This window comes from Pseudomonas sp. CAM1A (genome assembly GCF_047501685.1).
Classification (GTDB): Bacteria; Pseudomonadota; Gammaproteobacteria; order Pseudomonadales; family Pseudomonadaceae; genus Aquipseudomonas.
This window is the reverse complement of sequence record NZ_JBFNXP010000008.1, coordinates 169,269-283,436: the sequence shown is the minus strand read 5'-3', so window position 1 is coordinate 283,436 and position 114,168 is coordinate 169,269. Positions and strand designations below refer to the sequence as shown.

Genomic DNA, 114,168 nt, shown 5'->3' with positions numbered 1-114,168 from the left:
GCCCCTGCCGGTGCAGGTACGCCCAAGCTTCGGCGTGGATCTGGGCTGGGCCCGCTACGCACGCACCAGTGCGCCTCAACGCCTGATAGGCGCCTCGGCAGGCGTCGAGCTGAACCTGCCGCACAGCACGGTGCGCCTGGACTACCAACGCGCACTGCATGCCAGCGATCGCCCGCGCAAATCACTGGAGCAAGGCTTCTGGGTCGCGCAATGGTCCCTCTCCATCTGACCGGCATGCGGGCTACCACCTGAGCCGGCGCTGCCCGACCGTGTCCTCGGGCCCCAGCCATTGCACGCCGCGCAGCACCGGCGTCAAACCGGCATCGGCCTGCAACACGAAATCGACCTGTGCTTGCCGGGCCGCCAGGTCGGCCTCCAGGCTCATCTGGTGCTGGCCTTGGCGAACCAGGCCAGCACTCAACCGCCAGCCCTGACGGCAGTCCATCGCCAGCGAGCCCTGTCCCAGCAACAGCGACCAGGGCGTGTTCAAAGCCAGGTCGGCGACGGTGATGCTGCCTGTGGCGGCCCGACAATGTTGCCCCGAGCCTTGCAGCTTGATGCTGCCCTGCCATTGCCCGGCCAGGCGATAGTCACCGACGACGCCTGGCTGTGCGCCCAGCGCCTGAAGGTCGGCCTGCCAACGCCACGGCCACCCGCTCAGGCGGCCTTGCCAGCCCTGCCCCTGGAAGCCCAGGCGCACCTGCAGGTCGCGCTGCCACGGACGCCATGTCCATTGCACGGGTCCCACCGCTCCCAGCCGGGCAAATTGCCCTTGCCACAGGCTGCCGGTCACTCCCTCTGCCGGTAACCCGAACCCCGCCACCAGCCAACGCGCCGGCAGTTCGGCCACCAGGCTCAGGCAGAACACCAGGCCCAGCCAAAGGTACGCCCGCCGCCTCATGGTCGAAGCCGCACAGTGAAACGCAGCCCCTCGGTATCTCGCTCCAGCCCCCATTGCAACGGCTGCGCGCCGTCATCGCGCAGGGCCTGCAACCAGCCCTGCAGGGCTTGGGCATCGACCACCTTGCCGCGCAGCAGCCAGCCTTGCTCCTCGGACTGCACCTCGGCCAACTCGATGTGCCGGGCCAGGGCTGATTGGTGCAGTGCTTCAAGGGTCAGCGCAGGCTGGCGCGGCTGTGCCGCGAGCGATTCGGCCAGTGCCTGCCATTGCCGCTGTTCCTGCCACAAGGCCACGCCCTCGCGTAGCGCCAGCAACCCCAGCAACAACGCGACGACACCCCAGGCCAGCGATAGCCGATGCTGTCGCATCCACTCACGGCTCATGCGGCGCCCCCCAGGTCGAACACCACGCGGCGCGCCTCGTCTTGCACCTTGACCTGCACGCCAACCGCCGCGGCCATCTCCTGCCAAGGTGCAACTGCCCCCTCTCCGACCAGCTCAAGGTGCCAACGCTGGCCATCAAAATGCACCACCCGCAGGTGCCAGCCGGGATGATCGTTCAACCACCCCTGGACCTGCGCCTGCAACGCCTCGAGCTGGCGCAGGCGCACCTGGCTTTCACGCGCCTCGTCCTGCAGTTGCGTCAATACCCGCGCAGCCTGGCGAGGCGTCGGCTGGACGCCGGTCACGGCCTGCACCTGGGCGCGATAGAGCTGAGCCTGGCGCCATTGTTGCGCGCTCCACAGCCCGCCCCACGCCAACGCCAGCGCCAGGCAGGCCATTGCCAGGCGCACCTGCCCTTTTGCCAGGCGCAGCCCTTGGCGTGGCCGGCGGGCCTCGAACAGGCCGGGTAAGCCATCGAGCGGGGCCAGCACATCGGGCCAGTCGCCTTCCAGGCTTTTGATTTCAGTGGGCAGCCAGACAGGCGCAGGTGCCGCGCCGAGCCCCAGGGGCCAGGCCAACCAGTGCGCGTGGCCCTTGTACAGGTTCATCGCGCCCCGTCGCCAATGCCAGGCCGCTTGCGGCGCGCAATCGGGCAGCAGCTGGAACTCAGCCCAGCAACGTTCCACGGCCAAGCCCCACGCGGCGCACTGCCCACGCCATTCGCTCAACCTGTCCCGCGCTACAACCAGCAGGCGCAACTGCCCCGCGTGCCGGCCGATGCAGGCACACAGCACGTCATCCTCGCCTTGCAGCAAACGGTCCTCGAGCAGCAAGGGCCATTCCTCACGTTTCAACCCAGGCGGCGCGGGCAGCTGGAAATGACTGCAATGCTCACCGGGGACGATCAGGGCAACCCGCGCCCCGAGCCCCGCCGGAGGTTCGCCCTGCCCCTGGCGCAGCGGATGGTCTTGGCTGACCAGCAGCCACTCCCAGACCTCGCCGGGGCGCAGCAGCAGCCAGGGTTGTGCCGGCGCCCGTCGGCGCCATTCAAGCTTCATGCGCGCCCCCAGGGCAGAACGAAGGTACAGGTATAAGGTGCTCCATCACGCACTAGCTCCACGCGCACGCCCCTACCGGGGTGCGCCGGTTGATCGGAAGGCCAGGCCAGCCAACGGCCAGCCTGGTGGTAGAGAACATTCATCGCGCTGACCCGCTCCAGCCGTTCGCGCAGCACCCAAACCGGGGCCGCGGCGGCATACAGGTCGGCCGAGGTTTCCAGCAGCAGCCGTTGTTCACGCGGCTCGAAGCGCAGACGTTGGCGCTGCAAGCGCGATCCCCCTTCGGCCTGCGGCCAGGCAGCGGCGGCCACCCACAGCAGTTGCTGGCGGTCGGGCTGCCAGTCGAGCCAGCGCGTCGCCAACGGCAAACGCTGCTCGTACAGGCGGCGCAGCACCGGGCTGTCGAAGCGCCGCTCCAAGGCCAGGCAAAAATCCACTACGCCGGTTTCGCTGACCTGTTCATCGAGCCGCTCGCGCACCTTCAGCCAGCCGTTGACCAGCGCCGACAGCATCACCCCGAGCAACGCCGTGAGGGCCAGGGCCACCAGCAGTTCGATCAGGGTCATGCCCGCCTGGCGCCGTTTCATGGCCGCTCCAGGAACACAGTGAACTGCCCCAGCGGCAGGCGCTGGTCGCGATCGGCATGCAACAGCAGTTCGCCGCGGCGCAGGTCGCGCACACCGGTGCGGCGCAACTGCAACTGCCAATGACAGGGCTGCCCGCCCTCCACCAGCACGCCGTTGTCCTGGTTGGTCGCCGGCCAATACTGCTCGACCACGAAGCGCGCCTGTAGCTCACGCGCGCACAGCAGGCCCAGGCGATGCTGTTGCACGGTTTCCTGCACCGCCAGGCGCTGGCGCAGGACCTGGCTGGTGATCACCGCCAGGACGGCAGCGATGCCCAGGGCCACGCTCACCTCCAGCAGGGTGAAGCCGCGTTGCCGGCGCTTCATGGCATCGCGCTCACGCGCAACTGCCCGCCGCGGTCCCAGTCCCAGCGCCGGCCGCCCTCGGCCCAGCGCCAGCGCACAGTGCCCGGGCGTGACCAGCCATCGGGGGTGAACAACAGCGCTGGCACCTGGCTGGCTGGCCAGTCCGGCCGCAGGCCCTTGGGCCAGTCTCCCAGTGCCACGCTTTCCACCTGCCATTGATCCCCTTGACGGCGCACAAACTCAGGCCGCTGGCCGTTCCAACGTATTCCCCGTAGTTGCCCGGCATGGCGCGCCAGGTCGGCTTGGGCCACGGTGGCGGCGGCCAGGCGGTCGAGCGTCTGGTCGATGCTGCTTCTGCCGCTGTCGAGCCAGGCCACCGCCAGGCTGGTCATCAGCGCGGCAATGGCCAGCACCACCAGCAGTTCGAGCAGGCTGAAGCCACGCTGTTGGATCGGGACGGCGTGGGAGCGGGCTTGCCCCGCGATGGCGGTGGCGTGGCCAACATTGCCATCGCGGGGCAAGCCCGCTCCCACGCAGTTGCGCTCACTTCGGGCAGACATTTCAGAGCGCCCAGTTGCCCAGGTCGGCATCGAGCTCTTCGCCGCCCGGCACGCCATCGGCGCCCAGCGAATACACATCGACCCGACCATGCTCGCCGGGCATGCGGTACTGGTACGGGGTGCCCCACGGGTCTTCCGGCAAGCGGCGGATATAGCCGTCACTGCGCCAGCTGCGCGGCAGCGGTTCCTGGGTCGGTTTTTTCGCCAGCGCCGCCAGGCCCTGTTCGTTGCTGGGGAAACGCAGGTTATCCAGGCGGTACATGTCCAGCGCTTGCTCCAGGGTCGCGAGGTCAGCCATGACCTTCTGCTTCATGGCCTTGTCCTGATTGCCCAGCACGCTGGGCGCGACCACGGCGATCAGCAGGCCGATGATGAAGATCACCACCATGATTTCCATCAGCGTGAAGCCCCGCTGGCGGTTGCGTCGTCGTTGCATCGAAAGTCTCCTTGTCACAGTTGCAATCCCTGGTTGAGTTGCATGATCGGCAGCAGCACCGCCAGCACGATGAACAGCACCACGGCGCCCATCACCAGGATCATCAGCGGTTCGAACAGCGCCATGGCGGTGTCCACCTGGCGGGCGAAGCCGCGTTCCTGGTCGTCGGCCACCCGTTCGAGCATGTCGGCCAGGGTGCCGCTGGCCTCGCCGCTGCCGACCATGTTCACCAGCAACGGCGGAAATTCCCCGGCGTTGTCCAGCGCCCGGTGCAGGCTGGTGCCGCCCTGCACCTGCTGGCGTACCTGCTCCATGGCTACGCGGATGCGCCGGTTGCCGACCGTCTCGGTGGCCACCTGCAGGGCTTCGAGCAGGGCCACGCCGCTGCCGCAGAGGATCGCCAGGCTGCGCGCCAGGCGCGCGCTCTCCAGCACTTGCAGCAGCACACCGATACGCGGCAGGCGCAGCAGCAGGTCGTCGCGGCGCAGGCACCAGTGCGGCTTGCGCAGCAGCCAGCCGCCCAACAGCGCGGCCAGGATCGCCAGTGCCAGCAGATAGGGGCCGGCCTGCACCAGCCCCTGGCTCAAGCCGATCAATAGCGACGTGATAAAAGGCAGGCTCTGCCCGGAGTGGGCGAACTGCTCGGTGAGCTTGGGCACCACGAAGGTCATCAGGCCGACCACCACCGCCAGCGACACGCCCATCAGCACCGCCGGGTAGATCAGCGCGGTACGCGCCTTGTGGCGCTGGCGCTGCACTTGTTCGAGGTGGTCGGCCAGACGGCTCAGCACCTGGCCAAGGCGCCCGGAGCGCTCGCCGGCCTCGACCAGCGCGCAATACAAACCGGTGAACGGCGCCCCCTGTCGCGCCAGGCTACGCGCCAGCCCCAGGCCCTCGGCGAGGGAGCCGCGCAAGGCCACCAGCACCGCGTGCAAGGCCGGCTGGCGCAGTTGCCGCTCCAGTGTGGCAAGGGCATCGACCAGGGGGATACCAGCGCCAACCAAGGTCGCCAGCTGACGGGTCAGCTCGCACAGTTGGGCGCGGGTCAGGCGCTGACGACGGGGTTGGGCGCTGTCATGGCGTTGCAAGTGCCGGGCGAACAGGCCTTGCTCGCGCAGCAATTGGCGCGCATGGCGCTCGCTGTCGGCCTGCACGCTGGCCTTGTGCGCCTTGCCGGCTAAATCCACGGCCTGGTAGCGAAAAGTCGGCATGGCTAGCCCTGCACCACGCGCAGCACTTCGGCCAGGCTGGTCTCGCCCCGGGCCAGGCAGTCGCGGGCCTCAGCCACCAGGCTTTGCCGGCGGCCATCCAGATAGGCTTGCATGGCCAGTTCGCTCTCGCCATCGTAGAGCAAGGCAACCAGCCCGGCGTCCAGCTCGATAAACTCATACAGCCCCAGCCGGCCGACATAGCCGCTGCCCTGGCAGTGCTCGCAGCCCACCGGGTGAAAGCTTTCGCCCAGGCTGCCCAGCTCCGGCCACAGTTCACGCTCGGCGCTTTGCAGCGGCTGCGCCACCGCGCAGGTGCACAGCCGCCGCACCAGGCGCTGGGCCAGCACGCCACGCAGGCACGAGGCAATCAGGAACGGTTCGATGCCCATGTCGCGCAGGCGGGTCACCGCGCCGACGGCACTGTTGGTGTGCAGGGTCGACAGCACCAGATGCCCGGTGAGGCTGGCCTGCACGGCGATCTGCGCGGTCTCCTGGTCGCGGATCTCGCCGAGCATGATCACGTCCGGGTCCTGGCGCAGGATGGCGCGCAAGCCGCTGGCGAAGGTCAGCCCGGCACGCGGGTTGATGGCGGTCTGGCCGATGCCGGCAATGGCGTATTCCACCGGATCCTCGACGGTGAGGATATTGCGACTGCCATCGTTCAGACTGTTGAGGCTGGCGTACAGCGTGGTGGTCTTGCCCGAGCCGGTGGGGCCGGTGGACAGCACGATGCCGTTGGGCCGCGCCAGGCAACCGCGCAAGCCACGCAGCACGGCGGCGGGCATGCCCAGGTTGTCCAGCGCCAGCAGGCTGGCTTGCTTGTCCAATACGCGCATCACCACCCGCTCGCCATGGATGCCGGGCAAGGTCGAGACCCGCACGTCCACCTCGCGCCCGGCAGCGCGCAGGGTGATGCGACCATCCTGGGGCTGGCGCTTCTCGGCGATATCCAGCCGCGCCATGACCTTGATCCGCGACACCAGCATCGCCGATAGCGCCCGTGGCGGGCGCAGCACCTCGCGCAGATGGCCGTCGATGCGCAGGCGTACCACCAGGCTCTGCTCGAAGGTCTCGATATGGATATCCGAAGCGCGCAGGCGCAAGGCCTGGCCGAACAGGCCGTTGATCAGGCGGATCACCGGCGCTTCATCATCGCTTTCCAGCAGGTCTTCGATACGCGGCATCTCGCTCATCAGGCTGTCCAGGTCAACCTGCTCGCCGATGCCTTCGATCAAGGCCTGGTTCGCCGCCTCGCCGGCCTGGTAGAGCTGGCCCAGGCGCTCGTCGAACGTGGCGCTGTCAAGGTGCTCAAATCCCACCGGCTGGCCATGCACGCGCAGCAGTTCCTGCAATTGGTCACTGTCGGCGTCGCCGCGCAGCCACAACTGCCAGCCATTTTCAGCCGGTGCCATGGCCACCCCGCTCTGCCGCGCCAGGCGATAGGGCAGCATCACCAGTCACCGCCTTCAAGGCGTGCCCGGCTGGAGGGGAACACCTGCAGCAACGGCAGGCCCTCGGCCAGTGCCGGCAGTTTGAGCGGGGTGTTCTGCTGCAGGTTCTGGTACTTCTGCTGACTCAACCCGGCCAGGCTCTCACCGTCGCGCAGAATGCGCGGGCGGATGAATACCATCAGGTTCTGCTTGGTGTTCTTGCTGGCGTCGGAGCGGAACAGCCGGCCCAGGTAGGGAATGTCGCCGAGCAGCGGCACGCGCTGGTTGCTGGTGGCCATTTCGTCGCTGATCAGCCCGCCGAGGATCACCAGGCCGTTGTCCTCGACCATGACCTTGGTCTTGATCTCGCGCTTGTTGGTGATCACGTCGCTGGCGGCGCTGGAGTCGGCGATCGACGACACCTCCTGGACGATGTCCAGGCGCACGCTGTCGTCGATGCTGATCTGCGGCTTGATGCGCAGCTTCACCCCGACTTCCTTGCGCTCGATGGTCTGGTAGGGATTGGCGTTGTTCTGGGTGACGGAGCCGGTGACGAATGGCACCTCCTGGCCCACCAGGATCGACGCCTCGGCATTGTCCAGGGTCAGCAGGGTCGGTGTGGACAGCAGGTTGAAACCGCTCTTGCCCTTGAGCGCGTTGACCAGCATGGCGAAATTGAAGCCACCACCGATATGGCCGATGCCGGCGGTGGCGCCGGTGGTGGCCGACAACAGCTTGCCGAGTTTCTCGTTGTCGCCGCTGCTGGCGGCCCCGGCGATGCTCGCAATGTTTACCCCGTTTCCGCCGAAGTTGACGATGCCGGCGCCGAACTTCTCGTCGGCGAACAGCCACTGCACGCCCAGTTCCTGGGCGCTGCTGTCGGACACTTCGGCGATGATCGCCTCGACCACCACCTGCGCCCGACGAATGTCCAGTTGCTCGACGATGCTGCGGTAGGCGGCCAGCTCGCTGTCCGGGCCGACCATCACCACGGCGTTGGTGCCTTCCTCGTACTCCAGGCGAATGCCCGAGTCGCTGGCCGCCGGCACGGGCACATCCTTGCCCTCGCCTTCCGCCGCCGGCACCGTGCCAGCCTGGCTCAGGCCGCGCAGCACCTTGACCACCTCGGCGGCATTGGCGTGGCGCAGATAAATGACCTGCGTGTTGCTGCTGCGCAGGCTGTCGCTGGGCCGGTCGAGCTGCGCCAGCAAGGCGCGCACCCGCTCGCGGCTGTCGGCGCTGCCGCGCACCAGCAGCGCGTTGCTGCGCGGATCGGCGACCACCTGGGCAGCATCGCTACCCTGCTCGCGGGCCAATAGGCGCGTCACCAGGCCAGCGGTGTCGGCGGCGCTGGCGTGCTTGAGCGGCATTACCTGCAACGGCTCGTCGCTGACCTGGTCGAGCTGGCGCAGCAGGCTGTCGATGCGGTCGAGGTTGCTGCGCCAGTCGGTGACCACCAACAGGTTGGCCGCCGGATACGGGGTGATCACCCCGACCCGTGGGTCGATCAGCGGTTTGAGGATACCGAGAATCTGCTCGCTGGCGGCGTTGCGCACGTTGAACACGCGGGTAGCCACGCCGTCGCTGCCTTCGGCCTTCTTGCCGGCGGTTTCCACCGGCACCGGCTCCAGGCGCGCGGCCTGGTCGGGGACGATCTTCACGCTGCCGTTGGGCAGGTCCACGGCGGCGAAGCCCTGGGCGCGCAGCTGGGCCAGGAAGATATCGTAGATGGCGTCGGCGTCGTGGCGATCGACTGTGCGCACGGTGACCTTGCCCTGCACCCGGGGGTCGACGATGAAGGTGGTGCCGGTGATGCGCGACACGCTGTCGATGAACTCACCGAGCTCGGTGTCGACGAAGTTCACCTCGTACAGCGGCGTGCCGTCGTCGGCGAACACTTCCGGCTCTTCGGCCTGGGCCAGGGACATGCCGAGCATCAGCAGCCCGGCCAGACAGTACCTTGCGATCATCATTCATCCTTGGCGCTTGAAGCCGGTCACGGCGGGGCGTGGCGGCCAGGGCAGGCGCTCGCGCCGGCCGTTGTTGTCGAAGATCAGGCCATCGGCGTCGATGTCCTGCAGCACGATGCCCGGCGCCAGGCGCTGGCCACGGCCGAGAGTGCGCACCTGCTGGCCGTGGCGCAGCACCACCACGCTGGCCGACAGCGGCTGGGCCTTGAGCCCGCCCAGGTAGGCCAGGGGCAAGCGGGTCAGCGGAATGCGGCCGTCGTCCACCGGCGCTTGCCAATGCTCGGCCAACAAGCCCGGCAACGGCGCCAGCGCCGGCACTGGTGCGCTCGCCGGTTGCGGCTGGCGGCTGAGCAGCAGCACGCACTGCGCCGCCAGCCAACCGGCCAGGGTCAGCAGGGCGAAGCTGAAAATCCGCGAAGTCACGCGGCCACCTGGTGCGGGTGCCATCCAGGGTGCCCCTGCACGTAGCGCACGGCCGGCAGTTGCAAGGGGGCCAGGGCCCAGCCCGGCGCCTGGCGGGTCAGCCAGGCTTCGAGGCTTTGCCACAATGGCGCGCCAGCCTGGGCATCGAAGTGCAGGCCAAAGGTACGGCACAGGCCCTCGACGGGTTGCAGGCCGATGATGCGCTTGCCGTTGGGGCTGTAGCTGACCTGCCAGTCCTGGCTTTGCCAGCGCGGCAGGTCCTGGCTGTTGTCCAGCAGCAACGGGTCGCCGAACAGCTGCTCGGCGGCGTTTTCCAGCACCTGCTCGACCTGGCGCGCCGGGGCCTCGACCACGGGGGCGGGGTAGCCTCCGGTCAGGCTGATGAGGTGTTCACGGGTGATCGGTTCACCCGCGCGCAGTGGGTAGTCGTAACGCAGGCCGGGCAGCAGCACCGGCATGCTCGAATCGTCGGCCAGGGCCTGGTGCAACAGGCGGTCCCAGCTGCCGCCACGGGTATCGCGGCGCCACAATGCTTCAGGTGCACGGGCCAACGGCTGGTCGAGCCAGGCGGCATGGCCACTGCGCTGGCGTTGCAGCTCACCACGCAATTGGCTTGCACGCGCCAGTGCCTGGGAGCCGAGGCTGTGCTCGAAGGCCGGGAAGAACCGCGCCTCGAACTGCCACTGATTGCCCGCCTGGCGGCAGCGCAGGCGAAACGCCCCGCTCGCCCGGCAACCGGCGAACAGTACCGGTACCCGCCGACCGCTTGCCTGGGTAGCCTGTACCGGCGTCGGCCACAGGTCCTGGCCCCGGGCACAGAGCAGCACGTCCACTTCCGGCACACGCTCGGCCAGCCAAAGCCCGGGGCCAGTGCCGACATCCGCCAGCGCCACCACCAGGTCGGCCTCGCGCCGGGCTTGCTGGAAGCTCGGTTGCAAGGATTGGTACCACTGCTTCAGGGAGGCCTTCTGGTCCTGGGCGTAAGGGTCGGTGACACCGACCACGGCGATGCGCACACCGCCGCGCTGGAACACCTGTAGCCCCTTGACGCCCAGCGCCTTGGCCTGTGCATCCGCCAGACCGGCACCGAGGGTAATAGAAGATGACTGGCGATAGAGCCCGGCACTGCGCTGCGGCCACAGCACACGCTCATCGCTGCTGACCCGCACCTCGCTGCCCAGCAGTTGGCTGCCCTGCACACCACTTTCGCCCTGGGTGAGGTAGGCCAGGCCGCTGCCGTTCCAGCATTGGCCGTTTTCCAGGGTCAGGCATTGTTCGCTGCCAGCCTCGCGCCGCAGCTGTTCAAGCAGCGCGGCCAATACGGCATAGCCTCCAGTCTGGGCCTGGCCAGCCAGGCCAGCATCAAGCAACGGCGCCAGCTCAAGCTGCCCGGCACTCGCGTTCGGCCCGCTCATCCACGGGGCTCGCCCCAGATGGCTGACCGGCCCCAGGCGCGTGGCCGGTACCACGGCCTGGCCCGGCTGGCGAGCGTCGAGGGTATCGGCGACATACAGCAGGTCCAGCGCGCGGTCGCCAGCGCCACGGGGCATGGGCAAGGCCGAGCAGGCGCCGAGCAACGGTGCCAGGGCACCGACACCCATCCAGCTGATCACTTCGCGCCTGCTTGCCATCGACTCCGCCATCCCTGTTCTCGTTGGGCTCCGGATATTGCGGCGCTTGCGTGACAGTTTGATGGCAGAAAACGGACGGTAATTCCAAAAGCGAATTGATTAAGTCGTTAGTAATAGCCGTGAGTTTTAAACGCTCGTTAACAAATCTGACAATCAATCATCATACTTGCCGTCTACAGTCGCGGTTTCCTTCAACTCAGCCAAAAAAAGGACACCCTGATGAGTCGAGATACCGGCGATAACCTGGACCGCAACCAGAGCGGCAACCTGCCGATGGCCAGTGTCATGGACACTTACCTGAGCCGTCGCTCCGTGGTCCGCGGCAGCCTCGGCGCGGCCATCGCCATGATCGCCGGTGCCGGCCTGACCGGTTGCTTCGACAGCGGCGGCGGCTCGGATCACGACGATCCAGCGCCGCAGCCGGAGAAGCCCAAACTCAAGCTGGGCTTCAACTCCATCGCCGGCTCGCGCACCGACGCCTGCGTGGTCGCCGCCGGTTACAGCGCCTATGTGCTGGCGCCCTGGGGCACGCCGCTGAACGCCACCGCCAACCCCTGGAAAGCCGACGGCAGCAACAGCTCCACCGACCAGGCCAACGCCATGGGCATGCACCACGACGGCATGCATTTCTTCCCCATCAACGGCAGCTCCAGCGATGGCCTGCTGGCGATCAACTTCGAGTACATCGACACCGCCGCCCTGCATCCGGCCGGCCCCACTACCGTCGCCGGTAAACGTCCGGTCGAGGAAGTGCGCAAGGAAATCAACGCCCATGGCGCGGGCGTGGTGCGCATCAGCAAGGTCGCCGGGCGCTGGCAGGTGGTTGACAACGACCCGCTCAACCGCCGCTTCACCACCGTCTCGCTGATGGACATCGCAGGCCCGCTGCGCGGCACCGACCACGTCAAGACCAAGTTCTCGCCCTCCGGCACCCAGTGCCGCGGCACCAACAACAACTGCGGCAACGGCTACACCCCGTGGGGCACCTACCTGACCTGCGAGGAGAACTGGCCCGGCATCTTCGTCAACAAAGGTGTGCGCCCGGCCGACCAGGTACGCATCGGCGTCTCCGCCAGCAGCGGCCAGTACAAATGGGAAACCGCGGCTGGTGATGCCAGCGAAGTGGCCGGCGAGTTCGCCCGCTTCGACATCACCCCCACCGGCGCCGGCGCCACCGACGACTTCCGCAACGAAGCCAGCACCTACGGCTACATCGTCGAGATCGACCCGTACACCAGCAACACCCTGGCGGTGAAGCGCACCGCCCTGGGTCGCTTCCGCCACGAAGGCTGCTGCCCGGGCCTGCCGGTGGCCGGCAAGCCGCTGGTCTGGTACACCGGCGACGACTCCAACAACGAGTATTTGTACAAGTTCGTCTCCGACGCCCTGTGGGACCCGGCCGACGCCAACCCGGCCGACCGCCTGGCCACCGGCGCCAAGTACATGGACAAAGGCAAGCTGTATGTCGCCCGCTTCGATGCCAACGGCACCGGCGCGTGGCTGCTGCTCGACGTGGCCACCCCGACCACCGCCGGCAGCACCCTGGGCGCGCAGTTCGGCGACCTGCCGGGCATCATCCTCAACACCCGTGGCGCCGCCGACGCCGTGGGCGCCACGCCCATGGACCGCCCGGAGTGGACCGCCGTCAACCCGCTCAACGGCGACGTCTACCTGACCCTGACCAACAACAGCGCGCGCACCGCGGCCAAGGTCGATGCGGCCAACCCACGCGGGCCGAACCGCCACGGCCATATCATCCGCTGGCACGACAGCGACGACCACAAGACCTTCACCTGGGACATCTTCGTGTTCGGCGCCAACGCCGCCGGTGCGCCGGACATCAACCGCTCGGGCCTGACCGAACTGAACCAGTTCGCCAGCCCCGACGGCATGAGCTTCGATAGCCGCGGCGTGCTGTGGTTCGAGACCGACAACGGCGAGGCCACCTTGACCAGCTACACCAACGACCAGGTGCTGGCGGTGATCCCCACCGACCTGGTGGACGCCAATGGCAAGCAGATCCCGGTCAACGCCACCAACCAGGCGGACCTGCGCCGCTTCTTCGTCGGCCCGAACGGCTGCGAGGTGACGGGGATTGCCTTCACCCCGGACAACAAGACCATGTTCGTCAACATCCAGCACCCGGACAACTGGCCGAGCACCGACAAGGCCACCGACGTCACGCCAACCGGCACCTCGGTGCGGCCACGGGCTTCGACGGTGGTGATCCAGCGTAATGATGGCGGGGAGATCGGCACCGTCTGATCAATCAGCTTTCACCTCAATCGCGGGACAAGTCGCATCGGTGCGCCGATGCGATTTGTCCCGCGATTTTGTTCTACCAGGCCACCGCCTCCCTGCCCCTCACGCGCACCTGCTGCGCCGGCACCCGCGCATGCCATTGCACCACGCCCAACGCCTCGATCTGGAACTGGCTGCGCAGCGTGCGCCCCTCTTCCTCGAACAACAGCTGCAGGACGAAATGGCCGCTGTTGAGCAACAACCCTTCGCTTAGCCGGGCGAAGGTCTCGTCATCCACCGCCCCCAGTGCCTGGCGCAATGCCGCGGCATCCACGTAGCCAGCCGCTGGCCGGCCGCTGATGATGCGGCTGAGCATCGAGCGGGAAAACTGTCCTTCGTACAGGGCCTCCAGCAACGGCAAGTGCTCCAGCCCCAGGGCATTGGCATTGAGCCGCCAGCCGCCGGTCGAGGGCAGCGCGCAGAGCATTCGATAGCGGCCTTGCCGGCCACTGTCCGGCTCCAGCAGCAGGTTCAGCTCACTGGTGTCGAGCATCGGCTGGTTGGCCGCCAATCGCGGTGGTTGCTGGCGCAGGTACTGGGCACTCTCGGCGCCCTGCAGACGGGCGTCACTGTCGGCATCCAGCCAGTCGGCCAGGGCATCGACCAGCCGCTCGGCGGCCATGTCATCGCCCAACAGCTGGCGCAACTGGCGTTCGGCCCGTGGACCATCCTCCCCCAGCAGGGCGTTGACGTTGAAGCAGCTGTGCTGGTCGATCACCCGCAACTGCGCCTTGCCAGCGCCAAAGTCATAGGTCAGCGGTTGCCCGCGCAGGGCCTGCCAGAACAGCGGGCTGGCGCGCCAGGCCGGATCACGCAGAGCCTGGGAGGCGTAGGCCAGGCCAGCCTGCTCCATGGCCCGCACCTGCACCCGCTGGTGCAACAGGCGCACCGCGTCCACCTGGCGCCGGCCATCCTCCACCAGCCAGGCCAGCCCCGCCGCGAGCATCGCCAGTACCACCAGCACCATCAGCAGTGCCGCGCCCTGTTGTCGCCTGCGCCCCATCCCTGTCTTCCCGTGGCCACTGAAAAGCGCCAGTCAACACACCCGTTGTTTCAGGCAGATGGCAGTCATGTGCCCGTCATCTGCACAGGGCAGGATTGGCCTTCCTTTTTCTTTGACCTGACAGGAGTGGTCTTACATGGGTGGCATCGGAATCTGGCAATTGGTGATCGTGCTGTTGATCGTCTTCCTGCTGTTCGGCACCAAGCGTCTCAAAGGGCTGGGCGGTGATGTGGGCGAGGCGATCCAGGGCTTTCGCAAGTCCATGGGCGGCACTGCCGACAACACTGTCGAGCAACAGCCGCAAGTGCTGAACAATCAGCCGGTGCAGCAGACACAAACGGATCGTCAGGCCTGATGTTCGAGATCGGCTTCACCGAACTGCTGTTGGTGGGCATCGTCGCGCTGCTGGTGCTCGGCCCCGAGCGCCTGCCAGTGGCGGCACGCACCCTGGGCCGTGGGCTGGGCCAAGCGCGGCGAGCGCTGAATGCGTTGAAAGCGCAGGTGGAGCGGGAGATCGACATGCCCGCCCTGGATGCCGCGCCGTTGCAGCGCCTCGAGCAGGAGGTCCGCCAGGGCATCCAGCTCGACGCGACGCCTGCCAATGACCCGACACCAGTCGCCCATGCCAGGGAGAGCGCTTGATGTCCCTCGCTCTCGACCAGGCGGCGCGCATGCCGCTGACCGATCATCTGCGCGACCTGCGCAAGCGCCTGGTGCGCTGCCTGCTGGTGATCGCGCTGGTGTTCTGCGGGCTGTTCCCCTTCGCCCAGACCCTGTACACGCAGATCTCCGAACCACTGCGCCGTTACCTGCCCGAAGGCGCCAGCATGATCGCCACCAGCGTCACCTCGCCGTTTCTTGCGCCATTCAAGCTGACGGCGATGTGCGCGCTGTTCGTCGCCATGCCGCTGCTGCTGCACCAGGCCTGGGGCTTCATCGCCCCGGGGCTGTACCGCCGCGAACGGCGCATCGCCCTGCCGCTGCTGGTGTCGAGCATCCTGCTGTTCTACGGCGGCATGGCGTTCGCGTTCTTCCTGGTGTTCCCGATGATGTTCGGTTTCTTCGCCAGCGTGACCCCGGACGGGGTGGCGATGATGACCGACATCGGCTTGTACCTGGACTTCATCCTGGCGCTGTTTTTGGCGTTCGGCCTGGCCTTCGAGATCCCGGTGGCGACCTTCATCGTGGTCTGGGCGGGGTTGACCGACGTCGCCACGCTGCGGCGCAGCCGGCCTTATGTGATTGTCGGCTGCTTCGTGGTGGGGATGATCCTGACGCCGCCAGATGTTTTTTCCCAGACCATGCTGGCGGTGCCGATGTGGGTGCTGTTCGAGGTGGGGTTGCTGGCGTGTGGGTTGGTGCGCCGGGCGGAGTAAAGTTGTACCGGCCTTATCGCGGGGCAAGCCCGCTCCCACGCCAATCGCACATTTGCACATTCTGCGTGGGAGCGGGCTTGCCCCGCGATAGGGCCATCAGCTCAACCAGAGCGGTTCAACCCCACCTCCATGTCATCGATCAGCGCCTTGGCCATGGCGCTGAGGATCCGCGCCGAGCTGCCGGCCAGCAGGTCACCCTCCATTTCCGCCTCGCAAGTCAGGTGGCGGATGCAGCCGAGCAGCACCGACAACTCGCTGAAAGCGTCCTCGAAGGAAACACCCGGCTCGACCTTGAACAGGTCTAGGCAGACCGTGCGGCCTGCGGTGTGTCCGCGAGTCATGGTCGGGGCTCCGGTTTGTGTTCGAGCAGGGCGCAGGCCAGTTGGCCGAGGTAGTCGCTGGCGGTGAACAGGCGATCCTGTACGTCCCCCGGTTCGGTCTTGAAGTAGATATCGAGCACATCGGAAATGGCGGTGGCGACTTCGACAGCAGCGGACATGGCCTCCTCGCGGGTGAGCGTGGAACGGATGCTGATGAAGGGCGCGAGACGGGGTGGATCTGGGACGATTTTTTTCATAGGTCGAACTCTTGTGCGTTCCAAGGAAGCGCCATCCCAAGGCAATTCTCACAAGACAAAGGGTGGCAGCCGTGAACGGGGTGAGAATCCGGGGCACAAGAAACCCGGTCAGACCGAAGTCTGCCCGTGCACGGCTGCCATGAAAGGACTGCCGAAAAACTTGTACTCCAGGATTCTCACACCCTGGTCACCAAATCTGGCGACCCGGTGAAGTTATCCCTGGGGTCTTTCCCCGACAACGCAGCAGCTTCCGGCAAGCACGTAGGATAGTTCCCAAGCTTTTCTGGCTGAAGCATTTGGTTTCAAGTTCGGAAATGTCCGACACCAGATTTGAGGGATGGAGCGCCAAATTTCTATCGACACACATCCCCATCGACACACCAATCCAGACCAGTGGTATTGACCTGGTATTAAAGTGGTATTAATTTTCCACCCAACAACAATATCGGACACCGCCCATGCGTCCTCTATCGGCCCTGCGCCCCGACGACACCAGCGCCACCCCGCTCTACCTGCAGCTGGCGCGCAACCTGGAACAGGCCATCCACGCCGGCCAGTGGACCGCCGACCAGGCATTGCCCTCGGAGCGCACCCTCAGCGAAACCCTGGACATTTCCCGGGTCACCGCGCGCAAGGCCCTGGAGGTCCTGCTCGAACAAGGCCTGATCCAACGCATCCAAGGCTCCGGCACCTTCATCACCCCACGCCTGGAACAACCCCTGTCGCGCCTGTCGAGCTTCAGCGAAATGCTGCGCATGAAAGGCTTCGTGCCCAGCTCCCAGTGGCTTGAACGCAGCATCGGCACCCCGAGCAACGACGAACTGATCCGTCTGGGCCTGTCGCCCACCGACCAGGTGGCCCACCTCAAGCGCCTGCGCAAGGCCGACGACATCGTCATGGCGGTGGAGGTCAGTACCCTGCCCGCCCGTCTGCTTGGTGACCCGCAGGCCATCGGCGATTCGCTGTACCAGCACCTCGACCAGCTCGGCCGCCCGGTGGTCCGCGCCCTGCAACATATCCGCGCAATCAACGCCAGCGACGAACTGGCGGCCCAGGTAGGCATCGCCCCCGGCACCGCCATGCTGCTGATGACCCGGATCGGCTACCTCGACGACAACACCGCCATCGAGCTGACCGACACCTACTGCCGCAACGACTACTACGACTTCGTCGCCGAACTGCGACGCTGACCGGAGCCCCCATGGACATCGCCAACATCCTCACCCCCGACGGCTGGGTGCGCGGACAGCTGCACCTCGAAAACGGCCGCATTCAGGCCATCGAGGGCACGCCGTGCGACCCGCAGGCCAACGACCTGCCCTACCTGTTGCCCGGTTTCATCGACCTGCATGTGCATGGCGGCGGTGGCAGCGACATCATGCAGGGCGGTGAGGCCTTCGCCACCATCGCCCGCACCCATCGGCGCTTCGGCACCACCTCGTTGCTGGCCACCACCATGACCGCGCCCCGCGAGGAGTTGACCCGCGTGCTCACCGAACTGGGCGAGCACCTCGGGCAACCGCGCCAAGGCGCGCGCATCCTCGGCGTGCACCTGGAAGGCCCGTACATCAACCCCGGCAAGCTCGGCGCGCAGCCGAACTTTGCCCACCAGGCGCTGCTCGACGAGGTCGAAGAGTACCTGGCCCTGGCACCGATAAAGGTCATCACCATCGCCCCGGAGGTCGCCGGCCACCTGCCGCTGATCCAGGCCCTGAGCCAGCGCGGCATCCGCCTGCAGCTCGGCCACACCCTGGGCAGCTACGAAGAAGGCGTGGCGGCCCTGGAGGCCGGCGCCACCAGCTTCACCCACCTGTACAACGCCATGAGCCCGCTGCACCACCGCGAGCCTGGCATCGTCGGCGCGGCCCTGGCCCACGCCCGCTATGCCGAACTGATTCCCGACCTGCTGCACGTGCACCCGGGCGCCATGCGCGTGGCCCTGCGCTCGATCCCGTGCCTGTACTGCGTGACCGACTCCACCGCCGCCGCCGGCATGCCCGATGGTGAATACCGCCTGGGCAGCCACACCGTGACCAAGTGCCTGGGCGGCGTGCGCCTGCCCGACGGCACCCTGGCCGGCAGCACCCTGACCATGGACCAGGCCCTGCGCAACCTGGTGAAGATCGGCCTGCCGCTGGCCGAGGCCTCTGAACGCCTGTCCCGTTACCCCGCCGATTACCTCGGCATCGCCGACCGTGGCCGCCTGCAACCGGGCGCCTGGGCCGACGCGGTGCTGCTGGACCGCCAACTGAACCTGACCGCCGTGATGGTCGAAGGAGAAACCGCATGAGTTCAAGGATGCTCGAAGAAGCCCGCGCCTGCGCCGATGTCGTCGAACGACAGAACCAGGCGCTGGACCCGCGCCTGGAAACCCTGAGCGAACAACTGCGCCGGCTCGACCCGCAAGTGGCGCTGACCGTGGCCCGAGGCAGCTCGGACCACGCCGCCAGCTACTTTGCCTACATCGCCATGCAGCAGCTGGGCCTGCCGGTGGCTTCGCTGCCGATGTCGGTGGTGACCTTGCAGCAGGCGCCGCTGCGGGTGCGCGGCCAGGTGGCGCTGGGCTTCTCGCAGTCGGGGCAGAGCCCGGACCTGGTCGACAGCCTGCGTCGCCTGAACCAGTGCGGCGCAACCACTGTGTCGCTGGTCAATGCCGAGGGCTCGCCGCTGGAGCAGGCCTGCCAGCACCACCTGCCGCTGGGCGCCGGGCCCGAATTGTCGGTGGCGGCGACCAAGAGCTTCGTCGCCACCCTGAGCGCCAGCGCTCGCCTGGTCGCACACTGGGGCCAGGATCGCGCCTTGCTGGAGGCCGGCCTTGCCCTGCCCGCGCAGCTGCGCGAGGCCGCCGCGCAGGACTGGAGCTGGGCCATCGACACCCTGCGCGACAGCGAGCGCCTGATGGTGATCGGCCGGGGCGCGGGCTTCGCCATCGCCCAAGAGGCTGCGCTCAAGCTCAAGGAAACCTCGGTGATCCAGGCCGAAGCCTTCAGCAGCGCCGAAGTACGCCATGGCCCGATGGCCCTCATCGATGCCCAATACCCGCTGCTGGTATTCGCCCCGCGTGGCGTCGAGCAGGCCGGCTTGCTGCAGCTGGCCGCCGACATGCGCCAGCGCGGCGCCCGGGTGCTGCTGGCGGCGCCCGCCGATATCGCCGGGCGCGACCTCACCCTGAGCTGCGCCGAACACCCGGCCCTGGACCCGCTGCTGGCGATCCAGAGCTTCTACGTCATGGCCGCGGCCCTGGCCGAGGCCCGTGGCCTCGACCCCGACCAGCCGCGCCACCTGAGCAAAGTGACCTGCACGCAGTAGAGCCGCGAGGAACAGCGCATGCCCGACAATAACAAGATCATCCTCCATGCCCCGCTCGCCGGACCACAGGTACCGCTGGACCAGGTACCCGACCCGGTGTTCAGCGGCGCCACCCTCGGCGACGGCGTCGCCATCGACCCGTTGAACGACGTGCTGCACGCGCCCTGCGCGGGCGAAGTGGTGCAACTGGCCCGTACCGGCCATGCGCTGACCCTGCGCGCGGCCAACGGCGCGGAAATCCTCTTGCATATCGGTGTCGACACCGTGCAGTTGCAGGGGCGTGGCTTCACGCCGCTGGTGGCGCTGGGCGACCAGGTGACCCAGGGACAACCGCTGGTGCGCTTCGACATGGACCAAGTGGCACAGCACTGTGTCAGCCTGGTCACCGTGATGCTGGTCAGCAATGGCCCGGGCTTTGGCCTGACGCGACTGGATACAGGCGCTTCGCGCCTGGGCGCGGCGCTACTGGAGGTCGAGGCCACGGGCAGCGAAGCGCAGGCACGCCCGGTCAGCCATGAGCGTGCACATGGTCATGCCCGGGTCGCTCATCACGGCGGCCTGCATGCCCGCCCTGCCGCCCTGCTCCGCCAGACTGCGCAAGGCTTCCAGAGCCATGCCGTGCTGCGTTTCGCCGAGCGCGAGGCCGACCTCGATAGCCTGGTGGCGGTCATGGGCCTGGGCGTTGGCGAAGGCGCCGAAGTCGAACTGATTTGCACCGGCCCGGACAGCCAGGCCGCGCTGCAGGCGTTGATCGCCGCCGTGCAGACAGCCTCGGTCGGTGAGCGCCATGCCGCGCATGCACCCACAAGCATCGCCACGCCCAAACCCAATGCCGAGTCCGGCGTGCTCAACGGTGTCTGCGCCGCCCCCGGCCTCGCCATGGGGCCGCTGGCACGCCTGGACGGCATCAGCCTGCCGGCGGACAGCGGCGACAACGACCCCGCCGAGCAGCACCAGGCGCTGAACAGTGCCTTGGCCGAGGTCCGCCATGCCATCGACCTCGACTGGCGGCACCTGCCTCGCGGCCAGGAGGACGCAGCGGCGATCCTCGAGGCCCATCTGGCCCTGCTCGACGACCCGGCCCTGCTCGGCGACGCCCGCCAGCATATCGCCAACGGCGTCGCCGCCAGCCATGCCTGGAGCCGTGCCATCGATGCCCAGTGCCAGATCCTGCGCAGCCTGGGCAACCCGTTGCTGGCCGAGCGCGCCAACGACCTGTACGACCTGCAACAGCGCGTGCTGCGGGCCTTGCTTGGTGAAACCCGGCAACTGCGCCTGCCGCCCTCGGCCATTGTCGTCGCCCATGAGCTGACGCCCTCCGACCTGCTGCTACTGGCTCGCCATGAGGTCGCCGGGCTGTGCATGGCCGCCGGCGGCGCCACCTCGCACGTTGCCATCCTCGCCCGCGCCCGTGGCCTGCCGTGCCTGGTGGCCGTGGGCGAAGCGTTGCTGGAGTTGCCCGCCGGCACGCCGCTGGTACTGGACGCCGACCAGGGCCGCCTGGAAACCGAGGCTGATACGCAGCGCCTGGCCGAGGTGCAGCGTCATGTGCAACAGCGCCGCGAAACCCGCCAACGCCAGCAGGCCGCCGCCCAGCAAAGCGCCCGCACCCGCGATGGCCAGCTGATCGAGGTCGCCGCCAATGTCGCCAGTGCCGAGGAGGCCGCCGAGGCCTTGGCCCAAGGCGCCGACGGCATCGGCTTGCTGCGCAGCGAGTTCCTGTTCATCGACCGCCCCACCGCACCGGACGAAACCGAGCAGCGCAGCGCCTACCAGGCCGTGCTCGATGCCATGGGCGAACGCCCGGTGATCATCCGCACCATCGATGTAGGCGGCGACAAGCAGCTCGACTACCTGCCCTTGCCGGCCGAGGCCAACCCGGTACTCGGCCTGCGCGGCATCCGCCTGGGCCAGGTGCGCCCGGAGCTGCTCGACCAGCAGTTGCGCGCACTGCTGCAAGTCAGCCCGCAACAGCGCTGCCGGATCATGCTGCCGATGGTGACCGAAGTCGACGAGCTGATCGCCATCCGCCTGCGCCTGGACCGGCTGGCCGGCGAGCTGGGCATCAGGCAACGCGCCGAGCTGGGAGTGATGATCGAGGTGCCGGCGGCGGCGCTGCTCGCCGAGCGCCTGGCCGAGCACGCGGACTTCTTCTCCATCGGCACCAACGACCTGTCCCAGTACACCCTGGCCATGGACCGCGACCACGCCGGCCTGGCTGCGCGGGTGGATGCCTTGCACCCCGCCTTGCTGCGCCTGATCGAGCTGACCTGCCAGGGCGCTGCCAAGCATGGGCGCTGGGTCGGCGTGTGCGGCGCGCTGGCCAGCGATCCGCTGGCCACGCCGGTGCTGGTCGGCCTGGGGGTGGCCGAGCTGTCGGTCAGCACGCCGCAGATCGGTGAGATCAAGGCCCTGGTGCGCCAGCTCGACGCCAGCGCCTGCCGCCGCTTCAGCCAAGGCCTGCTGGGCTTGGCCAGCGCTGCGGCGGTACGCCAGGCCTGCCGTGACTTCACCGCGCAACCCCACGCCCAACCTGCGGCCCCCGTGGCCCTACAACAATAATCGGAGCGCACCATGTACCAGCACTTCATCCAGGGCCTGCAGCGGCTTGGCCGCGCCTTGATGCTGCCCATCGCCATCCTGCCCATCGCCGGCCTGTTGCTGCGCCTGGGCGACACCGACCTGCTCGACATCGCCCTGGTGCATGACGCAGGCCAAGCGATCTTCGCCAACCTGGCGCTGATCTTCGCCATCGGCATCGCCGTGGGCTTCGCCCGCGACAACAACGGCACCGCGGGCCTGGCCGGGGCCATCGGCTACCTGGTGCTGGTGGCGACGCTGAAGGTGATCGACCCGAAGATCGACATGGGCATGCTCGCCGGGATCATCTGCGGCCTGCTCGGCGGTGGCCTGTACAACCGCTTCAAGGACATCCAGCTGCCGGACTACCTGGCGTTCTTCGGTGGCCGGCGCTTCGTGCCGATTGCCACCGGGGTGTCGGCGGTGTTCCTCGGGCTGCTGTTCGGCCTGGTCTGGCCGCCGATCCAGGACGGCATCAACAGCCTCGGCCAACTGATGTTGGAGAGCGGCAGTATCGGCGCGTTCTTCTTCGGCGTGCTCAACCGCCTGCTGATCATCACCGGCCTGCACCATATCCTCAACAACCTGGTGTGGTTCGTCTTCGGCAGCTTTCAGGCGGCCAGCGGCCAGATGGTCACGGGCGATCTGGCGCGCTTCTTTGCCGGCGACCCGAACGCCGGGCAGTTCATGGCCGGCATGTTCCCGGTGATGATCTTCGGCCTGCCCGCCGCCTGCCTGGCCATGTACCGCAATGCCCTGCCGGCCCGGCGCAAGCTGATCGGTGGCGTGCTGCTGTCGATGGCGCTGACCTCGGCGCTGACCGGGGTCACCGAGCCGATCGAGTTCGCCTTCATGTTCCTCGCGCCGCTGCTGTACCTGATCCATGCACTGCTGACCGGGCTGTCCATGGCCATCTGCGACCTGCTGGGGATCCGCCTGGGCTTCACCTTCTCCGGCGGCGGCATCGACATGGCCCTGGGCTGGGGACGCTCGAGCAACGGCTGGCTGGTGTTCCCCGTGGGCGTGCTCTATGGGTTGGTCTACTACTTCGTGTTCGACTACTGCATCCGCCGTTTCGACCTGAAGACACCCGGTCGCGAGGAACAGGCGGCCAGCCAGGCCGAGGGCAGCGATGCGCCACGGGCCCGGCGCTACATCGACGCCCTCGGCGGCGCGGCCAACCTGCAGGGCGTGGATGCCTGCACCACGCGCCTGCGCCTGGTACTGGCCGACCGCAACCTGGCCCGCGACCAGGACCTGAAGGCCCTGGGTGCCCTCGCGGTGGTACGCCCAGGCACCGGCGGCAGCCTGCAGGTGGTGGTGGGGCCGATGGCCGATGCGCTGGCCGACGAGATTCGTGGTGAGCTACCCCATGCGCGGGTAACGGCACCGGTGGTCGAGAAGGCCGCGGTGGTCACCGAGACGGTCGTTGCGGATGAATGGCTGCAGGCCTTGGGCGGACGCGAGAATGTGCTGCAAGCCCAGTGCGTGGCCTCGAGCCGGGTGCGGGTGCAAGTCAGGGATGAGGGCAAGGTAGAGCAGGAGCGCTTGATCGCCCTGGGATGCCTGGGGGTGAGTCCACAGGCAGGCGGCGTGTGGCATCTGCTGGTAGGTGGCAAGGCGCCTGCGCTGGGCGCCGCCTTGCAAGGCTGAAAAGCATCGCGGGGCAAGTCGCATCGGCGCACCGCCGCTCCCACGAACTTGCTTCGTGGGAGCGGCGGTGCGCCGATGCGACTTGCCCCGCGATGTCATTCGACGCCGTTCTAGAAGTCGGCCAGCGGCCAGACCTCATAAGCCGGCGTTTCATATGGGTGGCTCTGCTTGAGTGCGGCGACCACCTGGGCGATCAGCGCGTCAGCCACCACCAGCTCCACCTTCCACTCCTCGACCACCTCGACCTGACCGGTCTGCCCGATGTACGGCTGGCTGCCGTGCAACGGGCGGAACTGGCCCTGGCCGAGTGTCTGCCAGGCGCAGTGGTCATAGTCGCCGATACGCCCGCCACCGGCGGCAAACACAGCGGCCTTGACCACCTCGACATGGCTGTCGGGGACGAAGAAGGCGAGCTTGTACACCCTTAGTTCACCCAGACACGCGCGTTGCGGAACATGCGCATCAGCGCCGCGTCTTCCTGCCACTCATCCGGGCGCCAGGAGTTCTGCACGGCGCGGAACATACGCTCCGGGTGCGGCATCATGATGGTCACGCGGCCATCGCGGCTGGTCAGGCCGGTGATCCCGCGCGGCGAGCCGTTCGGGTTGGCCGGGTAGGCTTCGGTGACCTTGCCGTGGTTGTCGACGTAGCGCAGGGCCACACAACCGGACAGGTCGGCTTCCAGCAGTGCCTCTTCGCTGGCGAACTCGGCATGGCCTTCGCCGTGGGCGATGGCGATCGGCATGCGCGAACCGGCCATGCCCTGCAGGAAGATCGAGTTGGACTTCTGCACCTCGACCATGGCCACGCGGGCCTCGAACTGCTCCGAGCGGTTGCGCACGAAGTGCGGCCAGTACTCGGTGCCCGGAATCAGCTCGTGCAGGTTGGACATCATCTGGCAACCGTTGCACACGCCCAGGGCGAAGCTGTCGGTACGTTCGAAGAAGGCCTGGAAGGCATCGCGGGCACGGGTGTTGAACAGCGCCGACTTGGCCCAGCCTTCACCGGCACCGAGCACGTCGCCGTAGGAGAAGCCGCCGCAGGCCACCAGGCCCTTGAACGCTTCGAAATCGACACGGCCAGACAGGATGTCGCTCATGTGCACATCGACGGCGGCGAAGCCTGCGCGGTCGAAGGCCGCAGCCATCTCGACCTGGCCGTTGACGCCCTGCTCGCGCAGGATCGCCACTTGCGGGCGCACGCCCTTCTTGATGTAGGGCGCGGCGATGTCTTCGTTGACGTCGTAGCCCAGCTTGACCGACAGGCCTGGGTTGTCTTCTTCCAGCAGGACGTCGAATTCCTGGTCGGCGCAGTCGGCGTTGTCGCGCAGGCGCTGGACCTGATAGCTGGTTTCGGCCCACTGGCGCTGCAGCAGGCGGCGATCGCCGTTGAACAGCTCTTCGCCTTCGAAGTTGATCAGCACTTCACCGTTGTTGATCGGCTGGCCGATCACGGCGACGCAATCCTCACCCAGGCCAGCGGCGCTGAACTGCGCCAGCACATCCGGCGTGGCGTCCTGACGGACCTGGATCACCGCGCCCAGCTCTTCGTTGAAGAGGATGGCCGCGACTTTCTCGCGCTTGCTGGTCAGGTTGCCCAGTTCCAGCTCCAGGCCACAGTGGCCGGCGAAGGCCATTTCCAGCACGGTGGTCAGCAAGCCACCGTCGGAACGGTCGTGGTAGGCCAGCAGGTGGCCGTCTTCGTTCAGGCCCTGGATCACGGCGAAGAACGCCTTGAGGTCTTCGGCGTCATCGACGTCCGGCGCCTGGGCGGCCAGCTTGCCGTGGGTCTGCGCCAGGATCGAGGCGCCCATGCGGTTCTTGCCGCGACCCAGGTCGATCAGGATCAGGTCGGTCTCGCCCTTGTCCATGCGCAGCTGCGGGGTCAGGGTCTTGCGGATGTCGGTGACCGGGGCGAAGCCGGTGATGATCAGCGACATCGGCGAGGTGACGCTCTTCTGCTCGCCGGCTTCACTCCACTGGGTCTTCATCGACATCGAGTCTTTACCGACCGGGATGGTGATGCCCAGCTCCGGGCACAGCTCCATGCCGACGGCCTTGACGGTGTCGTACAGGCGGGCGTCTTCACCCGGGTGACCGGCGGCGGACATCCAGTTGGCCGACAGTTTGATGTCGGACAGCTTCTCGATGCGCGAGGCCGCCAGGTTGGTCAGGGTCTCGCCGATCGCCATGCGCCCGGACGCCGGGGCGTCGAGCAGGGCCAGCGGGGTACGCTCACCCATGGCCATGGCTTCACCGGTGTAGACGTCGAAGCTGGTGGCGGTGACGGCGCAGTCGGCCACCGGCACCTGCCACGGGCCGACCATCTGGTCGCGGGCCACGAGGCCGGTGATGGTGCGGTCGCCGATGGTGATCAGGAAGCTCTTGCTGGCCACGGCCGGGTGACGCAGGACGCGCTCGACCGAGTCCTTGAGTTCCAGGGTGCTCGGGTCGAACTCATCGCCCAGCTCCGCTTCGCGGGTAACCGAGCGGTGCATGCGCGGCGGCTTGCCCAGCAGCACGTCCAGCGGCATGTCCACCGGGGTGTTGTCGAAGTGGCTGTCGGTGACGGTCAGGTGCTTCTCTTCGGTGGCCTCGCCGACCACCGCGAACGGGCAGCGCTCGCGCTCGCAGATGGCCTGGAAGCGCTCGAAGTCCTCGGCGCTGACCGCCAGCACGTAACGCTCCTGCGACTCGTTGGACCAGATCTCGTGCGGGGCCATGCCCGGCTCGTCGTTGGGCACGTTGCGCAGTTCGAAGCGGCCACCGCGGCCACCGTCGTTGACCAGTTCCGGGAAGGCGTTGGAGATACCACCGGCGCCGACGTCGTGGATGAAGGCGATCGGGTTGTTGTCACCCAACTGCCAGCAGCGGTCGATGACCTCCTGGCAACGGCGTTCCATTTCCGGGTTCTCGCGCTGCACCGAGGCGAAGTCCAGGTCGGCGGAGCTGGCGCCGGTGGCGACCGAGGAAGCGGCGCCGCCGCCCAGGCCGATCAGCATGGCCGGGCCGCCGAGCACGATCAGCTTGGCGCCGACGGTGATCTCGCCCTTCTGCACATGGTCTTCACGGATGTTGCCCATGCCGCCGGCGAGCATGATCGGCTTGTGGTAGCCACGCACTTCCTCGCCGTGCGGGGTGTTGATGCCCTGCTCGAAGGTACGGAAGTAGCCGGTCAGCGCCGGGCGACCGAATTCGTTGTTGAACGCAGCGCCGCCCAGCGGGCCTTCGATCATGATGTCGAGGGCGTCGACGATGCGCTCGGGCTTGCCGTACGGCTTTTCCCAAGGCTGCTCGAAACCTGGGATGCGCAGGTTCGAAACGGTGAATCCGGTCAGGCCGGCCTTGGGCTTGGCGCCACGGCCGGTGGCGCCTTCGTCGCGGATCTCGCCGCCGGAGCCGGTGGAGGCGCCGGAGAACGGGGCGATGGCGGTCGGGTGGTTGTGCGTCTCGACCTTCATCAGGATGTGCACCGGCTCCTGCACCGCGCCGTACTGGCGGGTCTCAGGGTTCGGGAAGAAGCGCCCGGCCACCGAGCCGACGATCACCGAGGCGTTGTCCTTGTAGGCCGACAGCACGCCTTCGCTGTGCATCTGGTAGGTGTTCTTGATCATGCCGAACAGGCTCTTCTCTTGCGCCTGGCCGTCGATGTCCCAGCTGGCGTTGAAGATCTTGTGGCGGCAGTGCTCGGAGTTGGCTTGGGCGAACATCATCAGTTCGATGTCGTTCGGGTTGCGCGCAAGGTTCTGGAAGGCGGCGACCAGGTAGTCGATCTCGTCTTCGGCCAGGGCCAGGCCCAGGTCGATGTTGGCCTGGGCCAGGGCGGCGCGGCCACCGGCGAGGATGTCGACCGAGGTCATCGGCTTGGGCTGGGCGTGGCTGAACAGGTCGGCGGCGTCTTCGAGCTTGCCCAGCATGCGCTGGGTCATGCGGTCGTGCAGCTCGGCGGCGATGGCCTGGGCGTCGGCGTCATTGATGCTGCCGGCGACGTAGTAGGCGATGCCGCGCTCCAGGCGCTGGATCGACTGCAGGCCGCAGTTGTGGGCGATGTCACTGGCCTTGGATGCCCAGGGCGAGATGGTGCCCAGGCGCGGCACAACGAGGAACAGGCGGCCGGTCGGCTCCTGCACCGGCACGCTCGGGCCGTACTTGAGCAGACGGCCCAGCACCTGCTGCTGGTCGGCGGTCAGCTCGCCGTCGACGTCGGCGAAGTGGGCGAATTCGGCATACAAACCAGTAACAGCGGGGACTTTCTGGCTCAGTTGCTCGAGTAATTTACCGTGGCGAAAGGCAGAAAGGGCAGGAGCGCCGCGCAGGATCAACATCGTCGGGACAGCCTCAGGAAGGGGTGTGCTTAGAGGCCGTGCATTCTAGCCTAATTCGCAGGCTTTCGGCACCCGCTCTACGCCAATGCTGCCGGGCGGTGGAACCGGACTCCAGGGTCAAAAAATCGCCCCTTGCGCCATGCCCGTCACAGCGCCTGCTACCAGACAAGCCACCTATTGTCGAGATATGGCGCCGGCAGTCCTTTGCGTATACTGCACCCTATGTTCGCCCACACTGCTTTGCGCCAGCGTTGCGCCAAATGGCTCTTCGCAACCGGACTCTTCCTGATGCTCGGTGCCTGCGTTGAAAAACCCAGCACCCTCGAACGCGTCAAGGAGGATGGCGTATTGCGCGTGATTACCCGCAACAGCCCGGCCACCTACTTCCAGGACCGCAACGGCGAAACCGGTTTCGAGTACGAACTGGTCAAGCGCTTTGCCGACGACCTGGGGGTGAAGCTCGAGATCGAGACCGCCGACAACCTCGACCAATTGTTCGACCAGCTGGGCAAGCCTTCCGGCCCGGTACTGGCCGCCGCCGGCCTGGTCAGCAGCGAGCGCCGCGCCAGCCAGGCGAAATTTTCCCACCCGTATCTCGAGGTGACCCCGCAGGTCATCTACCGCAACGGCCGCTCGCGTCCGACCAATGCCAAGGGGCTGGTGGGCAAGAAGATCATGGTGCTCAAGGGCAGCAGCCACGCCGACCAGCTCGCCGAGCTGAAAAAGCAGAACCCGGGGCTCGAATACGAAGAGTCCGACGCCGTCGAAGTGGTCGACCTGCTGCGCATGGTCGACGAAGGCCAGGTCGACCTGACCCTGGTCGACTCCAACGAGCTGGCCATGAACCAGGTGTACTTCCCCAACGTGCGCGTGGCCTTCGACCTGGGCGACACCCGTGACCAGCGCTGGGCGGTGGCCGCCGGTGAAGACAACAGCCTGCTCAACGAGATCAACGAGTTTCTCGACAAGTCGCAGAAGAACGGCACGCTTCAACGCCTGAAGGATCGCTACTACGGCCATGTCGATGTGCTGGGCTACGTGGGTGCCTACACCTTCGCCCAGCACCTGCAGCAACGCCTGCCCAAGTACGAGAAACACTTCAAGACCAGCTCCAAGGTCGAACAGGTGGACTGGCGCCTGCTGGCCGCTATCGGCTACCAGGAATCGATGTGGCAGCCGGAGGTCACCTCCAAGACCGGCGTGCGCGGCCTGATGATGCTCACCCAGCGCACCGCCCAGGCCATGGGCGTGTCCAACCGCCTGGACCCCCGGCAGAGCATTCAGGGCGGCGCCAAGTACTTCATGCTGGTCAAGGAGCAACTCGACGACAGCATCAAGGAGCCGGACCGCACCTGGTTCGCCCTGGCGGCCTACAACGTCGGCAGCGGCCATCTGGAAGACGCCCGCACCCTGGCCAGGCGTGAAGGCCTGAACCCGAACAAGTGGCTGGACGTGAAGAAGATGCTACCACGCCTGTCGCAGAAGCAGTGGTACAGCAAGACCAAGTACGGCTATGCCCGGGGCGGCGAGCCTGTGCATTTCGTCGCCAACATCCGCCGCTACTACGACATTCTCACCTGGGTCACGCAGCCGCAGCTCGAAGGCCAGGTGGCCGAGGGCAACCTGCATGTGCCGGCGGTGAACAAGGACAAGCCGGCGGAGCAGGCCGCACCGATGTGATGGCCTGCGCTGCCAATGCGTGGGAGCGGGCTTGCCCCGCGATACCGTGGCTGCAGGTTAACCTTTGGCCCGCCGCGCCTTGAAGAACTCGCTCAAGATCGCCCCACACTCCTCGGCCAGCACTCCCCCCTCGTACATCACCCGATGGTTGAGAAAGCCCTGGGTGAAGAACTGCCCCTGGCTCTGCACGATCCCCGCCTTTGGCTCCAGCGCACCGTACACCACGCGCATCACCCGTGAATGGACGATCAGCCCGGCGCACATGCTGCAGGGTTCCAGCGTCACGTACAGGGTGCTGCCCGGCAGGCGGTAGTTGCTGGCAGCTCGGGCCGCGGCGCGGATCGCCACCATCTCGGCATGGGCGCTGGGGTCGCTGTCGAGGATCGGCCGGTTGAAGCCCTGACCGATTACCTGGCCGTGCTGCACCAGCACCGCTCCCACCGGCACCTCGCCCAAGGCCGCGCCCTCGGCGGCCAGCTCCAGGGCCAGGCGCATGAATTCCTGATCGCGGCTGCGATCGATGATCTGTGGCCGCATCAGACCACCGCGATCGCGGCCATCAGGCCGGTTTCCATGTGGTCGATGACATGGCAATGGAACATCCAGGTGCCTGGGTTATCCGCCACCAGCGCCACCTGCGCCCGCTCGTTCTTGCCCAGCAGGTAAGTATCGGTGAACCACGGCTCGACGATCTTGCGCCGATTGGAGGCGATCACCTTGAAACTCATGCCGTGCAGGTGGATCGGGTGCTGGTACTGGGTCATGTTCTTCAGCTCGAGGATATAGCTCTTGCCCTTTTGCAGCGTGGCTATCGGCCGGTCGGCGCAGGTCTTGTCGGTGATGTCCCAGGCCTGGCCGTTGATCTGCCACAGGCTCGGCGGCTTGCCGTTCTCGGTGTTCACCGAGACCTTGCCGACCCATTCGAAATTGAAGTTGAGCTTCTCGGCGTTCTCCAGGTCCGGCTCGGCAACCGGATTGGGCGGCAGCGCCTTGGGCCAATCGCCGGGCGCCTCGCTGCTGGCCACCGAGCGCAATGTGCCCAGGCGCACGAAGCCGTCACGCAACGACACCTCCTCACCCGCCTCGGGAATGCGGATCGCCAGGCAGATGCGCATGCCCGGGCCAAGCCAGTATTCCTCGTCCAGCGGGCGCGGAGTGATCGGATTGCCATCGAGGGCGTAGATCATCGCCTCGCAGTTGCCCTTGAGGTTCAAACGGTAGGTCCAGGTGTTATCCAGGTTCAGCAGGCGCACCCGCACCACCTGCCCGGCCGGCAGCTCGGTGACCGACTCGGCCTGGCCGTTGATGGTGATCAGGCGCCCGGCGGTGCCGTTGCGCGCCGCCTCGCGGGGGATGCTGAACGGCAGCCAGGCACCCTGCTCGTCCACGTGCCAGTTCTTCAGGCTCAGCGTGCGTTCGTGCCTGAAGCCGGTCGGTTCGCGTTCCTCGACGATCAGCGGGCCGACCAGGCCGCGGCCCAGCTCCTCGGAGCTGCTGACGTGCGGGTGATACCAGTAGCTGCCGGCGTCCGGCACCTTGAACTTGTAGTCGAAGTATTCGCCCGGCTTGACCGGCAACTGCGAGACATACGGAACCCCGTCCATCTCCAACGGCAAACGGATGCCGTGCCAGTGAATGGTGGTCTCGACTGGCAGCTGATTGATGAAGCGTACCCGCAGCCAGGTGCCCTGGCGCACCCGCAGCTCGGTGCCCGGCGCCGACGGGCCGAAGGCCCAGGCCTCGGTCCTGAAGCCTGGCACCAGCTCGACGTCCAGCGGCGCGGCGATCAGCTCGTAGTCGTGCCCGGCGTTATCGTCCTCGACCTTGCCCAGCCAGTAGCGCGCCGCGCCCCCGGCGCCCAGGCCTACCACTACAAGGCCGGTCAGGCCCTTGAGCATTTGTCGACGGGTAAAGGACATCGGTGCGGGTACCTCGTGCTCTGCGCTATCAAGCTGCCAGCAATGGCCGGCGATGAAGGGCGAATACGATACACCTGCAAATGGGAAAGATTAAGTGAAGTGTTGTCACAGGCTGCCCGCAATCCGACTCAACACATAGTTGCCACCTGCCCCGGCCGTTACGACGCCAGCCTTGGCCACTCATCAATCTGAGGCAGCGAACATGAACCTTGAAATTCCCCCCCCTGATGCCGAACCCCAATTGCGGGCGCTCGCCATCGCGCTCCTGGAAGCCTGCCCGGACATGCGCCAGATGGCCCGCGATACAGCACGCACCGTACTTGCAAAACATGGCCACGCCGAGCTGGACCCGGACCAGGTGTTCCTCAACCGCTTCATGGCTGCACAGAGCAGCCCACGTACCTACAGCGGCTGGCAGCACTACGACGCGCCGTTCCAGTCCTACACCCTACCGCAGCTGGTGATGCACCGTTTCGATGCGCAGGACCAGGACAATAGCGACCTGCTCAGCTACCTGTGCGGATTCTATACCCAAGGCCCAGGCGCCGAGGTGTATGACGAGCACAACGAGGTGGCCATCGCCCCAAGGGACGTCCTCGAAGACTTCTGGCAGATCGATTTCAGCAGCGGCTTTCACCAACGGCTGGCAGCATTCTGGCAGAACCATGCCGACGACTACCGCACCCTGGCCAAGGTCAACTTCCTCAGCAAGGTCATGGAAACCTGTGCAGCGTACCCACATACCGAGACGGCCAGATGCGCACGTCGGGTTGCCACCGCCATCACCGGCTACGACATTGGCCCTCTCTCGCTTGGTCAACTGCAACAGGAGCACCTTGCCGACGCCGGTTACCGTCTGCGCCAGCTCGATATCGGCGGCCACGTGGCCAGCGATATCCTGCGGATTGAAATGGAGGGCGGCCGGCAGCTGCTGTACATTCCTGGCGAATTCGACTGCCTGCAGCTGTGCAAGACCCGCAAGGATATGTACGAGTGGGTGCTGCGCAACACCAGCGACGTGGACCAGCGCACACGTTTCATGGGCCATTTCGCCCTTTCAAGCCATGCCGAAAACAACGATAGCGCCAGTTTGATCCATATGATCGACCTGCTGCGTGCCAACTGGCGAGAACACGATCATCCTTGCCTCAATCAACTCGACAAGCCCATCGCCGCCGATGCCTTCAGCCACCTTCGCGATGCCGCCCGCCAGCGCATGCAGGACGACGCGCATTTTGCCCTGCGCTCCAACAGCGACCTGCGCAAGCAGCTGTGGATCGGCTACCTCGAGGCGTACGGTCAGGTCTTTGGCCCGCTGGCTGCCCTTGACTGGCCCATCGCCCTGGCCGCAATCGGTGCCGGGCTGGCAGACACTGGCCTGAACATAGACCAGGCAATCAATGGCCATACCACCGCCGAGCGCCGTAACGGCTGCCTCAGAGCAATCATCGCCGCCATCGCCACCTTGTTCTCCGCCATGACACTGGCCGACGCCAATGCCGGCGCAATCGACGACCCCCTGAACGAGGTGCCATTGTCGGCCCCTGCAACTGCGCCAGTGGATGAGCCTGCAACTGCCCGGGAAATCGAGAACTGGTTGCCGTCCCCTCACAGGCCCGGGCCGCAGGATGAACTGTTGGCGCCCTACCTCGCCAACAACATCCTTCGCGGCAACCCTGGCGAAGGCAACCTGGCCGGAATCTACACAGAAGGAGGTAACACCTACGTCTTGATCGACGAGCGGCCCTACCAGGTTCGCTATGTGACGGCAATGAACACCTGGGTCATCATCGACCCGCAAAMCCCTTACTCGTTCTATCGCAATGTGCCATTGCGCATGACCGCCAATGGCAAGTGGCAGCCGATGCCCCGCGAAGGCCTGCAAGGTGGCGGGCTACCCCGCAGGCTGCTCGGCAGCCTCTGGGGCCGGCCTGAACCCTTGCCAGCCCTCGTGGAGTTGCCCGCCAGCCCTTACGAAATCCCGCCTGGCCTGCGCCCGACACTGAAATCGGCCGCCAACGCTCCCGGCGAGGAGCATGCGCTCAGCGGCGTCATGATGAGCATGGACCCGAAACTGGAATCAGCCTTCGAGCAGTTCAGGCAGTTGCGCAGCAACCTGGCACGCGACGCACAGAGATACCTCGAAACGACCAAGCCACCTGCTCAACCCGAAGTGCCTCGACTGCCCCGTGAAGCGGGCGCCAATCAATTCATTACTGCCACGTATGAAGCCAGCGACGGCCTGGTCATTGGTGAAAGCCATTCGCATCTGGGAAGCAAGATGTTCCTCATCGACAGTATGCCGCTACTGACCAGAGCCAAGGTCAAGGTCCTGTACCTGGAGCACTTCATGACCGACTTCCAGCAGGCCGACCTTGACCTGTTCCTGCAAAGCGGCGAGATGCCGACCGACCTGAAGCGTTACGTGAAAAACCTGGACAAAGGCTTCCGCATCGATGCGAAGGGCCGCTACACGTTCGAGAACCTGCTGGTGACTGCCCAGAAAAATGGCATCCGCCTGCAATCCATCGACTGCATGGCCAGCTACCGGCAGGCATGGGAGTACCCGCCGTCAGCCGTCATACGCCAGCAGATGATGAACTTCTACGCTCACAAGCTCATCCAGGCAGACCAGTCGATACGCGGCGCAGGCAAGTGGGTCGCACTGGTAGGCAACACCCACGCCAGCACCTATGAAGGCGTGCCAGGCATCAGCGAGTTGCAGGGCGCCGTCAGCCTGCGAGTGGAGGATATCGAGATCGGCAAGCCTGGAGCGCTGGACATCGACCCCGGCCTGACCGTGATCGAGAATGAAGGCATGGCGGTACGCCACCTGAAAAGTCACTACCGCCTACAGGTACCGATTGTCACCGCCACGCCAGCCAGCGCCGACCTGGGCAGCCTGCTACGGGACAAAGGGTCATTTACCCTGACGACGCAGGATGATCAGCTGATGATGATTCATCGCAGCCGCGACGGGCATTTGAAGTACACCACTGTGGTCGAGGATAGCCCGTGGTACTCCATCAACCGGCCGGACTGGCCGTGGATCAGCGGGCGGCACGTGCGAAGCCTCTGGGAATTGCGCCGCAACCTGGAAAATCACGGCCTGCGCTACGTCCGCACATGATCCGCGCAAACAACAAGGGCGCCTTGCGGCGCCCTTGTGGCTCAACTCATTCCCACTCGATAGTGGCCGGCGGCTTGCTCGACACGTCGTAGGTGACGCGGGAGATGCCGTCGATTTCGTTGATGATACGCCCGCTGACGGTTTCCAGCAGCTCGTACGGCAGGTGCGCCCAACGCGCGGTCATGAAGTCCACGGTCTCGACGGCACGCAGGGCCACGACCCAGGCGTAGCGACGGCCGTCGCCGACGACGCCGACCGACTTGACCGGCTGGAACACCACGAACGCCTGGCTGGTCTTGTGGTACCAGTCGGCCTTGCGCAGTTCTTCGATGAAGATGTGGTCGGCGCGACGCAGGATGTCGGCGTACTCCTTCTTCACTTCACCAAGGATGCGCACGCCCAGGCCCGGGCCCGGGAACGGGTGGCGGTAGACCATGTCGTACGGCAGGCCCAGTTCCAGGCCGATCTTGCGCACTTCGTCCTTGAACAGCTCACGCAGTGGCTCGACCAGCTTGAGGTTCATTTCCTCCGGCAGGCCACCGACGTTATGGTGCGACTTGATCACGTGGGCCTTGCCGCTCTTGGCGCCGGCCGACTCGATCACGTCGGGGTAGATGGTGCCCTGGGCGAGGAACTGGATGTTGTCCAGCTTGCTGGCCTCGGCATCGAACACGTCGATGAAGGTGCGACCGATGATCTTGCGCTTTTTCTCCGGGTCGGCTTCGCCTTCCAGGTTGTCGAGGAACTGCTTCTCGGCATCGGCGCGGATCACCTTGACGCCCATGTTCTCCTTGAACATGGCCATCACCTGGTCACCTTCGTGCAGGCGCAGCAGGCCGTTGTCGACGAACACGCAGGTCAGCTGGTCGCCGATGGCGCGGTGCAGCAGCGCGGCAACCACGGAAGAGTCGACGCCGCCGGACAGACCCAGCAGGACGTTGGCCGAACCGACCTGGGCGCGCACCTGGGCGATGGCGTCCTCGACGATGTTCGAGGCGGTCCACAGGGCTTCACAGCCGCAGATATCCTGGACAAAGCGCGACAGGATGCGCCCGCCTTGCTTGGTGTGGGTCACTTCCGGGTGGAACTGCACGCCGTAGTAGCCCAGGGCATCGTCGTACATGCCGGCGATCGGGCAGCTCGGGGTGCTGGCCAGCACGCTGAAGTTGCCCGGCATCTGGGTGACCTTGTCGCCGTGGCTCATCCACACGTCCAGGCCCAGCACGCCGTCATCATCGACATGGTCTTCGATGCCGTCGAGCAGACGGCTCTTGCCGACCACGTCGACGCGGGCATAGCCGAACTCGCGCAGGTCGGAACCTTCGACCTTGCCGCCCATCTGCTCGGCCATGGTCTGCATGCCGTAGCAGATGCCCAGCACCGGGACCTTCAGGTCGAACACGGCCTGCGGGGCGCGTGGGCTGTTGGCTTCGTGGACCGACTCGGGGCCACCGGCCAGGATGATGCCGCGCGGGTTGAATTCGCGGATCGCTTCATCGTCCATGTCGAACGGGTGCAGCTCGCAGTACACGCCGATCTCGCGCACGCGGCGGGCGATCAGCTGGGTGTACTGGGAACCGAAATCGAGGATCAGGATGCGGTGAGCGTGAATGTCGAGGGCCATGACTCAATCTCGTCAGTGGAAATCGGAAACGACGCGGGGCTGTGTATGACAGCCCCGTTCGGTAATTGCTGGAAGCCTTAGCCTACGCGGTAGTTAGGGGCTTCTTTGGTGATCTGCACGTCATGCACGTGGGACTCGGCCATGCCGGCACCGGTGATGCGCACGAACTCCGGCTTGGTGCGCATCTCTTCGATGGTCGCACTACCGGTGTAGCCCATGGACGAACGCAGGCCGCCCATCAGCTGGTGGATGATCGCGGCCAGGGCGCCTTTGTACGGCACACGGCCTTCGATGCCTTCCGGTACCAGCTTCTCGGCACCGGCCGAGGAGTCCTGGAAGTAACGGTCGGACGAGCCTTGCGCCTGTGCCATGGCACCCAGCGAGCCCATGCCGCGGTAGGCCTTGTAGGAACGGCCCTGGAACAGTTCGACTTCGCCCGGTGCTTCTTCGGTACCGGCGAACATCGAGCCCATCATCACGCACGAGGCGCCGGCAACGATGGCCTTGGACAGGTCACCCGAGAAACGGATGCCGCCGTCGGCGATCAGCGGCACGCCAGTGCCTTCCAGTGCAGCGGCGACGTTGGCGATGGCACTGATCTGCGGCACGCCGACACCGGCGACGATACGGGTGGTGCAGATCGAGCCTGGGCCGATACCGACCTTGACCGCGTCGGCGCCGGCTTCAGCCAGGGCCTTGGCGGCAGCGCCGGTAGCGATGTTGCCACCGATGACCTGCACCTGCGGGTAGGTTTCCTTGACCCAGCGAACGCGGTCGATCACGCCCTTGGAATGACCGTGGGCGGTGTCGACGACAACCACGTCAACGCCGGCAGCTACCAGGGCGGCTACGCGCTCGCCGGTGTCCTTGCCGGTGCCGACCGCAGCGCCGACGCGCAGACGACCCTGGTCGTCCTTGCTGGCCAGCGGGTAGGCCTTGGCCTTCTCGATGTCCTTGACGGTCATCATGCCCTTGAGGGCGAACTTGTCGTCGACGATCAGGACTTTTTCCAGGCGGTGCTTGTGCAGCAACTCGCGGACTTCGTTCTTGTCGGCGCCTTCGCGGACGGTGACCAGACGCTCTTTGGGGGTCATCACGTCGCGGACCTTGGCGTCCAGGCGGGTTTCGAAGCGCACGTCGCGGGAGGTGACGATGCCGACCAGGTCGCCGTTGGCCAGCACTGGAACACCGGAGATGTTGTTCAGGCGGGTCAGGTCGAACAGGTCACGCACGGTGGCGTCGGCGTCGATGGTGATCGGGTCCTTGACCACGCCAGCCTCGAACTTCTTGACCTTGCGTACTTCGCCGGCCTGCTGCTCGATGGTCATGTTCTTGTGGATGATGCCGATGCCGCCTTCCTGGGCCATGGCGATGGCCAGGCGCGCTTCGGTCACGGTATCCATGGCGGCGGAGACCAGGGGGATGTTCAGCTCGATGCCACGAGTCAAACGGGTCTTGAGACTGACTTCATTGGGCAGTACCTCGGAGTAGCCAGGTACAAGGAGGATATCGTCGAAGGTCAGGGCTTCTTGGCTGATACGCAGCATCGCGGGGGCTCCCGGAAGGGGAAAAATGGAAGCGCGCCATTATACCCATCCATGGCGCGCCGCTCAATGCAAAATAAGGGCCTTCGGTCAGCCTTGCGGCAGTTTTACCTGCACCACCGCCACCGGCTGGTCCAGCCAGTCGGCGAAGCTGTCGAGGAAGGCCTGGGTAAACCCGGCCTCGCCCCAGTTATTGAAGATGAACCCCAGGTTGGAAAAGGCACAGGGCTGCAGGTAAAGGAAGCCATTGATGTCGTCCTCGAAGCCGCACAGCGGGCAGGTGAAGTTGTCGCTCACCCCTGGCATCCACTCCTCCAGGCTCTCGAACAGCGGCTCGCCCACCTCGCGCCGGCATTCCGGGCAGCCGGCCTCTTCGAGAAAACCGTCGGTGGGCGTGTAGATGCAGCGCTTGAGCATCACTTCCAGGCCATTGGCCTGCTGGCCGAGCGGCAGCCTCTCCGGGTGCAGGGCGACCTTGCGCGCCCCCTCGGCCAGGGCATGGCCCATGCGGTTGCCGGTGCGACCACAGGTAGTTAGCTGTTCCTCGACGATTTTCTCGCGCACCAGCCAGCGCAGGATGGCGCGGGCACGGGCTTCGTGGACCGGCACGGTGGACAGCTTGGGGACGATGATGCTCTGGGTGTTCATGCTTGAGGCGGGCCTGCGAACTGCGGTAATGGCGCAATTCTACCGCCTGCTCAGGCGCTCAGGTAGCGACCAATCAATGCCAGGCCGCTGGCCAGCACCAGCCAGGTGATTAGCCGCACGAAGGCCTCGCGTGACAACTTCAGGGTCAGCCGCCGCCCCAGCCAGGTACCGGCGAACATCACCGGTAACAGGCAGGCGGCGAGCAGCAGCAGGCTGGTATCGGCATACACCCCGGCGATCAGGAACAGCGACAGGCGCACCACCGTGCTGCAACTGATCAGGGCGACCTGGGTCGCGCGCACCTGTTCCTTGGCCTCCAGGCGGGCGCTGAGGTAGATCGCGTAGAGGAATCCACCACTGCCGAACAAGGCGCCGAACAATCCGCCCACCGTGCCCATGGGCACCGCCCAGGCGCCCGACAGGCTAGCTGGGCGTACCTTGACCGCCAGGCCATAGACCGCATAGGCGGTCACGAAGATGCCCATCAGCAACAGCAACACATCGGACTTGAGCCGCAACAGGAAGACCACGCCCAAGGTGCAACCCACGGCCATGAACGGCAGCAGGCGCAGCAACTCGCCGCGCACCACATCGCGCCGCGACGGCAGCAGGTTGCCGAAGGCGGCGACGAAGTCCAGCAGCACCAGCAGCGGGATGATCCGCGACAACGGCATGAAATGAATCAGCACGGGGCCGGCGACCAGCGCGGTGCCGAAACCGGCAATGCCGAAGACGATATAGGCCACCCCTACTCCCAGCAGGATGGGCAGCCAGTCGAACGTGGAAAACGACAGTTGAGCGAGCATCGCGACAGTTCCCTTGAAGACAACTGAAGGTTAGCCAGTGACGAGACATGCCGACTAATATGTATTTTTGCCGCAAGCCATCTCGAAAAGGCATGACATGACTTCGATCCGCCAGCTGCGCTACTTCGTCGAAATCGCCGAGGCCGGCAGTTTCAGCGCCGCCGCCGAGCGGCTGTACATTGCCCAGTCGGCCCTCAGCCGGCAGATCAAGGAGCTTGAGCTCCAGCTGGGCACCGCCCTGTTCGAACGCACTGCCCGCCAGCCACGGCTGACCGTCGCCGGCCAGGCCTTTCTCGAGCGCGCCCGCCACCTGCTGGCCGATCTGGACAAGGCCGAGCGCCTGGCGCGGGAAATCGGCCAGGGCCTGCGCGGCAGCCTACGACTGAACCACTCCAGCACCGTGCCGCTGACCGGCCATTTGCTGCAGCGCCTCGGCGGCTACCTCGAGGACAACCCCGGCGTTTCCCTGGAGATCGCCCAGCAATCGTCGGAAGCACAATTGGAGGACATCGCCGAAGGCCGCCTGGAAATTGGCCTGCTGCGCCTGCCGGTGCTGCGCCAGCATGAGGGCGTGGAGCTGCATGCGCTGTTCGACGAGCCCCTGTTGCTGGCGGTGGCGCAAAGCCACCCACTGGCCACGGCGGGTAGCGTTCGGCTGGGGCAACTGCGCGAGGAACGCTTCATTTCCATCCCCCATCGCCTGCGCGGTGGGTTGAGCTACCTGTCGGCCTCACTGTGCATGAACGCGGGTTTCTTTCCCCAGGCGGCACAGGTGGTGTCGCGCAAGACTACGCAACTGCAACTGATCCAGGCCGGGTTCGGGGTGGCGTTGCTGCCGGCGAGCATGTACGAGATCGCCCCGCCGGCGGTGCGTTTCGTGCCGCTGACCGAGGCGTGCCAAAGTACCGTGGCGCTGGCGTGTCGCCGCGATGCCGGGGAGCTGGTGCGCCAGTTCGTGGCGATCATGCAGGGCTGAAGGCCTCAATCGCGGGGCAAGCCCGCTCCCACGCACATGCGACCTGGGGCGGGCTTGCCCCGCGATAGAGGCCGGCACAGACAACCAGGCCTTCGCTCCTTTATGATGCCCGCCATGATCAGAGACCCTTTCGAACGACTCGGCCTGGACCGTGAGGTCCTCACCGTCAGCCAGCTCAACGGCCGCGCTCGCGTGCTGCTCGAGGACGTGTTCCGCAGCGTCTGGGTGGAAGGCGAGATTTCCAACCTCGCCCGCCCGGCCTCCGGCCATATGTACTTCACCCTCAAGGACAGCGGCGCGCAGATCCGCTGCGCGCTGTTCCGGCAGAACGCCGCCCGCGTGCGCCAGGCCCTGCGTGACGGCCTGGCGGTAAAGGTGCGTGGCAAGGTTTCGCTGTTCGAAGGGCGTGGCGACTACCAGCTGATCCTCGATACGGTCGAGCCGGCCGGCGACGGTGCCCTGCGCCTGGCGTTCGAGGCGCTGAAGGAAAAGCTCGGCGCCGAGGGGCTGTTCAGCACCGAACGCAAGAAGGCGCTACCGGCGCACCCGCAACGCATCGGCATCATCACCTCGCCCACCGGCGCGGTGATCCGCGACATCATCAGCGTGTTCGGCCGCCGTGCGCCGCAGGTCGAGTTGAACCTGATCCCCACCGCGGTGCAGGGCCGCGAGGCGATCAACCAGATCGTCCGCGCCCTGCAAATGGCCGACCGGCAGGGCTTCGACGCGCTGATCCTCGCCCGTGGCGGCGGCTCGCTGGAAGACCTCTGGTGCTTCAACGAAGAAGCCGTGGCCCGTGCCGTGGCCGCCTGCGTCACGCCCATCGTCAGCGCCGTGGGCCATGAGACCGACGTGTCGATCAGCGATTTCGTCGCCGACGTGCGCGCACCCACGCCGTCGGCCGCCGCCGAGCTACTCGCCCCCGACAGCAGCGGCCTGCAGCAACGCCTCGACAGCCTGCAACGGCGCCTGCTGTTGCGCATGCAGAACCGCCTGGCCCACGACCGCCTGCGCCTCGACGGGCTGGCCCGACGCCTGCGTCACCCCGGCGAGCGCCTGCGCCAGCAGGCCCAGCGCCTGGACGACCTGGACATGCGCCTGCGTCGCGCCTTCATGCTCGACATGAACCAGCGCCAGCAACGCCTCGGCCGCCTTGACACGCGCCTGGCCGCGCAACACCCGGGACGCAGCCTGAAACTGCTCAAGCAGCGCCTGGACAGCCTCGCCGAACGCCTGCCGCGGGCCATGCGCGACGTGCTCAAGGACCGCCGCCAGCGCTTCCAGGCACAGCTGCAGACCCTGCAGGTGGTCAGCCCGCTGGCTACCCTCGCCCGCGGCTACAGCATCCTCCTGGATGAGCGCGGCCAGGCCATCCGCAGCGCCGCGCAAACCCACAACGGCCAACGCCTGACCGCCCGCCTCAACGAAGGCGAGCTCAAGGTGCGGGTCGAGGACAACCACCAGACCCCGGTCACCCTCTCGCTACTGGACTGACACATGCCACGCCTGTTCGCGCCCCTGCTTGCCCTCGCCCTGCTGCTGCCACTTACCGCGGTCCAGGCCAGCTACATCACCCGCACCCTCGACAAGCCGGTGCCCGGCGGCGTGGCAGTGATCGACCTGGGCCCCTCCACCAGCGCCCCCACGGCCCGCTTCGACGGCAAGCCGGTGCTGGTGGTGAAGGAGCAGGACAACTGGCTGGCCATCGTCGGCATTCCGCTCACCCAGAAGCCCGGCAGCGCCGTGCTGAGCCAGGGCGGGCGCAACATTCCTTTCAGCGTCGGCAGCAAGAAATACCCCGAGCAGCACATCACCTTGAAGAACAAGCGCCAGGTCAACCCTGAACCGCAGGACCTCAAGCGCATCGAGCGTGAACTGGCCGAGCAGATCAAGGCCTACCGCAGCTTCAGCCCTGTGCTTCCGAGCAACCTGATCCTCGACAAGCCGGTCAACGGCCCGCTGTCGAGCAAGTTCGGCGTACGCCGCTTCTTCAATGGCGAGGAGCGCAACCCCCATGCCGGCCTGGACTTCGCCGTGCCCGCCGGCACGCCGATCAAGACCCCGGCCAATGGCAAGGTGATCCTGGTGGGCGACTACTTCTTCAATGGCCGCACGGTGTTCGTCGACCATGGCCAGGGCTTCATCAGCATGTTCTGCCACATGTCGAAGATCGACGTGAAGCCGGGGCAGGTGCTGCGCCGTGGCGAGGTGGTCGGCCGCGTGGGTTCGACCGGCCGGGCCACCGGGCCGCACATGCACTGGAACGTCAGCCTCAACGATGCGCGGGTGGATCCGGCGATCTTCATCGGCGCATTCCAGCCCTGAAAGCGCAATCGCGGGGCCAGCCCGCTCCCACGCAGCCAACGGTGGCCCCGCGACTTGCGCAACGAAAAAACATCACGCAATAAAATCTCAACAAAGCCTAATCAAAGGCCATAAAAACTCCACAATTTCGTTTTTTTAAGCATTCCTCTCAATTTTCCCGCAATACTTGCCATCCCCCAACCCACTGGTTAGGGTTGAGCCTATGAACATCTTCAGCACCCTCCTCCAACAACACCGCAGCCTCTGCCTGGTCAGCGCCCGACTACCAGGGTGAATCGCGTCGCCTTGCCTTTTCCTCACGTACACGTTCGGCAGGCCCGATCACGGCCGCACATAAAAGGATTGCTTCCATGACCATGCTCAAAGACCCATCGAAGAAGTACCGCGCGTTTCCGACCATCGACCTGCCCGACCGTACCTGGCCGTCGAAGACCATCACCCAGGCGCCGATCTGGTGCAGTTCCGACCTGCGTGATGGCAACCAGTCGCTGATCGAGCCGATGGATGCCGAGAAGAAGCTGCGGTTCTGGAAGACCCTGGTGCAAGTAGGCGTGAAGGAAATCGAAGCGTCGTTCCCGTCCGCTTCGCAGACCGACTTCGACTTCGTGCGCACCCTGATCGAAGACGGCCACATCCCGGACGACACCACCATCCAGGTGCTCACCCAGGCCCGTGAAGACCTGATCGCCCGTACCTTCGAGTCGCTGCGTGGGGCCAAGAAGGCCATCGTTCACCTGTACAACGCCACCTGCCCGTCGTTCCGCCGTATCGTCTTCAACCAGGACAAGCAGGGCGTCAAGGACATCGCGGTCAATGCCGCCAAGCTGTTCGTCAAATACGCAGCCCAGCAGCCGAACACCCAGTGGACCTTCCAGTACTCGCCGGAGACCTTCAGCGCCACCGAACTCGAGTTCGCCAAAGAGGTGTGCGACGCGGTAATCGAGGTGTGGAATCCGACCCCCGAGCACAAGATCATCCTCAACCTGCCGGCCACCGTCGAAGTCGCCACGCCGAACGTCTACGCCGACCAGATCGAGTGGTTCTGCCGCAACGTCAACCGTCGTGACAGCGTGATCATCAGCCTGCACACCCACAACGACCGAGGCACCGGCATCGCCGCCACCGAGCTGGGCCTGATGGCTGGCGCCGACCGTGCCGAAGGCTGCCTGTTCGGCAACGGCGAGCGTACCGGCAACGTCGACCTGGTGACCCTGGCGTTGAACCTCTACACCCAGGGCATCGACCCGCAGCTGGACTTTTCCGACATCGACGGCGTGCGCAAGGTTGTCGAGGAGTGCAACCAGCTGCCGGTGCACCCGCGTCACCCGTATGTCGGCGACCTGGTCCACACCGCCTTCTCCGGTTCGCACCAGGACGCCATCCGCAAGGGCTTCACCAAGCAGCAGGAAGGCGAGCTCTGGGAAGTGCCGTACCTGCCGATCGACCCGGCCGACATCGGCCGCAGCTATGAGGCGGTGATCCGCGTTAACAGCCAGTCGGGCAAGGGCGGCATCACCTACCTGCTCGAGCAGGAGTACGGCATCAGCCTGCCGCGCCGCATGCAGATCGAGTTCAGCCAGGTGGTGCAGGGCGAGACTGACCGTCTCGGCCTGGAAATGACCGCCGAGCAGATCTACAAGCTGTTGCAGAAGGAATACCTCCAGGCCAACGCCCCGTATGCGCTGGTCAGCCACCGCCTGCAGGAAGAAAACGGCAGCAGCCACGTGCAAGTGGAAGTCTCCGGTGAAGGCGAAACCACCCTGCACTGGCACGGCAAGGGTAACGGCGCCCTGGAAGCGCTGGTGGCAGGCCTGCCGGTCAGCGTGGAGATCATGGACTACAACGAGCACGCCATCGGTGCCGGCACCAACGCCAAGGCGGCGGCCTATATCGAGCTGCGCGTGGCCGGCGGGCGTCCGGTGCACGGCGTGGGTATCGACGAGAACATCACCACCGCCAGCTTCAAGGCACTGTTCAGCGCACTGAACCGCTCGCTGAGCCAGCAGCAGGCCAAAGCGGCGTAAGCCATCGCTGATGACCGAAGCCCGCATCCTCGATGCGGGCTTTTTTGTTGGCTTCCCGACGCTCTCGCGGGCTCGTGGGAGCGGGCTTGTCCCGCGATAGGGCCAGAACCGCTAGTACCCAAATCGCAGGCAAAAAAAAGGGGCGCCGACCAAGCGCCCCACAAGCCGTGTAGCACACAACGAAATCTGTCAGTCCAGCAACGCCATCGCCTCGGCGCTGCATGCCTCGATCCGCGCCCAGTCGCCGTTCTTGATCCAGCTGCTGTCGAGCATCCAGGTGCCGCCCACGCACATCACATTGGGCAGGGCCATGTAGTTGCGCACGTTGGCCGGGTTGACCCCGCCGGTGGGGCAGAAGCGAATGTCGCCAAACGGGCCGCCGAACGCCTTGATCGCCGCCACGCCGCCACTGATCTCGGCGGGGAACAGCTTGAAGCGGCGGTAGCCCAGGGCGTAGCCCATCATGATCTCCGACGGCGTGCTGATGCCCGGCAGCAGCGGAATGTCGCTGTCCACGCCCGCCTCGAGAATGTCCTGGGTGATACCCGGGGTGACGACGAACTGCGCGCCCGCCGCCTCGACGGCCGCGAACATGCCGCGGTCGAGCACGGTGCCGGCGCCGACGCACAGCTCCGGACGCTGCTCGCGCAGCACCTGGATGGCCTTCAGGCCATGCTGCGAGCGCAGGGTCACTTCCAGGGTACGGATGCCGCCGGCGGCCAGGGCGTCGGCCAGGGGCAGGATGTCTTCCTCACGGGCGATGGTGATCACCGGCAGGATGCGCGCCTTGTTGCAGATCGCGTCGATCCGCGCGGCTTTGTCGGCCATCGAGAGCAAAGGCTGTGGGCGTTCGAGGGTGGTCATGACAATGGATCCTTGGCTCATGGGCACCAGTAGATGTCCAGGGGGTCGTGAAGAAAGGCGCGAATCGGCATTTCGGTTGGGTCTTCTGCCGCCAGCGCGGTGCGCAGGGTGGCGAGCTTGCCCGCGCCCTGCACCGACAACAGGGTCAGGCCGGCACTGGCCAGCAGTGCGCGGGTCATGCTCAGGCGCTGGTGCGGCACGCTGGGCGCCAGCATCGGCAGGCAGCGGCGCTCGCCGACCTTGGCCAGGCCCTGGCGCAGGTTGGGGCTGGCCGGGAACAGCGAGGCCGTATGGCCATCGTCGCCCATGCCCAGCACCAGCACATCGATCGGTGGCAGGTCGGCCAGCACCTGGTCGGCCTGCTCTGCAGCGGCTTCGAGGGTGGCCGCGGGTTGGTAGAGCCCGATAAAACGCGCCTTGGCCGCCGGCCCCTTGAACAGGTGGCGGGCCAGCAGGCCGGCGTTGCTGTCGTCGTGCGCCACCGGCACCCAGCGCTCGTCGGCCAGGCTCACGGTGACCCGCGACCAATCCAGCGCCTCGCCGGCCAGCTTCTCGAGGAACGGCACCGGGCTACGCCCGCCGGACAGCACCAGGCAGGCCTGCCCCTTGCTGGCGATGGCCTGGCGCAGGCGCTCGGCCACATCATGGGCCTGGGTTGCCGCCAGGGTTTTCGGATCGGCCAGCTGATGAATCTTCACGGTCGCCGGCAGTTGCAGTTCAGATATCGCCATACCAGGCCCTCCCATCACGTGTAATCAATGCAATCGAGCTCATCGGCCCCCAGGAGCCGGCCGCATAGGGCTTGGGCGCGTCGCCGGTGTGCTTCCAGCCAGCGATCAGCTGGTCGCACCATTTCCAGGCGTATTCGATCTCGTCCTTGCGCACGAACAGGTTCTGATTGCCGCGCATCACTTCCAGCAACAACCGCTCATAGGCATCCGGGATCCGCGCGCTGCGCCAGGTATCGGAAAAATTCAGCTGCAGCGGGCCGCTGCGCAGTTGCATGCCCTTGTCCAGGCCCTGCTCCTTGGTCATCACCCGCAGCGAAATGCCCTCGTCCGGCTGCAGGCGGATGATCAGCTTGTTGCCGATCTGCAAGCGCTGTTCCGGGGCGAAGATGTAGTGCGGGGTTTCCTTGAAGTGGATGACAATCTGCGACAGCTTCTGCGGCATGCGTTTACCGGTGCGCAGGTAGAACGGCACGCCCGACCAGCGCCAGTTGCGGATATCGGCGCGCAGGGCGACGAAGGTCTCGGTGTCGCTCTGGGCGTTGGCGTTGTCCTCTTCGAGGTAGCCCGGCACCGGCTTGCCGTCGCTGAAGCCGGCGATGTACTGGCCGCGCACCACATGAGTGCTCAGGCCTTCGCCGGTGATCGGAGCCAGTGCCTTGAGCACCTTGACCTTCTCGTCGCGAATGCTGTCGGCCGAGAGGTCGCTGGGCGGGTCCATGGCGATCAGGCAGAGCAGCTGCAACAGGTGGTTCTGGATCATGTCGCGCAGCTGGCCGGCCTTGTCGAAGTAGCCCCAGCGGCCCTCGATGCCGACCTTCTCGGCGACGGTGATCTCCACATGGGAGATGGAATTCTGGTTCCACTGGGTTTCGAACAGGCTGTTGGCGAAGCGCAGGGCGATCAGGTTCTGCACCGTCTCCTTGCCCAGGTAGTGGTCGATGCGGTAGACCCGGCCCTCGGGGAAGAACCGCGCCACGGCGTCGTTGACCCGGCGCGACGACTCCAGATCGTGGCCGATGGGCTTCTCCAGCACCACCCGGGTACGCGACGCCAGGCCGGCCTTGTCGAGGTTCTCGCAGATCACGCCGTAGACCGCCGCCGCCGTGGCGAAGTAGGCGATCAGCGGCTGCCCGCTCGGTGCCTGTTCGGCCAAGGCGTGATAGCCCTCGGGGTCGACAAAGTCCAGGTGCAGGTAGCTCAGGCGCGCCAGGAAGCGCCCCAGGGAAGCGGCATCGATCTCGGCCTCCGGCACGTGGCGGCGCAGATGGGCTTCGATGTTGTCCAGGTGGTCCTGCACGCTGCCAGCCTCGCGGGCCAGCGCCAACAGGCGGGTGTCGGGGTGCAGGAGGTCGGCGCGGTCGAGCTGGTAGAGCGCGGGGAACAGCTTGCGCAATGCCAGGTCGCCTAGGGCGCCAAAGAGGGCGAAGGTGCAGGGTTCGACACTGATCGCGGCCATGATGTTGGTTCTTTTATAAATGTTGGACTAGGAATACCGGTTTCAACCCTGCTTTTCAAGGGTTAATGTAGTAAAAACCACAACATCCAATACAACCATTACAGACAAGTGGTGTGACAATCTTACCGACAGTAGGATACACACCAGCGCAAAAAGCCTGCTTCCCGACCCAAGGACACACCATGGACCGCGTGCGAAACCTCCTGGAACAGATCCAGGGCCGCCTCGACGAGCTGAACAAGGCCGAACGCAAGGTCGCCGAAGTCATCCTGCTCAACCCGCAACAAGCCACCCGCTTCAGCATCGCCGCCCTGGCCCAGGCGGCCAGTGTCAGCGAACCGACGGTCAACCGCTTCTGCCGCTCGTTCGGCGTCAGCGGCTACCCCGAGCTCAAGCTGCAACTGGCGCAGAGCCTGGCCAGCGGCGCCGCCTATGTCAGCCGCGCGGTAGAGGCCGACGACGATCCGGCCGCCTACACCCAGAAGATCTTCGGCAGCGCCATTGCCTCGCTCGACAGCGCCTGCCAGGCGCTCGATCCGCAGCAGGTCAGCCGCGCCGTGGACATGATGATCCAGGCCCGGCAGATCCACTTCTTCGGCCTCGGCGCCTCGGCTCCCGTAGCTCTCGACGCCCAGCACAAGTTCTTCCGTTTCAACCTCGCCGTGTCGGCCCATGCCGATGTGCTGATGCAGCGCATGCTGGCTTCGGTGACCCACACCGGCGACCTGTTCGTGATCATTTCCTACACCGGGCGCACCCGCGAACTGGTCGAGGTCGCGCGCCTGGCCCGGGAAAACGGCGCCTCGGTGCTCGGCCTGACCGCCGCCGGCTCGCCCCTGGCCCAGGCCTGCAGCCTGAGCCTGCATATCCCGCTGCCGGAGGACACCGACATCTACATGCCGATGACCTCGCGGATCATCCAGCTCACCGTGCTCGACGTGCTCGCCACCGGCATGACCCTGCGCCGCGGCGTGGACTTCCAGCCGCACCTGCGCAAGATCAAGGAAAGCCTCAACGCCAGCCGCTACCCGATCGAGGACGACGACCTCAACTGAGCCGGTGCGCCTGCAAACGCAGGTGCGCCCGCTCCCCCGGAGCCAGGCTCAGGCCCTCGCCACTGCCGCTGGCCGCCTCGACGCAGACAAAGCCCTGGCATTCGCGCCCGGTCACGCCCATCAACGGACGGTTGCCCGGGTGCCAGACCACGGTGTCGTCGCTGTCGCCGGTGTCGATGCACAGCTCGCGCTGCCAGGCCGGGTCCTGCAACTGCACCCTGGGTGTGCCGGGGTAGACTTTCTGGCAGCCGCCCTTGAGGGTCAGCGCACCGTCCTCGCGGCAGGCCTGGCGATTGAGACGATCATACCCTTGGATGTCCTCGAGCCCGGACAGCGCTATCTTCGACACGTCGCTGATCCGCCAGTAGGCCAGCAGCGCATGGCTCAACTGGCACGGTTCGCTGTCCTGGTGCTCGGTGCTCAGGCTCAGCTCCATGCTCGCCCCGAGTCGGGCATGCAGGTCGACCTGCCAGTCGCACAGGTCCAGGCGCCATTTCAGGGTCACCCCCTCCTCGTCCTCGCGGCTGTCCACCAGCTTCCAGTCCAGCAGGCGCGCCCAGCCATGGGCCGGCCACAGGTCCTCGCTGGGATGGCGGCCATACCAGGGCCAGCACACCGGCACGCCACCGCGGATGGCGCCCACCTGCGGCCACTGCTCGGCGCACCACAACCAGGGCTTCTCGCCGGCAGGTTGAAAGTGCAGGAGCTGACCGCCCTGGCGGCTGAACACCGCCTGGCAGCGAGGGTGGTCGATGATCAGCACATCGCGCTGCTGGTAACGCTCCCACTCGAAGGTCGGCCTCGGCCGTTGCGAGGTGAAGAAGCGATGTAGCGGATGTTCGGGCATGGTTCCAAGCTCTTTTGTTGTTCGAGATAGCGCTGTCTCGCCCCGTGCCCGCTAACCACTGCTGGCCAGTGGTTAGCGGAAGGTCGAGATGGATGGCGTAAATTTACAACAATTTTTCTCAGAATGACGACTGAATCTTCAACCCTGCGACCAGCGCGTTGTCCACTTCGTCCACACCGCCCGGGCTCTTGATGTACTGCAGGTTCGGGCGCACGGTCAGCCAGTTGGTGACGTGGAAGCCGTAGTAGAGCTCGGCGTTGTACTCGGTGCGCTGCAGCGGCGCGAAGCCCGGGTTGTCGTAGTCGTTGATGCCGGACTGGGCATTGAGCAGCTCGGCGCGCTTCTTCACATCGTCATTGACGTGGATGCGGGCAATGCCGAAGCCGATGTCGTCCTTGGGCCGGGCATCGAAGGCGCCCTTGTAGACCAGGCCGACCTGCTGGTAGTTGTCGACCACGTTGGTGGCCTTGTCGTGCACGGTGAAGTTGGCGAACAGGCTCAGGCCGCGGTTGACGTCGCCGGCATGGGCGGTGACCTGCTGCTGGGCTACGACCCACCAGCCGTGCTTGCTGGAGTGCGACTTGAACGCCGCGCCAGTCAGCGCCTGCGGGTTGCCGTTGATGTCGTCGTAGACATCGTCGGCCTTGGCGGTGCTGTAGTAGTAGCCCAGGCGGTATTCGCCCGGAAGGCCATTGACCTTCGGCGACCACACCGCCTCCACCGGCAGGATCGCGCCCTTGGTGCCGCTGCCGCTGAGCTTGAAGCCGTTGCCGGTCTCCAGGTTCGACGGGTTCTGCTCGTAGGCGCCGACCTGGACGAAGAATTCCGGGGTGATGTTGTACTTGACCCGCAGCGCCCACTGGCTGACTGGCCAGTTGTACCAGATGCCGCCGACCCAGTTGCCCACCTGCGAGCCGCAGAACGCCAGGTTCTGGAAGTCGCAGGGGAAGCTGTTGAAGTCCTCGCCCTCGCCGAAGCGGCCGAATTTCACGTCCAGCGCGCCGTCGAAGTACTTCTGCTTGATCCACATCTGCGTCAGGCGCCAGGTCTGACCCCGGCCCCAGACTTCCTGCACCGAGCTGAACTGCCCGGCGCGCGGGTCGCTGATGCGGTCGTTGGACAGGTTGCGGCCGCTTCGCTCGGTGATCGCCAGTTTGAACTCGGTATCCTTCCAGCCGAAGATTTTCTCCAGGTCCAGGTGCGCGCCCAGGGCAAACTGGTCGCTGTAGCGCGCGGTCTTATCGTCGTTGTAGCCACCGTGCAGGTTGCCGGCCACTTCGCCAACGTAGTCGAGGGTGAAGTCGTAGCCCTTCTCCAGCAGCTCGGTGCGGGTGCCGCCCCAGTCGCCGCTCATCCATTTCGATTCCGACGAGAAAGCCTCGGCGGCCTGGGCCCCGCTGCTGCCAACCACGGCCAGCAGTGCCAGTGAGCCCAGCGTTCTGATGCGATTGCGATGTTCCATCCCTTTGCGTCCTCTTTTCTTGTTATTAACAGAACGGTTTAACGGCCTTTGAAACGCGTCACGTTGTCCTTTACGGCGGTGGCGGCGAGGTCGAGGCGTTCGCCGCTGCCGGCGTCGAACAGCAGCACCCGCGCCGGGTCGAACTGCAGGTTGAGGCTGTCGCCGACCCGGCACGCCACATCCGGCGCCAGGCGGCAGCAGACCTTGGTCTGGTTGAGGGTGACGAATACCAGCAGGTCCGGACCAGTGGGCTCGGTGACCTGCACTTCGGCGCGGATAGCGGGCATGCCGTTGCCCTCCGCGGCGCCCAGCGAGATTTGCTCAGGGCGCACGCCGAGAATGATCTCGCGCCCTTCCAGCTCGTCCGCCGCCACGCCCAGCGGCAGCTCGCAGCGCGCCTGGCCGCTGTCGAGCAGCGCCAGCACCCGCCCGTCCTGCTTCATCAGGCGCACGGGGATGAAGTTCATCGGCGGCGAGCCGATGAAGCTGGCGACGAACAGGTTGGCCGGGTCGTTGTAGATCTGCTGCGGGGTGCCGAACTGCTGGATGATGCCGTCCTTCATCACCGCCACCTTGTCGCCCAGGGTCATCGCTTCGATCTGGTCGTGGGTGACGTACACCGTGGTGGTTTTCAGGCGCTGGTGCATCAGCTTGATCTCGGTGCGCATTTCCACCCGCAGCTTGGCGTCGAGGTTCGACAGCGGTTCATCGAACAGGTAGATCTTCGGCCGCCGCGCCAGCGCCCGGCCCATGGCCACGCGCTGCTGCTGGCCGCCGGACAGCTGCCCGGGCTTGCGCCCCAGCAGGTGCTCGATCTGCAGCAGCTTGGCCACCCGCGCCACCTCCTCGTCGATGGCGGCCTGGGACAGCTTGCGGATCTTCAGGCCAAAGGCGATGTTGTCGCGCACGTTCATGGTCGGGTACAGCGCGTAGGACTGGAACACCATGGCGATGTCGCGATCCTTGGGGCTCATGCCGCTGACATCCTCGTCGTCGATGAGGATCGCCCCGCCGCTGATGCTTTCCAGGCCGGCGATGCAGTTCATCAGCGTCGACTTGCCGCAGCCCGAGGGCCCGACCAGGATCAGGAACTCGCCGTCCTTGATCGCCAGCTGGATGTCCTTGAGCGTGTCCGGCAGGCCCGCGCCGTAGGTCTTGTGCACATTGCGAAGTTCGAGTGTTGCCATGACTTACCCCTTGACCGCGCCGGCGGTCAGCCCGCGCACGAAATACTTGCCCGCAATCACGTAGACCAGCAGCGTCGGCAGCCCGGCGATCATCGCCGCGGCCATGTCGACGTTGTATTCCTTGGCCCCGGTGCTGGTGTTGACCAGGTTGTTCAGGGCCACGGTGATCGGTTGCGAGTCGCCGCTGGAGAACACCACGCCGAACAGGAAGTCGTTCCAGATCTGGGTGAACTGCCAGATCAGGCAGACCATGATGATCGGCGTCGACATCGGCAGGATGATCCGCCCGAAGATGGTGAAGAACCCGGCGCCGTCCAGGCGCGCAGCCTTGACCAGCGCCTCGGGGATGCTCACGTAGTAGTTGCGGAAGAACAATGTGGTGAAGGCCAGGCCGTACACCACATGCACCAGCACCAACCCGCTGGTGGTGCTGGCCAGGCCCAGCTTGCCGAGGGTGAACGAGGCCGGCAGCAGCACGGTCTGGAACGGCAGGAAACAGCCGAACAGCAAAAGGCCGAAGAACAGCTGCGAGCCACGGAAGCGCCACATCGACAGCACGTAGCCGTTGAGCGCGCCGATGGTCGTGGAGATCAGCACCGCCGGCACGGTGATCAGGATCGAGTTGAGGAAGTAGCCGTTGACCGTGGCCCAGGCCTTGGCCCAACCAATGCCGGTGAACGCTGCCGGCCAGCTAAGCAGGTTACCGCTGCCGATGTCCTCGGGGGTCTTGAAGCTGGTCAGCAGCATGACCACCAGTGGCACCAGGTACAGCAGCACCGCCAGCAGCAGCACTGCGTGGATGGCAATGCGGCTGAGGTTCAGCGCGGGTTTGTCGACAGGACTAGTCATGGCGTTTGCCCCGCAGTTCGGAGTACAGGTAGGGGACGATGATCGCCAGGATCGCGCCCAGCATGAGGATGGCACTGGCCGAGCCCATGCCCATCTGCCCACGGCTGAAGGTGAACGAGTACATGAACATCGCCGGCAGGTCGGAGGAATAGCCCGGGCCGCCGGCGGTCATCGCCGCCACCAGGTCGAAGCTCTTGATGGCGATGTGCGCAAGGATCATCAGCGAGCTGAAGAACACCGGGCGCAGGCTGGGCAGCACCACTGTCCAGTAGATGCGCGGCAGGCTGGCGCCATCGAGCTGGGCGGCGCGGATGATCGACTGGTCGACGCCGCGCAGGCCGGCGAGGAACATCGCCATGATGAAGCCCGAGGCCTGCCACACGGCAGCGATCACCAGGCAATAGACCACCCGGTCGGGGTCGATCAGCCAGTCCAGGCGAAAGCCTTCCCAGCCCCAGTCGCGCAGCAGCTTGTCCAGGCCCATGCCGGGGTTGAGCAGCCACTTCCAGGCGGTACCGGTGACGATCATCGACAGCGCCATGGGGTACAGGTAGATGGTGCGGATGAAGCCTTCGCGGCGGATGCGCTGGTCGAGCAGCACGGCAAGGAACACGCCGATGGCCAGGGTGATGCCGATGAACAGGCCGCCGAACAGCAGCAGGTTCTTGCTTGCCACCCACCAGCGGTCGTTGTCGAACAGCCGGGCGTACTGCGCCAGGCCCGCCCACTTGTAGGTGGGCAGGAAGGTCGAGGTGGTGAACGAGAGGACGAAGGTCCACAGGATGTAGCCGTAGAAGCCCACCAGGACGATGAACATGCTCGGCGCCAGCACCAGTTTCGGTAGCCAGCGCTGCAGCGCGTCCAGGGGTGAGGCCCGCAGGCGGGCGGTTGCTGTAGTCATGATCTGGGTTCCCGATGCACCGAATCGCGGGTCACGCCCGCTCCCACGCCGACTGTGGATCCATCGTGGGAGCGGGCGTGCCCCGCGATCAGGATTACTTGGCGGAGTTGACGGCTGCGGCCAGCTTCTTCGCCGCATCGGCCGGATCGGCCTTCGGATCGTTGATGTAGTTGGTCACCACATCGAAGAACGCCCCCTGCACCGCCAGCGTGGTGGCCATGTTGTGCGCCATGCTCGGTTGCAGCCCGCCGGTCTTGGCATCGGCCAGGAAGTCCTTGGCCGCGGTCTGGGCGCAGCTGTCGAAGCCGTACTTGCCCATGTCGGCAAGCATGTCGTTACGCACCGGGATCGAGCCCTTGTTGATGCTGAAGACCTTCTGGAAGTCCTCGCCCAGCACCTTGCGGGCGATGTCCTGCTGGCCCGCCGCAGTGCCCTTGTCCTTCTGCTTGAACACCACCAGCGAGTCGATGTTGTAGAGGAAGGCCTGGTCGGTGCCGGGGAAGGTCACGCACTGGTAGTCCGTACCGGCGGTCTTCTTCGCCAGGGKCCATTCGCTCTTGGCCCAGTCGCCCATGATCTGCATGCCGGCCTTGCCATTGATGACCTTGGCCGCTTCAAGGTTCCAGTCCTGGCCCTTGCCGTCCGGGTCCATGTAGGTGGCGACCTTCTTCAGCTCGGTGAGCGCCTTGACCATCTGCGGGCCGGTCAGGGCCTTTTCGTCCAGCTCGACAAGGGCCTTCTTGTAGCCCTCGACGCCCATCACCGAAAGCACCACATTCTCGAACACAGTGCTGTCCTGCCACGGCTGGCCACCGTGGGCCAGCGGGATGAAACCGGCGGCCTTGAGCTTGTCGGCAGCGGCGTAGAATTCATCGAGGGTGGTCGGGGCCTTGTCGATACCGGCCTTCTTGAACACTTGCGGGTTGATCCACAGCCAGTTGATACGGTGGATGTTCACCGGCACGGCCACGTAGTCGCCGTCGTACTTGACGGTGTCGGCGACCTTCTTGTCGAGCAGGCCGTCCCATTTTTCTTCCTTGGCCACGTCCTTGAGCACATCGGTGTCGAGCAAGCCGGTGGATGCCCAATCCTGGATATCCGGGCCCTTGATCTGCGCGACTCCAGGCGGGTTGCCGGCCACGGCGCGGCTCTTGAGCACGGTCATGGCGGTGGCGCCACCGCCACCGGCCACGGCGCCATCCTTCCAGGTGAAGCCGTCCTTCTCGACCTGGGCCTTGAGCACATCGACCGCGGCCTTTTCGCCGCCGGAGGTCCACCAATGGACGACTTCCACGCTGCCTTTGGAGTCGGCGGCCTGGGCGCTGAGGGAGAACAGGGAAGCGAAGGAGATCGCGGCGGCGAGACGAAGCATCGGATGCATGGGAATACCTTTCTTGTTGTTATGCGAGGCAAGACTGTCGCTTGCATGGCATGGAGTGTAGGGAGGTCGCGCCCGGCGTCAGGTAACGAACGGATGCGCGAATGTCATCGTCTGGTTACAAAGCCAGGGCCGTGGCCAGGCTGGGCGCCAGCGGCAGGCGTGGCAACAGCAGGGCCTGGTAGGCGTGGTAGAGGTCGGGCTTGCCGCCCCAGATGCGCGCACTGGGCAGCAGGGCCGGGTCGAGTTCGTGGTGCCAGCTGCCATGGGCGCGGTCGATGAAGTGGCTGGCGATGAAGTCCCAGAAGCAGCGGTACCAGTGTTCGTACTGGGCTTCACCGGTACGCCGCAACAGCGCCGCGGCGGTGGCACTGGCCTCGGCATGCACCCAGTGCAGGCGCTCGCGCACCACCGGGCGGTTGTGCCAGTCCAGGGTGTAGACCAGCCCCGGCGCGCCATCTGCCTGCCAGGCGTGGCGACAGGCGCTGTCGAACAAGCCCCGGGCGGTGGGCAGCAAGGACTCGGGCGCAGGCAGTTGCGCCCTTTGCAGGGCCGCCTCCAGGTGCAGCACCAGGCGCGCCCATTCGAAGGCGTGGCCGGGCGTGGTCCCGTAAGGACGGAAGCCATCGGCGGGGTTTTCGCGGTTGTAGTCGGGCAGCGCCTGCCACTGCGCATCGAAATGTTCCGTGACGCGCATACCGTCGGCAGCGGCGCGGGTGAGGATCAAGCGTTCGACGATCCGTTGGGCGCGCAGCAACCACTGCGTGTCGCCGGTCACGTCGGCCAGGGCAAGGAATGCTTCTACGCCGTGCATGTTGCTGTTGGCGCCCCGGTAGGCCTCCGCCTGCCGCCAGTCGCGGGAGAACGACTCGCGCAAGGCACCCTCCTCTTCGCACCAGAAGCGCTGTTCGATGACCTGGGTCACCGCCTCCAGCAACGCCGATGCCTGACTGATACCCGCCAGCACCGCCGAGCTGGCGGCGAGGGCGACGAAGGCGTGCAGGTAGGCGGCCTTGCAAGCGTCACCATGACCTTCGGGCTGCGCGTACCAACCGTCATGCTCCTGGTCACGCAACGGGCCTTGCAGGGCTTCGACGCCATGCTCGACCAGCTCGCGGCAACCCGGAACGCCCTGGATATGCGCCAGGGCAAAGCTGTGGGTCATGCGCGCGGTGTTCATGGTCTCGGCCAGGGCGCAACGGGGCAGGCGGCCTTCGTCATCGAGGTTGCCGAACCCCTGGGGCAGGCGCGAAGCCTTGGCGAAGGCGAGCAGGCGCAGGGCCTCGGCGTCGAGCCAGGCATGGTGTGTCGGGGAGTCGAGCCAGCTGATGGCCATGGTGCACCTTCCTTGTTGTTGTCAGCCGATTCTAGCCAGCGGTCCTGGCTGGCATGTCACGAAGACCGGCTCAATTGTCACCGCATCGTTACATCGAAGCCCTTATCGCGAGGCTCATTCGGCTGTACGCGGCAGGTACAAGGTCACCCGCAATCCACCCTCGCGCAGGTTCAACAGGCTCACCTCGCCGCCATGGCTGTGGGCGATGTTGCGCGCGATACCCAGCCCCAGCCCATACCCTTGCTGCTGCCCGGCCAGGCGGAAGTGCGGCTCGAACACCTGCTCCAGACGCTGCTCCGGCACCCCCGGTCCCTGGTCGTCCACCTGCAACACGAAACTCTCGGGGGTATCGATGATGCGCAGCTGCGCGCGCTCGCCGTACTTGATGGCGTTGTCGATCAGGTTGCCAATGCAGCGGCGCAAGGCCAGCGACTTGCCGGGGTACGGTGCCAATGCCTGCCCCTCCACGGTGATGCGTCCATCGCCGAGATAAGGCTCGGCCAGCATCTCCAGCACCTGGTTGAGGTCGATCGGCTCGATGTTCTCGTGAATGTCAGTGTCCTTGACGCATTGCAGCGCGCCCTTGACCAGTAGCTCCAGCTCGTCGAGGTCGCGGCTGAACTTCGCTTGCAGCTTCTCGTCCTCGAGCAGCTCGACCCGCAGGCGCAGGCGCGTGATCGGTGTGCGCAGGTCATGGGAAATGGCGCTGAACAGCTGGGAACGCTCGGTCAGGTAGCGGCTTATCCGTTCACGCATGTTGTTGAATGCCCGCCCCACCTCGACCACCTCGCTGCCGCCGCCTTCGGCCACCGGCGCCACGTCGGCGCCCAGCGACATTTCCCGCGCCGCCCGTGCCAGGCGCTTGAGCGGCCGGCTCTGCCAGTGCACCAGCAAGCCAATGAACAGCAACAACAGGGCGGTGGTCATGGCGATGAAACCGATCTGCTGGCGCGGCAGGCGCTCGGCCTCGAGGCTGGTGTAGGGCTCGGGCAGCAACGAGGCGATGTACAGCCACTCGCCCTCGCCCAGGCGGATCTGGGTCACCAGCACCGGCGGATTGAGCGGCTCCAGGGTCAACGAGTAGTGCGCCCAGGAGCGGGGCAACTCATCGAGTTTCAGGCCGCTGTTGAAGATGCGCAGATCGTCCGGGCTGACGAACTCCACGGAGATCTCCATCTGCTGGCCAAGGCGCTCGTGCAGCACCTCCTGGAATACGTCGATCACCGCCTGCTTGCGCGGGGTGACGGGCAGCACCGGCATCTCCAGCGGCTTGACGTTGAGCGAGACGAAGAAGCGCGTCCCGCCCATGCTGCGCAACTGGTCGAGGACCATGGGTCGGTAGGCCACCGGCAGCGAACGGAAGTAGCTGACGCTGGCGCTCATCGAATGCGCCAGGCTGCTGGCGCTGGCACGCAGACCCTGCAGCTGGCTGGCGCGCAGCTGCGCGACCCAGATCACGCTGGACAGGCTCTGGGCCAGCAATACCACCAGCAGAGTAAGCAGCAACATGCGCCCCAGCAGCGAGCGCGGCAGCAGGCGCCAGCGCCGCCCCTCAGGCCGGGCAGACATTGGCCGCCAGCAGGTAGCCGCTGCCACGCACGGTACGGATCAGCCGCGGTGGCTTTTCCGTGTCGCGCAGGCGCTGGCGCAGGCGGCTGACCGCCATGTCGACGATACGGTCCAGTGGCATCGGCTCGCGGCCACGGGTGGCGTTGCCGATGGTGTCGCGGTCGAGGATCTGCTGTGGGTTGTCGAGGAACAGCTTGAGCAGGGCGAAGTCCGCGCCGGAGAGGATTACCTCCTCGCCGTCGCGGTGGAACAGGCGATGGCTGATCGTGTCCAGGCGCCAGTCATCGAAGGCCAGCACCGCACTGGCCGGCGGCGCCTGGCCGAAATCGGCGCGGCGCAACAAGGCCTTGATCCGCGCCTGCAGCTCTCGCGGGCTGAAGGGTTTGCCGAGGTAGTCGTCGGCGCCCAGCTCCAGGCCAATGACCCGGTCGGCTTCGTCGGAACTGGCGGTGAGCATGATGATCGGCACCCGCGCCTGGCGCGGGTGCTGGCGAACCCAGCGACACAGGCTGAAGCCGTCTTCGTCGGGCAGCATCACGTCGAGGATCACCAGGTCGTAGGGGTTGGCGTCCAGGGCGCGGCGAAAGCCCTGGCCGTCAGGTTCGGCGTGCACCTGCAGGCCGCAGCGGGCGAGGTAGGTCTGCAGCAGTTCGCGGATGTCCTGGTCGTCGTCGACCATCAGGATCGATTTGCCGGCAGTGGTCACAATGGTCAGTCCTCTTGTAAACGCAGGTCTTCACGCCTGCTGTTGGTGCCTCATCGCGGGGCAAGCCCGCTCCCACGATGAGGATCAGTGATCCAGTGACTGCTGCAAGGCCACCCCGGCCCCCAGCAACCCGGAAAACTCCGCCGTCACCAGCCATACCGGCACCCCGGCGAAGTAGCCGCTCATGCAGCCCTTGTCGGCGAAGCTCGCGGCAAAGCCGCTGCGCAGGAACAATTCGGCGAAACGTGGAATCACGCCACCGACAATGTAGACGCCACCCCGTGCCCCGAGGGTGAGCACATTGTTGCCCGCCACCCGCCCGAGGTACCGGCAGAACTGCTCGACCACCGCCAGCGCCCGCGGCTCGTTGGCCAGCGCCGCGTCGGTGATCTGCGCCGGCGTCTTGTGCGTAGGCACAGCACCATCGAGCGCACAGATGGCCTGGTACAAGCGCACCAGCCCACCGCCACTGAGCACGGTCTCGGCACTGACATGGCCGATCTGCCGGTGAATTTCCTGGTGAATCGCCGCCTCACGGGCATTGCCCACCGGCAGGTCGACATGCCCGCCCTCCCCAGGCAGCGCCAGCCAGTGCTCATCGTGGCGCAGCAGGCTGCCCACGCCCAGGCCGGTGCCAGGGCCGATCACCAGCGCCGGGCGCGATGGATCGGCGTGGCCTGCGCAGACTTCACGAAATTCGCCTGCACGCAGGCGGGTCATGCCCAGCGCCATCGCGGAAAAGTCGTTGATCAGCAGCAGGCGCTCGACCTGCAGCGTCTGGCAGAACGCGCTGCGGCTCAGGCGCCAGTGGTTGTTGGTAAAGCGGAATTCGTCGCCGTCCACGGGGCCTGCCACCGCCAGGCACACCGCCGCCAGGCCGCCACGGGCGATACCCTGATCGGCCAGGTAGGCCTCGATGGCTTGTTCGGGGCTGGTGTAGTCGGCGGTGGCCAGCACCTGGACCGCCTGCAGTTCATTGTCGCGCCACACGGCGAAACGCGCGTTGGTGCCACCGATGTCGCCGACCAGCAAGGCCTTCATTCGAGGTTCTCCAGAGCCGAGGTGAAGGCGCTCGCGCCCTGCTCGGCGGAACTGAACGCCACACGCATGAAACCGAACAGCTCACGCCCGCAACCCAGGTCGTTACCCTTGGGTGGCGCAGGCAGTTCACGGTCGGCCAGTTCCTCGGCCGAGACCATGATCCGCAGCGTGCCTTCGGCACCATCGACGCGCACGATATCACCATCGCGCACCCGCGCCAGCGGGCCGCCATCAAAAGCCTCCGGGCACACGTGGATGGCTGCCGGGATCTTGCCCGAGGCGCCCGACATGCGCCCGTCGGTGACCAGCGCCACCTTGAAGCCGCGATCCTGCAGCACGCCAAGGAAGGGGGTCAGCTTGTGCAGCTCGGGCATGCCGTTGCAGCGCGGGCCCTGGAAGCGCACCACGGCGACGAAGTCGCGCTCCAGCTCGCCAGCCTTGAACGCGTCGGCCAGCGACTGCTGGTCGTGGAACACCCGAGCAGGCGCCTCGACCACCCGGTGCTCCGGCGCCACGGCAGAAACTTTCATCACGCCACGGCCAAGGTTGCCTTCCATCACCCGCAAACCGCCCTCGGCGGAGAACGGCCGCGCCACCGGGCGCAGGATGCTCTCGTCGAGGCTGTGCTGCGGCCCCTCGCGCCAGACCAGCCGGCCATCCTCGAGGAACGGCTCCTGGGTGTAGCGGCGCAGGCCAGGTCCGGCCACGGTGTTGACGTCCTCGTGCAGCAGGCCCGCGTCGAGCAGCTCGCGAATGAGGAAGGCCATGCCGCCGGAGGCCTGGAAGTGGTTGATGTCGGCCTTACCGTTGGGATAGACGTGGGACAGCGTCGGCACCACCTCGGACAGGTCGGCCATGTCCTGCCAGGTCAGCTGGATGCCGGCGGCCTGAGCGATGGCCGGAATGTGCAGGGTGTGGTTGGTCGAGCCGCCGGTGGCGTGCAGGGCGACGATCGAGTTGACCAGGGCCTTTTCGTCGACGATCTCGCCAATGGGCATGAAGCTGCCACTGGCCTTGGTCATGCGCGTGACCTGGCGCGCGGCCTCGGCGGTAAGGGCATCGCGCAGCGGCGTGTAGGGGTTGACGAACGAGGCGCCCGGCAGGTGCAGGCCCATCACTTCCATCACCAGCTGGTTGGTGTTGGCAGTGCCGTAGAAGGTGCAGGTGCCAGGGCCGTGGTAGCTCTTCATTTCCGATTCGAGCAGTTGCTCGCGGGTGGCCTTGCCCTCGGCGTAGCGCTGGCGCACATCGGCCTTTTCCTTGTTGGACAGGCCCGAGACCATCGGCCCGCCCGGCACGAAGATCGTCGGCAGGTGGCCGAAGCGCAAGGCGCCCATCATCAGCCCGGGGACGATCTTGTCGCAGATGCCCAGCATCAACGCGGCATCGAACATGTTGTGCGACAAGGCGATGGCGGTGGACATGGCGATCACCTCGCGGCTGGCGATGGCCAGCTCCATGCCCGGCTCGCCCTGGGTGACGCCGTCGCACATGGCCGGCACGCCGCCGGCGAACTGGCCGACCGAACCGACTTCACGCAGCGCCTGCTTGATCTGTTCGGGGAAGTGCTGGTACGGCTGGTGCGCCGAGAGCATGTCGTTGTAGGCCGAGACAATAGCCACGTTGGCCGCGTTCATCAGCCGCAGGGTCTGCTTGTCGTCCCCACCGCAGCCGGCCACGCCATGGGCGAAGTTGGCGCACTGCAACTGGGCGCGCATGGGTCCGTCACTGGCCGCCCCACGGATCAGCTCAAGGTAGCGTTCACGGGTACGGCGGCTGCGGGCGATCAGCCGTTCGGTGACCTCAAGGATGCGCGGATGCATGTACTGGACTCCAGGCTAACTGTAGGGCGGCCTCCACAGGTCATTTCCCCTCCAAACGATTGCGACCTAGGCTCTTGGAAAAGGTGCCTCGACCGTTCGAAATGGGGCTGACCCGACCACTCGTTGTATGTTTAAACAAAATACTGCCAGCAAAAAGGCTTGTTTTCTATCTCTCGGTGAATAATCTTGTAATTCCAACAACAAAACCGTTTCAGTGAAGCTGTCCTTTGTGCCACAGGCTTCACCCGACTGCCAGAGGTAATACCATGACCCTACGCATCGCCATCAACGGATTCGGCCGCATCGGACGCAACGTCCTGCGCGCACTGTACACGCAGGGCTACCGCCAGGACCTGCAGGTCGTCGCCATCAACGACCTGGGCGACAGCGCGATGAACGCCCACCTGCTCAAGTTCGACAGTGTCCACGGCACCTTCGACGCCACTGTCGAGGCCGACCACGAAAGCCTCACCGTCAATGGCGACCGCATCGCCGTCAGCGCCATCCGCAACCCTGCCGAACTGCCCTGGAAGACCTTGGCCATCGACGTGGTGTTCGAATGCACCGGGCTGTTCACCGAACGCGCCAAGGCCGCCGCGCACCTGAGCGCCGGGGCCGGCAAGGTGATCGTCAGCGCCCCGGCCAAGGGTGTCGACGCCACCGTGGTGTACGGGGTCAACCATGATGTGCTGCGCGCCTCGCACCAGATCATCTCCAACGCCTCGTGCACCACCAACTGCCTGGCGCCGATCGCCCAGGTGCTGCACCGCGAGTTCGGCATCGAGCAAGGCCTGATGACCACCATCCACGCCTACACCAACGACCAGGTGCTCACCGACGTCTACCACGGCGATCCGTACCGCGCCCGCTCGGCCACCCAGTCGATGATCCCGAGCAAGACCGGCGCCGCCGAGGCCGTCGGCCTGGTACTGCCGGAACTGGCCGGCAAGCTCACCGGCATGGCCGTGCGGGTGCCGGTGATCAACGTGTCGCTGGTCGACCTCACCGTCAACCTGCAGCGCGAAACCAGCGCCGAGGAAGTCAACCAGCTGTTCCTCGAGGCCAGCCGCCACTCCCGGGTGCTGGGCTACAACGCCCTGCCGCTGGTGTCGTGCGACTTCAACCACAACCCGCTGTCGTCGATCTTCGACGCCAATCACACCCGCGCCAACGGGCGCATGCTCAAGGTGCTGGCGTGGTACGACAACGAGTGGGGCTTCTCCAACCGCATGCTGGACAACTGCCTGGCGTTGTTCAACGCGCGCTGAGGCAGGGACGAGGCCGTCAGAGGAAACTCTTGTGGGAGCTGGGCTGCTCCCACAAGCTTTACTCATTCATGACATTTCCATGCTTGACCTTGGCTAGTGATGATAAGCATTATCATTCACCCCAAAGCGCCCAGGTTCCCCCGTGAGTCAGTCCCGGTTCAACTCAGTGTTCCTCACCCAGCGTCTCACTTTGCTGCGCACGCTGCAGCGCATGGTGGGCAACCCCAGCACCGCCGAGGACCTGCTGCAGGAAACCTACCTGCGGGTCACCCGCGCCCTGGGCGAGCGCCCGATCGAGCACCTGGAGCCCTTCGTGTTCCAGACCGCCCGCAACCTTGCCCTGGACCACCTGCGCACGCGCCGGGTGCAGGCGCGCACGCTGGTGGACGACGTGCCCGAACAAGTCCTGCATAACGTCGCAGCGCCTGCCGCCAGCAGCGAGGACGCCGCCCACGCCGAGCAACTGCTCAAGCACCTGAGCGTCAGCCTCGGCCAGTTGAGCGAACGCCAGCAACGCATCTTCATCCTCAGCCGCCTGCACGGCGCCAGCTATCTGGAAATCGCCGAGCAGTTGAGCGTCTCGGCCAGCACCGTGCAGAAGGAGCTGAAACTGATCATGGCCATCTGCATGGGCGTGGCCGAACGTCACCAGTGACGCGACCGCTCGCCGCTGGCCTGCGCAAAGCCCTTGCCATGAACAAGGTCTGCACTGATCATGCGCAAAAAATGCCCGATGCAAGGATCCCCCGTGACCGACCACCCCACCCCTCGCCCGACACCTGCCGAGCCTGATGCCCGCGCCCGTGCCCGCGAAGAGGCACTGGACTGGTTGATCCGCCTGCAATGCGCCAGCGAAGACGACACCCGCGCTTTCGAGCACTGGCTGGGCGCCGAGCCGGAAAACGCCGAGGCCTATGTCGAAGCCGAGGCGATGTGGAACGGCGCAGCGCTGCGCCAGGTGGCCGGGCAACTGCAGCACAGGCGCAAACGCTCGGTTGGCGGGCGCCTGCGCAGCCACTGGAAGCCGCTGACTACCGCTGCGGTGCTGCTGGTCGGGCTGTTCACCTTCGGCAACCTTCCGGTGCGCCTGCAGGCCGACCACCTGACTGTGGTCGGCGAGCGCCAGCGCCTGGAGCTGGACCACGGCGCCAAAGTGCTGCTCAACACCAATTCGGCCTTTGCCAGCGACGAGCGCGAAGGCCGCAAGGTTGCCCGCCTGCTGCAGGGCGAGGCGTACTTCCAGGTGTCCAACGCCAGCCAGCCGCCGCTGGAGGTCCAAGCCGGCCCGTTGCGCGCCAGCGTGCGCGACACCGACTTCGCCGTGCGCTACCTCGATGGCGAGGCCCAGGTGCGGGTGCAACGCGGCGATGTCGACCTGCAGGCCGCGAGCGACCAGCGCATCCGCCTGAGCGCCGGCGACAGCATCAGCGTCGGCCCCAAGGGCTTCGGCCAGCGTCAGCGCTCCGACATGAGCAAGGACCTGGCCTGGATCGAAGGCCGCCTGGTGTTCGAGAACTGCCCGCTGAGCCAGGTACTCGCGGAGGTCCGCCGCTACTACCCGGGCTGGATCATCAACCGCAACGCGCACCTGGAGCAGGTCGCGGTCACTGGTAACTATCGCCTCGACCAGCCGCTGGAAACCCTGCGCGCGCTCGCCCATATCACCTCGGCGCAACTGCACGAATACCCTGCCGTGGTCATTTTGAACTGACCCGGCAAGTTTTTTTACGCGATCGCCCTACCTCGCCCGTCTCGTTATAGCCAATACGATTGATTCTCGTTCGAAAACGAGAACAAACACTGCCTATGACTTACGCGCGACAGGGAGCGCTTTCGATGCCCACAGGTCAAACCCGCCCGTCCTCTTCTTCCCGCCGCTGCGGGCAATTGTCCCTGTTGACCTTGGCCCTGCTCGCCAGCGGCGCCTGCAGCCTGCCCGCGCTGGCCGTGGAGCCGACCCAGGCGAGCAGCCCGCGCATGGGCGACTACCGCTTCGCCATTGCCCAGCAACCGCTGGTCGAGGCCATCAATGCCTTCAGCCAGGTCACCGGCTGGCAGGTCGGCTTCAGCGCCGAGCTGGCCGACGGCGTGGCCTCGCCGGGCGTACAGGGCTCGCTGGCCCCGGAAGCGGCGCTGCAACGCCTGCTGCGCGGCACCGGCCTGGGCTACCGCAAGATCGGCAACGGCAACGTGGTGCTCGAACGCCAGGCCGCCGGCAACACCATCGCCCTGCAGCAGGTGACCGTCAGCGCCACCCGCAGCGCCCAGGACGTCAGCCAGGTGCCGAGCACCGTGAGCGTGCAGACCCGCGAGCAGCTGGACCGGCAGAACGTCAACGACATCAAGGAGCTGGTGCGCTATGAGCCGGGTGTTTCCGTCGGTGGCGTCGGTCAGCGCAGCGGCCTGAATGGTTACAACATTCGCGGCATCGACGGTGAACGTATCCTGACCCAGGTCGACGGCGTGTCGATCCCCGACAGTTTCTTCTATGGCCCCTACGCCCAGACCCAGCGCAACTATGTCGACCCGGAAATCGTCAAGCGCGTCGAGATCCTCCGCGGCCCGGCCTCGGTGCTGTATGGCAGTAATGCCATCGGCGGCGCGGTGAGTTACTACACCCTCGATCCCGAGGACATCATCAAGCCAGGCAAGGATGTCGGCGCCCGTCTGAAGACCGGCTACAGCTCAGCCGATGAAAGCTGGCTGAACTCGGCCACCGTCGCCGGTCGCCAGGGCGATTTCGATGGCCTGCTGCACCTGAGCCAACGCAACGGTCATGAAACCGAATCGTATGGCGAACACGGCGGCACTGGCCTGAACCGCAGCAAGGCCAACCCGGAGGACGTGCGCACCACCAACGTCCTGGCCAAGCTTGGCTGGAACTACGCCGACGATGCCCGCTTCGGATTCACCTACGAGCACTACAAGGACGACCGCGACCAGAACATCCTCAGCGCTGTCGGGGGCCCCTTCATTCCGGGACGCGGTGCCTCGAACATGTATCGGATGCGCCAGGGCGACGACACCGTTACCCGCGAGCGCTTTGGCATCAACCATGAATTCGGCCTCGAAAGCCTGGTCGCCGACCACGTGAAATGGAGCCTGAACTACCAGATCGCCAAGACCGACCAACGCACCGACGAGCTCTATTTCGCCAGTGGCCGCCAGGTGTTTCGCGATCGCCAGACCACCTACAAGGACCGCCAGTGGGTATTCGACGCCCAGCTGGACAAGGCTTTCAGCGTGGGAGCCACCGACCACCTGCTGACCTACGGCACGACGCTCAAGCATGAAAAGATCACCGGTTCACGCAGTGGTACCGGCACCTGCCTCAACGTCGGCGGCAGCTGTACGGCGATCGGCCAGAACAGCCCCGGCGACGGCCAGGTACGGGTCAGCGACTTCCCCGACCCGACGGTTAACACCTACAGCCTGTTCGCCCAGGACGAAATCCGCTGGAACAACTGGACCTTCCTGCCGGGTGCGCGGTACGACTACACCCGCATGGAACCGAAGATGACCAGCGAATTCCTGCGTGGGGTGCAAGGCAGTGGGGCGGCACCAGGGGCCATCGACGACGCCGACAAGAAGTGGCACCGCGTTTCGCCAAAGTTCGGCGTGACCTATGCCTTCAACGACAACTACACCTGGTACGGCCAGTACGCCGAAGGCTTCCGCACCCCGACCGCCAAGGCCATGTTCGGCCGCTTCGACAACCCGACCCTGGGCTACAGTGTCAAGCCCAACCCGGACCTCGAGCCGGAGAAGAGCAAAAGCTACGAAACCGGCCTGCGCGGCAACTTCGAGGCCGGCAACTTCGATGTGGCGGTGTTCTACAACAAGTATCGCGACTTCATCAATGAAGACGCCGTGCAGTCGGCCAACCTCGGCTCGACCTTCCAGGCCAACAACATCAAGCACGCCACTATCAAGGGCGCAGAGTTCAAGGGCCGCCTGAACCTCGACCACTTGGGTGCCGCACCGGGCCTGTATACCCAAGGCTCCGTGGCCTACGCGCGTGGTCGCAACGACGATAATGGTCAGCCGCTGAACAGCGTCAACCCGCTGACCGCAGTCCTCGGCCTGGGCTACGAGCAACAGAACTATGGGGGCCTGCTGAGCTGGACACTGGTCAAGCGCAAGGACCGGGTTGACGATTCCACCTTCTTCGCCCCCGATGGCGCCAGCAAACAGTTCCGCACGCCTGGCTACGGCGTGCTGGACCTGACCGGATACTACAAGGTGACGGACGACATCACCGTCAACGCAGGCCTCTACAACCTGACCGACAAGAAGTACTGGCAGTGGGATGACGTACGTGGCTACGACGCGCTTGGCGAAGCGGGAGTGACCCAGCCGGCCAACCTCGATCGCCTGACCGCCCCGGGCCGCAACTTCGCCATCAACCTGGTGTGGGACATCTGACGGGCTGGCCCCGCGATGCGTTGCGCCCCGTGAGAATGATTTCACTTCGCAGGTGAGGTTTTTTTACTGTTCCGCGTCTTCTCTTTCGTCTTGTCACTAGACAGCCCCATTTTCCAAGGATGCCCCCATGACCGCCCCTTCCACCGAACGCGCCGCTCTGCGCTCCCAACGCCTGAACCAGGTCACCCACGCCCCGCATACCGAGCTGGACGCCCTGGTCAAGTCGCACAAGCCGTTCGACAGCCGCGAAAGCTTCGCCCGTTTCGTGGTCGCCCAGTACCTGTTCCAGTCCGAGCTGCAGGCGCTGTACACCGACCCGCAACTGATCGCCATCGTCCCGGACCTGGCCGAGCGCTGCCGTGCCGAGCAGGCCCGCCTGGACCTGGCCGACCTCGACACCGATGTCCCCGCGCCCTTCGCCGGCGCCCTGGGCAAGCCAAGCCTGGGCGAGGCCCTGGGCTGGATCTTCGTCTCCGAAGGCTCCAAACTGGGCGCCGCGTTCCTGATCAAGCGTGCCGTAGCCCTGGAGCTGTCCGAAACCTTTGGTGCCCGTCACCTGGGCGAACCGGCCGGCGGCCGTGCCGAAGGCTGGAAGCAGTTCACCCGCATCCTCGACAGCCTGGAACTGTCGCCCGAGGAAGACGCCGCCGCCGAACGTGGCGCGGTCGCTGCCTTCGAGCGCTTCACCGAGCTGCTCAAGCATGCCTATGCCGCCGACGCGGCGCTGGCCTGACACGCTTTACCCGGCCGCCTGCGGGCGGCCGCACCGTTGCAGTGAGACCATGACCCGAATCGCCCGCTCCAAAGTATCCCGCCTGCTGTATGCGATCCTGGCCTATGTGAGCTTGGGGATCGGCCTGGTCGCCATCGTCATCCCCGGGCTGCCGACCACCGAGTTCATCCTCCTCGCCGCCTGGGCCGCCACCCGCAGCTCGCCACGCCTGTCCGCGTGGCTGGAGAACCACCGGTTGTTCGGGCCGATCCTCTACAACTGGCGCAACGGCAAGGTGATCCAGCGCCGCGCCAAGGTCAGCGCAACGATCAGCATGCTGCTCTGCGCCGGGCTGATGCTGACCGTCCTCGAACACCACTGGCCGGTGTTTCTCGCCATCACCGGCATGGCCCTGGGCAACCTGTGGATCTGGTCACGCCCCGAGCGCCCGACCCCGGCGGGCTCGGTCTCTCGAACCCAGGCTTGAACACAGCACTCTGCTAAAGGCTCAACAAGCCCGAATACAGGGCATACGCCGCCAGCCCCGCCCCCGCCAGCACCGCCGCGAAGATCAGCTTCTCCCAACGGGTGAACAGCACCTGACCCTGCTCGCGCTTGGCCTGGGCGAACAGGATCACCCCCGGCGCATACAGCAGCGCCGACAGCAACACGTACTTGAGCCCGCCGGCATACAGCAGCCACACCGCGTACAACAGCGCAATCAGCGCCACCAGCAGGTCCTTGCGCCGCAGCCCCGCCTGCCCCTGGTAGCTCTCGCCACGTACGGTCAACAACACCGCATAGGCCGCCGACCAGAAGTATGGCACCAGGATCATCGACGAGGCCAGGTAGATCAGGCTGGTGTAGGTCCCGGCCGAGAACAGGGTGATCAGCAGGAAACCCTGGATCATCACATTGGTCAGCCACAGCGCGTTGGCCGGCACATGGTTGGCGTTTTCCTGTGCCAGGAACTGCGGCATGGTCTTGTCACGGGCCGTGGCGAACAGAATCTCGGCACACAGCAGCGCCCACGACAGCAATGCCCCCAGTAGCGACACCGCCAGGCCGATACTGATCAGCAACGCGCCCCAGGGCCCGACGATATGCTCCAGCACCGAGGCCAGCGACGGATTCTGCAACCCGGCCAGCTCCGGCTGGGTCATCACCCCCAGCGACAGCACGTTGACCAGCACCAGCAGCGCCAGCACGCCGAGAAATCCGATCACCGTCGCCTTGCCCACATCCGAACGGTGCAGCGCGCGCCCCGAATAGACACTCGCCCCCTCGATGCCGATGAACACGAACACGGTGACCAGCATCATGTTGCGCACCTGGTCCATCACGCTGCCGAACTGCGGGTTGCTCAAGCCCCAGATGTCCCGGGTGAAGATATCGGCACGGAAGGCAACGGCGGCAATGACGATGAAGATCAACAACGGCACCACCTTGGCCACGGTGGTCACCTGGTTGATGAACGCCGCCTCCTTGATGCCGCGCAACACCAGGAAGTGCACGGCCCACAGCAGCAAGGAGGCACAACCGATGGCCACCGGGGTGTTGCCCTGGCCGAACACCGGGAAGTAGAAGCCCAAGGTGCTGAACAGCAGCACGAAATAACCGACGTTGCCCAGCCAGGCACTGATCCAGTAGCCCCAGGCCGAGGAAAAGCCCATGTAGTCGCCGAACCCAGCCTTGGCGTAGGCATACACGCCTGAGTCCAGCTCGGGCTTGCGGTTGGCCAGGCTCTGGAACACGAAGGCCAGCGCCAGCATGCCCACTGCGGTGATGCCCCAGCCGATCAGCACCGCACCGACGTCGGCGCGGGCCGCCATGTTCTGCGGCAACGAGAAGATCCCGCCGCCAATCATCGATCCGACCACCAGCGCGATCAGCGCGCCAAGGCGCAGCTTCTGTCCCGGTTCGCTCATGGGGCTCCTCGTGCGCGCGTGCGCGTAAACGTATTAACCAACATAAATGTTACAAGTTTTTTATTGGATCGAGCCATTAAACCTATAGCACTCATAACCGGAATGTCTATAGACGGTCACTGTTAAAAACGACAGTTGCGAAGTATCTCGCTACTCACCTAAACCCGTCGCTATTTACCGTGAAAAATTTGCGAAAACCCTAAAAGAGACTAACTTCTCATTTCGCAGGCGAAACGGAGCGTTTGCTCTAGAAGGACATGGAGGTGCCAGCGCACAAGGCCTGCGGCAAAGCTGTCGGCATCCTCCAGGAGGCGCATGAAGGATTTTTCTTACCTTCATGCTGGCATGAACTGATCTAAGTCAGCGAATGATCCAGGCGTCAGATTTATTCTGAGGTCAACTTTCTCCTGGTACGGAGTCGTTAAATGTCTGATTCTCCCGGAAAACTAAAACTGGGTGCGCTTGTTGCACTTGTCGTCGGCTCGATGATCGGCGGCGGGATCTTCTCGTTGCCACAAAACATGGCCGCCAGCGCAGGCGTCGGCGCCGTGCTGATCGGCTGGGCCATCACTGCGGTGGGCATGCTCACCCTCGCCTTCGTGTTCCAGACCCTGGCCAACCGCAAACCCGATCTGGACGGCGGCGTGTACGCCTACGCCAAGGCCGGGTTCGGCGACTACATGGGCTTCTCTTCAGCCTGGGGCTACTGGATCAGTGCCTGGCTGGGCAACGTCGGTTATTTCGTGCTGTTGTTCAGTACCTTGGGGTACTTCTTCCCCGTGTTCGGCGAGGGCAACACCCCGGCAGCGGTGATCGGCGCCTCGGTGCTGCTGTGGGCCGTGCACTTCCTGGTGCTGCGTGGCATCAAGGAAGCGGCGTTCATCAACCTGGTCACCACCGTGGCCAAGGTCGTGCCGCTGGCGCTGTTCGCGCTGATCTGCCTGTTCGCCTTCAAGCTTGATGTGTTCACCGCCGACATCTGGGCGCTCGGCACGCCGGAGCTGGGCGGCGTGATGGACCAGGTGCGCAACATGATGCTGGTCACCGTGTGGGTGTTCATCGGCATCGAGGGCGCGAGCATCTTCTCTTCCCGTGCGGAAAAACGCTCCGATGTGGGCAAGGCCACGGTCATCGGCTTCGTCACCGTGCTGCTGTTCCTGGTGCTGGTCAACGTGCTGTCGCTGGGCGTGATGACCCAGCCGGAACTGGCCAAGCTGCAGAACCCATCGATGGCCGCCGTGCTTGAACACGTGGTGGGCCACTGGGGCGCGGTGCTGATCAGCGTCGGCCTGATCATCTCGCTGCTGGGCGCCCTGCTGTCGTGGGTGCTGCTGTGCGCCGAGATCATGTTCGCCGCGGCCAAGGACCACACCATGCCGGAGTTCCTGCGCCGCGAGAACGCCAACCATGTGCCGGCCAACGCCCTGTGGCTGACCAACGCCATGGTGCAGATCTTCCTGGTCATCACCCTGTTCTCCAACAGCACCTACCTGTCGCTGATCTACCTCGCCACCTCGATGATCCTGGTGCCCTACCTCTGGTCGGCGGCCTACGCCTTCCTGCTGGCCTGGCGCAACGAGACCTACGAACAGGCCCTGGCCGAGCGCAAGAAAGACCTGATCATCGGCGGCATCGCCCTGCTGTATGCCATCTGGCTGCTCTACGCCGGCGGTGTGAAATACCTGCTGCTCTCGGCCCTGCTCTATGCCCCTGGCGCAATCCTGTTCGCCAAGGCCAAGCGCGAGGTCGGCCAACCGATCTTCACCAGCGTCGAGAAACTGATCTTCGCCGCCGTGGTGGTGGGCGCCCTGGTGGCGGCCTACGGGCTCTACGACGGCTTCCTGACTCTCTGAACCCCACGACTTTGCTTTACAGGAGGATTCACCATGTCCACTGAGAAACAGAAATACGGCGTCCATTCCGAAGCCGGCAAACTGCGCAAAGTGATGGTCTGCAGCCCGGGCCTGGCGCACCAGCGCCTGACCCCGAGCAACTGCGACGAGCTGCTGTTCGACGACGTCATCTGGGTCAACCAGGCCAAGCGCGACCACTTCGACTTCGTCACCAAGATGCGCGAGCGCGGCATCGAAGTGCTGGAAATGCACAACCTGCTGACCGAGACCATCCAGAATCCCGAGGCACTGAAGTGGATTCTCGACCGCAAGATCACCGACGACACGGTTGGCATCGGCCTGAAAAACGAAGTGCGCAGCTGGCTCGAAGGCCTCGAGCCGCGCAAGCTGGCCGAGTTCCTGATCGGCGGCGTGGCAGGTGAGGACCTGCCCGAAAGCGAAGGCGCGAGCGTGATCAAGATGTATCGCGACTACCTCGGCCACTCCAGCTTCCTGCTCGATCCACTGCCCAATACCCAGTTCACCCGTGACACCACCTGCTGGATCTACGGCGGCGTCACACTCAACCCCATGTACTGGCCGGCCCGACGCCAAGAGACCCTGCTGGCCAGCGCCATCTACAAGTTCCACCCCGAATTCACCAATGCCGACTTTGAAGTCTGGTACGGCGACCCGGACAAGGACCACGGCAAAGCTACCCTTGAAGGCGGCGATGTGATGCCGATCGGCAATGGTGTGGTGCTGATCGGCATGGGTGAGCGCAGCTCGCGTCAGGCCATCGGCCAACTGGCGCAATCGCTGTTCGCCAAAGGGGCGGTGGAGAAGGTGGTGGTCGCCGGGCTGCCGAAATCCCGTGCCGCCATGCACCTGGACACCGTGTTCAGCTTCTGCGACCGCGACCTGGTCACCGTCTTCCCGGAAGTGGTCAAGGAAATCGTGCCCTTCGTGATCCGTCCGGACAGCAGCAAGCCTTACGGCATGGATGTGCGTCGCGAGAACAAGTCGTTCATCGAGGTGGTGGCCGAATCGCTCAACCTCAAGAAGCTGCGCGTGGTCGAAACCGGCGGCAACAGCTTCGCCGCCGAGCGCGAACAATGGGATGACGGCAACAACGTGGTGGCCGTGGAGCCCGGCGTGGTCATCGGCTACGACCGCAACACCTACACCAACACCCTGCTGCGCAAGGCCGGGATCGAGGTCATCACCATCAGCGCCGGCGAACTGGGCCGGGGCCGCGGCGGCGGCCACTGCATGACCTGCCCGATCGTGCGCGACCCTATCGACTACTAACGCCCATTGCACCCGGCCGCATCCAACAGACAGCGGCCGGGCATACCTCACCGAATCCAAGGAGAACCGTCATGGCGTTCAACATCCATAACCGCAACCTGCTCAGCCTCGAACATCACACCACCCGCGAGCTGCGCTATTTGCTGGACCTGTCCCGCGACCTCAAGCGCGCCAAGTACACCGGCACCGAGCAGCAGCACCTGAAGGGCAACAACATCGCCCTGATCTTCGAGAAGACCTCGACCCGCACCCGCTGCGCCTTCGAAGTCGCCGCCTATGACCAAGGCGCCAACGTCACCTACATCGACCCCAACTCCTCGCAGATCGGCCACAAGGAAAGCATGAAGGACACCGCCCGCGTGCTCGGGCGCATGTACGACGCCATCGAGTACCGCGGTTTCAAGCAGGAAATCGTCGAGGAACTGGCCAAGTTCGCCGGTGTGCCGGTATTCAACGGCCTGACCGACGAGTATCACCCGACCCAGATGATCGCCGACGTGCTGACCATGCGCGAGAACAGCGACAAGCCGCTACACGACATCAGCTACGCCTACCTGGGCGATGCCCGCAACAACATGGGCAACTCGCTGCTGCTGATCGGCGCCAAGCTCGGCATGGACGTGCGCATCGCCGCGCCCAAAGCCCTGTGGCCGCATGACGACCTGGTCGAGCGGTGCAAAAAGTACGCAGAAGAAAGCGGCGCGCGCATCACCCTGACCGAAGACCCGAAAGCCGCGGTCAAGGGCGTGGACTTCGTCCACACCGACGTGTGGGTATCGATGGGCGAGCCGGTCGAAGCCTGGGGCGAACGTATCCAGCAACTGCTGCCCTACCAGGTGAACAAGGAGCTGATGAAATCCACCGGCAACCCGCGCACCAAGTTCATGCACTGCCTGCCGGCGTTCCACAACTCCGACACCAAGGTCGGCAAGCAGATCGCCGAACAGTACCCGCACCTGGCCAACGGCATCGAAGTGACCGATGACGTGTTCGAGTCGCCGGCGTGCATCGCCTTTGAGCAGGCGGAAAACCGCATGCATACGATCAAGGCGATCCTGGTGTCGACCCTGGCTGATCTGTAACCCCTGACCCGGGGCTTTGTGGGAGCAGCGGTGCGCCGCTGCGACTTGCCCCGCGATAGCGCCAGCCGTACCGACGCCATCGCGGGGCAAGCCCGCTCCCACGGGCCCGCCCCACAGTCTCTCTGAAGGACATTCCCCATGCGTATCGTTGTTGCATTGGGCGGCAACGCCCTGCTGCGCCGCGGCGAACCGATGACCGCCGACAACCAGCGCGCCAATATCCGCACCGCCACCGAGCAGATCGCCAAGATCCACCCCGGCAACGAACTGGTCATCGCCCACGGCAACGGCCCGCAGGTAGGTCTGCTGGCCCTGCAGGGGCTGTCGTACAAGGCAGATGAAGCCTATCCGCTGGACGTGCTCGGCGCCGAGACCGAGGGCATGATCGGCTACATGATCGAACAGGAGCTGGGCAACCTGCTGGATTTCGAGGTGCCGTTCGCCACCCTGCTGACGCAGGTCGAAGTGGACGCCAACGACCCGGCGTTCAAGGACCCGACCAAGTTCATCGGCCCGGTCTATGCCAAGGACGAGGCCGAGCGCCTGGCCAAGGAAAAAGGCTGGGTGGTCAAGCCCGACGGCGACAAGTACCGCCGCGTGGTGGCCAGCCCGAAACCCAAGCGCATCTTCGAGATCCGCCCGATCAAATGGCTGCTGGAAAAAAGCAGCATCGTGATCTGCGCCGGCGGCGGTGGCATCCCCACCATGTACGACGAAAACCGCAAGCTCAAGGGCATCGAGGCAGTGATCGACAAGGACCTCTGCTCTGCCCTGCTGGCCGAGCAACTGGAAGCGGACCTGCTGATCATCGCCACCGACGTCGACGCCGCGTACATTGACTTCGGCAAGCCGACGAAGAAGGCCATCGCCCAGGCCCACCCGGACGAGCTCGAGAAGCTGGGCTTTGCCGCAGGCTCCATGGGGCCGAAGGTCCAGGCTGCCTGCGATTTCGCCCGCAACACCGGCAAAGTCGCGGTGATCAGCTCGCTGGAGAACATCGAGGAGATCGTCAAAGGCACAGCCGGTACCCGCGTTTCCACCGCCAAGCCGGGAATCAGCTACCGTTGAACGCAGTTGGCCGATGCCTGGCACCGGCCGTTTTCAACCTTCCGGAGGACCTCCGCCATGGCCCAGTTCCAACCCGGTCACGTGCATATCGAGCGCACCGCGCTGAACAACGCCGACCACAGCTACGACCTGAACATCAACTACGAAGTGGCCCAGGATCCCAAGGAAGGGAGAGGTATCGCGTTCCGTCTGCATGGCAGCATCGAAGGCAAGACGGTGGACGAGAAGTTCTTCCTGCCCAGGGACCAAGTGCTGCCGAGCTTCCTGAGCGTCACCACGCGCAAGGCGCAGGCTTACCTGGCTCCACCGAAGAAATTCGAAACCCTTGGCTCACCGCACAAGCTTTACGACGCGATGTTCGAAGACATTCGTATCAAACTGGACGTGAAATCGGGCGACCCGATCAAGCCTGAGCATCTGGAGTAGAACCCATCGCGGGGCAAGCCCGCTCCCACGCCTAATGGCATGTCGTGGGAGCGGGCTTGCCCCGCGATTGGGATTAGAGGCATTCCCAAGGCATACTGGCGCACTCGCTTGGCCACTGCCCCGATCTCCCCATGCGCATCCACGTCAGCTTCATCGACCGCGTCGGCATCACCCAGGAAGTCCTGGCCCTGCTCGGCGCCCGCAACCTCAACCTCGATGCCGTGGAGATGGTCCCGCCGAACGTCTACATCGACGCCCCGACCCTCAGCCCTGCCGTACTTGAAGAGCTGCACGACGCCCTGTTCGAGGTGCACGGCGTGCAATCGGTGGAAGTGGTCGACATCCTCCCCGGCCAACGCCGGCACCTGCAGCTCGACGCCCTGCTCGCCGCCATGAGCGACCCGGTACTGGCGGTGGACAGCGCGGGCAAGGTGCTGTTGGCCAACCCGGCGCTGATTGCCCTGTGCGGCCGCGAATCCGCCGGGCGTTCGGTGGGCGAGCTGTTTGGCGATCCCGACCTGCTGCAGGCCCTGCTGGACAACAACTTCCACCTGCCCATGCGCGAAATGCAGCTCAACGGCCAGAGCCTGCTGCTCGACGCCACGCCGATCACCCATGCCGGCGGCCTGCTGACGCTGTACCCGCCGAACCGCATGGGCGAGCGTCTTTCGGCCCTGCACCACGACCACGCCGAAGGCTTCGACGCCATGCTCGGCGACTCCCCGGCGATTCGAACGCTCAAGGCCCGCGCCCTGCGCGTGGCGGCCCTCGACGCGCCGCTGCTGGTGCATGGCGAAACCGGCACCGGCAAAGAGCTGGTGGCCCGTGCCTGCCATGCCATCAGCAGCCGCCATGCCGCGCCGTTCCTCGCCCTCAACTGCGCCGCACTGCCCGAGAGCCTGGCCGAGAGCGAGCTGTTCGGCTACGCCCCCGGCGCCTTCACCGGCGCGCAACGCGGCGGCAAGCCCGGGCTGATGGAGCTGGCCAACCAGGGCACGGTGTTCCTCGACGAGATCGGCGAAATGTCGCCGTACCTGCAGGCCAAACTGCTGCGTTTTCTCAGCGACGGCAGTTTCCGTCGCGTCGGCGGCGACCGCGAGGTGAAGGTGGACGTGCGCATCATCAGCGCCACCCACCGCGACCTCGAGCGCATGGTCGCCGAAGGCACCTTCCGCGAAGACCTGTTCTACCGCCTCAATGTGCTCAACCTGCAGGTGCCGCCGCTGCGCGAGCGCGGCCAGGACATCCTGTCGCTGGCGCATTTCTTCATGCAGCAGGCCTGTACCCAGATCCAGCGCCCACCCTGCCGCCTGGCGCCGGCCACCCATCCAGCACTGCTAGGCAACCCCTGGCCGGGCAACGTGCGCCAGCTGCAGAACGTGATCTTCCGCGCTGCAGCCATCTGCGAAAGCAACGTGGTAGATATCGGCGACCTGGACATCGCCGGTACCTCAGTGGCGCGAGGCCAGGATGGCGAAGTGTCAAGCCTGGAACAGGCGGTGGGAGATTTCGAACGAGAGCTGCTGCAGCGCTTGTATTCCAGCTATCCCTCGACTCGGCAGTTGGCCGGGCGCTTGCAGACCTCGCACACCGCCATCGCCCAACGCTTGCGCAAATATGGAATTCCCGGCAAAGCTTGATACAGGGAAGGCATCTTCCGGGCATCCTCAGCCAAGCGGCGCACTGTTGACCTCCTGTCCAGGGTCACAGTTGAAGGCCATCGTGAAATCCTTCATGTAGCGCAAGGTACTGGGAGCCTGGCCATTGCCACCAAACTCGAGGGCAGGGCTTAAAAACTCCACGGTTCGATAGTTCAAGGCAATCACCGCTTCAAGTTGCAGAGGTCTGAAGACATCCCATGCCCTTACGGTAATACCGCTCTGGAAGGAAAAAAGCGTCAGCGCTGTCGAAATCTGACTGATCCAGGTGCCGTCACCGCAGTAAGAGATCAAACGTCGCCCAGAGGGCCCCATGCTGAAAAGTTTCATTCCTTGAACCGGCGCCAGCCAGTTGTTCTCCCACAAACTGAGTATATCGAACAGACTACCTACCAGCCCATCGCGATTTGCATAGTCATTAATCTGGACCAACTGTTCACTGGCAAAATCAAGTGTCAAGCGCCCGACAACTTCCAGTGCCTTTTCATAGATATTGTCGCTGCTGAATATGAGTTGCACCCCCGAGCAGTCCGGGAGGTACTGTTGCTGAGGGATCACCGAGGAGTCATAGCCCGTGAAGCAGGACGAAAGGGCCAGCGAGTAGCTCTCAGCCCATGCCAGCTCCGGCGGGAAAGCGGAGCTGAGTTGCACAAATATCGGCGCGGCGGTCTTTTCAAGTTTTGATACACCTGAGAGAAATACAGAAAGCACTTCGCGCTCCTGTAGGGTTAATGCTGAAGTAGACGTGTATGTAAACACAGTATCCGCAGTCAACAATGAAGTATCCATGGCAACCTCCCTTGCGTGGACTCATGCCTTAGCGTAGACAAGTATCGGGCAGGCACCTCCTATTAAAACTTGCATTGATTATTAGACTGCTACACTCAGCCGTGGGCAATATTTGTTGCCTCACCACAGCGAGGAGCGCACGTTCATGAGAAATGGAATTTTGGTCCCCGAATATATTGCCAACGGCGGACTGGTTCTCCCCGAGAGCCTGAAAAAAGATTTTCAGAGGATGAATAGCGCGCGTGGGAGCCTGCAAGGCAGGGCACCCATGGCGGCGGCGGCAGCGGCGGCTGATCAAACCACGCCCGATACGGTAACGGCGATCAACGATCACTTCGTGAGCTCCAGCAAACTCACAAAGAAACAACAGGAAATGTTCGCCAGAAGCATTCTTTTCATCAACCATGCAGCCATCGGTCATGCCAAGAGCGAACTGGGCTGGAGCGCTGAGAAGATTGCCAACCCTGACGTAAGGAACACCAAGGAATGGTGGAATGTGATTGCCTATGTCGTGCAGAACCACTGCCCTTGGATCAACATCGATCTGGTCATCAATAGCTCCTGCCACAACGAGACGCACAGCGGCGAGATCAACATGTCGGCCATCATCGCCAATGTCATGAGCGTGGTGGCAGGCTCCGAAGCCGCCGCACAGGTCACCGCGCTCGGCAAGACGTTCAGCGATGGCAGCGGCGGCACGGACGTCAACAGCGTGGGGACCTTCTTCTGGTCCCAGAAGTGCACCAACGAAAGCAAAAGCGAACTTACCAACAGCCCGGCCATCGGAGACGTCAATGGCAACGTCGCCTATGCCTATGCCTTCGTGTACATGAACCACACCGAGAATAACTGGCGGTCGCTGTTTGTCAGCAACCACTATGACTCCTTCACTTGCAGCGTGGTGTCCTATCGCTTGCAGATGTTGAAGGCGATGTGGAAAGACGTTGAGGATGACGTCAACCAGCAGATCAAGCCCTGGGTGGACGATCAGATCCACTCCGCTCCGATGGGGTGACGGAGGAAAGTACGACCATCCTTTACTGGCCGCTACCGCAACCTGAGCAGCATCCCATTCATCGGAAAACGGATAACTCACCGTCCTTGGCCTTCCGTGCCCTGGGCGGTGAGCCAGTTACAGCACACGTCTCATGCGCAATGCCGGCCCAAGGCTGCCAGCGGTACTCACGGCCACTCGTATTGAATTCAATACACCGTATCGAATTCAATACAAACCTGTTTGGGTGCGCCTGCGCAAGGGTTTGATCCCGCAAGACTTTTGAATCTCCTCCTACCCGTATCGATTTCATTCCACCCAGGGCACTCAATACGTGCGTAAAATTACTTAACCAATTGATTTATAAGAATATTTATTTGCTGGCCGCATTATTGCTAAGGGAATTCCAACCTTAAGAGCGCGGAGCCTACCGCGCCCAACGCCCCCTGCTTCCCGAGGAATTCCCATGAGCGAGTTGCGTTTCACTGAAGATCACGAATGGCTGCGCGTCGAAGCCGATGGCAGCGTCACCGTAGGCATCACCGCCTATGCCCAGAACGCCTTGGGTGATGTGGTCTATGTGCAACTGCCGGAGCTGCAGCAGTACGACAAGGGCGCCGAAGCCTCCACCGTGGAGTCGGTCAAGGCCGCCAGCGGCGTGTACATGCCACTGACCGGCGAAGTGGTCGCGGTCAACGAAGATCTCAACGACAGCCCAGAGCTGGTCAACGAAGACCCGCTGGGCGAAGGCTGGTTCTTCCGTTTCAAGCCTGCCGACATGAGCGAAGTGCACGCCCTGCTCGACCAGGATGCGTACGACCGCCTGCTCAAAGCCAACGACGACGCCTGAGGAATCACCATGACCATCAACCTCGGCACCGCCAACGAATTCATCGCCCGCCACATCGGGCCACGCGCCGCTGACGAGCAGGCCATGCTCACGACCCTGGGCTTCGACTCGCTGGACGCGATGACCGCCGCGGTCATCCCGGACAGCATCAAGGGCACCAGCGTGCTGGGCAGCCACGACGGCCAGAGCGAGGCCGACGCCCTCGCCGCGCTGAAAGCCATCGCCGGCAAGAACCAGCTGTTCAAGAACTACATCGGCCAGGGCTACTACAACACCCACACCCCGGCGCCGATCCTGCGCAACCTCCTGGAAAACCCGGCCTGGTACACCGCCTACACCCCGTACCAGCCAGAGATCTCCCAAGGCCGCCTGGAAGCACTGCTGAACTTCCAGACCCTGATCAGCGACCTCACCGGCCTGCCGATCGCCAACGCCTCGCTGCTCGACGAAGCCACCGCCGCCGCCGAGGCCATGACCTTCTGCAAACGCCTGTCGAAGAACAAGGCCAGCCATGCCTTCTTCGCCTCCGTGCACTGCCACCCGCAGACCCTCGACGTGCTGCGCACCCGCGCCGAACCGCTGGGCATCGAAGTGGTGGTGGGCGACGAGCGTGAACTGGGCGACGTCAGTGCCTACTTCGGCGCCCTGCTGCAATACCCGGCCAGCAACGGCGACGTGTTCGACTACCGCGAAGTGGTGCAGCGCTTCCACGCCGCGGGCGCCCTGGTGGCCGTGGCCGCCGACCTGTTGGCCCTGACCCTGCTCACTCCGCCGGGCGAGTTCGACGCCGACGTGGCCATCGGCAGCGCCCAGCGCTTCGGCGTGCCGCTGGGCTTCGGCGGCCCGCACGCGGCCTACTTCGCCACCCGCGACGCCTTCAAGCGCGACATGCCGGGCCGCCTGGTCGGCGTGTCGATCGACCGCTTCGGCAAGAGCGCCCTGCGCCTGGCCATGCAGACCCGCGAGCAGCACATCCGCCGCGAGAAAGCCACCAGCAACATCTGCACCGCCCAGGTGCTGCTGGCCAACATCGCCAGCATGTACGCCGTGTACCACGGCCCGGCCGGCCTCAAGCGCATCGCCGAACGCACCCATGCGCTGACCGCGATCCTCGCCACCGGCCTGACCAAGCTCGGCATCAAGGTCGCCACCGGCGATTTCTTCGACACCCTGACCCTGGCCACCGGTGACAGCACCAGCGCATTGCACGACAAAGCCCGCGCCCAGGCCATCAACCTGCGCCAGATCGACACCGCCCAGCTGGGCCTGTCGCTGGACGAAACCAGCAGCCAGGCCGATGTCGAGGCTCTGTGGCAGCTGTTCGCCGACGGCCAGGCCAGCCCTGACTTCGCAGCCCTGGCCAACACCGTCGCCGTGCGCCTGCCGGTCGGCCTGCTGCGCCAGTCGGCCATCCTCGAACACCCGGTGTTCAACCGCTACCACAGCGAAACCGAGCTGATGCGCTACCTGCGCCGCCTGGCCGACAAGGACCTGGCGCTGGACCGCAGCATGATCCCGCTGGGCTCGTGCACCATGAAGCTCAACGCCGCCAGCGAGATGATCCCGGTGACCTGGGCCGAGTTCGGCAACCTGCACCCGTTCGCCCCGGCCGAGCAGAGCCAGGGCTACCTGCAGATGACCACCGAGCTGGAGGCCATGCTCTGCGCCGCCACCGGCTATGACGCCGTGTCGCTGCAGCCCAACGCCGGTTCCCAGGGCGAGTACGCCGGCCTGCTGGCGATCCGCGCCTACCACCGCAGCCGTGGCGACAGCCACCGTGACATCTGCCTGATCCCGTCCTCGGCCCACGGCACCAACCCGGCGACCGCGCACATGGCCGGCATGCGCGTGGTGGTCACCGCCTGCGACGCCCGTGGCAACGTCGACATCGACGACCTGCGCGCCAAGGCCATCGAGCACCGTGAGCGCCTGGCCGCGATCATGATCACCTACCCGTCGACCCACGGCGTGTTCGAGGAAGCCATCGGCGAAATCTGCGCGATCATCCACGACAACGGCGGCCAGGTGTACATCGACGGCGCCAACATGAACGCCATGGTCGGCCTGTGCGCCCCGGGCAAGTTCGGCGGCGACGTCTCGCACCTGAACCTGCACAAGACCTTCTGCATCCCCCACGGCGGTGGCGGCCCGGGCGTCGGCCCGATCGGCGTCAAGGCGCACCTGGCGCCGTTCCTGCCCGGCCATGCAACGCTCGAGAACACCACAGGCGCCGTGTGCGCCGCGCCGTTCGGCAGCGCGAGCATCCTGCCGATCACCTGGATGTACATTCGCATGATGGGTGGCGCGGGCCTCAAGCGCGCCTCGCAGATGGCGATCCTCAACGCCAACTACATCGCCCGCCGCCTGGAAGAGCACTATCCTGTGCTGTACACCGGCGGCAATGGCCTGGTGGCGCACGAGTGCATCCTCGACCTGCGTCCGCTCAAGGACACCAGCGGCATCAGCGTCGACGACGTCGCCAAGCGCCTGATCGACTTCGGCTTCCACGCCCCGACCATGTCCTTCCCGGTGGCCGGCACGCTGATGATCGAACCGACCGAAAGTGAGTCGAAAGAGGAACTGGACCGCTTCTGCAACGCCATGATCCAGATCCGCGAAGAGATTCGCGCGGTCGAGAACGGCAGCCTGGACAAGGACGACAACCCACTGAAGAACGCCCCGCACACCGCAGCGGAGCTGGCCGGCGAATGGACCCACGGCTACAGCCGCGAGCAGGCGGTGTACCCGCTGGCGAGCCTGGTGGAAGGCAAGTACTGGCCGCCGGTGGGCCGGGTTGACAACGTGTTCGGCGACCGCAACCTGGTCTGCGCCTGCCCGTCGATCGAGAACTATCAGGACGTCTGATCGGGTGGGGCCGCTGCGCGCCCCATCGCCGGCAAGCCGGCTCCCACAGGTTCAGCGCTAAGCTGTGGGAGCTGGCTTGCCGGCGATGGGCTGCGCAGCAGCCCCAATGGGCTTACTGGCCATCATCAGGAGGAAGCAGCATGTCTTTGAGCGTCTTCGACCTGTTCAAGATCGGCATCGGCCCCTCCAGCTCGCACACGGTCGGGCCGATGCGCGCCGCCGCGCGCTTCGCCGAAGGCTTGCGCCGTGATGGCCTGCTGGCCGGCACGGCCACGGTCAAAGCCGAGCTGTACGGTTCGCTCGGCGCCACCGGCAAGGGCCACGGCAGCGACAAGGCCGTGTTGCTTGGCTTGGAGGGCGAGCATCCGGACACCGTCGATACCGAAGCCATCCCCGCCCGTCTGCAAGCCATTCGTGAGAGCGGTCGGCTCAGCCTGCTCGGCGAACACGACATCGCCTTCGTCGAAAAACAGCACCTGGCGATGATCCGCAAACCGCTGGCCTACCACCCCAACGGCATGATCTTCCGCGCCTTCGACAGCGCCGGCCTGCAGATCCGCAGCCGCGAGTACTACTCGGTGGGCGGCGGTTTCGTGGTTGACGAGGATGCGGCCGGCCATGACCGCATCGTCGAGGACAGCACCGTGCTGCCCTACCCGTTCAAGACCGGCAAGCAACTGCTGGGCCACTGCACTGCGCAGCACCTGTCGTTCAGCCAGGTGATGCTGGCCAACGAGGCCGCCTGGCGCCCCGAAACCGAGACCCGTGCCGGCCTGCTGCGCATCTGGCAGGTGATGCAGGACTGCGTCGAAGCCGGGTGCCGACACGAAGGCATCCTGCCGGGCGGGCTGAAGGTCAAGCGCCGGGCCCCGGCGTTGTACCGCCAGCTCAGCCGGCATCCGGAAGCCAGCCTGCGCGATGCGCTGTCGGTGCTCGACTGGGTCAACCTCTACGCCCTGGCGGTGAACGAGGAAAACGCCTACGGCGGCCGCGTGGTCACCGCGCCGACCAACGGCGCGGCCGGCATTGTGCCGGCGGTGCTGCATTACTACATGCGCTTCGTCCCCGGCGCCAATGAAGACGGCGTGGTGCGCTTCCTGCTTACTGCCGCTGCCATCGGCATTCTGTACAAGGAAAACGCCTCGATCTCCGGCGCCGAGGTCGGTTGCCAGGGCGAAGTCGGCGTGGCCTGCTCGATGGCCGCAGGCGCCCTGTGCGAAGTGATGGGCGGCACCCCGCAGCAAGTTGAGAACGCCGCCGAGATCGGCATGGAACACAACCTGGGCCTGACCTGCGACCCCATCGGCGGGCTGGTCCAGGTGCCCTGCATCGAGCGCAACGCCATGGGCTCGGTGAAGGCGATCAACGCGGTGCGCATGGCCCTGCGCGGCGACGGGCAGCACTACGTTTCCCTCGACAAGGTCATCCGCACCATGCGCCAGACCGGCGCCGACATGAAAAGCAAATACAAGGAGACCGCCCGCGGCGGTCTGGCCGTCAACATCATCGAATGTTGACCCGAATAAAAAACGAGGAGTCACCGATGTCCGAAACACTGCACAAGACCCCGCTGCACGCCCTGCACCTGGAACTGGGCGCGCGCATGGTGCCGTTCGCCGGCTACGACATGCCCGTGCAATACCCCCTGGGCGTGCTCAAGGAGCACCTGCACACCCGCGAGCAGGCCGGCCTGTTCGACGTTTCGCACATGGGCCAGATCATCCTGCGCGGCAGCGACGCCGCCAAGGCCCTGGAGACCCTGGTGCCGGTGGACATCATCGACCTGCCGGTGGGCATGCAGCGCTATGCCATGTTCACCAACGCGCAAGGCGGCATCCTCGACGACCTGATGGTCGCCAACCTCGGTGACGACACCCTGTTCCTGGTGGTCAACGCCGCCTGCAAGGACCAGGACCTGGCCCACCTGCGCCAGCACATAGGCAACCGTTGCGAGATCCAGCCGCTGTTCGAAGAGCGCGCCCTGCTCGCCCTGCAAGGCCCGGCGGCGGTGAAGGTGCTGGAGCGCCTGGCACCTGCGGTGGCGAAGATGACGTTCATGCAGTTCCAGCCTGTTCAACTGCTCGACGCCGACTGCTATGTCAGCCGCTCGGGCTACACCGGTGAGGACGGTTTCGAGATTTCCGTGCCGGCCGACAAGGCCGAAGCACTGGCGCGCCGCCTGCTGGCCGAGCCAGAGGTACAGCCAATCGGCCTGGGCGCACGCGACTCACTGCGCCTGGAAGCCGGCCTGTGCCTGTACGGCCACGACATGGACACCACCACCACGCCGATCGAGGCCAGCCTGCTTTGGGCCATCTCCAAGGTGCGCCGCGCCGATGGCGCGCGCGCTGGCGGCTTCCCTGGCGCAGACACCGTGTTCGCCCAGCAACAGGCTGGCGTGGCGCGCAAGCGGGTCGGCCTGCTGCCCCAGGAACGCACGCCTGTGCGAGAGGGCGCGCAGATCGTCGACGAGGCTGGCAAAGTGGTCGGCGAAGTGTGCAGTGGCGGCTTTGGTCCGACGCTCGGCGCGCCCGTGACCATGGGCTATGTCGATATCGAACATGCGGCCCTCGACACGGCGTTGTTTGCCGTTGTCCGTGGCAAGCAAGTTGCCTTGAAGGTCAGCAAAATGCCTTTCGTGGCGCAACGTTACTACCGTGGCTGAATGAGTGGATTGGACGGGTTCGACATATTCGTTTTCGAACCTGTCCAATAACTTCTGAACATAGCGCCAGGCCAGGCGCCACGGCGTTTCCGACAAATCGTTCGGTGATCGGGAAAAGCCTGATTTTCACCCGCTGCGAGGGCTTGTTTTTCGCTCGACAGTTGGCGTAGAGTCACTGCACTGTGTTTGCATGGGTCGCAACAGTTCGTGACCTGGGCCAGTAGCCGCAATCTGCTACAACCCGTTCGACGTCTCTTACTTTCCTGCAACCCAGCCCAGTAATCTTTCGCTTACAAAATGATGCGAAAGTAACTGTCATTAAAATTGAGTTCCATAGGAAGAAAGACAATGTCGACTCGTCAGAACGGTACCGTCAAGTGGTTTAACGACGAAAAAGGTTATGGCTTCATCACCCCAGAAAGCGGTCCGGATCTGTTCGTGCACTTCCGCGCCATCCAAGGCAACGGCTTCAAGAGCCTGAAAGAAGGCCAGAAAGTGACCTTCGTGGCCGTCCAGGGCCAGAAAGGCATGCAGGCTGACGAAGTCCAGGCCGAAGGCTGATCTTTCGATAAAAAGCCCCTGTGTTGACGCACAGGGGCTTTTTTGTGCGCGCAATTCCATAGAATGAGCCTTTGCCATCTGGAGCTGTCATGCATGTCCAAGCCATTGCTCAACCCCCAGGGTGATTTCCCGCCGGTCGGCCTGGGTCGTCGCCTGGCCGCGATGTTCTACGACTTCCTGCTGTGCACCGCCCTGCTGATCGTGACTGCCGGGGCCTACAAGATGATCCAGATGGCGATCATCGGCGAGGCGCGCATGCGCGAGCTGACCGAGGCCGGTGCCCTGGACGGTGACCCGCTGCTGTCGACCATTTTGCTGTTCGCCCTGTTCGGCTTCTTCGCCAAGTTCTGGACCCACGGCGGCCAGACCCTCGGCATGCAGGTGTGGGGCATGCGCGTGCAGAACGCCGATGGCAGCGCCATCAGCCTCTGGCAGGCGTTGTTGCGTTTCGTGGTGTCGATCGCGTCATGGCTGTGCCTGGGGCTGGGTTTCATCTGGTCGTTGTTCGACAAACGTAAACGCAGTTGGCACGACATCTATTCAGAGACCCAACTAGTACGCCTGCCCAAACGCAAGAAGTGAGCTAGCCCGCTCCCACGAAACACGCGCAAAAAGAAGCCGACCCAAGGGTCGGCTTCTTTGTGCAGTTCAGGCCATCAACCCGCCCGGCGCATCAACCACAAACCCGCCAGCGCACAGATACCGGCCGGGATCACCACCGCCAGCAGCGGCGGGAAGCCGAACACCTGGCTCGATGGGCCGAGCAACTCACCGGCGATGCGGAACACGAAGCCCACCAGTACACCGGTGAAGACGCGCTGGCCGAGGGTGACCGAACGCAACGGGCCGAAGATGAACGAGATCGCCATCAGCACCAGCGCCGCAGTCACTACCGGCTGCAGGACCTTGGTCCAGAACGCCAGCCAGTAGCGCGCATTGTTCAGCCCTTGATCGGACAGGTAGTGGATGTAGTCCCACAGCCCGGTGATCGACAGTGATTCCGGTGCCAGCACCACGGTGTTGAGCAGTTCCGGGGTCACCGACACGTCCCATACCTCTTCAGGGCTCTTGACCACTTCGGTGTGGTCACCGCGGAAGTAAGTGGTAGCCACATCGTTGAGCATCCATTTACCGTCGACGTACTGCGCCCGGCGGGCAAAGCTGGAGGTCTGGATCTTGCGCTCGCTGTCGAAGCGGTAGCGGGTCACACCCAGCAGCAGGCCATTGGGCTGCACCGAGTTGATGTGCACGAACTCCTCGCCCTGGCGGTGCCACATGCCGCGCTTGGAACTTTGCGCCTCGCCACCGCCCTGGGCCAGCGAACGGTCGGCCTGGGCCTTGTTCTCGGTGACCGGCGCCACATACTCGCCGATCAGCAGGCCGACCAGCATCAGCACCAGCATCGGTTTCATCACCGCCCAGACGATGCGGCCGATGGACACACCGGCGGCGCGCATGATGGTCAGCTCGCTGCTGCTGGCCAGGCTGCCCAGGCCGATCAGGCAGCCGATCAGCGCCGCCATCGGCAGCATGTCGTAGAGCCGGCGCGGCGCGGTGAGCAGCACGAAGCTGCTGGCGTCCATGACCGTGTAGGTGTCGCTCAAATCGCCCATCTCGTCGATGAAGGCGAACAACGAGGCCAGGCCAAGGATGATGCCGAGCACGGCGAGAATGGCCAGCAGCACGCTCTGGCCGATGTAGCGATCCAGTTTAACCACGGGCCACCTCCGCACGGCGAGCGGCACGCTTGAGGCGCAGCGGCTCCCAGTACATCAGCGCCAGGCCGATCAGCAGGAACAGGCCATGGACCCACCAGATACCCAGCGAGATAGGCAACTTGCCCTTCTCCAGGGCGCCACGCACGGAAATCAGCATTGTCAGATAGGCCATGTACAGGAGAATCGCCGGCAGCAGCTTGAGGAAGCGGCCCTGGCGCGGGTTGACACGGGACAGCGGCACCGCCAGCAAGGTGACCACGAACACCAGCAACGGCAGCGACAGGCGCCATTGCAGCTCGGCACGCTCACGCAGCCCCTGATGCCCGAACAGGTCGGAAGTCGGGATGGCCTCGCGCTCGGTCACCTCCTCGGCGACCTCAGGCTTGGGCAGCAGCACGCCATAGGTGTCGTACTTGATGGCACGGTAGTCGGCCTGGCCGGGATTGCCGTCGTAGCGGTAGCCGTTCTGCAGCACCAGGTAGCGGTTGCCGTCGGCCTGCACTTCCTGGTGGCCCTTCTCGGCGACCAGCACCGAAGGCGCGCGGTCCTTGGTCTTGTCCTGATTGAAGCGCTTCTCGGAGATGAACACACCCGCCAGGTTGATGCGGTCATCGGACAGCTGCTCGGTGTAGGTCACCCGCGAGCCATCGCGCAGGGTCTGGAAACGGCCCGGCACCAGGGTGTCGAACTCGGTCAGGGTGTCCTGCTGGGCGATGATCTTCTGCACCTGGGCAACCCCCAGGGGGGCCAGGCTCAGGCTCAGCCAGGCCACCAGCAAGGCCACCAGTGCCGCCGGCACCATGGTCACGGCCAGCAGGCGCTGCTGGCTCATGCCGGTGGCCGAGAGCACGGTCATCTCGCTTTCGAGATACAACCGGCCATAGGCAAGCAGGATGCCGAGGAACAGCCCAAGCGGCAGGATCAGTTGCAGGAAGCCCGGCAGGCGGAACCCCATGATCATGAACAGCACGCCCGGGTCGAGCATGCCCTGGGCCGCCTGGGCCAGGTATTTGATGAAGCGCCCGCTCATGATGATCACCAGCAGCACAGCGCTGACGGCGCTCAAGGTCACCAGGACCTCGCGGGACAGATAACGAAAGACGATCAAACCAGACACTCCTGGGTTGTCAGGGGCGGACAGCCAAACGAACGATTCGGACAGCCAAGACCAATGCCGGTTCGCCAAGGCGAACCTCCATGTAAAAGTGCGCGCATTATCCTGTGATTGACGGCGCCTGTCACTTGGCCGCGCACCTTGGCGCATGACGGGGTTGTCAGCAAGGTCGCGGCAAGCTCAAACTGGCAGCTTTTCCGCTGGCCGGCAAAGGTCGCCGGGGCGGTTTTACGAGCGCTTGCACAAGACAGCGCCAACTGACAGATCATTCGGGGACCCCAGACATGGAATTGGTTGTAAAAAGCGTAGCCGCTGTATCCGTCAAGACCGCCACCCTGGTCGTGCCGGTGGGTGAAGGCCGCAAGCTCGGCGCCACCGCCAAGGCCGTCGACCAGGCCACCGAAGGCGCCATCAGCGCACTGCTCAAGCGTGGCGACCTGGCCGGCAAGCCGGGCCAGACCCTGCTGCTGCACAGCCTGCCGGGCCTGAAGGCCGAGCGCGTGCTGCTGGTCGGCAGCGGCAAGGACGAAGCCCTGGGTGATCGCGCCTGGCGCAAGCTGGTCGCCAGCGTCGCCGGCGTGCTCAAGGGCCTGGGTGGCGGCGACGCCGTGCTGGCCCTGGACGACATCGCCGTCACCGGCCGCGATGGCCACTACGGCAAATACCGCCTGCTGGCCGAGACCCTGCTCGACGGCAACTACGTGTTCGACCGCTACAAGAGCCAGAAGGCCGAGCCGCGCGCCCTGAAGAAAGTCACCCTGCTCATCGCCAAGGCCGGCCAGGCCGAAGCCGAGCGCGCCGTCAAGCACGCCAGCGCCATCGCCACTGGCATGGCCTTCACCCGCGACCTGGGCAACCTGCCGCCGAACGTCTGCCACCCGAGCTTCCTCGCCGAGCAGGCCAAGGACCTGGGCAAGGCGCACAAGGGCCTCAAGGTCGAGGTGCTGGACGAGAAGAAGATCAAGGATCTGGGCATGGGCGCGTTCTACGCCGTGGGCCAGGGCAGCGACCAGCCGCCACGGCTGATCGTGCTCAACTACCAGGGCGGCAAGAAGAGCGAGAAGCCGTTCGTGCTGGTCGGCAAGGGCATTACCTTCGATACCGGCGGCATCAGCCTCAAGCCCGGCGCCGGCATGGACGAGATGAAGTACGACATGTGCGGCGCCGCCAGCGTGTTCGGCACCCTGCGCGCCGTGCTCGAGCTGCAGCTGCCGATCAACCTGGTGTGCCTGCTGGCGTGCGCCGAAAACATGCCGAGCGGCGGCGCCACCCGTCCGGGCGACATCGTCACCACCATGAGCGGGCAGACCGTCGAGATCCTCAACACCGACGCCGAAGGCCGTCTGGTGCTGTGCGACACCCTCACCTACGCCGAACGCTTCAAACCGCAGGCGGTGATCGACATCGCTACCCTGACCGGCGCCTGCATCGTCGCCCTGGGCAGCCACACCTCCGGCCTGATGGGCAATGACGACGCGCTGGTCGGCCAATTGCTCGACGCCGGCAAGCGTGCCGACGACCGTGCCTGGCAGCTGCCGCTGTTCGACGAGTACCAGGAGCAACTGGACAGCCCGTTCGCCGACATCGCCAACATCGGTGGCCCGAAGGCCGGCACCATCACCGCCGGCTGCTTCCTGTCGCGCTTCGCCAAGGCCTACCACTGGGCACACCTGGACATCGCCGGCACCGCCTGGATCAGCGGCGGCAAGGACAAGGGCGCCTCGGGTCGCCCGGTACCGCTGCTCACCCAGTACCTGCTGGACCGCGCCGGCGCCTGATGGCGCCCAGCCGGTGGCGCCCCCGCGCCACCGGCCGGCACTGAACGATCATGAGCAAAGTCGATTTCTACATCCTGCCCAGCGACTCGCTGTCGGTGCGCCTGGATTTCGCCTGCAAGTTGTGCGAAAAGGCCTGGCGCCTCGGCCACCGGGTCTACCTGCATTGCCAGGACGAGGCACAACGCAACGAGCTCGACCTGCGCCTGTGGCAGTTCAAGGGCGAGGCCTTCGTGCCCCACGACCATGCCGAACAGCACCCGGACGCCGTTGTCGCGCTGGGTGTCGGCGCCGATGCCGGCGAACACCGTGACCTGCTGATCAACCTGGGCGGTGATGTCCCCGCCTTCGTTGGCCAGTTCGAACGGGTCGCCGAGATCGTCGTCGAGGAGCCGGCCATTCGCCTGGCCGCTCGTGAACGATTCCGTTTCTACCGCGAACAGGGCTATGCTCTGCAAGACCACCGCTTACAGCGACTCTGACGACGATGGACAAGCAGCTGAACTCCCTGACCCATTCCGCCCACCTGCTCGACGACCTCGAGTCGATCCGCGAGCTGCTGGGCGACGCCGACCTGCAACCGCCCCTGCTCACCGAAACCGTGGAGCAGATCCCCCTGCTGCTCGACGAGCCAAGCGCCGCAGCGCCCGCCGCCGCGGCACCGGCGCCGACTCCGGCACCTGAAGAGGATGCCCAGACCCGCCGCCAGGACACCCTGCTGCACCTGGACGCCGAGCTGCGCGCCGCGGCGCAGTCGATCATGCAGGACGTGATCAACGACTTCACCCCGCATATCGAGACCGAGATCAAGCGCCGCCTCGACGCGCGGCTGGAGCGGTTGCTCAAGCGTTCCGAATAACCGTTCGTCCGCATCGCGGGGCAAGCCCGCTCCCACAAGCGGGCTTGCCCGCTACACCTGTCTTGAAACGCGCAGCTTGGTTATACTTCCCGGCTTTCCCGAATTAATGCCTAAGGGTCCCGCCGCGCATGGATAAGACCTACCAGCCGCACGCCATCGAAACTTCCTGGTACAACACCTGGGAGTCCGAGAACTATTTCGCTCCACAAGGTGCAGGCGAGTCCTACACCATCATGATCCCGCCGCCGAACGTGACCGGCAGCCTGCACATGGGCCACGGCTTCAACAACGCGATCATGGACGCCCTGATCCGTTTCCGCCGCATGCAAGGGCGCGACACCCTGTGGCAGCCGGGCACCGACCACGCCGGTATCGCCACCCAGATGCTGGTCGAGCGCCAGCTCGAGGCCAAGGGCCAGAATCGCCACGACCTGGGCCGTGAGCAATTCCTGGAGAAGGTCTGGGAGTGGAAGGATCAATCGGGCGGCAATATCAGCCGCCAGATCCGCCGCCTGGGCTCGTCGGTGGACTGGAGCCGCGAGCGCTTCACCATGGATGACGGCCTGTCCGAAGCGGTCAAGGAAGCTTTCGTGCGCCTGCACGAGGACGGCCTGATCTACCGCGGCAAGCGCCTGGTCAACTGGGACACCAAGCTGCACACGGCGATTTCCGACCTCGAAGTGGAGAACCACGACGAGAAAGGCCACCTGTGGAACCTGCGCTACCCGCTGGCCGACGGCGCCAAGACCGCCGACGGCAAGGACCACCTGGTGGTCGCCACCACCCGTCCGGAAACCCTGCTCGGTGACGTCGCCGTTGCCGTCAACCCGACTGACGAGCGCTACCAGGCGCTGATCGGCAAGTTCGTCAAACTGCCGCTGGTCGGCCGCCTGATCCCGATCGTCGCCGATGACTACTGCGACCCCGAATTCGGCACCGGCTGTGTGAAGATCACCCCGGCCCACGACTTCAACGACTACGAAGTCGGCAAGCGCCACAACCTGCCGCTGCTGAACATCTTCGACAAGAACGCCACCGTGCTGGCCGCTGTCCAGGCGTTCAACCTCGACGGCAGCGTCAACGAGCAGCTCGACACCTCGCTGCCGGCCCAGTACGCCGGGCTCGACCGCTTTGTCGCGCGCAAGCAGATGGTCGCCGATCTGGAAGCCCAAGGCCTGCTGGTGAGCATCGACGACCACGCCCTGAAAGTACCGAAAGGCGACCGCTCCGGCACCGTCATCGAGCCATGGCTGACCGACCAGTGGTACGTCTCCACCAAGCCGCTGGCCGAGCCCGCCATCGCCGCCGTGGAAGACGGCCGCATCCAGTTCGTGCCCAAGCAGTACGAGAACATGTACTTCTCCTGGATGCGCGACATCCAGGACTGGTGCATCAGCCGCCAGCTGTGGTGGGGCCACCGCATCCCGGCCTGGTATGACGAGGCCGGCCAGGTCTACGTCGGCCGCGACGAGGCCGAAGTGCGCGCCAAGCACAACCTGGGCAGCGAGGTGAAACTGCGCCAGGACGACGACGTGCTCGACACCTGGTTCAGCTCGGGCCTGTGGACCTTCTCCACCCTCGGCTGGCCGGAGCAGACCGAGTTCCTGAAGAAATTCCACTCCACCGACGTGCTGGTCACCGGCTTTGACATCATCTTCTTCTGGGTCGCCCGGATGATCATGCTGACCATGCACCTGATCAAGAACGAGGACGGCACCCCGCAAGTACCGTTCAAGACCGTCTACGTGCACGGCCTGGTGCGTGATGGCCAGGGCCAGAAGATGTCCAAGTCCAAGGGCAACGTCCTCGACCCACTGGACATCGTCGACGGCATCACCCTCGACGCCCTGCTGGAAAAACGCACCAGCGGCATGATGCAGCCCAAGCTGGCCGAGAAGATCGCCAAGCAGACCAAGGCCGAGTTCCCCGAAGGCATCGCCAGCTACGGCACCGACGCCCTGCGCTTCACCTTCTGCTCGCTGGCCTCCACCGGCCGTGACATCAAGTTCGACATGGGCCGCGTCGAAGGCTACCGCAACTTCTGCAACAAGATCTGGAACGCCGCCCGCTACGTGCTGGACAAGGGCGAGGACTGCGGCCAGAACGGCGAAGCCTACGAGCTGTCGCTGGCCGACCGCTGGATCATCTCGCAGCTGCAGCGCACCGAAGCCGAAGTGACCCGCCAGCTCGAGCAGTTCCGCTTCGACCTGGCCAGCCAGGCGCTGTACGAGTTCATCTGGAACCAGTACTGCGACTGGTACCTGGAGCTGTCCAAGCCGGTATTGTGGGACGAGAACGCCCCGGTCGAGCGCGCCCGTGGCACCCGTCGCACCCTGGTGCGCGTGCTGGAAGTCGCCCTGCGCCTGGCCCACCCGTTCATGCCGTTCATCACCGAAGAAATCTGGCAGCGCATCGCGCCGCTGGCGGGCATCGACGGCAAGACCATCATGCTGCAGCCGTGGCCTGAAGCGAACGAGAGCCGCATCGACGCCGCCGCCGAAGGCGACATCGAGTGGCTCAAGGAGCTGATGGTGGGCCTGCGCAACATCCGCGCCGAGATGAACATAGGCCCGGGCAAGCCGCTGCCGCTGTTCCTGAAGAACGCCAACGCCGACGACCAGCGTCGCCTGCAGGAAAACGAAGCCCTGCTGAAGAAGCTGGCCAAGGTAGAGTCGTTCACCGTGCTCGGCGAGCAGGACGAAGCACCGCTGTCGGCCACCGCCCTGGTGGGTGACCTGCAGGTGCTGGTGCCGATGGCCGGCCTGATCGACAAGGACGCCGAGCTTGCGCGCCTGAGCAAGGAGATCCAGCGCCTGCAGGGTGAAGTCCAGCGCGTCGGCGGCAAGCTGTCCAACGCAGCGTTCGTCGACAAGGCACCGCCTGCGGTGATCGAGAAGGAACGCGCCAAGCTGGCCGAATCGGAGCAGGCCCTGGCCAACTTCACCGAACAGCACGCGCGGATTGCTGCGCTGTAATATTCAGTGAGGCCATCGCGGGGCAAGTCGGGTCGCCGCACCGCCGCTCCCACGCCATCCTCCACTTCTGGAGCGAGTACGTGGGAGCGGCGGTGCGGCGACCCGACTTGCCCCGCGATGCTTTACAGGACCAGAACATGACCCAGAAACCCACCCTGCACCCGCGCAACCGTCACCAGGGCCGCTACGACTTCCCCGCCCTGATCAAGGCCCATCCGGACCTGGCCCGCTTCACCATCACCAACCCCTACGGCAAGCCCAGCATCGACTTCGCCAACCCCGAAGCCGTGCGGGTGTTCAACCGCGCCCTGCTCAAGGCCCAGTACGGCATCCAGCACTGGGACATCCCCGCCGACTACCTGTGCCCGCCGATCCCCGGCCGCGCCGACTACATCCATGTGCTGGCCGACCTGCTGGGCGAAGACAACGGCGGCGAAATCCCTCGCGGCGCCCAGGTGCGCGCCCTGGATATCGGCGTCGGCGCCAACTGCATCTACCCGCTGCTCGGCCACAGCGACTACCGCTGGCGCTTCACCGGCTCCGACATCGACAGCGTGGCCCTGGCCTCGGCCAAGGCCATCGTCCAGGCCAACAAGCTCGACAAGGCCATCGGCCTGCGCCTGCAAGCGGACCGCAAGCATATCCTCAGCGGCCTGCTGCAGGCCGACGAGCGCTTCGACGTCACCCTGTGCAACCCGCCGTTCCACGCCTCGCGCGAGGAAGCCACCCGCGGCAGCCAGCGCAAATGGAAGAACCTCGGCAAGCAGGACCCCAAGCGCAAGCTGCCGGTGCTGAATTTCGGCGGGCAGAACAATGAACTGTGGTGCGAAGGTGGCGAGATCCGCTTCGTCGCCCAGTTGGTCGCCGAAAGCGCGCAGTACGCAGCCCAGGTGCTGTGGTTCACCAGCCTGGTGTCCAAGGCCAGCAACCTGCCGGGTATCGAGGCAGCCTTGAAAAAGGCCGGGGTGAAGGCCCTGCGCATCGTCGAGATGGGCCAGGGGCAGAAGCAGAGCCGCATGGTCGCCTGGAGCTTCCAGGATGACGCGGCGCGCCAGCAATGGCATGCTTTGCGTAAATCACAGGCATGAAAAAACCGCGCCCGGGCAAGCCGGGCGCGGTTTCGTCAAATCAACAATTACTTGTTGATCGAGTCGGTCAGCACTTTGGCTGGAACGAACTTGACGACTTTCTTGGCAGCGATTTCGATGGCAGCGCCAGTCGAAGGGTTGCGGCCGGTACGGGCAGGACGCTCGGTGACTTTCAGTTTGCCGATGCCTGGCAGGGTGATTTCGGCGCCGTTTTCCAGTTGGTCGGCGACGATCTGGCCCAGTTGCTCCAGGGCGTTACGCGCGGTGGTTTTTGGCGCGTCGATGGCTTCAGCGATATCGGCAATCAGTTGGTCTTTGGTCAGTGCCATGGTGGTGTTCCTTCCCTATCAAATTCAGTGGTTGTGCAGCGTGCTTGGTCGGTGGTCGGGCCAGCCCGGGACAATCCAGAGGCCGCGTCGATCGCGTATGTAGATACGCAAATCGGCGTTTGGTTCGACACCGCGCAAGCGATCTGCCAGCAATGCGCCACCCAAGGGGCGCAAGACCGCGCAAAGCTACCACAGGAATCGATAAATATCCGCTGCCGACCGCGTTTTTGTTCAGGTTTTTCGGGGGATTTCAGAAAAATCGCCAATATTTGAACAAAAAACGAACAACCGACATATACGCCAACATCTGGCCACTGCACCACCCTCGCCCTGGGTTAAACTGAACGCCTTTTGCAGCGCGGCTTTCCACCGCTCCTATCACCGAGAATTCCATGCCAATCCGTCATTGCATCGTTCACCTGATCGACAAGAAGCCCGATGGCAGCCCCGCCGTGCTCCATGCTCGCGACAGCGAACTGGCGGCCTCCGACGCCATCGAGAACCTGCTGGCCGACCTTAACGACAGCTATAACGCCAAGCAAGGCAAAGCCTGGGGCTTCTTCCACGGCGAGTCCGGCGCCTATCCGTTCAGTGGCTGGCTCAAGCAGTACCAGGACGAAGAGAAAGACTTCGCCACCTTCAGCCGTGTGGCGGTCGAGCACCTGCAGAAGCTGATGGAAGAGTCCAACTTGTCCACCGGCGGCCACGTGCTGTTCGCCCACTACCAGCAAGGCATGACCGAATACCTGGCCATCGCCCTGCTGCACCACAGCGAAGGCGTGGCGGTGAACGCCGAGCTCGACGTCACCCCCTCGCGCCACCTGGACCTGGGCCAGCTGCACCTGGCGGCGCGGGTCAACCTGTCCGAGTGGAAGAACAACCAGAACTCCAAGCAGTACATCTCGTTCATCAAGGGCAAGAATGGCAAGAAAGTCTCGGATTACTTCCGCGATTTCATCGGCTGCCAGGAAGGCGTGGACGGCCCGGGCGAGACCCGCACGTTGCTCAAGGCCTTCAGCGACTTCGTCGAGAAAGAGGACCTGCCGGAAGAGTCCGCCCGCGAGAAGACCCAGACCCTGGTCGACTACGCCACCACCCAGACCAAACTAGGCGAGCCGGTGACGCTGGAAGAGCTCTCCAGCCTGATCGACGAAGACCGCCCCGAGGCGTTCTTCGACCATATCCGCAACAGCGACTATGGGCTGTCGCCGGAGATCCCGGCCGACAAACGCACCCTCAACCAGTTCCGCCGCTTCACCGGGCGTGCCGAAGGGTTGTCGATCAGCTTCGAGGCGCATTTGCTCGGCTCGAAGGTCGAGTATGACGAAGAAGCGGGGACGCTGGTCATCAAGGGCCTGCCGACCCAGCTGATCGATCAGCTGAAACGGCGCAAGGACTGAGAGGGTCGGGGGCGCATTGCGCCCTCCGGCGAGCTGGACCAGATCGCCCGTTTATAAGACTTTCCCCATTCCCTGTAGTCCATTTCCCAAACATACTTCCAAGCCCTTTCAAGCCATTGCGGTGGTCTGGGTTGGCCTCTAGTCTCGGGCAGTCGCTGCACATTCAGCGATCGACTTTGACAGGTCGACTAGTCAAACCAAACGGCTTTGCCTTCTATGGCTGCTGTGCATGGGGCACTTCATGTGCGCCGGGTTTTGGTTTGCCTACCGGTCTGTCAACCCATGTACAGCTGCCACCCTCTTGTTTGACAGCAAGCGTGTAGTGGCCCACTTAATAGGCTAACCAACATGCTAAAGATCGTCCCCGATCCACCCCACAACCCTCACTCCCTCGAAGACACCCTTATCCAGGCCACTGAGTACGCCCTGTGCGCCTTGACCGTGGCCCATCACGCCGTGCAGCTCAAACCCAGGTCACCCGCTGCCGTGTTGATGATGGCGTCGATGCATGAAATGGAGTCGCTGCGTGTGTTGCTCGAAGCGGCGTTGATCCAAGTGCAGATGCCGGCGCAAGCGCCGACGTTGCATTGAATCCGACCATTTCAGGGAGAACAACCATGACCACAGACAACACCCCCACCACCGCCGGCAAGACCAAGTTCTACCAGGGCGAAGGCATGACCGACCCGCTGTTCTGCATCGAGCCCGGCATCCCCTGCCAGCACGCCCGCGACCAGGCCTCGGAACTGATGGGCTGCGTACGCGACCTGACCATCACCGGGATCATGGAGGAAAAGCCCCAGTTGCTCTGGGCGTCGTATTACCTGAGCGCCCTGGCCAAGGCGCTGATGGATGATGCCGAACTCGGCATGAAGCACTAGAAATATCGCGGGACTATGCGGCGCCAGGGGTATGCATGGCCAAGGCGCCGCAACGTGTCATGGGGCCGTGGCGACACCACTATAGGAAGCCACCAACGCCTCCTTCGCCGCCTTGCGCAGCTTCTTCACCAGCCGCTCCTGGCGCAACGCCTCGCCTTTGTCCGGCCACTGCTCGACGTACACCAGCGCCTGCGCCGGGCTGGTCTTGAAATACCGCGCGCCCTGCCCTTTCTGGTGCTTGATGAAACGCCGCTGCGGATCGTCGCTGATGCCGCAGTACAGCGAGCCGTTGGCGGCACGCACCAGATAGACGTACCAGGGTTTGCAGTCGGGGGAAGGCGCTGTTTCGCTCACGGCTCGGTTCGGTGCAACGGAAGAAGGCCGCCAGCTTAACGCCTCAGCGCGCCTGCTGGAATGCGCGAAGCCCCTTGAACGCCTGCTGGCGCACCTTGTTCTGCAGCATCGGCGACCAGCCCAGCAGCACACCCGGCATGCCCAGCGCCTGCCGCGACCAGCGCCACAGGTCGAAGGTATCGTCGTGCTGGCAGATCAGCCCGTCGCGAATCACGAAGCGTGCCTGGATATCGTTGACCACCACCCGCCCGGTCTGGCTGAACAGGTAGGTCGCCACCCAATGCGCGCCGCCGCCGCGTTCGTCGCTGCGCACGTTGTCGAAGGTCAGGGTGAAGTCCTTGGCACGGCGGGTGAGCATGCGCCACATGTCCCCGGCATCCTGCCCGCGCAAGGTGCCGAAGACCGGATCGCTGAAAACGATGTCGTCGCTGTAGCAGGCCACCATGGCCTCGGCGTCCAGGCGCTGGAAGGCCTGGTAGAAACGGGTGATCAGGGCGCTGTTGGCGTCGCTCATGGCGGTTATCCGTGCTTGGGCTCGAGAAGCGCAAGATAGTCCGCACGCGGCTTTGGCGCTACAGCCATTTGCGCCATGAATAGCGCCAGCGCCCTAACCAGGTGCCAGCAGGCCTCAGACCCGCTCGCTGACCACACCCACATGCAATGCACGCCCGGCACCCAAGCCGAACGCAATGGCGCCGATCCCCAGCACCGCGAAGATCCAGCCCACCGCGCTCCAGCCACCGGTCAGGTCATGCACCAGCCCCACCGCGAACGGCCCCATGGAGGCCAAGGTGTAGCCGACGCCCTGGGCCATGCTCGACAGGTTGGCCGCCACATGGGCGTCCTTGGAGCGCAGCACGATCAAGGTCAAGGCCAGGGCAAAGGTGCCACCCTGGCCCAGCCCCAACAGGATCGCCCAGCCCCACAACCCCTCCAGCGGTGCGTACAGGCAACCGAACAGCCCACCCAGGGTCACCAGCATCACCACGACGATGGCCAGGCGCTGGTCCTTGCCGCGCGTCGCCAGCCAGGGTGCGCCCAGGGAACTGATCAGTTGCACGATGACCGAGCCGGACAGCACCAGCCCCGCCTCGGTAGGGCTCAGCCCGCGGCCGATCAGCATCGACGGCAGCCAGCCAAACACGATGTAGGCCAGCGACGACTGCAGGCCCATGTACAGGGTCACCTGCCAGGCCAGCGGGTCGCGCCACAGGCCGCGCACGCGGTAGGCGACCTTGTGCACGCCATGGCCCTGACGGGACTGGGGCAGCCACACCAGCATCGCCAGCAGCGCCGGCAGCAGCCAGAAGCCCAGCCCCAGCGCCCAGCTGTCATCGAAGTGCCGGGTCAGGGGCACCGTGGCACCGGCGGCCATCGCCGCGCCCAGGCACAACGCCATGGTGTAGACGCCGGTCAGGGTGCCTGCATGTTGGGGGAAGTCGCGCTTGACGATACCTGGCAACAGCACGCCGATGATGCCGATGCTCGCGCCCGCCATCAGGCTGCCGAGGAACACGCCAGTGGCGCCCAGGGTACTGCGCACCAGGATGCCCAACGCCAAGGTCAGCAGGATGCCGAGGATCACTCGTTCGCTGCCGAAACGTCGCGCCAGGATCGGCGCCAGCGGCGCGAACAGCCCCAGGCACAGGACCGGCAAGGTGGTCAGCAGGCCGGCTTGCGATGCGCTGAGCCCCAGCCCGTCGGACACCTGGCCGAGCACAGGCGACATGCTCGACAGCGCCGGACGCAGGTTCAGCGCCACGAGCACCAGGCCCAGCAGCAACAGCCAGGGCCTGTGCAGCACCACAGGCTGTTGCTGGACTTGCTCGTCGTCGGCCTCGGCGTCGATCAGCAGTTCTTCGAGCTCCGCCTCGCGGGGCGCGGTGTTGCGGGTCAGTTGTTCGGCCATGGCCTTCTCGTGGTCAGGATTCGATGAGGGTCCGGCTCAGGTGCTTGGCCCGCTCCGGATCGCGTTGTTCGAGGGCGTCGAGGATCTGCCCGTGCAGGTCGAACACGGCCTGGCAACGGGGGACGGTGGTCATGTTGTGCTGCAGGGCCGCGCCGACCACGCCGGAGAAATAGCGGTACAGCTCGCTCAAGGCCGGGTTGTGCGCGGCGTCCACCAGGCGCTGGTGGAAGACCAGGTCGCATTCGACATAGGCGTCCACATCGCCGTGGTAGTGCTGCGCGCTGTGTTGCAGGGCGTCGCGCAGTGCCTGCAGGTCGGCTTCGGTGCGGCGCAACGCGGCCAGGCCGATGGCTTGTGTTTCAAGGATATGGCGGGTTTCGCGGGCGTGCTCGACGGCGCAGCGCGACATCACCTGCACGGCCTGCAGCGGGTCCACGGCGGTGCGCAGGTAGCTGCCGTCGCCCTGGCGGACTTCCACCAGGCCGCTGAAGGCCAGGACACGCATGGCCTCGCGCACGGTGTTTCGGCTGATGCCCAGGTCGCTGGCCAGCTCCGGTTCGGTGGGCAGGCGCTGGCCTACTGACCAGGTGCCCTGGGCGATGCGTTCGCGGAGCTGGTCTACGGCTTGTTCTACCAGGCTGCGTTTGATGAGCGGGGTCACGGGTGGCTTACGTCCAGTCATCGGATGAATTGTTTGACGATAGCGGGTTGGCGGGGGTGGGGCAAGGGGCGGGAGGTGCTGTTCTTTAAGTGGCTGTTTTGAGTTTTACATGCACATTCTTGGAAGATGTCGACTTTTAGTCACCTTTCCGCCTTTACGGCGGCTTACTTTTCTCTTGGGAAAAGTAAGCAAAACCGTTCGGCTCCGTTCATCCGGCCCCTGCGCTTCGCTCCGGGGTTCCCTCGCTCCGGGCTTGCTCCGGGAGTACGCACCGACGGGCCATCCATAGGCCTGATCGGCGCTCGACGGCATCCATGCCCGTCGCCTCCCTACGCAAGCCCTGCACTCGGCCTCCTGAAGTCGCAATCGGCGGCGCCTGAGCTACCGTGCGCTTAGAAGCAAGAGCAAGAGCAAGAGCAAGAAATGCGAGGTTTGTGGTTTGGCAGTGGCGATGTTATCGCCACTGCGATCCTGAAACCGACATGGAGCAGATCAGGCCTGACGTGCCTTCTTCATCCGGAACGCCACCCACAGCACGGCGATCCACGCCGGGATCAGCATCACCGAGATACGGATTGGCGGGGTGAGGTACATCACCACCAGGATCAGCACAATGAACGCCAGGCACAGGTAGTTGCTCAGCGGGTGCCACAGGCTCTTGTAGAACGGCGTGATGCCGGCCGCCAGCTTGGCCTTGCGGAACTTCAGGTGGGTGATGCTGATGCTCGCCCAGTTGATCACCAGCGCCGACACCGCCAGGGCCATCAGCAGGCCGAAGGCCTCGCCCGGCATCAGGTAGTTGATCAGCACGCACAGGCCGGTGGCGAAGGCCGACACGCCCAGGGCGGTGAGCGGTACGCCACGGCGGCTGACCTTGAGCAGCTGACGCGGCGCGTCACCCTGCGTGGCCAGGCCGAACAGCATGCGGCTGTTGGCGTACACGCAGCTGTTGTAGACCGACAGCGCGGCGGTCAGCACCACGATGTTGAGGATGGTCGCCACCAGGTCGCTGTCCAGTTCGTGGAAGATCATCACGAACGGGCTGCCGCCCTGCACCACCTTCTGCCAGGGGTACAGCGACAACAGCACGGCCAGCGCGCCGATGTAGAAGATCAGGATGCGATAGACCACCTGGTTGGTCGCCTTCGGGATGCTCTCCCGCGGGTTGGCCGCTTCGGCGGCGGTGATGCCCACCAGCTCCAGGCCGCCGAAGGAGAACATGATCACCGCCAGGGCCATGATCAGCCCGGTGACGCCATTGGGGAAGAAACCGCCGTACTGCCACAGGTTGGCGACGCTGGCGTCGGGCCCGCCGTGGCCGCTGCTCAGCAGCCAGGCGCCGAAGCCGATCATGCTGACGATGGCCACAACCTTCACCAGGGCGAACCAGAACTCCATTTCGCCATACACCTTCACCTGGGTCAGGTTGATGGCGTTGATCACTACGAAGAAGATCGCCGCAGTGGCCCAGGTGGGGAAATCCGGCCACCAGTACTGCACGTAGATCCCCACGGCCGTGAGCTCGGCCATGCCGACCAGCACGTACACCACCCAGTAGTTCCAGCCCGAGACGAAACCGGCAAACTCGCTCCAGTACTGGTGCGCGAAGTGGCTGAAGCTGCCGGCGACCGGCTCCTCGACCACCATCTCGCCCAGCTGGCGCATGATCAGGAAGGCCATCAGGCCGGCGATGGCGTAGCCCAGCAGCACCGACGGGCCGGCCAGCTGGATGGTCTGGGCGATGCCCAGGAACAGCCCGGTGCCGATGGCCCCGCCCAGCGCGATCAGCTGGATATGGCGATTCTTCAGCCCGCGCTGCAAGCGCTCGGGCGTGCTCTGGTCTTGCATGAAGTGTCCTTTAGGTGAGGCAGTGTTATAGGTTTTGCTTGCAATAAATAACGACCATAACTCGCGGCGCTTTTTGCGCTCATGCGGCGTTGTCGCTCCTCGCCGTAGCTGGGCTACGACTCGTCGCGACGCCTTGCCTGAGCGCAAAAATCGCTCGCGATTTATTGGTCGTATTTGCAAAACACCACACTAGATCCATCCACCCCATTGCAAGAAGAAAATCCCGATGTTCGTAGTGACGGCGGCCATCAGTGTAGTGATCACGATGATCGACGCCGCCAGTTCATGGTTGCCGTTGGCCTCCCGCGCCATCACATAGCTGGCCGCCGCAGTGGGGCTGGCGATGTAGAGGAACAGGATGCCCAGCTCGGCGCCACGGAACCCGCACAGCCAGGCACCCAGGGTGCCCAGCAGCGGCAGCCAGACCATCTTCACCAGGCTGACATCCACCGCCAGCCTGCCGCTGTCGCGCAGTGCCGCCAGCGACAGGGTGCCGCCGATGCAGATCAACGCCAGCGGCAAGGTCATCTGGGCCAGGTAGTCACCGGAGGTCAGCAGCCAGTTGGGCAGCGGCACCTGGCCATAGGCCATTGGCGTTGCCACCAGCACGCTGAGGATCAACGGGTTGCTGAGGATGCTCTTGCAGATGCTCCACGGGTCGGACTTCAGGTCCGGGCTGTACACCGCCAGCACCACCGCCGACAGCGAGTTGTACATGAGGATCACCAGCCCGGCCAGCACCGCGCCGAGGGATATACCGTAGTCGCCATACAGGCTGGCCGCCAGTGCCAGGCCGATCACGCCGTTGTTGCCGCGAAACGCGCCTTGCGTGTAGACGCCGCGGTCGGCCCGCGGGCAGCGCCAGATCGCCAGGCCCCAGGCCAGGCCGAAGCACGCCAGCGTCGCGCAGACGAAGTAGAGCATCACTGCTGGCTGTACCGCCGACGCCAGGTCGGCGTGGTAGATGCCGAGGAACAGCAGCGCCGGCATGCACACGTTGAACACCAGCTTGGAGGCAACCCGGTTGAAGTTGTCGTCGATCAAACGGATGCGCTTGAGCAGCACGCCCATGAACAGCATGGCGAACACAGGGGCCGTGATGTTCAGTGTCTGGATGAGAAGGGCGAGCATGCAACGTGTTCCCGGGAAATGCCGTTAGGGAGGCAATCATACGTGAGAGCCGGGGGCTTGCGCCCGCCGCAGCTGCCAGATGCCAGCACAAAGGGGTCTTGACGTAGGAAGTTTCCTGCATATGATGCGTATTACTGTATATGCATACAGTATAAAAATGGATTATCCAGACATTGCAAGGAGCAAATCATGTCAGGAATGCACGCTGCACCTGTGGCTGCGAAGGCCCAGGCCACGTTGGTGGTCGCTGACCTCGACCCGCTGTTCGATGAGCAAGGCATCGCCCTGCCCGGCCCCGACAGCCATGTGGTGCTGGTCATGCACGGCCACCACACCCTCAAGTACCACCGCCCCGCGCCGCCGTCGGCTGGCGGCAAAGCTGCGCAACGCGGGCCAGAGCTGTTCTTCGAAGGCGCTGAACACACCGCCATCGGCGACAACACCCTGCTGCGTTACGAAGTGGGTCAACCCGGCATCCGCGCCCAGCAGTCGCCGCTGCCACTGCCCAACGGCCTGAGCCTGACCTATGGCCAGGTGATCGCCCTGGGCGGCGACTTCTACGGCCTGCCCGATCGCCCGATCGCCGATGGCGGCAACGACGCCGAACGGGTCGAGCGCTTCATCCAGGCCTTCGACTCCCTGGCGCGCCTGCCGGCGGCCAAGGCGGAAGCCGAACAGATCCTCGCGGTCATGCAAGAAGAAATCACTGCCGCCAACCAGGCCATCAAAGACGGCCGGCAGCCCCATGAAGCCTATGACGCTCTGGGCGACAGCCTGTCGGCACGCTGGAACCGCATCACCGGCGGCGGCAGCTTCGCCTCCGACCTGTTCCCCCTGGGCCGCTATCTGAAACTGGCCGCCAGCAACTGGGACCATTTCGGCCCCTGGGCGCTGCTGGCCTACCAAGCCGGCCACGCCGCGGCCCTGCAACAGGCACTGAAAGCCCGCGCCAGCGGCGCCGAACGCGACCTGCAACTGGCCTATGCGATGAACGCCTTCGCCGACCACTTCCTCACCGACCTGTTCTCCGCCGGCCACCTGCGGGTACCGCGCAAGGCCCTGGCAGACACCGTCACGCCGAGTGACGTCGGCTCGCTGATCTCGCGCTTCATGCACGACGAGGACAGCAAGTACGGCCTGGCCGTGCGCAATGCCGAGGGTGAACAATGGCGCGCCTACGGCGACAAGCGCTACTTCGACAGCGTCGATGTGGCCAACCGTCGCCATGTAGGCCGCGCCGTGCAACGTTCGGCCGACGAGGTGTTCCAGGCCTTCGCCGAGGGCCGTGTGCCCCAGGCCAAGGACTTTTCGGCCCTGCGCCTGGCGCCCGACCTGCGCGCCGCCGAGCAGGACCTGGTGCCCGGCAACTTCGCCGCGCTGTACTTCCAGGACGGCAAGGCGGTATTGCGGCGCAAAGACGTCAACGACCTCAACGACCGCAACCGCATCGGCGATTGGTGGGGTTGGAGCACCTACCTGCTGCTCAAGGACTACAAGCCGAACACGCCCACCGGCTTCATCGATGCCCCGTCCACCTCGCCGGCGATCACCGGCTGGGAGCGCCGTGAGCCCGATGGCCTGAACTGGCAGCGGGGCAACGCGGTGCGCTACGCCTTCAGCGTTACCGACCTGCTCAACGAGTCGTACATCGGCCCGTGGAGCGCCTATGTCGAGCTCACCGACCAGTTCCACCCGAGCGTGCAGGTGCCGGCGGACGGCAAGCAACGCGGGCGCAACCTGTTCCGCCAGTTCCGCGGTGGTTCACCGGAGCTGATCGCCAGCCTGGATGCAAAGACAACGCTCTATATCGATCGCAACGCGTGACAAGGAGGTCACCGATGAATATCAAGGTCAAACTGGAACTGGCTTCGGGCCAGTCGATGGAAGGCATGCCGCTGGAATTGCTGCGTGATGGCAAGGTGATTGGCCGGGCGAAAGTGCCGGCAGGGGGACAGGTGGCGTTCGAGGCGCCATCGGGGGCAGGACAACTGGCGGTGCGGGTTGACCGCTCGGCAGCGAAAACCGCTTAACGCGCGGGTACGCCATCGCGGGGCAAGTCGGGCCGCCGCATCGCCGCTCCCACAAGGTCGTCCAGGTCTGAGAAGCCCTGACCATGACCTGCGTGGGAGCGGCGATGCGGCGACCCGACTTGCCCCGCGATTTTTCAGCGTCGGACCGGACGCTTCTGTAGCTTGCGCTGCAAGGTGCGTCGGTGCATGCCCAGCGCCCGCGCCGTGGCGGAGATATTGCCCTCGTGCTCGCCCAGCACGCGCTGGATGTGCTCCCACTGCAGGCGATCCACCGACATCGGGTTTTCCGGCACCAGCGTGTCAAGGTCGGTGTGCTCGGAGAGCAGCGCCGCCAGCACATCGTCGGCGTCGGCCGGTTTGCACAGGTAGTTGCAGGCACCGCGCTTGACCGCCTCGACCGCCGTGGCGATGCTCGAGTAACCGGTCAGGATCACCACGCGCATCTCCGGGTCGAGCTCCAGCAGCTTGGGCAGCAGCACCAGGCCCGAGTCGCCTTCCATCTTCAGGTCCAGCGTGGCGTAGTCGGGCAGGTCCTGCTCGGCCAGTTTCAAGCCTTCCTCGGCGGAACCCGCGGTGCTCACACGGAACCCACGACGCGACATCGCCCGGGCCATCACCCGGGTGAAGGTGGCGTCGTCATCCACCAGCAGCAGGTGCGGCAGCTCTTCGCCTTCGACCTGGTTTTCTTCGCTCATCATGCATCTCCTCGCTTGCCATGGGGCAGGCGCAATTCGGTCAGGGTGCCACCCTGCTCATGACTATAGAGTTTCACCGAACCGCCCGCACGCGTCACGCTGGCCTTGCTCAAGAACAGGCCCAGGCCGAAGCCTTTGCCCTTGGTGGTAATGAAGGGTTTGCCGATTGCCTCGGCGATGGCCGGCGGCACGCCGGGGCCATGGTCGCGGATGCTGATGACGATGTCCTGGGCGTCCCAGTCCAGGCGCACCTCCAGGTCGTCCGGGCAGGCATCGGCGGCATTGTTCAACAGGTTCAGCAGGGCCTGGGTCAGATCCGGTGGCGGCGTCAGCTGCGGCACCACGCCGTCGCGCAGGCGCTGGAAGCGGTAGCTGGCCTCGGGGCGCATCAGGTGCCAGCGGTTGAGCGCCTCGTCGAGCCAGGCGGTGACATCCTGCTCGACGATCGCCAGGCGCCGGTTGGCCTCGGCGGCGCGCACCAGTTGCTGCAAGGTCTCCTTGCACAGCTTGACCTGGTCCTGGAGGATCTGCAGGTCCTCCTGCAACAGCGGGTCGGCGTGGTCCTGGCGCATTTCGTTGAGCAGCACGCTCATGGTCGCCAGCGGCGTGCCCAGCTCGTGGGCAGCGCCAGCGGCCTGGGTGGCCACGGCCAGCAACTGCTCGTCGCGCAGGCTTTCTTCCCGGCGCTCGGCACGCAGGTTCTCCTGCTGGCGCAACTCCTCGGCCATGCGCGCGGCGAAGAAGGTGATCACCCCGGCGGCCAGGGCGATGCTCAGCCACATGCCGTAGACCTGCATGGTATCGCGCGCCAGCGGCAGCGTTTCCAGCGGGTAGTACTGCACCAGCAGCAGGCTGTAGGCCACCAGGGCGATGCCCGAGAGCACCAGCGAGTAGATCCACGGCAGGGTCACCGCGGCGATGGCCAACGGCACCAGGTAATAAGAGACGAATGGGTTGGTCGAGCCGCCCGAGTAATAAAGCAGGGCGCTGTGGATCAGCAGGTCGCAGGCCAGCTGCAGGGCATACTCGAGTTCGGTGACCGGCAGCGACAGGCGCAGGCGCAGGGCGGTGAACGCGCACAGCAGCGACGACAGGGCCAGCGTGACTGCCAGCGAGAACCACGGCAGCGGCAGCAGCTCGGTCCAGTAGGCCACGCCTACCGAGCCGGCCTGGGCCGCCAGGACGAGGATGCGAATGAAGGTCAGGCGCCAGAGGTTCTGGCGTGTGGCGGACAACGGATGTGCGACGGCGAGCATGAGCTCTCCCAATGAGTGCTCCAGGAAAATCGGCTGGAGTATACCGAAGCCGGGCGCTCCACTGCAGCGATGCGGCAAAGCGCCACACTTTGTCATAGATTCATGATGGCACTTTTGAACCCTCTACACTGTCTCCGGTCTGATCGGCCATGCGTGGAACGGATCTGCTCATCCACGCCTTACCCTGCCAAGGAGTTCCACATGCACATTCCCCGTCGCGGCGCCGCCGCCGTTGCCCTGTCCTGCGGCATGCTCGCCAGCCTGCCGGCCCTGGCGGCCGACGAGCCACGCTACAACCAGGTGTCGCTGCGTGCCGAAGTCAGCAAGGAAGTGGCACGCGACCTGATGGTCGTGACGCTGTACAGCGAAGCGCAGAACACCGACCCGGGCAAGCTGGCCAAAGAGATCACCGAGACCATGAACAAGGCCGTGCAGCAGGCCCGCCAGGTCAAGGACGTGAAGATCAGCCAGGGCAGCCGCAACAGCTACCCGATCTACGACACCAAGGGCCAGAAGATCACCGGCTGGCGCGAGCGCGCCGAACTGCGCCTGGAAAGCGCCGACTTCCCGGCCCTGTCCAAGCTCACCGGCGACCTGCTGCAAGACCTGAAGATGGGCGGCATGGATTTCTCCATTGCCCCGGCTACGCGCAAGTCCAACGAAGACGAGCTGCTCAAGGATGCCGTCGCCGCGTTCAAGGCCCGCGCCCAGCTGGCCACCGACGCCCTCGGCGGCAAAGGCTACAAGGTGGTCAGCCTGAACCTCAACAGCAGCGGTTACCCGCGCCCGTACCTGCGCAACGCACCGATGGCGATGATGGCCAAGGGCGCCGCCGATGAAGCCGCGCCGGCACCAGATATCGAAGCCGGAACCAGCGAAGTGAGCATGAGTGCCGACGGCCTGATCGAAGTCCAGGTGCCCTGACCCACTCGACTGGATGTCCGAGGCGGTCAAAACCGTCTCGGACAGCAGTTTCAGACCTTTCCTACGCACCAAACGGGTGCGTCTGCTTGTCACATAAAGTGCGAAATATCCTGAAATTTTTGCCCTTTTCCCCCTCGCAAACGTTCAACATTCGCCAAAGTTATATGGATGCGACATCCATGTACGTCAGTACCACGTTTTTGGCGTCAACCATCCTGCTGAGTGTTGCATTGGGAATACCCCCTGCATAAGTATCCGCAGGTCGGCTCACGAGGCCGCCTCAATTCGAAAAATGACAACAATGAGGCCACCATGCTCAAACACGCAGTCATTCCGTTCCTGGTAGGCGCAGGCTTGCTAGCCGGTGCACCGATCGCCCACGCCGCGTCCAACCTGGTGTTCTGCTCCGAAGGCAGCCCGGCCGGTTTCGACCCGGGGCAATACACCACCGGAACCGACTTCGACGCCTCCGCCGAGACCATCTTCAACCGCCTGACGCAATTCGAACGCGGCGGCACCAAGGTCATTCCGGGCCTGGCCACCAGTTGGGACGTCTCCGAGGACGGCAAGACCTACACCTTCCACCTGCGTGAAGGCGTCAAGTTCCATACCACCGACTACTTCAAGCCGACCCGCGACTTCAACGCCGACGACGTGCTGTTCACCTTCAACCGCATGCTCGACAAGGACCAGCCCTTCCGCAAGGCCTACCCCACCGAGTTCCCGTACTTCACCGACATGGGCATGGACAAGAACATCGCCAAGGTGGAGAAGCTCGACGATCACACGGTGAAGTTCACCCTCGCCCAGGTCGACGCCGCGTTCATCCAGAACATGGCCATGCACTTCGCCTCGATCCAGTCGGCCGAATACGCCGACCAGCTGCTCAAGCAGGGCAAGCCCGCCGACATCAACCAGAAGCCGATCGGTACCGGGCCGTTCGTGTTCAAGAGCTACCAGAAAGACTCGAACATTCGCTTCACCGGCAACAAGAGTTACTGGAATCCTGATGAAGTGAAGATCGACAACCTGATCTTCGCCATCAGCACCGACGCCTCTGTGCGCATGCAGAAACTCAAGAAGAACGAGTGCCAGGTGACGCTCTTCCCGCGTCCGGCCGATATCAAGCCGCTGCAGGAAGACAAGAAGCTGCAGATGCCAGACCAGGCCGGCTTCAACCTCGGCTACATCGCCTACAACGTGATGGACAAGGTCAAGGGCAGCAACGAAGCGAACCCCCTGTCCCAACTCAAGGTCCGCCAGGCGCTGGACATGGCGGTCAACAAGCAGCAGATCATCGAATCGGTGTATCAGGGTGCCGGCCAGCTGGCGGTCAACGCCATGCCGCCGACCCAATGGTCCTATGACGACACCATCAAGGACGCCGCGTACGACCCAGAGAAGGCCAAGCAACTGCTCAAGGAAGCCGGCATCAAGGAAGGTACCGAGATCACCCTGTGGGCCATGCCGGTGCAACGCCCCTACAACCCCAACGCCAAGCTGATGGCCGAGATGCTCCAGTCCGACTGGGCCAAGATCGGCATCAAGGCCAAGATCGTCAGCTACGAATGGGGCGAGTACATCAAACGCTCCAAGGGCGGCGAGCAGGGCGCCATGCTGATTGGCTGGAGCGGCGACAATGGTGACCCGGACAACTGGCTCGGCACGCTCTATGGCTGCGATGCCATGGACGGCAACAACTTCTCCAAGTGGTGCTACAAGCCCTACGACGACCTGATCAAGCAAGCCAAGGCGACCTCCGACCAGGCCAAACGCACCGAGCTGTACAAGCAGGCGCAACATATCCTCAAGGAGCAGGTACCGATCACCCCGATCGCCCACTCCACCGTGTATCAGCCCATGAGCGCGAAAGTGAAGGACTTCAAGATCAGCCCGTTCGGCCTGAACTCCTTCTACGGGGTCAGCGTGGACAAGTAACGGTCGTGACCGCCCCGCCGGCGTTTTTCGGCGGGGCGGTGACATGATCGGGCGATACGTAGGGCAATTCCCTAGCGCTCGCCGGAACGCTCCCGCACCCAAATCAGTAGCGAACCCTGGTTCCCGCATTCTGGCGCCTCTATCGTCAGGACCGGGATGCAGCAGCCGCGTTTTGCCTGTCGCGGCCTGAAGAAGACGGACAAAGGATCTGCCATGCGCCTGACCACACTGTGTTCCACCCTGCTTGCCCTTGGCCTGCTGAGCCAGGCCCCGGCGAGCCTCGCCAACAACCTGGTGTTCTGCTCCGAAGGCAGCCCGGCGGGCTTCGACACCGCCCAGTACACCGCGGCCACCGACAACGACGCCGCTGAGCCGATCTACAACCGCCTGGTCGAGTTCGAGCGTGGCGGCACCGCCGTGCAGCCGGGCCTGGCCACCGACTGGCAGGTGTCCGAGGACGGCCTGACGTACACCTTCCACCTGCGCCCGGGGGTGAAGTTCCACGCCAACAAGGACTTCAAGCCCAGCCGCGACTTCAACGCCGACGACGTGCTGTTCACCTTCAACCGCATGCTCGACAAGAACCACCCCTTCCGCCAGGCCTACCCCACCGAGTTCCCGTACTTCATCAGCATGGGCCTGGACAAGAACATCGCCAAGGTCGAGAAGACTGACCCGCTGACCGTGGTCTTCACCCTCAACACGGTCGACGCCGCGTTCCTGCAGAACATCGCCATGGCCTTCGCCTCGATCCTCTCCGCCGAGTACGCCGACCACCTGCTGGCCAGCGGCAAGGCCAGCGACATCAACCAGAAGCCGATCGGCACCGGCCCGTTCGTGTTCCAGCGTTACCAGAAGGATTCGCAGATCCGCTTCAAGGGCAACAAGGACTACTGGGCGCCTGACCTGGTGAAGATCGACAACCTGGTGTTCTCGATCAACGTCGACCCATCGGTGCGTATCCAGAAGCTGCGCCGCAACGAGTGCCAGATCACCTTGCACCCGCGCCCAGCCGACCTGCCGGCGCTCAAGGCGGACGACAAGCTGCAGGTGATGACCCAGTCCGGCTTCAACCTCGGCTACATCGCCTACAACACCCAACATCCGCCGTTCGACCGCCTGGAAGTGCGCCAGGCCATGGACATGGCGGTGAACAAGAAAGCCATCATCGAGGCGGTCTACCAGGACGCCGGCCAGGCCGCGTCGAACGCCATGCCGCCGACCCAGTGGTCCTACGACAAGTCGATCAAGGACGCCCCCTTCGACCCGGAAAAAGCCAAGCAGCTGCTCAAGCAGGCCGGGGTCAAGGAAGGCACCGAGATCACCCTGTGGGCCATGCCGGTGCAGCGCCCCTACAACCCCAATGCCAAGCTGATGGCCGAGATGCTCCAGGCCGACTGGAGCAAGCTCGGTTTCAAGGTGCGCATCGTCAGCTACGAGTGGGGTGAATACCTCAAGCGTATGAAGAACGGTGAGCACGACATCGCCCTGATCGGCTGGACCGGTGACAACGGTGACCCGGACAACTGGCTCGGCACTCTGTTCAGCTGCGACGCCATCGGCAGCAACAACTACTCCTTGTGGTGCGATTCGCAGTACGACGCCCTGGTGAAAAAAGCCAAGCAGGTCACCGACCGCGGCCAGCGCACCAGCCTCTACGAACAAGCCCAGCAACGTCTCAAGCAACAGGTGCCGATCACCCCGGTCGCGCACTCCACGGTCAACCAGCCGCTGAGCATCAGCGTGAAAGACTTCAAGGTCAGCCCCTTCGGACGCAACGTTTTTTCCGGCGTCAGCATCGATTGACCCTGCAACGCCCGGCCGGGAGTGCGACCCACTCCCGCGACGGCGTGCAGCCCGGATTTGCCTGGCAACCCCCAGGCAGACACTGCAGTACCGCGTCACCGTGACAAGCCCGGCCCACAAGGTCGGGTGATAACTAGAAAAATATCAGGGAGCTTTCATGTTGATTCGTACCACAACCACCGCACTGGCCTTGTCCGTCGGCGCCTTCTGCGCCCTCGCCCAGGCCGAACCCGTGAGCCAGGACTTCGTGCCGTTCGCGCTCAAGTCCAGCAGTGAGCAGGCCGAAGCCAAGGGCTTCATCGATGGCCAGAGCCTGTCCGGCAGCACCCGCAACTGGTATGCCCGCGAACGCGCCACCCGCGCGCCGCTGTGGAAATACACCAAGGGCGACGGCACCCGCCACGACACCCACAGCCGTGACAACTGGGTGCAGGGCACCATCCTCAACTACAGCTCGGGCTTCACCGAAGGCACCGTGGGCTTCGCCGTCGAGGCCGCGGCCTACAACGCCATCGCCCTCGAGCAGGGCCGCGCCGCCGTGGCCGGCCCGAACAACCGTACCCTGACCCACAGCGACGGCGACCCGATCGGCCAGTGGAGCAAGATGGGCCTGGGCAACGTCAAGGCGCGCATCTCCAACACCACGCTGACCGTGGGCCGCCAGTCGGTCGACACGCCGATGATCGCCTACATCGGCAACCGTGCCCTGCCGTCGAGCTTCCAGGGTGCGTTCCTGCACAGCGCCGAGTTCGAGAACCTGTCGTTCGACGTAGGTACTTTCGACCGCGTCTCGCCGCGTACCGAGCAGAGCCTGAGCAAGTTCCGCAGCGAATACGGCGCCGCCGGGGTCGAGACCGACCGCGCCAGCACCGTCGGCATCAACTACCAGCCGCTCAAGAGCCTGACCACCAGCCTCTACGCGACCAAGGTCGACGACTTCTGGAACCAGTACTACTTCGGCGCCAACCACGTGCTGGGTGACAGCGCGGTGCTGAGCCTGACCACCGGTCTGAACTACTACAAGACCGTGGACGAAGGCAGCAAGAAGATGGGCGAGATCGACAACGACACCTACAGCCTGTCGTTCGGCCTGACCCACCAGGCC

General features: G+C 65.0%; 100 protein-coding genes (2 of these 100 running past the window's edge). 50 read left to right on the top strand and 50 right to left on the bottom strand.

Features of this window, described 5'->3' with window-relative positions:
* Positions 1-229: the final stretch of a ShlB/FhaC/HecB family hemolysin secretion/activation protein gene (locus tag ABZO33_RS18905; protein ID WP_414537360.1), read on the top strand. The gene continues 1,388 nt to the left of window position 1, outside the view; only the last 229 of its 1,617 coding nucleotides appear in the window; its start codon lies off the left edge, out of view; its stop codon occupies positions 227-229.
* 12 nt (positions 230-241) lie between these two features.
* Here ABZO33_RS18905 and ABZO33_RS18900 read toward each other — a convergent pair whose 3' ends face one another.
* The 12 genes from ABZO33_RS18900 to ABZO33_RS18845 are packed head-to-tail and all read right to left on the bottom strand — an operon-like array spanning position 242 to position 10,946.
* On the bottom strand, positions 242-901 hold the full coding sequence (locus tag ABZO33_RS18900; RefSeq protein ID WP_414537248.1) for a hypothetical protein: 660 nt from the start codon (positions 899-901) through the stop codon (positions 242-244).
* Complete coding sequence (gspM, locus tag ABZO33_RS18895; RefSeq protein ID WP_414537247.1) at positions 898-1,284, bottom strand: type II secretion system protein GspM; 387 nt, start codon at positions 1,282-1,284, stop codon at positions 898-900. Before gspM ends, ABZO33_RS18900 begins: the two co-directional genes overlap by 4 nt.
* On the bottom strand, positions 1,281-2,342 hold the full coding sequence (locus tag ABZO33_RS18890; protein WP_414537246.1) for a GspL/Epsl periplasmic domain-containing protein: 1,062 nt from the start codon (positions 2,340-2,342) through the stop codon (positions 1,281-1,283). The genes gspM and ABZO33_RS18890 overlap by 4 nt, the downstream gene beginning before the upstream one ends.
* Positions 2,339-2,929 (bottom strand): prepilin-type N-terminal cleavage/methylation domain-containing protein, encoded by a 591-nt coding sequence (locus tag ABZO33_RS18885; RefSeq protein ID WP_263160191.1) that lies wholly within the window; start codon positions 2,927-2,929, stop codon positions 2,339-2,341. The genes ABZO33_RS18890 and ABZO33_RS18885 overlap by 4 nt, the downstream gene beginning before the upstream one ends.
* A complete protein-coding gene (locus tag ABZO33_RS18880; RefSeq protein WP_414537245.1) occupies positions 2,926-3,294 on the bottom strand; it encodes a type II secretion system protein in 369 nt (122 codons plus the stop codon). Before ABZO33_RS18880 ends, ABZO33_RS18885 begins: the two co-directional genes overlap by 4 nt.
* A complete protein-coding gene (gene gspH / locus ABZO33_RS18875) occupies positions 3,291-3,833 on the bottom strand; it encodes a type II secretion system minor pseudopilin GspH (protein WP_414537244.1) in 543 nt (180 codons plus the stop codon). The genes ABZO33_RS18880 and gspH overlap by 4 nt, the downstream gene beginning before the upstream one ends.
* A 1-nt stretch (position 3,834) precedes the next feature.
* Entirely contained in the window at positions 3,835-4,269 is a 435-nt protein-coding gene (gspG, locus tag ABZO33_RS18870) for a type II secretion system major pseudopilin GspG (protein WP_414537243.1), read from the bottom strand.
* Positions 4,270-4,283: 14 nt separating this feature from the next.
* On the bottom strand, positions 4,284-5,480 hold the full coding sequence (gene gspF, locus ABZO33_RS18865) for a type II secretion system inner membrane protein GspF (protein WP_414537242.1): 1,197 nt from the start codon (positions 5,478-5,480) through the stop codon (positions 4,284-4,286).
* Between the two features lie 2 nt (positions 5,481-5,482).
* Positions 5,483-6,931 (bottom strand): GspE/PulE family protein, encoded by a 1,449-nt coding sequence (locus tag ABZO33_RS18860; protein ID WP_414537359.1) that lies wholly within the window; start codon positions 6,929-6,931, stop codon positions 5,483-5,485.
* On the bottom strand, positions 6,931-8,880 hold the full coding sequence (gspD, locus tag ABZO33_RS18855) for a type II secretion system secretin GspD (RefSeq protein WP_414537241.1): 1,950 nt from the start codon (positions 8,878-8,880) through the stop codon (positions 6,931-6,933). The genes ABZO33_RS18860 and gspD overlap by 1 nt, the downstream gene beginning before the upstream one ends.
* 3 nt (positions 8,881-8,883) lie before the next feature.
* Positions 8,884-9,327, bottom strand: coding sequence for a pilus assembly protein PilZ (locus tag ABZO33_RS18850; RefSeq protein ID WP_414537240.1), 444 nt, complete (start codon positions 9,325-9,327; stop codon positions 8,884-8,886).
* A complete protein-coding gene (locus ABZO33_RS18845; protein ID WP_414537239.1) occupies positions 9,300-10,946 on the bottom strand; it encodes a lipoprotein UxpA in 1,647 nt (548 codons plus the stop codon). The genes ABZO33_RS18850 and ABZO33_RS18845 overlap by 28 nt, the downstream gene beginning before the upstream one ends.
* 207 nt (positions 10,947-11,153) lie before the next feature.
* Between ABZO33_RS18845 and ABZO33_RS18840 the strand changes: the two genes are divergently transcribed.
* Positions 11,154-13,199, top strand: coding sequence for a PhoX family protein (locus ABZO33_RS18840; protein ID WP_414537238.1), 2,046 nt, complete (start codon positions 11,154-11,156; stop codon positions 13,197-13,199).
* 73 nt (positions 13,200-13,272) lie between these two features.
* Here ABZO33_RS18840 and gspK read toward each other — a convergent pair whose 3' ends face one another.
* Positions 13,273-14,238 (bottom strand): type II secretion system minor pseudopilin GspK, encoded by a 966-nt coding sequence (gene gspK, locus ABZO33_RS18835; protein ID WP_414537237.1) that lies wholly within the window; start codon positions 14,236-14,238, stop codon positions 13,273-13,275.
* Positions 14,239-14,374: 136 nt separating this feature from the next.
* On the opposite strand from gspK, the gene tatA reads away from it, so the two are divergent.
* Genes tatA through tatC form a run of 3 tightly spaced genes read left to right on the top strand, consistent with a single transcriptional unit; the run spans position 14,375 to position 15,614 of the window.
* Positions 14,375-14,593 (top strand): twin-arginine translocase TatA/TatE family subunit, encoded by a 219-nt coding sequence (tatA, locus tag ABZO33_RS18830; RefSeq protein ID WP_046854345.1) that lies wholly within the window; start codon positions 14,375-14,377, stop codon positions 14,591-14,593.
* On the top strand, positions 14,593-14,880 hold the full coding sequence (gene tatB, locus ABZO33_RS18825) for a Sec-independent protein translocase protein TatB (protein ID WP_414537236.1): 288 nt from the start codon (positions 14,593-14,595) through the stop codon (positions 14,878-14,880). The genes tatA and tatB overlap by 1 nt, the downstream gene beginning before the upstream one ends.
* Positions 14,880-15,614, top strand: coding sequence for a twin-arginine translocase subunit TatC (gene tatC / locus ABZO33_RS18820; protein WP_414537235.1), 735 nt, complete (start codon positions 14,880-14,882; stop codon positions 15,612-15,614). Before tatB ends, tatC begins: the two co-directional genes overlap by 1 nt.
* A 101-nt stretch (positions 15,615-15,715) precedes the next feature.
* On the opposite strand, the gene ABZO33_RS18815 is transcribed toward tatC, so the two are convergent.
* Positions 15,716-15,955 carry a DUF3077 domain-containing protein gene (locus ABZO33_RS18815; protein WP_050704173.1) on the bottom strand — a complete coding sequence of 80 codons (240 nt, stop codon included), beginning with the start codon at positions 15,953-15,955 and terminating at the stop codon, positions 15,716-15,718.
* On the bottom strand, positions 15,952-16,191 hold the full coding sequence (locus ABZO33_RS18810; RefSeq protein WP_414537234.1) for a hypothetical protein: 240 nt from the start codon (positions 16,189-16,191) through the stop codon (positions 15,952-15,954). Before ABZO33_RS18810 ends, ABZO33_RS18815 begins: the two co-directional genes overlap by 4 nt.
* Before the next feature lie 458 nt (positions 16,192-16,649).
* Here ABZO33_RS18810 and ABZO33_RS18805 point away from each other — a divergent pair, with 458 nt between their 5' ends.
* The 5 genes from ABZO33_RS18805 to nagE are packed head-to-tail and all read left to right on the top strand — an operon-like array spanning position 16,650 to position 23,733.
* Positions 16,650-17,381 carry a GntR family transcriptional regulator gene (locus tag ABZO33_RS18805; protein ID WP_414537233.1) on the top strand — a complete coding sequence of 244 codons (732 nt, stop codon included), beginning with the start codon at positions 16,650-16,652 and terminating at the stop codon, positions 17,379-17,381.
* 11 nt (positions 17,382-17,392) lie between these two features.
* On the top strand, positions 17,393-18,481 hold the full coding sequence (gene nagA / locus ABZO33_RS18800) for an N-acetylglucosamine-6-phosphate deacetylase (protein WP_414537232.1): 1,089 nt from the start codon (positions 17,393-17,395) through the stop codon (positions 18,479-18,481).
* Entirely contained in the window at positions 18,478-19,500 is a 1,023-nt protein-coding gene (locus ABZO33_RS18795) for an SIS domain-containing protein (RefSeq protein ID WP_414537231.1), read from the top strand. Before nagA ends, ABZO33_RS18795 begins: the two co-directional genes overlap by 4 nt.
* 18 nt (positions 19,501-19,518) lie before the next feature.
* Positions 19,519-22,062, top strand: coding sequence for a phosphoenolpyruvate--protein phosphotransferase (gene ptsP, locus ABZO33_RS18790; protein WP_414537230.1), 2,544 nt, complete (start codon positions 19,519-19,521; stop codon positions 22,060-22,062).
* A 12-nt stretch (positions 22,063-22,074) separates the two neighbouring features.
* Entirely contained in the window at positions 22,075-23,733 is a 1,659-nt protein-coding gene (gene nagE, locus ABZO33_RS18785; RefSeq protein WP_414537229.1) for an N-acetylglucosamine-specific PTS transporter subunit IIBC, read from the top strand.
* Positions 23,734-23,843: 110 nt separating this feature from the next.
* Here the strand turns inward: nagE and ABZO33_RS18780 are convergent, their stop codons facing one another.
* On the bottom strand, positions 23,844-24,155 hold the full coding sequence (locus ABZO33_RS18780; RefSeq protein WP_414537228.1) for an NGG1p interacting factor NIF3: 312 nt from the start codon (positions 24,153-24,155) through the stop codon (positions 23,844-23,846).
* 2 nt (positions 24,156-24,157) lie between these two features.
* On the bottom strand, positions 24,158-28,057 hold the full coding sequence (purL, locus tag ABZO33_RS18775) for a phosphoribosylformylglycinamidine synthase (RefSeq protein ID WP_414537227.1): 3,900 nt from the start codon (positions 28,055-28,057) through the stop codon (positions 24,158-24,160).
* 222 nt (positions 28,058-28,279) lie between these two features.
* On the opposite strand from purL, the gene mltF reads away from it, so the two are divergent.
* A complete protein-coding gene (gene mltF, locus ABZO33_RS18770) occupies positions 28,280-29,737 on the top strand; it encodes a membrane-bound lytic murein transglycosylase MltF (protein ID WP_414537226.1) in 1,458 nt (485 codons plus the stop codon).
* A gap of 57 nt (positions 29,738-29,794) precedes the next feature.
* Here the strand turns inward: mltF and tadA are convergent, their stop codons facing one another.
* Entirely contained in the window at positions 29,795-30,274 is a 480-nt protein-coding gene (gene tadA, locus ABZO33_RS18765; RefSeq protein WP_414537225.1) for a tRNA adenosine(34) deaminase TadA, read from the bottom strand.
* Positions 30,274-31,656, bottom strand: a complete 1,383-nt coding sequence (locus ABZO33_RS18760; protein ID WP_414537224.1) for a multicopper oxidase family protein — start codon at positions 31,654-31,656, stop codon at positions 30,274-30,276. The genes tadA and ABZO33_RS18760 overlap by 1 nt, the downstream gene beginning before the upstream one ends.
* A 202-nt stretch (positions 31,657-31,858) precedes the next feature.
* Here ABZO33_RS18760 and ABZO33_RS18755 point away from each other — a divergent pair, with 202 nt between their 5' ends.
* Entirely contained in the window at positions 31,859-34,786 is a 2,928-nt protein-coding gene (locus ABZO33_RS18755) for a dermonecrotic toxin domain-containing protein (RefSeq protein ID WP_414537223.1), read from the top strand.
* A gap of 46 nt (positions 34,787-34,832) precedes the next feature.
* On the opposite strand, the gene guaA is transcribed toward ABZO33_RS18755, so the two are convergent.
* The 4 genes from guaA to ABZO33_RS18735 all read right to left on the bottom strand — a co-directional run bounded on the left by guaA (position 34,833) and on the right by ABZO33_RS18735 (position 39,408).
* Positions 34,833-36,410, bottom strand: coding sequence for a glutamine-hydrolyzing GMP synthase (guaA, locus tag ABZO33_RS18750; protein ID WP_050704158.1), 1,578 nt, complete (start codon positions 36,408-36,410; stop codon positions 34,833-34,835).
* Between the two features lie 77 nt (positions 36,411-36,487).
* Positions 36,488-37,957 carry an IMP dehydrogenase gene (guaB, locus tag ABZO33_RS18745; protein ID WP_050704157.1) on the bottom strand — a complete coding sequence of 490 codons (1,470 nt, stop codon included), beginning with the start codon at positions 37,955-37,957 and terminating at the stop codon, positions 36,488-36,490.
* An 87-nt stretch (positions 37,958-38,044) separates the two neighbouring features.
* On the bottom strand, positions 38,045-38,602 hold the full coding sequence (locus ABZO33_RS18740) for a sugar ABC transporter ATPase (protein WP_414537222.1): 558 nt from the start codon (positions 38,600-38,602) through the stop codon (positions 38,045-38,047).
* Between the two features lie 50 nt (positions 38,603-38,652).
* A complete protein-coding gene (locus ABZO33_RS18735; protein ID WP_414537221.1) occupies positions 38,653-39,408 on the bottom strand; it encodes a sulfite exporter TauE/SafE family protein in 756 nt (251 codons plus the stop codon).
* Positions 39,409-39,505: 97 nt separating this feature from the next.
* Between ABZO33_RS18735 and ABZO33_RS18730 the strand changes: the two genes are divergently transcribed.
* From ABZO33_RS18730 to leuA, 4 genes are all read left to right on the top strand, one after another.
* Positions 39,506-40,384, top strand: coding sequence for a LysR family transcriptional regulator (locus ABZO33_RS18730; protein WP_414537220.1), 879 nt, complete (start codon positions 39,506-39,508; stop codon positions 40,382-40,384).
* A gap of 114 nt (positions 40,385-40,498) precedes the next feature.
* A complete protein-coding gene (gene xseA / locus ABZO33_RS18725) occupies positions 40,499-41,878 on the top strand; it encodes an exodeoxyribonuclease VII large subunit (protein ID WP_414537219.1) in 1,380 nt (459 codons plus the stop codon).
* A 3-nt stretch (positions 41,879-41,881) separates the two neighbouring features.
* Positions 41,882-42,709, top strand: coding sequence for a peptidoglycan DD-metalloendopeptidase family protein (locus ABZO33_RS18720; RefSeq protein ID WP_414537218.1), 828 nt, complete (start codon positions 41,882-41,884; stop codon positions 42,707-42,709).
* Positions 42,710-43,059: 350 nt separating this feature from the next.
* Positions 43,060-44,733, top strand: coding sequence for a 2-isopropylmalate synthase (gene leuA / locus ABZO33_RS18715; RefSeq protein ID WP_414537217.1), 1,674 nt, complete (start codon positions 43,060-43,062; stop codon positions 44,731-44,733).
* 189 nt (positions 44,734-44,922) lie between these two features.
* Here leuA and ABZO33_RS18710 read toward each other — a convergent pair whose 3' ends face one another.
* The 3 genes from ABZO33_RS18710 to zwf are packed head-to-tail and all read right to left on the bottom strand — an operon-like array spanning position 44,923 to position 47,784.
* Complete coding sequence (locus ABZO33_RS18710) at positions 44,923-45,597, bottom strand: bifunctional 4-hydroxy-2-oxoglutarate aldolase/2-dehydro-3-deoxy-phosphogluconate aldolase (protein WP_046854326.1); 675 nt, start codon at positions 45,595-45,597, stop codon at positions 44,923-44,925.
* 17 nt (positions 45,598-45,614) lie between these two features.
* Positions 45,615-46,328 (bottom strand): 6-phosphogluconolactonase, encoded by a 714-nt coding sequence (gene pgl, locus ABZO33_RS18705; RefSeq protein ID WP_414537216.1) that lies wholly within the window; start codon positions 46,326-46,328, stop codon positions 45,615-45,617.
* Positions 46,315-47,784: a glucose-6-phosphate dehydrogenase gene (gene zwf / locus ABZO33_RS18700; RefSeq protein ID WP_414537215.1), complete on the bottom strand. Its 1,470-nt coding sequence runs from the start codon at positions 47,782-47,784 to the stop codon at positions 46,315-46,317. The genes pgl and zwf overlap by 14 nt, the downstream gene beginning before the upstream one ends.
* 191 nt (positions 47,785-47,975) lie before the next feature.
* Between zwf and hexR the strand changes: the two genes are divergently transcribed.
* The gene (gene hexR / locus ABZO33_RS18695) at positions 47,976-48,839 is read left to right on the top strand and encodes a DNA-binding transcriptional regulator HexR (protein ID WP_414537358.1); all 864 of its coding nucleotides are present in this window, start codon (positions 47,976-47,978) and stop codon (positions 48,837-48,839) included.
* Here hexR and ABZO33_RS18690 read toward each other — a convergent pair.
* From ABZO33_RS18690 to edd, 11 genes are all read right to left on the bottom strand, one after another.
* Entirely contained in the window at positions 48,832-49,686 is an 855-nt protein-coding gene (locus ABZO33_RS18690) for a D-hexose-6-phosphate mutarotase (RefSeq protein ID WP_414537214.1), read from the bottom strand. The two genes, hexR and ABZO33_RS18690, sit on opposite strands and share 8 nt — an antisense overlap.
* A gap of 118 nt (positions 49,687-49,804) precedes the next feature.
* Positions 49,805-51,148, bottom strand: coding sequence for a carbohydrate porin (locus ABZO33_RS18685; RefSeq protein ID WP_414537213.1), 1,344 nt, complete (start codon positions 51,146-51,148; stop codon positions 49,805-49,807).
* Positions 51,149-51,186: 38 nt separating this feature from the next.
* Positions 51,187-52,335, bottom strand: a complete 1,149-nt coding sequence (locus ABZO33_RS18680; protein ID WP_414537212.1) for an ABC transporter ATP-binding protein — start codon at positions 52,333-52,335, stop codon at positions 51,187-51,189.
* Positions 52,336-52,338: 3 nt separating this feature from the next.
* The gene (locus ABZO33_RS18675) at positions 52,339-53,184 is read right to left on the bottom strand and encodes a carbohydrate ABC transporter permease (RefSeq protein WP_414537211.1); all 846 of its coding nucleotides are present in this window, start codon (positions 53,182-53,184) and stop codon (positions 52,339-52,341) included.
* On the bottom strand, positions 53,177-54,085 hold the full coding sequence (locus ABZO33_RS18670; protein WP_023630395.1) for a carbohydrate ABC transporter permease: 909 nt from the start codon (positions 54,083-54,085) through the stop codon (positions 53,177-53,179). Before ABZO33_RS18670 ends, ABZO33_RS18675 begins: the two co-directional genes overlap by 8 nt.
* Before the next feature lie 94 nt (positions 54,086-54,179).
* On the bottom strand, positions 54,180-55,466 hold the full coding sequence (locus ABZO33_RS18665) for an ABC transporter substrate-binding protein (RefSeq protein ID WP_414537210.1): 1,287 nt from the start codon (positions 55,464-55,466) through the stop codon (positions 54,180-54,182).
* A gap of 115 nt (positions 55,467-55,581) precedes the next feature.
* Positions 55,582-56,799 (bottom strand): AGE family epimerase/isomerase, encoded by a 1,218-nt coding sequence (locus ABZO33_RS18660; RefSeq protein WP_414537209.1) that lies wholly within the window; start codon positions 56,797-56,799, stop codon positions 55,582-55,584.
* A 114-nt stretch (positions 56,800-56,913) separates the two neighbouring features.
* On the bottom strand, positions 56,914-58,368 hold the full coding sequence (locus tag ABZO33_RS18655) for an ATP-binding protein (protein ID WP_414537208.1): 1,455 nt from the start codon (positions 58,366-58,368) through the stop codon (positions 56,914-56,916).
* Positions 58,352-59,047, bottom strand: coding sequence for a response regulator (locus ABZO33_RS18650; protein ID WP_414537357.1), 696 nt, complete (start codon positions 59,045-59,047; stop codon positions 58,352-58,354). Before ABZO33_RS18650 ends, ABZO33_RS18655 begins: the two co-directional genes overlap by 17 nt.
* A 111-nt stretch (positions 59,048-59,158) precedes the next feature.
* Positions 59,159-60,115 (bottom strand): glucokinase, encoded by a 957-nt coding sequence (locus tag ABZO33_RS18645; RefSeq protein ID WP_414537207.1) that lies wholly within the window; start codon positions 60,113-60,115, stop codon positions 59,159-59,161.
* Positions 60,112-61,938 carry a phosphogluconate dehydratase gene (edd, locus tag ABZO33_RS18640; RefSeq protein ID WP_414537206.1) on the bottom strand — a complete coding sequence of 609 codons (1,827 nt, stop codon included), beginning with the start codon at positions 61,936-61,938 and terminating at the stop codon, positions 60,112-60,114. Before edd ends, ABZO33_RS18645 begins: the two co-directional genes overlap by 4 nt.
* 266 nt (positions 61,939-62,204) lie before the next feature.
* Between edd and gap the strand changes: the two genes are divergently transcribed.
* From gap to ABZO33_RS18610, 6 genes are all read left to right on the top strand, one after another.
* Positions 62,205-63,206, top strand: coding sequence for a type I glyceraldehyde-3-phosphate dehydrogenase (gene gap / locus ABZO33_RS18635; protein ID WP_414537205.1), 1,002 nt, complete (start codon positions 62,205-62,207; stop codon positions 63,204-63,206).
* Positions 63,207-63,348: 142 nt separating this feature from the next.
* Entirely contained in the window at positions 63,349-63,861 is a 513-nt protein-coding gene (locus ABZO33_RS18630) for an RNA polymerase sigma factor (protein ID WP_414537204.1), read from the top strand.
* Between the two features lie 93 nt (positions 63,862-63,954).
* Complete coding sequence (locus tag ABZO33_RS18625) at positions 63,955-64,917, top strand: FecR family protein (protein ID WP_414537203.1); 963 nt, start codon at positions 63,955-63,957, stop codon at positions 64,915-64,917.
* Between the two features lie 125 nt (positions 64,918-65,042).
* The gene (locus ABZO33_RS18620) at positions 65,043-67,631 is read left to right on the top strand and encodes a TonB-dependent receptor (RefSeq protein ID WP_414537202.1); all 2,589 of its coding nucleotides are present in this window, start codon (positions 65,043-65,045) and stop codon (positions 67,629-67,631) included.
* 127 nt (positions 67,632-67,758) lie between these two features.
* Positions 67,759-68,364: a biliverdin-producing heme oxygenase gene (locus ABZO33_RS18615; protein ID WP_414537201.1), complete on the top strand. Its 606-nt coding sequence runs from the start codon at positions 67,759-67,761 to the stop codon at positions 68,362-68,364.
* Between the two features lie 49 nt (positions 68,365-68,413).
* Positions 68,414-68,830, top strand: a complete 417-nt coding sequence (locus ABZO33_RS18610; RefSeq protein ID WP_414537200.1) for a YbaN family protein — start codon at positions 68,414-68,416, stop codon at positions 68,828-68,830.
* A gap of 13 nt (positions 68,831-68,843) precedes the next feature.
* Here ABZO33_RS18610 and arcD (ABZO33_RS18605) read toward each other — a convergent pair whose 3' ends face one another.
* The gene (gene arcD / locus ABZO33_RS18605; RefSeq protein WP_414537199.1) at positions 68,844-70,271 is read right to left on the bottom strand and encodes an arginine-ornithine antiporter; all 1,428 of its coding nucleotides are present in this window, start codon (positions 70,269-70,271) and stop codon (positions 68,844-68,846) included.
* 425 nt (positions 70,272-70,696) lie between these two features.
* Between arcD (ABZO33_RS18605) and arcD (ABZO33_RS18600) the strand changes: the two genes are divergently transcribed.
* The 6 genes from arcD (ABZO33_RS18600) (at position 70,697) to ABZO33_RS18575 (ending at position 77,630) form a co-directional block, all read left to right on the top strand.
* Positions 70,697-72,124 (top strand): arginine-ornithine antiporter, encoded by a 1,428-nt coding sequence (arcD, locus tag ABZO33_RS18600; RefSeq protein ID WP_414537198.1) that lies wholly within the window; start codon positions 70,697-70,699, stop codon positions 72,122-72,124.
* A 33-nt stretch (positions 72,125-72,157) separates the two neighbouring features.
* The gene (gene arcA / locus ABZO33_RS18595; protein ID WP_414537197.1) at positions 72,158-73,414 is read left to right on the top strand and encodes an arginine deiminase; all 1,257 of its coding nucleotides are present in this window, start codon (positions 72,158-72,160) and stop codon (positions 73,412-73,414) included.
* A 71-nt stretch (positions 73,415-73,485) separates the two neighbouring features.
* On the top strand, positions 73,486-74,496 hold the full coding sequence (locus ABZO33_RS18590; RefSeq protein WP_046854307.1) for an ornithine carbamoyltransferase: 1,011 nt from the start codon (positions 73,486-73,488) through the stop codon (positions 74,494-74,496).
* Between the two features lie 138 nt (positions 74,497-74,634).
* A complete protein-coding gene (arcC, locus tag ABZO33_RS18585) occupies positions 74,635-75,564 on the top strand; it encodes a carbamate kinase (RefSeq protein ID WP_414537196.1) in 930 nt (309 codons plus the stop codon).
* A gap of 57 nt (positions 75,565-75,621) precedes the next feature.
* Positions 75,622-75,990 carry a DUF5064 family protein gene (locus ABZO33_RS18580; RefSeq protein WP_414537195.1) on the top strand — a complete coding sequence of 123 codons (369 nt, stop codon included), beginning with the start codon at positions 75,622-75,624 and terminating at the stop codon, positions 75,988-75,990.
* A 131-nt stretch (positions 75,991-76,121) separates the two neighbouring features.
* Positions 76,122-77,630, top strand: a complete 1,509-nt coding sequence (locus tag ABZO33_RS18575) for a sigma-54-dependent transcriptional regulator (protein WP_414537194.1) — start codon at positions 76,122-76,124, stop codon at positions 77,628-77,630.
* 27 nt (positions 77,631-77,657) lie between these two features.
* Here the strand turns inward: ABZO33_RS18575 and ABZO33_RS18570 are convergent, their stop codons facing one another.
* On the bottom strand, positions 77,658-78,437 hold the full coding sequence (locus ABZO33_RS18570; RefSeq protein WP_414537193.1) for a hypothetical protein: 780 nt from the start codon (positions 78,435-78,437) through the stop codon (positions 77,658-77,660).
* 145 nt (positions 78,438-78,582) lie between these two features.
* On the opposite strand from ABZO33_RS18570, the gene ABZO33_RS18565 reads away from it, so the two are divergent.
* The 7 genes from ABZO33_RS18565 to ABZO33_RS18535 all read left to right on the top strand — a co-directional run bounded on the left by ABZO33_RS18565 (position 78,583) and on the right by ABZO33_RS18535 (position 86,954).
* The gene (locus ABZO33_RS18565; protein WP_414537192.1) at positions 78,583-79,452 is read left to right on the top strand and encodes a hypothetical protein; all 870 of its coding nucleotides are present in this window, start codon (positions 78,583-78,585) and stop codon (positions 79,450-79,452) included.
* 445 nt (positions 79,453-79,897) lie between these two features.
* Complete coding sequence (gene gcvH, locus ABZO33_RS18560) at positions 79,898-80,281, top strand: glycine cleavage system protein GcvH (RefSeq protein WP_217868505.1); 384 nt, start codon at positions 79,898-79,900, stop codon at positions 80,279-80,281.
* 9 nt (positions 80,282-80,290) lie between these two features.
* On the top strand, positions 80,291-83,146 hold the full coding sequence (gene gcvP, locus ABZO33_RS18555; RefSeq protein ID WP_414537191.1) for an aminomethyl-transferring glycine dehydrogenase: 2,856 nt from the start codon (positions 80,291-80,293) through the stop codon (positions 83,144-83,146).
* 140 nt (positions 83,147-83,286) lie between these two features.
* Positions 83,287-84,663: an L-serine ammonia-lyase gene (locus ABZO33_RS18550; RefSeq protein WP_414537190.1), complete on the top strand. Its 1,377-nt coding sequence runs from the start codon at positions 83,287-83,289 to the stop codon at positions 84,661-84,663.
* A 26-nt stretch (positions 84,664-84,689) separates the two neighbouring features.
* Positions 84,690-85,811, top strand: coding sequence for a glycine cleavage system aminomethyltransferase GcvT (gene gcvT / locus ABZO33_RS18545; protein ID WP_414537189.1), 1,122 nt, complete (start codon positions 84,690-84,692; stop codon positions 85,809-85,811).
* A 348-nt stretch (positions 85,812-86,159) separates the two neighbouring features.
* Positions 86,160-86,372 (top strand): cold-shock protein, encoded by a 213-nt coding sequence (locus ABZO33_RS18540; protein ID WP_414537188.1) that lies wholly within the window; start codon positions 86,160-86,162, stop codon positions 86,370-86,372.
* Positions 86,373-86,465: 93 nt separating this feature from the next.
* Positions 86,466-86,954, top strand: a complete 489-nt coding sequence (locus tag ABZO33_RS18535; protein WP_046854298.1) for an RDD family protein — start codon at positions 86,466-86,468, stop codon at positions 86,952-86,954.
* 74 nt (positions 86,955-87,028) lie between these two features.
* Here ABZO33_RS18535 and lptG read toward each other — a convergent pair whose 3' ends face one another.
* Both lptG and lptF read right to left on the bottom strand, forming a co-directional pair.
* Complete coding sequence (gene lptG / locus ABZO33_RS18530) at positions 87,029-88,090, bottom strand: LPS export ABC transporter permease LptG (protein WP_023632477.1); 1,062 nt, start codon at positions 88,088-88,090, stop codon at positions 87,029-87,031.
* Positions 88,083-89,198 (bottom strand): LPS export ABC transporter permease LptF, encoded by a 1,116-nt coding sequence (gene lptF, locus ABZO33_RS18525; RefSeq protein WP_023632478.1) that lies wholly within the window; start codon positions 89,196-89,198, stop codon positions 88,083-88,085. Before lptF ends, lptG begins: the two co-directional genes overlap by 8 nt.
* Before the next feature lie 290 nt (positions 89,199-89,488).
* Between lptF and ABZO33_RS18520 the strand changes: the two genes are divergently transcribed.
* The 5 genes from ABZO33_RS18520 (at position 89,489) to rlmF (ending at position 95,901) form a co-directional block, all read left to right on the top strand.
* Positions 89,489-90,982, top strand: coding sequence for a leucyl aminopeptidase (locus ABZO33_RS18520; RefSeq protein WP_414537187.1), 1,494 nt, complete (start codon positions 89,489-89,491; stop codon positions 90,980-90,982).
* Between the two features lie 50 nt (positions 90,983-91,032).
* Positions 91,033-91,461, top strand: a complete 429-nt coding sequence (locus ABZO33_RS18515; protein ID WP_414537186.1) for a DNA polymerase III subunit chi — start codon at positions 91,033-91,035, stop codon at positions 91,459-91,461.
* Positions 91,462-91,466: 5 nt separating this feature from the next.
* Positions 91,467-91,838 (top strand): DNA polymerase III subunit chi, encoded by a 372-nt coding sequence (locus tag ABZO33_RS18510; RefSeq protein ID WP_318861471.1) that lies wholly within the window; start codon positions 91,467-91,469, stop codon positions 91,836-91,838.
* 128 nt (positions 91,839-91,966) lie between these two features.
* Positions 91,967-94,813: a valine--tRNA ligase gene (locus tag ABZO33_RS18505; protein ID WP_414537185.1), complete on the top strand. Its 2,847-nt coding sequence runs from the start codon at positions 91,967-91,969 to the stop codon at positions 94,811-94,813.
* Positions 94,814-94,950: 137 nt separating this feature from the next.
* Positions 94,951-95,901: a 23S rRNA (adenine(1618)-N(6))-methyltransferase RlmF gene (rlmF, locus tag ABZO33_RS18500; protein ID WP_414537184.1), complete on the top strand. Its 951-nt coding sequence runs from the start codon at positions 94,951-94,953 to the stop codon at positions 95,899-95,901.
* A 47-nt stretch (positions 95,902-95,948) separates the two neighbouring features.
* Here the strand turns inward: rlmF and ABZO33_RS18495 are convergent, their stop codons facing one another.
* The gene (locus tag ABZO33_RS18495) at positions 95,949-96,230 is read right to left on the bottom strand and encodes an HU family DNA-binding protein (protein WP_004882926.1); all 282 of its coding nucleotides are present in this window, start codon (positions 96,228-96,230) and stop codon (positions 95,949-95,951) included.
* Positions 96,231-96,622: 392 nt separating this feature from the next.
* Here ABZO33_RS18495 and yejK point away from each other — a divergent pair, with 392 nt between their 5' ends.
* The 3 genes from yejK to ABZO33_RS18480 all read left to right on the top strand — a co-directional run bounded on the left by yejK (position 96,623) and on the right by ABZO33_RS18480 (position 98,511).
* Positions 96,623-97,630, top strand: coding sequence for a nucleoid-associated protein YejK (gene yejK, locus ABZO33_RS18490; RefSeq protein ID WP_046854292.1), 1,008 nt, complete (start codon positions 96,623-96,625; stop codon positions 97,628-97,630).
* Positions 97,631-97,978: 348 nt separating this feature from the next.
* Positions 97,979-98,221 carry a hypothetical protein gene (locus tag ABZO33_RS18485; protein WP_046854291.1) on the top strand — a complete coding sequence of 81 codons (243 nt, stop codon included), beginning with the start codon at positions 97,979-97,981 and terminating at the stop codon, positions 98,219-98,221.
* 26 nt (positions 98,222-98,247) lie between these two features.
* Positions 98,248-98,511 carry a DUF3077 domain-containing protein gene (locus tag ABZO33_RS18480; RefSeq protein WP_102685470.1) on the top strand — a complete coding sequence of 88 codons (264 nt, stop codon included), beginning with the start codon at positions 98,248-98,250 and terminating at the stop codon, positions 98,509-98,511.
* A 57-nt stretch (positions 98,512-98,568) separates the two neighbouring features.
* Here ABZO33_RS18480 and ABZO33_RS18475 read toward each other — a convergent pair whose 3' ends face one another.
* The 6 genes from ABZO33_RS18475 to ABZO33_RS18450 all read right to left on the bottom strand — a co-directional run bounded on the left by ABZO33_RS18475 (position 98,569) and on the right by ABZO33_RS18450 (position 104,414).
* Positions 98,569-98,865: a GIY-YIG nuclease family protein gene (locus tag ABZO33_RS18475; protein WP_414537183.1), complete on the bottom strand. Its 297-nt coding sequence runs from the start codon at positions 98,863-98,865 to the stop codon at positions 98,569-98,571.
* Between the two features lie 43 nt (positions 98,866-98,908).
* Positions 98,909-99,379 (bottom strand): nuclear transport factor 2 family protein, encoded by a 471-nt coding sequence (locus tag ABZO33_RS18470; protein WP_046854288.1) that lies wholly within the window; start codon positions 99,377-99,379, stop codon positions 98,909-98,911.
* A 114-nt stretch (positions 99,380-99,493) separates the two neighbouring features.
* Entirely contained in the window at positions 99,494-100,774 is a 1,281-nt protein-coding gene (locus ABZO33_RS18465) for a CynX/NimT family MFS transporter (RefSeq protein WP_414537182.1), read from the bottom strand.
* A 13-nt stretch (positions 100,775-100,787) separates the two neighbouring features.
* Positions 100,788-101,456 carry a FadR/GntR family transcriptional regulator gene (locus ABZO33_RS18460; protein ID WP_414537181.1) on the bottom strand — a complete coding sequence of 223 codons (669 nt, stop codon included), beginning with the start codon at positions 101,454-101,456 and terminating at the stop codon, positions 100,788-100,790.
* 471 nt (positions 101,457-101,927) lie between these two features.
* Positions 101,928-103,283, bottom strand: a complete 1,356-nt coding sequence (locus tag ABZO33_RS18455; protein ID WP_046854285.1) for an amino acid permease — start codon at positions 103,281-103,283, stop codon at positions 101,928-101,930.
* A gap of 189 nt (positions 103,284-103,472) precedes the next feature.
* Entirely contained in the window at positions 103,473-104,414 is a 942-nt protein-coding gene (locus ABZO33_RS18450) for an AEC family transporter (protein ID WP_414537180.1), read from the bottom strand.
* A gap of 189 nt (positions 104,415-104,603) precedes the next feature.
* Between ABZO33_RS18450 and ABZO33_RS18445 the strand changes: the two genes are divergently transcribed.
* Both ABZO33_RS18445 and ABZO33_RS18440 read left to right on the top strand, forming a co-directional pair.
* Positions 104,604-106,238 carry a phospholipase gene (locus ABZO33_RS18445; RefSeq protein WP_414537179.1) on the top strand — a complete coding sequence of 545 codons (1,635 nt, stop codon included), beginning with the start codon at positions 104,604-104,606 and terminating at the stop codon, positions 106,236-106,238.
* Between the two features lie 14 nt (positions 106,239-106,252).
* Entirely contained in the window at positions 106,253-106,444 is a 192-nt protein-coding gene (locus tag ABZO33_RS18440; protein ID WP_414537178.1) for a hypothetical protein, read from the top strand.
* A gap of 134 nt (positions 106,445-106,578) precedes the next feature.
* On the opposite strand, the gene ABZO33_RS18435 is transcribed toward ABZO33_RS18440, so the two are convergent.
* Together ABZO33_RS18435 and ABZO33_RS18430 are read right to left on the bottom strand one after the other, a co-directional pair.
* Positions 106,579-107,139: a response regulator transcription factor gene (locus ABZO33_RS18435; protein WP_023632665.1), complete on the bottom strand. Its 561-nt coding sequence runs from the start codon at positions 107,137-107,139 to the stop codon at positions 106,579-106,581.
* Positions 107,139-108,395, bottom strand: a complete 1,257-nt coding sequence (locus tag ABZO33_RS18430) for an ATP-binding protein (RefSeq protein WP_414537177.1) — start codon at positions 108,393-108,395, stop codon at positions 107,139-107,141. The genes ABZO33_RS18435 and ABZO33_RS18430 overlap by 1 nt, the downstream gene beginning before the upstream one ends.
* A gap of 201 nt (positions 108,396-108,596) precedes the next feature.
* Here ABZO33_RS18430 and ABZO33_RS18425 point away from each other — a divergent pair, with 201 nt between their 5' ends.
* From ABZO33_RS18425 to ABZO33_RS18410, 4 genes are all read left to right on the top strand, one after another.
* Positions 108,597-109,319, top strand: a complete 723-nt coding sequence (locus ABZO33_RS18425; RefSeq protein ID WP_414537176.1) for an SIMPL domain-containing protein — start codon at positions 108,597-108,599, stop codon at positions 109,317-109,319.
* A 312-nt stretch (positions 109,320-109,631) separates the two neighbouring features.
* Positions 109,632-111,257 (top strand): ABC transporter substrate-binding protein, encoded by a 1,626-nt coding sequence (locus ABZO33_RS18420; RefSeq protein ID WP_414537175.1) that lies wholly within the window; start codon positions 109,632-109,634, stop codon positions 111,255-111,257.
* Between the two features lie 213 nt (positions 111,258-111,470).
* Positions 111,471-113,063, top strand: a complete 1,593-nt coding sequence (locus ABZO33_RS18415; protein ID WP_414537174.1) for an ABC transporter substrate-binding protein — start codon at positions 111,471-111,473, stop codon at positions 113,061-113,063.
* A 157-nt stretch (positions 113,064-113,220) separates the two neighbouring features.
* On the top strand, positions 113,221-114,168 hold the 5' portion of the coding sequence (locus tag ABZO33_RS18410; protein ID WP_414537173.1) for an OprD family porin. It continues 435 nt past the right edge of the window; the window shows 948 of its 1,383 coding nt (coding positions 1-948); the start codon lies at positions 113,221-113,223; its stop codon lies beyond the right edge, outside the window.

What these genes read in the sequence shown, in the direction of transcription:
- ABZO33_RS18900 (WP_414537248.1), bottom strand. Translation starts at nt 901, where the DNA reads ATGAGGCGGCGGGCGTACCTTTGGCTGGGCCTGGTGTTCTGCCTGAGC.
- gspM (WP_414537247.1), bottom strand. Translation starts at nt 1,284, where the DNA reads ATGAGCCGTGAGTGGATGCGACAGCATCGGCTATCGCTGGCCTGGGGT.
- ABZO33_RS18890 (WP_414537246.1), bottom strand. Translation starts at nt 2,342, where the DNA reads ATGAAGCTTGAATGGCGCCGACGGGCGCCGGCACAACCCTGGCTGCTG.
- ABZO33_RS18885 (WP_263160191.1), bottom strand. Translation starts at nt 2,929, where the DNA reads ATGAAACGGCGCCAGGCGGGCATGACCCTGATCGAACTGCTGGTGGCC.
- ABZO33_RS18880 (WP_414537245.1), bottom strand. Translation starts at nt 3,294, where the DNA reads ATGAAGCGCCGGCAACGCGGCTTCACCCTGCTGGAGGTGAGCGTGGCC.
- gspH (WP_414537244.1), bottom strand. Translation starts at nt 3,833, where the DNA reads ATGTCTGCCCGAAGTGAGCGCAACTGCGTGGGAGCGGGCTTGCCCCGC.
- gspG (WP_414537243.1), bottom strand. Translation starts at nt 4,269, where the DNA reads ATGCAACGACGACGCAACCGCCAGCGGGGCTTCACGCTGATGGAAATC.
- gspF (WP_414537242.1), bottom strand. Translation starts at nt 5,480, where the DNA reads ATGCCGACTTTTCGCTACCAGGCCGTGGATTTAGCCGGCAAGGCGCAC.
- ABZO33_RS18860 (WP_414537359.1), bottom strand. Translation starts at nt 6,931, where the DNA reads ATGCTGCCCTATCGCCTGGCGCGGCAGAGCGGGGTGGCCATGGCACCG.
- gspD (WP_414537241.1), bottom strand. Translation starts at nt 8,880, where the DNA reads ATGATCGCAAGGTACTGTCTGGCCGGGCTGCTGATGCTCGGCATGTCC.
- ABZO33_RS18850 (WP_414537240.1), bottom strand. Translation starts at nt 9,327, where the DNA reads ATGGCACCCGCACCAGGTGGCCGCGTGACTTCGCGGATTTTCAGCTTC.
- ABZO33_RS18845 (WP_414537239.1), bottom strand. Translation starts at nt 10,946, where the DNA reads ATGGCGGAGTCGATGGCAAGCAGGCGCGAAGTGATCAGCTGGATGGGT.
- ABZO33_RS18840 (WP_414537238.1), top strand. Translation starts at nt 11,154, where the DNA reads ATGAGTCGAGATACCGGCGATAACCTGGACCGCAACCAGAGCGGCAAC.
- gspK (WP_414537237.1), bottom strand. Translation starts at nt 14,238, where the DNA reads ATGGGGCGCAGGCGACAACAGGGCGCGGCACTGCTGATGGTGCTGGTG.
- tatA (WP_046854345.1), top strand. Translation starts at nt 14,375, where the DNA reads ATGGGTGGCATCGGAATCTGGCAATTGGTGATCGTGCTGTTGATCGTC.
- tatB (WP_414537236.1), top strand. Translation starts at nt 14,593, where the DNA reads ATGTTCGAGATCGGCTTCACCGAACTGCTGTTGGTGGGCATCGTCGCG.
- tatC (WP_414537235.1), top strand. Translation starts at nt 14,880, where the DNA reads ATGTCCCTCGCTCTCGACCAGGCGGCGCGCATGCCGCTGACCGATCAT.
- ABZO33_RS18815 (WP_050704173.1), bottom strand. Translation starts at nt 15,955, where the DNA reads ATGACTCGCGGACACACCGCAGGCCGCACGGTCTGCCTAGACCTGTTC.
- ABZO33_RS18810 (WP_414537234.1), bottom strand. Translation starts at nt 16,191, where the DNA reads ATGAAAAAAATCGTCCCAGATCCACCCCGTCTCGCGCCCTTCATCAGC.
- ABZO33_RS18805 (WP_414537233.1), top strand. Translation starts at nt 16,650, where the DNA reads ATGCGTCCTCTATCGGCCCTGCGCCCCGACGACACCAGCGCCACCCCG.
- nagA (WP_414537232.1), top strand. Translation starts at nt 17,393, where the DNA reads ATGGACATCGCCAACATCCTCACCCCCGACGGCTGGGTGCGCGGACAG.
- ABZO33_RS18795 (WP_414537231.1), top strand. Translation starts at nt 18,478, where the DNA reads ATGAGTTCAAGGATGCTCGAAGAAGCCCGCGCCTGCGCCGATGTCGTC.
- ptsP (WP_414537230.1), top strand. Translation starts at nt 19,519, where the DNA reads ATGCCCGACAATAACAAGATCATCCTCCATGCCCCGCTCGCCGGACCA.
- nagE (WP_414537229.1), top strand. Translation starts at nt 22,075, where the DNA reads ATGTACCAGCACTTCATCCAGGGCCTGCAGCGGCTTGGCCGCGCCTTG.
- purL (WP_414537227.1), bottom strand. Translation starts at nt 28,057, where the DNA reads ATGTTGATCCTGCGCGGCGCTCCTGCCCTTTCTGCCTTTCGCCACGGT.
- mltF (WP_414537226.1), top strand. Translation starts at nt 28,280, where the DNA reads ATGTTCGCCCACACTGCTTTGCGCCAGCGTTGCGCCAAATGGCTCTTC.
- tadA (WP_414537225.1), bottom strand. Translation starts at nt 30,274, where the DNA reads ATGCGGCCACAGATCATCGATCGCAGCCGCGATCAGGAATTCATGCGC.
- ABZO33_RS18760 (WP_414537224.1), bottom strand. Translation starts at nt 31,656, where the DNA reads ATGTCCTTTACCCGTCGACAAATGCTCAAGGGCCTGACCGGCCTTGTA.
- guaA (WP_050704158.1), bottom strand. Translation starts at nt 36,410, where the DNA reads ATGGCCCTCGACATTCACGCTCACCGCATCCTGATCCTCGATTTCGGT.
- guaB (WP_050704157.1), bottom strand. Translation starts at nt 37,957, where the DNA reads ATGCTGCGTATCAGCCAAGAAGCCCTGACCTTCGACGATATCCTCCTT.
- ABZO33_RS18740 (WP_414537222.1), bottom strand. Translation starts at nt 38,602, where the DNA reads ATGAACACCCAGAGCATCATCGTCCCCAAGCTGTCCACCGTGCCGGTC.
- ABZO33_RS18735 (WP_414537221.1), bottom strand. Translation starts at nt 39,408, where the DNA reads ATGCTCGCTCAACTGTCGTTTTCCACGTTCGACTGGCTGCCCATCCTG.
- ABZO33_RS18730 (WP_414537220.1), top strand. Translation starts at nt 39,506, where the DNA reads ATGACTTCGATCCGCCAGCTGCGCTACTTCGTCGAAATCGCCGAGGCC.
- xseA (WP_414537219.1), top strand. Translation starts at nt 40,499, where the DNA reads ATGATCAGAGACCCTTTCGAACGACTCGGCCTGGACCGTGAGGTCCTC.
- ABZO33_RS18720 (WP_414537218.1), top strand. Translation starts at nt 41,882, where the DNA reads ATGCCACGCCTGTTCGCGCCCCTGCTTGCCCTCGCCCTGCTGCTGCCA.
- leuA (WP_414537217.1), top strand. Translation starts at nt 43,060, where the DNA reads ATGACCATGCTCAAAGACCCATCGAAGAAGTACCGCGCGTTTCCGACC.
- ABZO33_RS18710 (WP_046854326.1), bottom strand. Translation starts at nt 45,597, where the DNA reads ATGACCACCCTCGAACGCCCACAGCCTTTGCTCTCGATGGCCGACAAA.
- pgl (WP_414537216.1), bottom strand. Translation starts at nt 46,328, where the DNA reads ATGGCGATATCTGAACTGCAACTGCCGGCGACCGTGAAGATTCATCAG.
- zwf (WP_414537215.1), bottom strand. Translation starts at nt 47,784, where the DNA reads ATGGCCGCGATCAGTGTCGAACCCTGCACCTTCGCCCTCTTTGGCGCC.
- ABZO33_RS18690 (WP_414537214.1), bottom strand. Translation starts at nt 49,686, where the DNA reads ATGCCCGAACATCCGCTACATCGCTTCTTCACCTCGCAACGGCCGAGG.
- ABZO33_RS18685 (WP_414537213.1), bottom strand. Translation starts at nt 51,148, where the DNA reads ATGGAACATCGCAATCGCATCAGAACGCTGGGCTCACTGGCACTGCTG.
- ABZO33_RS18680 (WP_414537212.1), bottom strand. Translation starts at nt 52,335, where the DNA reads ATGGCAACACTCGAACTTCGCAATGTGCACAAGACCTACGGCGCGGGC.
- ABZO33_RS18675 (WP_414537211.1), bottom strand. Translation starts at nt 53,184, where the DNA reads ATGACTAGTCCTGTCGACAAACCCGCGCTGAACCTCAGCCGCATTGCC.
- ABZO33_RS18670 (WP_023630395.1), bottom strand. Translation starts at nt 54,085, where the DNA reads ATGACTACAGCAACCGCCCGCCTGCGGGCCTCACCCCTGGACGCGCTG.
- ABZO33_RS18660 (WP_414537209.1), bottom strand. Translation starts at nt 56,799, where the DNA reads ATGGCCATCAGCTGGCTCGACTCCCCGACACACCATGCCTGGCTCGAC.
- ABZO33_RS18655 (WP_414537208.1), bottom strand. Translation starts at nt 58,368, where the DNA reads ATGTCTGCCCGGCCTGAGGGGCGGCGCTGGCGCCTGCTGCCGCGCTCG.
- ABZO33_RS18650 (WP_414537357.1), bottom strand. Translation starts at nt 59,047, where the DNA reads ATGGTCGACGACGACCAGGACATCCGCGAACTGCTGCAGACCTACCTC.
- ABZO33_RS18645 (WP_414537207.1), bottom strand. Translation starts at nt 60,115, where the DNA reads ATGAAGGCCTTGCTGGTCGGCGACATCGGTGGCACCAACGCGCGTTTC.
- edd (WP_414537206.1), bottom strand. Translation starts at nt 61,938, where the DNA reads ATGCATCCGCGCATCCTTGAGGTCACCGAACGGCTGATCGCCCGCAGC.
- gap (WP_414537205.1), top strand. Translation starts at nt 62,205, where the DNA reads ATGACCCTACGCATCGCCATCAACGGATTCGGCCGCATCGGACGCAAC.
- ABZO33_RS18620 (WP_414537202.1), top strand. Translation starts at nt 65,043, where the DNA reads ATGCCCACAGGTCAAACCCGCCCGTCCTCTTCTTCCCGCCGCTGCGGG.
- ABZO33_RS18615 (WP_414537201.1), top strand. Translation starts at nt 67,759, where the DNA reads ATGACCGCCCCTTCCACCGAACGCGCCGCTCTGCGCTCCCAACGCCTG.
- ABZO33_RS18610 (WP_414537200.1), top strand. Translation starts at nt 68,414, where the DNA reads ATGACCCGAATCGCCCGCTCCAAAGTATCCCGCCTGCTGTATGCGATC.
- arcD (WP_414537199.1), bottom strand. Translation starts at nt 70,271, where the DNA reads ATGAGCGAACCGGGACAGAAGCTGCGCCTTGGCGCGCTGATCGCGCTG.
- arcD (WP_414537198.1), top strand. Translation starts at nt 70,697, where the DNA reads ATGTCTGATTCTCCCGGAAAACTAAAACTGGGTGCGCTTGTTGCACTT.
- arcA (WP_414537197.1), top strand. Translation starts at nt 72,158, where the DNA reads ATGTCCACTGAGAAACAGAAATACGGCGTCCATTCCGAAGCCGGCAAA.
- ABZO33_RS18590 (WP_046854307.1), top strand. Translation starts at nt 73,486, where the DNA reads ATGGCGTTCAACATCCATAACCGCAACCTGCTCAGCCTCGAACATCAC.
- arcC (WP_414537196.1), top strand. Translation starts at nt 74,635, where the DNA reads ATGCGTATCGTTGTTGCATTGGGCGGCAACGCCCTGCTGCGCCGCGGC.
- ABZO33_RS18580 (WP_414537195.1), top strand. Translation starts at nt 75,622, where the DNA reads ATGGCCCAGTTCCAACCCGGTCACGTGCATATCGAGCGCACCGCGCTG.
- ABZO33_RS18575 (WP_414537194.1), top strand. Translation starts at nt 76,122, where the DNA reads ATGCGCATCCACGTCAGCTTCATCGACCGCGTCGGCATCACCCAGGAA.
- ABZO33_RS18570 (WP_414537193.1), bottom strand. Translation starts at nt 78,437, where the DNA reads ATGGATACTTCATTGTTGACTGCGGATACTGTGTTTACATACACGTCT.
- ABZO33_RS18565 (WP_414537192.1), top strand. Translation starts at nt 78,583, where the DNA reads ATGAGAAATGGAATTTTGGTCCCCGAATATATTGCCAACGGCGGACTG.
- gcvH (WP_217868505.1), top strand. Translation starts at nt 79,898, where the DNA reads ATGAGCGAGTTGCGTTTCACTGAAGATCACGAATGGCTGCGCGTCGAA.
- gcvP (WP_414537191.1), top strand. Translation starts at nt 80,291, where the DNA reads ATGACCATCAACCTCGGCACCGCCAACGAATTCATCGCCCGCCACATC.
- ABZO33_RS18550 (WP_414537190.1), top strand. Translation starts at nt 83,287, where the DNA reads ATGTCTTTGAGCGTCTTCGACCTGTTCAAGATCGGCATCGGCCCCTCC.
- gcvT (WP_414537189.1), top strand. Translation starts at nt 84,690, where the DNA reads ATGTCCGAAACACTGCACAAGACCCCGCTGCACGCCCTGCACCTGGAA.
- ABZO33_RS18540 (WP_414537188.1), top strand. Translation starts at nt 86,160, where the DNA reads ATGTCGACTCGTCAGAACGGTACCGTCAAGTGGTTTAACGACGAAAAA.
- ABZO33_RS18535 (WP_046854298.1), top strand. Translation starts at nt 86,466, where the DNA reads ATGTCCAAGCCATTGCTCAACCCCCAGGGTGATTTCCCGCCGGTCGGC.
- ABZO33_RS18520 (WP_414537187.1), top strand. Translation starts at nt 89,489, where the DNA reads ATGGAATTGGTTGTAAAAAGCGTAGCCGCTGTATCCGTCAAGACCGCC.
- ABZO33_RS18515 (WP_414537186.1), top strand. Translation starts at nt 91,033, where the DNA reads ATGAGCAAAGTCGATTTCTACATCCTGCCCAGCGACTCGCTGTCGGTG.
- ABZO33_RS18510 (WP_318861471.1), top strand. Translation starts at nt 91,467, where the DNA reads ATGGACAAGCAGCTGAACTCCCTGACCCATTCCGCCCACCTGCTCGAC.
- ABZO33_RS18505 (WP_414537185.1), top strand. Translation starts at nt 91,967, where the DNA reads ATGGATAAGACCTACCAGCCGCACGCCATCGAAACTTCCTGGTACAAC.
- rlmF (WP_414537184.1), top strand. Translation starts at nt 94,951, where the DNA reads ATGACCCAGAAACCCACCCTGCACCCGCGCAACCGTCACCAGGGCCGC.
- ABZO33_RS18495 (WP_004882926.1), bottom strand. Translation starts at nt 96,230, where the DNA reads ATGGCACTGACCAAAGACCAACTGATTGCCGATATCGCTGAAGCCATC.
- yejK (WP_046854292.1), top strand. Translation starts at nt 96,623, where the DNA reads ATGCCAATCCGTCATTGCATCGTTCACCTGATCGACAAGAAGCCCGAT.
- ABZO33_RS18485 (WP_046854291.1), top strand. Translation starts at nt 97,979, where the DNA reads ATGCTAAAGATCGTCCCCGATCCACCCCACAACCCTCACTCCCTCGAA.
- ABZO33_RS18480 (WP_102685470.1), top strand. Translation starts at nt 98,248, where the DNA reads ATGACCACAGACAACACCCCCACCACCGCCGGCAAGACCAAGTTCTAC.
- ABZO33_RS18470 (WP_046854288.1), bottom strand. Translation starts at nt 99,379, where the DNA reads ATGAGCGACGCCAACAGCGCCCTGATCACCCGTTTCTACCAGGCCTTC.
- ABZO33_RS18465 (WP_414537182.1), bottom strand. Translation starts at nt 100,774, where the DNA reads ATGGCCGAACAACTGACCCGCAACACCGCGCCCCGCGAGGCGGAGCTC.
- ABZO33_RS18460 (WP_414537181.1), bottom strand. Translation starts at nt 101,456, where the DNA reads ATGACTGGACGTAAGCCACCCGTGACCCCGCTCATCAAACGCAGCCTG.
- ABZO33_RS18455 (WP_046854285.1), bottom strand. Translation starts at nt 103,283, where the DNA reads ATGCAAGACCAGAGCACGCCCGAGCGCTTGCAGCGCGGGCTGAAGAAT.
- ABZO33_RS18450 (WP_414537180.1), bottom strand. Translation starts at nt 104,414, where the DNA reads ATGCTCGCCCTTCTCATCCAGACACTGAACATCACGGCCCCTGTGTTC.
- ABZO33_RS18445 (WP_414537179.1), top strand. Translation starts at nt 104,604, where the DNA reads ATGTCAGGAATGCACGCTGCACCTGTGGCTGCGAAGGCCCAGGCCACG.
- ABZO33_RS18440 (WP_414537178.1), top strand. Translation starts at nt 106,253, where the DNA reads ATGAATATCAAGGTCAAACTGGAACTGGCTTCGGGCCAGTCGATGGAA.
- ABZO33_RS18435 (WP_023632665.1), bottom strand. Translation starts at nt 107,139, where the DNA reads ATGAGCGAAGAAAACCAGGTCGAAGGCGAAGAGCTGCCGCACCTGCTG.
- ABZO33_RS18430 (WP_414537177.1), bottom strand. Translation starts at nt 108,395, where the DNA reads ATGCTCGCCGTCGCACATCCGTTGTCCGCCACACGCCAGAACCTCTGG.
- ABZO33_RS18425 (WP_414537176.1), top strand. Translation starts at nt 108,597, where the DNA reads ATGCACATTCCCCGTCGCGGCGCCGCCGCCGTTGCCCTGTCCTGCGGC.
- ABZO33_RS18420 (WP_414537175.1), top strand. Translation starts at nt 109,632, where the DNA reads ATGCTCAAACACGCAGTCATTCCGTTCCTGGTAGGCGCAGGCTTGCTA.
- ABZO33_RS18415 (WP_414537174.1), top strand. Translation starts at nt 111,471, where the DNA reads ATGCGCCTGACCACACTGTGTTCCACCCTGCTTGCCCTTGGCCTGCTG.